This is a genomic window from Paenibacillus sp. CFBP 13594, assembly GCF_014842675.1.
Taxonomy (GTDB): domain Bacteria; phylum Bacillota; class Bacilli; order Paenibacillales; family Paenibacillaceae; genus Paenibacillus; species Paenibacillus amylolyticus_B.
The window spans coordinates 691441-790022 of sequence record NZ_JACYVQ010000002.1 but is presented as its reverse complement, the minus strand read 5'-3'; the positions used below and the strand labels follow the sequence as shown (position 1 = coordinate 790022).

The 98582-nt window shown below is 45.5% G+C and carries 84 protein-coding genes, 2 tRNA genes and 2 pseudogenes (1 of these 88 running past the window's edge); 69 read left to right on the top strand and 19 right to left on the bottom strand.

Going from position 1 to position 98582, the window contains the following annotated elements; translation table 11 throughout:
• The 9 genes from IFU39_RS10965 to IFU39_RS10930 form a co-directional block, all read left to right on the top strand.
• Window positions 1-316, top strand: a 316-nt coding sequence (locus tag IFU39_RS10965; protein WP_244660936.1) for a hypothetical protein, incomplete at its 5' end; no start/stop codon positions are given.
• Between the two features lie 312 nt (window positions 317-628).
• On the top strand, window positions 629-1120 hold the full coding sequence (locus IFU39_RS10960) for a phosphatidylglycerophosphatase A family protein (RefSeq protein ID WP_036609851.1): 492 nt from the start codon (window positions 629-631) through the stop codon (window positions 1118-1120).
• A 284-nt stretch (window positions 1121-1404) separates the two neighbouring features.
• Window positions 1405-1593, top strand: coding sequence for a hypothetical protein (locus IFU39_RS10955; RefSeq protein ID WP_017689496.1), 189 nt, complete (start codon window positions 1405-1407; stop codon window positions 1591-1593).
• Window positions 1594-1800: 207 nt separating this feature from the next.
• Window positions 1801-1935 (top strand): hypothetical protein, encoded by a 135-nt coding sequence (locus IFU39_RS33215; RefSeq protein WP_258170212.1) that lies wholly within the window; start codon window positions 1801-1803, stop codon window positions 1933-1935.
• A 63-nt stretch (window positions 1936-1998) separates the two neighbouring features.
• Window positions 1999-2892, top strand: a complete 894-nt coding sequence (gene accD, locus IFU39_RS10950) for an acetyl-CoA carboxylase, carboxyltransferase subunit beta (RefSeq protein WP_036609844.1) — start codon at window positions 1999-2001, stop codon at window positions 2890-2892.
• Entirely contained in the window at window positions 2893-3924 is a 1032-nt protein-coding gene (locus IFU39_RS10945) for an acetyl-CoA carboxylase carboxyltransferase subunit alpha (protein WP_105598057.1), read from the top strand.
• Window positions 3925-4029: 105 nt separating this feature from the next.
• Window positions 4030-5457: a pyruvate kinase gene (pyk, locus tag IFU39_RS10940; RefSeq protein WP_017689492.1), complete on the top strand. Its 1428-nt coding sequence runs from the start codon at window positions 4030-4032 to the stop codon at window positions 5455-5457.
• A 101-nt stretch (window positions 5458-5558) separates the two neighbouring features.
• Window positions 5559-6095: an acyl-CoA thioesterase gene (locus IFU39_RS10935; protein WP_105598058.1), complete on the top strand. Its 537-nt coding sequence runs from the start codon at window positions 5559-5561 to the stop codon at window positions 6093-6095.
• Window positions 6096-6102: 7 nt separating this feature from the next.
• Window positions 6103-6501 carry an FxsA family protein gene (locus IFU39_RS10930; RefSeq protein ID WP_091014578.1) on the top strand — a complete coding sequence of 133 codons (399 nt, stop codon included), beginning with the start codon at window positions 6103-6105 and terminating at the stop codon, window positions 6499-6501.
• Window positions 6502-6602: 101 nt separating this feature from the next.
• On the opposite strand, the gene ytvI is transcribed toward IFU39_RS10930, so the two are convergent.
• A complete protein-coding gene (gene ytvI / locus IFU39_RS10925) occupies window positions 6603-7721 on the bottom strand; it encodes a sporulation integral membrane protein YtvI (protein ID WP_105598059.1) in 1119 nt (372 codons plus the stop codon).
• 530 nt (window positions 7722-8251) lie between these two features.
• Between ytvI and citZ the strand changes: the two genes are divergently transcribed.
• The 4 genes from citZ to IFU39_RS10905 all read left to right on the top strand — a co-directional run bounded on the left by citZ (window position 8252) and on the right by IFU39_RS10905 (window position 12322).
• Window positions 8252-9364 carry a citrate synthase gene (citZ, locus tag IFU39_RS10920; protein WP_017689488.1) on the top strand — a complete coding sequence of 371 codons (1113 nt, stop codon included), beginning with the start codon at window positions 8252-8254 and terminating at the stop codon, window positions 9362-9364.
• A 147-nt stretch (window positions 9365-9511) separates the two neighbouring features.
• Window positions 9512-10804 (top strand): NADP-dependent isocitrate dehydrogenase, encoded by a 1293-nt coding sequence (icd, locus tag IFU39_RS10915; protein WP_036609828.1) that lies wholly within the window; start codon window positions 9512-9514, stop codon window positions 10802-10804.
• A gap of 15 nt (window positions 10805-10819) precedes the next feature.
• Window positions 10820-11761, top strand: coding sequence for a malate dehydrogenase (mdh, locus tag IFU39_RS10910; RefSeq protein WP_036609827.1), 942 nt, complete (start codon window positions 10820-10822; stop codon window positions 11759-11761).
• Between the two features lie 135 nt (window positions 11762-11896).
• The gene (locus tag IFU39_RS10905) at window positions 11897-12322 is read left to right on the top strand and encodes a hypothetical protein (RefSeq protein ID WP_017689485.1); all 426 of its coding nucleotides are present in this window, start codon (window positions 11897-11899) and stop codon (window positions 12320-12322) included.
• A 268-nt stretch (window positions 12323-12590) separates the two neighbouring features.
• Here the strand turns inward: IFU39_RS10905 and IFU39_RS10900 are convergent, their stop codons facing one another.
• The gene (locus IFU39_RS10900) at window positions 12591-14150 is read right to left on the bottom strand and encodes a histidine kinase N-terminal 7TM domain-containing diguanylate cyclase (protein ID WP_105598060.1); all 1560 of its coding nucleotides are present in this window, start codon (window positions 14148-14150) and stop codon (window positions 12591-12593) included.
• Between the two features lie 406 nt (window positions 14151-14556).
• Between IFU39_RS10900 and IFU39_RS10895 the strand changes: the two genes are divergently transcribed.
• From IFU39_RS10895 to IFU39_RS10840, 12 genes are all read left to right on the top strand, one after another.
• Complete coding sequence (locus IFU39_RS10895) at window positions 14557-15429, top strand: SDR family oxidoreductase (RefSeq protein WP_105598061.1); 873 nt, start codon at window positions 14557-14559, stop codon at window positions 15427-15429.
• A gap of 252 nt (window positions 15430-15681) precedes the next feature.
• Window positions 15682-16029 carry a cupin domain-containing protein gene (locus IFU39_RS10890; RefSeq protein ID WP_105598062.1) on the top strand — a complete coding sequence of 116 codons (348 nt, stop codon included), beginning with the start codon at window positions 15682-15684 and terminating at the stop codon, window positions 16027-16029.
• A gap of 43 nt (window positions 16030-16072) precedes the next feature.
• Window positions 16073-17893, top strand: coding sequence for a two-component system histidine kinase PnpS (pnpS, locus tag IFU39_RS10885; protein WP_091014573.1), 1821 nt, complete (start codon window positions 16073-16075; stop codon window positions 17891-17893).
• Window positions 17894-18009: 116 nt separating this feature from the next.
• The gene (locus IFU39_RS10880) at window positions 18010-18738 is read left to right on the top strand and encodes a response regulator transcription factor (RefSeq protein ID WP_105598064.1); all 729 of its coding nucleotides are present in this window, start codon (window positions 18010-18012) and stop codon (window positions 18736-18738) included.
• Window positions 18739-18890: 152 nt separating this feature from the next.
• Window positions 18891-20072: a methyl-accepting chemotaxis protein gene (locus tag IFU39_RS10875; protein ID WP_105598065.1), complete on the top strand. Its 1182-nt coding sequence runs from the start codon at window positions 18891-18893 to the stop codon at window positions 20070-20072.
• Between the two features lie 227 nt (window positions 20073-20299).
• Complete coding sequence (pstB, locus tag IFU39_RS10870; protein ID WP_076209092.1) at window positions 20300-21055, top strand: phosphate ABC transporter ATP-binding protein PstB; 756 nt, start codon at window positions 20300-20302, stop codon at window positions 21053-21055.
• 63 nt (window positions 21056-21118) lie between these two features.
• Window positions 21119-21778 (top strand): phosphate signaling complex protein PhoU, encoded by a 660-nt coding sequence (gene phoU / locus IFU39_RS10865; RefSeq protein WP_017689478.1) that lies wholly within the window; start codon window positions 21119-21121, stop codon window positions 21776-21778.
• 234 nt (window positions 21779-22012) lie between these two features.
• A complete protein-coding gene (polA, locus tag IFU39_RS10860; RefSeq protein WP_192132534.1) occupies window positions 22013-24667 on the top strand; it encodes a DNA polymerase I in 2655 nt (884 codons plus the stop codon).
• Window positions 24668-24785: 118 nt separating this feature from the next.
• Entirely contained in the window at window positions 24786-25622 is an 837-nt protein-coding gene (mutM, locus tag IFU39_RS10855; RefSeq protein WP_192132532.1) for a DNA-formamidopyrimidine glycosylase, read from the top strand.
• A gap of 132 nt (window positions 25623-25754) precedes the next feature.
• Entirely contained in the window at window positions 25755-26534 is a 780-nt protein-coding gene (locus IFU39_RS10850; RefSeq protein ID WP_446740336.1) for a manganese efflux pump, read from the top strand.
• Between the two features lie 9 nt (window positions 26535-26543).
• Window positions 26544-27140, top strand: a complete 597-nt coding sequence (gene coaE, locus IFU39_RS10845; protein WP_105598067.1) for a dephospho-CoA kinase — start codon at window positions 26544-26546, stop codon at window positions 27138-27140.
• Window positions 27137-27700 (top strand): lytic transglycosylase domain-containing protein, encoded by a 564-nt coding sequence (locus IFU39_RS10840; protein WP_062833563.1) that lies wholly within the window; start codon window positions 27137-27139, stop codon window positions 27698-27700. Before coaE ends, IFU39_RS10840 begins: the two co-directional genes overlap by 4 nt.
• Window positions 27701-27782: 82 nt before the next feature.
• On the opposite strand, the gene IFU39_RS10835 is transcribed toward IFU39_RS10840, so the two are convergent.
• Window positions 27783-28004 (bottom strand): alpha/beta-type small acid-soluble spore protein, encoded by a 222-nt coding sequence (locus IFU39_RS10835; RefSeq protein WP_017689472.1) that lies wholly within the window; start codon window positions 28002-28004, stop codon window positions 27783-27785.
• 115 nt (window positions 28005-28119) lie between these two features.
• On the opposite strand from IFU39_RS10835, the gene nrdR reads away from it, so the two are divergent.
• A complete protein-coding gene (nrdR, locus tag IFU39_RS10830; protein ID WP_026081166.1) occupies window positions 28120-28587 on the top strand; it encodes a transcriptional regulator NrdR in 468 nt (155 codons plus the stop codon).
• Between the two features lie 185 nt (window positions 28588-28772).
• A tRNA-Ala gene (locus tag IFU39_RS10825) sits at window positions 28773-28845 on the top strand.
• 214 nt (window positions 28846-29059) lie between these two features.
• Here the strand turns inward: IFU39_RS10825 and IFU39_RS10820 are convergent.
• The gene (locus IFU39_RS10820) at window positions 29060-32680 is read right to left on the bottom strand and encodes an S-layer homology domain-containing protein (RefSeq protein WP_192132530.1); all 3621 of its coding nucleotides are present in this window, start codon (window positions 32678-32680) and stop codon (window positions 29060-29062) included.
• Between the two features lie 473 nt (window positions 32681-33153).
• Here IFU39_RS10820 and IFU39_RS10815 point away from each other — a divergent pair, with 473 nt between their 5' ends.
• Window positions 33154-41439, top strand: a complete 8286-nt coding sequence (locus IFU39_RS10815) for an immunoglobulin-like domain-containing protein (RefSeq protein WP_192132528.1) — start codon at window positions 33154-33156, stop codon at window positions 41437-41439.
• A gap of 144 nt (window positions 41440-41583) precedes the next feature.
• On the opposite strand, the gene IFU39_RS10810 is transcribed toward IFU39_RS10815, so the two are convergent.
• The gene (locus IFU39_RS10810) at window positions 41584-42522 is read right to left on the bottom strand and encodes an FAD:protein FMN transferase (protein WP_105598070.1); all 939 of its coding nucleotides are present in this window, start codon (window positions 42520-42522) and stop codon (window positions 41584-41586) included.
• Window positions 42523-42531: 9 nt separating this feature from the next.
• On the bottom strand, window positions 42532-43461 hold the full coding sequence (locus tag IFU39_RS10805; protein ID WP_105598071.1) for a LysR family transcriptional regulator: 930 nt from the start codon (window positions 43459-43461) through the stop codon (window positions 42532-42534).
• A gap of 182 nt (window positions 43462-43643) precedes the next feature.
• Between IFU39_RS10805 and IFU39_RS10800 the strand changes: the two genes are divergently transcribed.
• A complete protein-coding gene (locus IFU39_RS10800) occupies window positions 43644-44258 on the top strand; it encodes an NADPH-dependent FMN reductase (RefSeq protein ID WP_105598072.1) in 615 nt (204 codons plus the stop codon).
• Window positions 44259-44271: 13 nt separating this feature from the next.
• Complete coding sequence (locus IFU39_RS10795) at window positions 44272-46698, top strand: flavocytochrome c (protein WP_192132526.1); 2427 nt, start codon at window positions 44272-44274, stop codon at window positions 46696-46698.
• A 153-nt stretch (window positions 46699-46851) separates the two neighbouring features.
• On the opposite strand, the gene pdxR is transcribed toward IFU39_RS10795, so the two are convergent.
• Window positions 46852-48267, bottom strand: a complete 1416-nt coding sequence (pdxR, locus tag IFU39_RS10790) for a MocR-like pyridoxine biosynthesis transcription factor PdxR (protein ID WP_192132524.1) — start codon at window positions 48265-48267, stop codon at window positions 46852-46854.
• A 152-nt stretch (window positions 48268-48419) separates the two neighbouring features.
• On the opposite strand from pdxR, the gene IFU39_RS10785 reads away from it, so the two are divergent.
• The 6 genes from IFU39_RS10785 to IFU39_RS10760 all read left to right on the top strand — a co-directional run bounded on the left by IFU39_RS10785 (window position 48420) and on the right by IFU39_RS10760 (window position 56741).
• Window positions 48420-49469, top strand: a complete 1050-nt coding sequence (locus IFU39_RS10785; RefSeq protein ID WP_197997738.1) for an LLM class oxidoreductase — start codon at window positions 48420-48422, stop codon at window positions 49467-49469.
• A 461-nt stretch (window positions 49470-49930) separates the two neighbouring features.
• Entirely contained in the window at window positions 49931-50740 is an 810-nt protein-coding gene (locus tag IFU39_RS10780) for an alpha/beta hydrolase (protein WP_192132522.1), read from the top strand.
• Between the two features lie 46 nt (window positions 50741-50786).
• On the top strand, window positions 50787-51314 hold the full coding sequence (locus tag IFU39_RS10775; protein ID WP_192132521.1) for a MarR family winged helix-turn-helix transcriptional regulator: 528 nt from the start codon (window positions 50787-50789) through the stop codon (window positions 51312-51314).
• Window positions 51315-51506: 192 nt separating this feature from the next.
• A complete protein-coding gene (locus IFU39_RS10770) occupies window positions 51507-52856 on the top strand; it encodes an FAD-binding protein (RefSeq protein WP_192132519.1) in 1350 nt (449 codons plus the stop codon).
• A 185-nt stretch (window positions 52857-53041) separates the two neighbouring features.
• Window positions 53042-55729 carry a LuxR C-terminal-related transcriptional regulator gene (locus IFU39_RS10765; protein WP_192132517.1) on the top strand — a complete coding sequence of 896 codons (2688 nt, stop codon included), beginning with the start codon at window positions 53042-53044 and terminating at the stop codon, window positions 55727-55729.
• Window positions 55730-55820: 91 nt separating this feature from the next.
• Window positions 55821-56741: an NAD(P)-dependent alcohol dehydrogenase gene (locus tag IFU39_RS10760; protein WP_192132515.1), complete on the top strand. Its 921-nt coding sequence runs from the start codon at window positions 55821-55823 to the stop codon at window positions 56739-56741.
• A gap of 210 nt (window positions 56742-56951) precedes the next feature.
• Here IFU39_RS10760 and IFU39_RS10755 read toward each other — a convergent pair whose 3' ends face one another.
• The 3 genes from IFU39_RS10755 to IFU39_RS10745 all read right to left on the bottom strand — a co-directional run bounded on the left by IFU39_RS10755 (window position 56952) and on the right by IFU39_RS10745 (window position 58443).
• On the bottom strand, window positions 56952-57248 hold the full coding sequence (locus IFU39_RS10755) for a putative quinol monooxygenase (protein ID WP_192132513.1): 297 nt from the start codon (window positions 57246-57248) through the stop codon (window positions 56952-56954).
• Between the two features lie 97 nt (window positions 57249-57345).
• Entirely contained in the window at window positions 57346-57996 is a 651-nt protein-coding gene (locus IFU39_RS10750) for a nitroreductase family protein (RefSeq protein WP_076209073.1), read from the bottom strand.
• 27 nt (window positions 57997-58023) lie between these two features.
• Window positions 58024-58443 carry a MarR family winged helix-turn-helix transcriptional regulator gene (locus IFU39_RS10745; RefSeq protein WP_017689456.1) on the bottom strand — a complete coding sequence of 140 codons (420 nt, stop codon included), beginning with the start codon at window positions 58441-58443 and terminating at the stop codon, window positions 58024-58026.
• Between the two features lie 419 nt (window positions 58444-58862).
• Here IFU39_RS10745 and IFU39_RS10740 point away from each other — a divergent pair, with 419 nt between their 5' ends.
• The 11 genes from IFU39_RS10740 (at window position 58863) to IFU39_RS10690 (ending at window position 70036) form a co-directional block, all read left to right on the top strand.
• A complete protein-coding gene (locus tag IFU39_RS10740) occupies window positions 58863-60884 on the top strand; it encodes an AraC family transcriptional regulator (protein WP_192132511.1) in 2022 nt (673 codons plus the stop codon).
• Window positions 60885-60935: 51 nt separating this feature from the next.
• The gene (locus tag IFU39_RS10735; protein WP_192132509.1) at window positions 60936-62537 is read left to right on the top strand and encodes a helix-turn-helix domain-containing protein; all 1602 of its coding nucleotides are present in this window, start codon (window positions 60936-60938) and stop codon (window positions 62535-62537) included.
• A gap of 108 nt (window positions 62538-62645) precedes the next feature.
• Window positions 62646-63626, top strand: coding sequence for an ABC transporter substrate-binding protein (locus IFU39_RS10730; protein ID WP_192132507.1), 981 nt, complete (start codon window positions 62646-62648; stop codon window positions 63624-63626).
• The gene (locus IFU39_RS10725; protein WP_105598083.1) at window positions 63627-64439 is read left to right on the top strand and encodes a hypothetical protein; all 813 of its coding nucleotides are present in this window, start codon (window positions 63627-63629) and stop codon (window positions 64437-64439) included.
• A 235-nt stretch (window positions 64440-64674) separates the two neighbouring features.
• A complete protein-coding gene (locus IFU39_RS10720) occupies window positions 64675-65196 on the top strand; it encodes a TetR/AcrR family transcriptional regulator (RefSeq protein ID WP_105598084.1) in 522 nt (173 codons plus the stop codon).
• Window positions 65197-65315: 119 nt separating this feature from the next.
• Entirely contained in the window at window positions 65316-66269 is a 954-nt protein-coding gene (locus tag IFU39_RS10715; RefSeq protein WP_192132564.1) for an NAD-dependent epimerase/dehydratase family protein, read from the top strand.
• 350 nt (window positions 66270-66619) lie between these two features.
• Window positions 66620-67054 carry a hypothetical protein gene (locus IFU39_RS10710; RefSeq protein WP_192132505.1) on the top strand — a complete coding sequence of 145 codons (435 nt, stop codon included), beginning with the start codon at window positions 66620-66622 and terminating at the stop codon, window positions 67052-67054.
• A 35-nt stretch (window positions 67055-67089) separates the two neighbouring features.
• Window positions 67090-67314: a hypothetical protein gene (locus tag IFU39_RS33400; protein ID WP_192132503.1), complete on the top strand. Its 225-nt coding sequence runs from the start codon at window positions 67090-67092 to the stop codon at window positions 67312-67314.
• Between the two features lie 111 nt (window positions 67315-67425).
• A complete protein-coding gene (locus IFU39_RS10700; RefSeq protein WP_192132501.1) occupies window positions 67426-67665 on the top strand; it encodes a DUF896 domain-containing protein in 240 nt (79 codons plus the stop codon).
• 320 nt (window positions 67666-67985) lie between these two features.
• Window positions 67986-69416, top strand: coding sequence for an NAD(P)-binding domain-containing protein (locus IFU39_RS10695; RefSeq protein ID WP_192132500.1), 1431 nt, complete (start codon window positions 67986-67988; stop codon window positions 69414-69416).
• A gap of 203 nt (window positions 69417-69619) precedes the next feature.
• Window positions 69620-70036, top strand: coding sequence for a hypothetical protein (locus IFU39_RS10690; RefSeq protein ID WP_206759553.1), 417 nt, complete (start codon window positions 69620-69622; stop codon window positions 70034-70036).
• Window positions 70037-70184: 148 nt separating this feature from the next.
• Here the strand turns inward: IFU39_RS10690 and IFU39_RS10685 are convergent, their stop codons facing one another.
• Window positions 70185-70868 carry a G1 family glutamic endopeptidase gene (locus tag IFU39_RS10685; protein ID WP_192132496.1) on the bottom strand — a complete coding sequence of 228 codons (684 nt, stop codon included), beginning with the start codon at window positions 70866-70868 and terminating at the stop codon, window positions 70185-70187.
• Between the two features lie 191 nt (window positions 70869-71059).
• Here IFU39_RS10685 and IFU39_RS10680 point away from each other — a divergent pair, with 191 nt between their 5' ends.
• The 4 genes from IFU39_RS10680 to IFU39_RS10665 all read left to right on the top strand — a co-directional run bounded on the left by IFU39_RS10680 (window position 71060) and on the right by IFU39_RS10665 (window position 75766).
• Entirely contained in the window at window positions 71060-71806 is a 747-nt protein-coding gene (locus IFU39_RS10680; protein WP_017689448.1) for a DeoR/GlpR family DNA-binding transcription regulator, read from the top strand.
• A gap of 2 nt (window positions 71807-71808) precedes the next feature.
• Window positions 71809-72720 carry a 1-phosphofructokinase gene (gene pfkB, locus IFU39_RS10675; protein ID WP_192132494.1) on the top strand — a complete coding sequence of 304 codons (912 nt, stop codon included), beginning with the start codon at window positions 71809-71811 and terminating at the stop codon, window positions 72718-72720.
• A gap of 90 nt (window positions 72721-72810) precedes the next feature.
• The gene (locus tag IFU39_RS10670; protein ID WP_192132492.1) at window positions 72811-74778 is read left to right on the top strand and encodes a PTS fructose transporter subunit IIABC; all 1968 of its coding nucleotides are present in this window, start codon (window positions 72811-72813) and stop codon (window positions 74776-74778) included.
• 199 nt (window positions 74779-74977) lie between these two features.
• Window positions 74978-75766 (top strand): class I SAM-dependent methyltransferase, encoded by a 789-nt coding sequence (locus tag IFU39_RS10665; protein ID WP_192132490.1) that lies wholly within the window; start codon window positions 74978-74980, stop codon window positions 75764-75766.
• A gap of 142 nt (window positions 75767-75908) precedes the next feature.
• Here IFU39_RS10665 and IFU39_RS10660 read toward each other — a convergent pair.
• From IFU39_RS10660 to IFU39_RS10645, 4 genes and pseudogenes are all read right to left on the bottom strand, one after another.
• A pseudogene (locus IFU39_RS10660) lies at window positions 75909-77048 on the bottom strand (zinc-dependent alcohol dehydrogenase).
• Between the two features lie 79 nt (window positions 77049-77127).
• Complete coding sequence (locus IFU39_RS10655) at window positions 77128-78291, bottom strand: oxalate decarboxylase family bicupin (protein ID WP_091017597.1); 1164 nt, start codon at window positions 78289-78291, stop codon at window positions 77128-77130.
• Window positions 78292-78461: 170 nt separating this feature from the next.
• Window positions 78462-78581, bottom strand: a complete 120-nt coding sequence (locus IFU39_RS32885) for an FCD domain-containing protein (protein WP_192132562.1) — start codon at window positions 78579-78581, stop codon at window positions 78462-78464.
• Window positions 78582-78624: 43 nt separating this feature from the next.
• Window positions 78625-79503 (bottom strand): SDR family NAD(P)-dependent oxidoreductase, encoded by an 879-nt coding sequence (locus IFU39_RS10645; protein ID WP_091017595.1) that lies wholly within the window; start codon window positions 79501-79503, stop codon window positions 78625-78627.
• Between the two features lie 172 nt (window positions 79504-79675).
• Between IFU39_RS10645 and IFU39_RS10640 the strand changes: the two genes are divergently transcribed.
• The 6 genes from IFU39_RS10640 to IFU39_RS10615 all read left to right on the top strand — a co-directional run bounded on the left by IFU39_RS10640 (window position 79676) and on the right by IFU39_RS10615 (window position 87213).
• Window positions 79676-80110: a MerR family transcriptional regulator gene (locus IFU39_RS10640; protein ID WP_047842344.1), complete on the top strand. Its 435-nt coding sequence runs from the start codon at window positions 79676-79678 to the stop codon at window positions 80108-80110.
• Between the two features lie 244 nt (window positions 80111-80354).
• Window positions 80355-82958 carry a tetratricopeptide repeat protein gene (locus IFU39_RS10635; protein WP_192132488.1) on the top strand — a complete coding sequence of 868 codons (2604 nt, stop codon included), beginning with the start codon at window positions 80355-80357 and terminating at the stop codon, window positions 82956-82958.
• Window positions 82942-83625, top strand: a complete 684-nt coding sequence (locus tag IFU39_RS10630) for a DUF1266 domain-containing protein (protein WP_179198561.1) — start codon at window positions 82942-82944, stop codon at window positions 83623-83625. The genes IFU39_RS10635 and IFU39_RS10630 overlap by 17 nt, the downstream gene beginning before the upstream one ends.
• Before the next feature lie 4 nt (window positions 83626-83629).
• A complete protein-coding gene (locus IFU39_RS10625) occupies window positions 83630-84532 on the top strand; it encodes a LysR family transcriptional regulator (RefSeq protein ID WP_192132486.1) in 903 nt (300 codons plus the stop codon).
• A 123-nt stretch (window positions 84533-84655) separates the two neighbouring features.
• Window positions 84656-85432, top strand: a complete 777-nt coding sequence (locus IFU39_RS10620; RefSeq protein ID WP_197997737.1) for a spermidine synthase — start codon at window positions 84656-84658, stop codon at window positions 85430-85432.
• Window positions 85433-85701: 269 nt separating this feature from the next.
• Window positions 85702-87213, top strand: coding sequence for a sensor domain-containing diguanylate cyclase (locus IFU39_RS10615; protein WP_341072863.1), 1512 nt, complete (start codon window positions 85702-85704; stop codon window positions 87211-87213).
• Window positions 87214-87263: 50 nt separating this feature from the next.
• On the opposite strand, the gene IFU39_RS10610 is transcribed toward IFU39_RS10615, so the two are convergent.
• Entirely contained in the window at window positions 87264-87626 is a 363-nt protein-coding gene (locus IFU39_RS10610; protein WP_017689435.1) for a winged helix-turn-helix transcriptional regulator, read from the bottom strand.
• A 223-nt stretch (window positions 87627-87849) separates the two neighbouring features.
• Window positions 87850-88842, bottom strand: coding sequence for a Gfo/Idh/MocA family protein (locus IFU39_RS10605; protein ID WP_192132482.1), 993 nt, complete (start codon window positions 88840-88842; stop codon window positions 87850-87852).
• Between the two features lie 222 nt (window positions 88843-89064).
• Here IFU39_RS10605 and IFU39_RS10600 point away from each other — a divergent pair.
• Window positions 89065-89149: transfer RNA gene (locus IFU39_RS10600), tRNA-Leu, on the top strand.
• Window positions 89150-89255: 106 nt separating this feature from the next.
• Here the strand turns inward: IFU39_RS10600 and IFU39_RS10595 are convergent.
• Window positions 89256-89441 carry a hypothetical protein gene (locus IFU39_RS10595; protein WP_036609735.1) on the bottom strand — a complete coding sequence of 62 codons (186 nt, stop codon included), beginning with the start codon at window positions 89439-89441 and terminating at the stop codon, window positions 89256-89258.
• Between the two features lie 158 nt (window positions 89442-89599).
• On the opposite strand from IFU39_RS10595, the gene IFU39_RS10590 reads away from it, so the two are divergent.
• Window positions 89600-90754, top strand: coding sequence for a sn-glycerol-1-phosphate dehydrogenase (locus IFU39_RS10590; RefSeq protein ID WP_105598096.1), 1155 nt, complete (start codon window positions 89600-89602; stop codon window positions 90752-90754).
• Between the two features lie 223 nt (window positions 90755-90977).
• Here the strand turns inward: IFU39_RS10590 and IFU39_RS10585 are convergent, their stop codons facing one another.
• Window positions 90978-91574 (bottom strand): helix-turn-helix domain-containing protein, encoded by a 597-nt coding sequence (locus IFU39_RS10585; protein WP_017689431.1) that lies wholly within the window; start codon window positions 91572-91574, stop codon window positions 90978-90980.
• A 448-nt stretch (window positions 91575-92022) separates the two neighbouring features.
• On the opposite strand from IFU39_RS10585, the pseudogene IFU39_RS10580 reads away from it, so the two are divergent.
• The 10 genes and pseudogenes from IFU39_RS10580 to IFU39_RS10535 all read left to right on the top strand — a co-directional run.
• Window positions 92023-92406, top strand: a pseudogene (locus IFU39_RS10580) (phage holin family protein); the annotation flags it as partial.
• A 285-nt stretch (window positions 92407-92691) separates the two neighbouring features.
• Window positions 92692-92979, top strand: a complete 288-nt coding sequence (locus IFU39_RS10575; protein ID WP_192132480.1) for a Dabb family protein — start codon at window positions 92692-92694, stop codon at window positions 92977-92979.
• A 173-nt stretch (window positions 92980-93152) separates the two neighbouring features.
• The gene (locus tag IFU39_RS10570) at window positions 93153-93614 is read left to right on the top strand and encodes a DUF86 domain-containing protein (protein WP_091017577.1); all 462 of its coding nucleotides are present in this window, start codon (window positions 93153-93155) and stop codon (window positions 93612-93614) included.
• 10 nt (window positions 93615-93624) lie between these two features.
• Entirely contained in the window at window positions 93625-94539 is a 915-nt protein-coding gene (locus IFU39_RS10565) for a DUF4261 domain-containing protein (protein ID WP_105598098.1), read from the top strand.
• A 185-nt stretch (window positions 94540-94724) separates the two neighbouring features.
• A complete protein-coding gene (locus IFU39_RS10560) occupies window positions 94725-95102 on the top strand; it encodes a YtxH domain-containing protein (RefSeq protein WP_105598099.1) in 378 nt (125 codons plus the stop codon).
• A 219-nt stretch (window positions 95103-95321) separates the two neighbouring features.
• Window positions 95322-96131 (top strand): glutamate racemase, encoded by an 810-nt coding sequence (gene racE / locus IFU39_RS10555; protein WP_076209504.1) that lies wholly within the window; start codon window positions 95322-95324, stop codon window positions 96129-96131.
• 228 nt (window positions 96132-96359) lie between these two features.
• Window positions 96360-97571 (top strand): M14 family metallopeptidase, encoded by a 1212-nt coding sequence (locus tag IFU39_RS10550; RefSeq protein WP_105598100.1) that lies wholly within the window; start codon window positions 96360-96362, stop codon window positions 97569-97571.
• A 196-nt stretch (window positions 97572-97767) separates the two neighbouring features.
• Window positions 97768-98025, top strand: coding sequence for a hypothetical protein (locus IFU39_RS10545; RefSeq protein ID WP_036670081.1), 258 nt, complete (start codon window positions 97768-97770; stop codon window positions 98023-98025).
• Between the two features lie 142 nt (window positions 98026-98167).
• A complete protein-coding gene (locus tag IFU39_RS10540) occupies window positions 98168-98470 on the top strand; it encodes a heme biosynthesis protein HemY (RefSeq protein ID WP_036670085.1) in 303 nt (100 codons plus the stop codon).
• A 21-nt stretch (window positions 98471-98491) separates the two neighbouring features.
• Window positions 98492-98582, top strand: partial view of a DUF1450 domain-containing protein gene (locus tag IFU39_RS10535; RefSeq protein ID WP_017689421.1) — the beginning only. It continues 131 nt past the right edge of the window; only the first 91 of its 222 coding nucleotides appear in the window; its start codon is at window positions 98492-98494; the stop codon falls past the right edge of the window.

Genomic DNA, 98582 nt, shown 5'->3' with positions numbered 1-98582 from the left:
GGGCGCAGCCACGGCGGCGGCTTCCCGCCCTGGCGGTGCCGCTGAGGCGGCAGGCAGCCCGGCGCAGAGCCGCGAACCGCGGGCTGTGGAGCAGCGGGTGTTCGTGAAGATTGCCCCGCATGCGGAGAAGCCTGAGCTTCTGGCACGTCTGAAGCAGCTGCTTCAGGAGCATCCCGGACCTGTGGCGACAGTGCTCTTCTATGAGCAGCAGCAGAAGCTGCTTGCGCTGAGTGATGACTACCGGATTAAGCCATCACCAACCTTGTTCTCCGATATGGAGAAAATGCTAGGTGAAGGTACGGTCAAGATTAAATAAAAGACTGTCCCGTGTAATTGATGGTTCTTATTCCATAAAATGAAACCTGTTTAGCTCAATGCTGAACAGGTTTTTTTTGATTATTTTAGTGCGAGCGCGGTTCACTGACGACAGGGTTTAAACAAACAAATTACAGACTTTTTATAGGCCAGCTACAGACCAGAGCGGAATGTACAATCCTGCAACATATCCAGGGTGCGACTGGTCTTAACCATCCGCACATTTTATGAACATTTTAACAGGTTGCTGCATACACTTGAGAACACCGAAGGACCTCGCGGTCCTCGGGGGATTGATGCGGGAGGTCGAGATATGTCATATGAAATCGTAGAAGCCATGCTGGCCCGGCGGGGTGTACGGATTGATGCAATCGCAGCAATTGTATACCGTCTGCAAAAAGGGTACCACCCCGAACTGACCTTGGACGACTGTGTAACCAGCGTGAAATCCGTTCTGCAGAAACGAGAGGTGCAATATACGCTCTATACGGGTATTGCTCTCGACGAACTTGCAGAGAAAAAGCTCTTGCCCCAACCGTTACAGGCTATTATGGAAGCGGATGAATCCCTGTATGGAGTGGACGAGACTCTGGCCCTCGGCATTACTCATGTGTATGGTATGATTGGTTTAACCAGCTTTGGTTACCTGGATAAAGAAAAAATAGGTGTAATTCATGATTTGAACGAACACACAACAGCCATTCATGTCTTTTTGGATGATCTGGTCGCAGGGGTGGCCGCTGCGGCTTCTGCCCGGATTGCACACAAAAATATTAAAGCCAAAAAATACCCCTCAGACCTTTAACCCCCTGTATTTCCATGCTTGTCTGTTATGGTCAATCTAATGGCTCATATGAAGGTCTTCAAGGGCGGCTGACGCTGCCCTGATAAGCTTGCGGCTGCTTATGGAAGAGGTATGAACAAGAAGATTTCGTCAACCATATGAGTTATTCGTGGGGGACTAATGTCCCTCATGATCCCAAATTCTCCCCAAAGGTCCCGAACCCTTTCTTGCAGAAAAAAAGTGAGGTATGTTATCATTAGTCCAATATACGGGCTCTGAACATTAGCTTAGGGGGCGGACAAGGCATGTGGACGGTGATTTACATTGCACCGACAGCAAAGGTTGCGGACAAGATCAAGACCAAGCTTTCGGAAGAAGGTTTTCTGGTACAGACCCGTCCCATCAGTTTATCCAAGCAGCAATTTGAGATTCGCGTCCCTTCTGGGGAATTGGAAGAGGTCCAGGAAGTGCTGAATTCCATTTTGCATTCCTGATTTGTTCGACATCAACGTGCCTTGGCAGATGAAGAAGTACCATCGGTACATAAGGGACTAATCGCGTAAGCGGAGAGAGGAATCGACTTGCATGTATTGTATGCTGCTGTCCTTCCTTCTTTTTTTGTTAGGACAAGGACCGACCTGGTTGCTCCCGGAGACCCTACCAAGATAGATTCAAACATCGGCGCAACAATCTTTCGGTTTTTGCAGGTAACATCAATCGTGCTGACAGAAGCCGGTGATCCTTGCCCTGTACCGGCGGATTTTTTTGTTGTGAATGCTGGACAAGGCCCATGGCAGCGTGTGGGTCGTAAGCGGTTTACCGTAGCACGCGGATGAAGCTGCCACAAGCAGCGATCTGCAGGTTGCGGCCATCAAATCAACGGCTGGAGAGGTGTAGTTGTGTTCAAAGATATATTCCAGAAGAAACGGAAGTACGCTACCATACCTTCCGAGCGTGCACTTCCCGGCGAAGGCCAGGAAGTCCTAGAACGCCCAAAACGTGAAATACCTGAAGGGCTTATGAACAAGTGCAGCAAATGCGGCACGATTCAATATAGCAAGGAATTGGAGAAAAATCTGAAAGTATGTCCTGCCTGCGGTTACCATATGCGTCTTAACGCTATGGAGCGCATTGCTATGGTACTTGATGATCAAGGATTTGTTGAATTTGATGCTGATATGATATCGGTTGATCCACTTGGCTTTCCTGGATATAGCAACAAACTGGAACAACAGCGCCTGAAATCAGGTCTTAAGGAAGCTGTAATTACGGGGGAAGGAACCATTGATGGCCTGCCTGTAGTTGTGGCTGTCATGAGCTTTGATTTCTTCACAGGCAGCATGGGTTCTGTTGTAGGGGAGAAAATTACCCGTGCCATTGAGCATGCCACAGAGAAACGGTTACCATTGATTATTTTCTCAACATCAGGTGGTGCCCGGATGCAGGAGAGTATTCTCAGTCTCATGCAAATGGCCAAAACAAGCGCAGCTTTATCCCGTTTGGATGAACAGGGCGGGCTGTACATTTCGGTCATTACGGACCCAACGACAGGTGGAGTCTCGGCAAGTTTTGCGAGCCTGGGCGATATTAATATTGCCGAACCTGGCGCTGTATTTGGTTTTGCCGGCAGAATCGTTATCGAACAGACCATCCGTCAGAAGTTACCTGATGATTTCCAAACGGCTGAATTTAATATGCAACATGGTCAGTTGGACATGGTTGTGCACCGGAAAGAGCTTCGGGCCACTCTTGGCAAGCTTCTGGATATGCATAGTGAAAAAGGAGGGGTCTAAATGGCGGGTGAGTTGCCATATGAAGCGCCTCTGGTTGAGATGCGCAAAAAGATTGATGAACTCGTACAGTTTGGACAGGAAAAAGGGATCGACTTCACGGACGAGATTGCCCGCCTGGAAGAACGTTACCATAGACTTGAAGAAGAGATCTACACTGGCATAACAGCAGCTCAGAAGATGCATCTGGCCCGTCATCAGCAGCGCCCAACGGCGCTGGACCTGATCCAGCTGATATTTACGGACTTCATTGAGCTGCACGGTGATCGCATGTTCGGAGACGATCTTGCGGTTGTTGGCGGACTTGCCAAGTTGAATGGAAAGACAGTAACGGTAATCGGACAACAGCGGGGGAAAGACACGAAGGATAATATCGCCCGCTTTTTCGGTAGCGCTCATCCAGAAGGTTTCCGAAAAGGACTGCGTCTGATGAAACAAGCGAACAAATTTGGCCGTCCTATTATTACGTTTATTGATACTAAAGGGGCGTATCCGGGTAATACTGCAGAAGAGAGAGGTCAATCGGAAGCGATTGCTCGCAACCTGATGGAAATGGCGAAGCTATCGGTTCCTGTTATTGTTGTGGTCATCGGCGAAGGTGGAAGCGGCGGTGCCCTCGCTATGGCTGTGGGTAATCGTGTGTTGATGCTGGAACATGCGATCTATTCTGCAATCTCTCCGAACGGCGCTGCTTCTATTCTCTGGAAGGATGCATCCAAGGCAGATCAGGCGGCTGAAGCAATGAAAATAACAGCCAAAGACCTGCTGGAGATGGAAGTCATTGAAGAGATTGTCCCTGAGCCACGCGGCGGTGCTCATCGGGATTATGAAGCGTCTGCTGCTTTCATCAGTGAAGCTTTGGTCCGTCATCTCGACGATATGAAGGGTTGGAGCGGGAATCAGCTGAAACAGGATCGTTATGAGAAATTCCGTAAAATTGGATCGGTCACGTTTGAACCTCAAGCATCCATTGAAACCCCTCAAGAGCTTGTAGAAGTCGATGTTGCGAGTAATTTGTCGGGAAATGCTGAATAATGTGACGAATTTCCTATACAAATGAGCAAAAGTATAGTAAATTTAATAGTTGGAAAAAGAAAAATAGATAAAGAGTAATACCTTTAAAATCGGAGGAAACCCAAAATGCGTAAAACAAAAATTGTATGTACCATTGGTCCATCCAGTGAATCTCTGGAGAATACCAAAAAATTGATTATGGCCGGTATGAATGTGGCCCGTCTGAACTTCTCCCACGGTGATTTCGATGAGCACGGCGGACGGATCATTGCGATTCGCCAAGCATGCGAAGAGTTGAACAAAACAGTAGCGATTCTGCTGGACACCAAAGGACCGGAAATTCGGACAGGTAAACTCGAAGTTGAACCAATCGAATTGGTTCAAGACGAGTACATCACTTTGACAACAGAAGAAATTCTGGGCACCAAAGAACGTCTTTCCATTACGTATACAGATCTTCCGAATGATGTTGAACCGGGATCTACAATTCTGATCGACGACGGTCTGATCGGACTGACTGTGGTGGAAGTGCAAGGCACCGAGATCAAATGCCGTATCGTTAACGGCGGATCGATCAAAAGCAAAAAAGGTGTTAACGTTCCGGGCGTTGCTATTTCTCTGCCGGGTATCACCGAAAAAGACGCTAACGATATCGTATTTGGTATCGAACAAGGTGTCGATTTCATCGCGGCTTCTTTTGTACGTAAAGCAAGTGACGTACTTGAGATTCGTGAATTGCTTGAAAAACACAATGCTGGACATATCCAAATCATCTCCAAAATCGAAAACCAACAAGGTGTCGATAACCTCGACGAAATCCTTGAAGTGTCTGACGGCCTGATGGTTGCTCGTGGAGACCTGGGTGTTGAGATTCCTGCGGAAGAAGTACCATTGGTACAAAAACGCATGATCCAAAAATGTAACGTTGCAGGTAAACCGGTTATCACAGCAACACAAATGCTGGATTCCATGCAGCGTAACCCGCGTCCAACACGTGCGGAAGCAAGTGACGTGGCGAATGCGATCTTCGACGGTACGGACGCAATCATGTTGTCCGGTGAGACAGCTGCGGGTAAATACCCGGTTGAATCTGTTCTGACTATGTCCCGTATTGCTGAAAAAGCAGAATCTGCTCTGCCTTACCAAGAGTTGTACCTGAAACAACGTGTTGCTCAACAAACAACAGTTACAGAAGCAATCAGCCAATCGGTTGCTCTCCAAGCTCAAGATTTGAACGCAAAAGCGATCATCACTTCGACTGAATCAGGACACACTGCACGCATGATTTCCAAGTATCGTCCAGAATCTCCGATTATCGCTGTGACAACGGAAGACAGAACTTCCCGTCGTTTGGCTCTGGCTTGGGGTGTAACTCCTGTCAAAGGAAGACTGGTTGATTCAACGGATGCTTTGTTCGAAAACGCAATTGAAGGCGGCGTAAAATCCGGACTTGTTAAAGAAGGAGACCTGGTTGTGATCACAGCAGGTGTACCTTTGGGTCGTTCCGGTTCTACCAACCTGATTAAAGTAAGCCAAATTCCAAACAACGCTTAATAGCGTCTTGGATGGAGAAGCAACAGGAAAGAAGCAATGGGGCGTTCTTGTCCCGTTGCTTTTTTTCCATCTTATTGACACTTTGCAGCGAGGTAACACGTATGAATGTTAGAGCGAAGGAGGCCGATCACGTGCGAGAACAGAGCAATGGCAGCTGGTATGCGGCACGTCTTCGTGTACGCTATCAAGAAAGTGACCAGATGGGCGTGGTTTACCACGCGAACTATTTGAATTGGTTTGAAATCGGTCGAACTGAGATGATTCGCCAAATGGGGTATACATATCGTAAAATAGAGGAACAGGGGTTACTGCTTCCCGTAACCGGACTGGATGTGAAGTATCACAAGCCTGCCCGATATGATGATGAGATTATCATTTTCACCCGTATTGCTGCATTTAGTGGTCTGCGACTGAATTATGAGTATGACGTAAGACGCATGTCTGAAGAACCTGATGAGCATATGGCGATTGGAGAACGGGTATGGTCAACTGATGAATCGCTCCCTGGAGAACGGCTAGTTACAGGTTCTACCCAGCATGTGTGGGTAAATGGAGACTGGAAGCCAGTTCGGCTGGATAAGGCAGCCTCTGAGCTATACAGCGCGCTTGAAAAGGTGTGGCTTTCGGGAAAGGGGTAATACGTCAATGCGAAAATGGATGTGGGCTTTACTCTTAATCATTCCGGTGATTGAATTATTTGGTTTTATTCTGATGAGTGACTGGTTCGGAGCCGGAAAGACATTGCTTCTCATGATTCTCACGTCCTTGATTGGTATAGCAATGTTGCAGTTTGAAGGGCGAAAGGTACTTGTGGACGCCAAATCCGAGATGGAGCGTGGCAAGGTACCTGGCAGAAAAATGGTCGATGGTCTTTTTATTTTTGTCGGTGGTTTCTTGCTCTTGATTCCAGGTTTTGTAACGGATCTGATCGGGTTTACACTGATATTTCCATTAACACGTCCGGTTTACCGTCTGTTCTTCCTGGGATGGCTTGAGAAAAAAATGAAAAGTGGAAAAATTACGTTTTATCGTCGTCCGAAATGAAACACCAGTTGTTATGCATAATGGAAAAAGGCTCCGCTCACCAGATGATTTCTGTTGAACGAAGCCTTTTCTATTTTCCTGGGTGCTCATAAGATGATGCCTCATCGGACACGTCCGTTGATGATATACGTTCTGAGGTCGCGTAATACGTTAGCCCGATTGAACGCATCAAGAATCACGAGACTGACAGGGCCAATGATCAAGCCCAGAACACCAAACAACTTCAAACCTACAAACATGCCAACCAGCGTGGCAAGTGGGTCGAGCCCTACACTGCTTGCAAGTACCTTCGGTTCAATAATCTGACGGGCGATCAGTAAGATCAGATAGATAATACTAATGCCAATACCCAGATACAGATCCCCATTCATAAAGAGGTACGCTGCCCAAGGCACCATGATAAGGCCAACACCCAGATAAGGAAGCAAGTCGACCAAACCAATCATCAGAGCGATGGTGAAGGCTGAATTAACTTGCAATATTAGCAGTCCAATCATGACGAATAGTGCTGTAATCGAGATCATGATCAATTGTGCTCTTGCGTATCCAAACAATGCCTTCTTAAGGTCGGTCCATATGTCGGATATTGGCTTGCGAATGGAAGAGGGTACCCATCCCGATACGGTGATGTTGTGCCTGGTCCAGCTTTTGCTAATGAAGAATGTAGACAACAGAACAACGATTAATACCGCGCCCATGTTAGGCAGGGAAGTCAGCAGACTCAGAATCATGTTGAAAAATCCGGTGACCAGATCTGTGACGGCTGTACCCACCGTTTCAGTTGTTTTACTAATATTGCTGTTGATGGTTTCCTGGTAGTTGGGATTTTCCTTGTAAAATTCATTGATCTGCGCAGTCAAACTTTGAATGGTGTCATTCTGGGTCCAGCGCACAAACGTGTCCTTGATCTCATCAATATGAAGATCAAAGCTTGTCGTAAGTGAAATGACTTCTTTTACCATACGGGTAATCGCCGCAGATAGCACCACCGCAATGGCTCCAAAATAAAGGATCAATGAAAGAGTTACAGCCAGCCAGCGCGGGAATCGTGCTCGATGCTGAAGCAGTTTCACTAAAGGGTTCATGGCATATGCGATAATCCAGGCAATCGCAAAAGGGTACAAAAGCGGGAACAGCAAGTATATGGCAACGGCGATCAGAACGGCCGCAATGATAACCCATAAGCCCCGGAGCAGGCGTTTCATTATTATTCTATCCAAGCATCAACTCTCCTTAGTTCAATTAAGCCGACCTATGTATGATCCATGAAGCAGTATTAAAAATAGATGGCTATCTTAATTAATATAGAGCATTTACAAGGTTTTGAAACGCCGGGATGTTACCAGATCTTGTTCAAAAGCGGACTTTTGAACAAGATCTACGAGGATTCTTTCTTTTGCCTAGAGTATGCCTTAGTATTACAGAATATAGCAATAGAAAGTTCTTCATACGACAGGATTGGTTAAAAAACATTAAATGTCAACCTTGTTTTTGTAAAGGCTTTCAAAAATGCTTTATCAGTCCGATAAAGAAGTTTGATGTGCGAATGAACTCTCATCATGTTCACATAAACGACAAAATCCAGTATGATGTTATAAGTAAATACCGATTGACAGATAGGAAAACCGTAGTTTGAAATATTTGTTAATTTTAAAATGAAAATGTTTACAAAAAGAGAATAGGTGCATTTTGGCACTTATATGACACTCTGGAATGGTTCCTGATTTCGCTTATTAAAGGAGAGATGTATATGACAGCTACCAAAGGTCTCGAAGGCATCGTTGCAACAACCTCTTCGATCAGTTCTATTGTAGACGGTGTGCTTACATACCGTGGTTACGATATCGACGATTTGGCTGAACATGCCAGCTTTGAAGAAGTTGCCTATTTGTTGTGGTTTGGTAAATTGCCAACAACAGATGAACTGAAATCCCTTCGTAAAAGCCTGAGCGATTACGCGCCGATTCCGAGCGAGTTGATTGCACAAATCCAATTGTATCCGAAAAACGTCAGTACCATGGCAGCACTTCGTTCCGCTGTCTCTGCACTTGCACTGTACGATGAGCAAGCGGATGAGATGACAACGGAAGCGAATGAGAACAAAGCGGTTAAGTTGCAAGCACAGTTGCCAACGATTGTGGCAGCCATCGCCCGTATCCGTCAGGGCAAAGAACCTGTGGCTCCAAAAGAAGGCGCTTCCATCGCAGAGAACTTTTTATATATGATGACTGGTGAAGAACCATCCGAGACCGCCGTGAAAGCATTGGATCAAGCCCTTGTCCTGCATGCGGATCACGAGTTAAACGCTTCGACATTTGCAGCCCGTGTAACGGTTGCTACGCTGTCAGATATCTATTCCGGTGTGACTTCCGCCATTGGCGCACTGAAGGGACCACTGCATGGCGGTGCTAATGAAGCCGTTATGAAAATGTTGAATGAGATCGGTACGCCTGATCGTCTTGAAGCGGCAATTCAGGAAAAACTGAATAATCGTGAAAAAATCATGGGCTTTGGACATCGGGTGTACAAAAACGGTGATCCACGCGCCAAACATCTACAGAAGATGTCCAAGGAACTTGGCGAGATGAACAATGATACGCGTTTGTATGATATGTCTGTGAAGATCGAGGAACTGGTAACAGGACAAAAAGGACTGAAGCCTAACGTAGACTTCTATTCTGCTTCTGTATATACCCAACTGGAGATCGAACAGGAATTGTTCACTCCGATCTTTGCGATCAGCCGGGTTTCTGGATGGACTGCTCATATTTTGGAACAGCTTGCGGACAATCGTATTATTCGTCCACGTGCGGAGTACACTGGGCCTACAGAACAGAAATACGTTTCTATTGAACTTCGCTAATAGCCGCAAAAACAGTATAATAATATAGACGAGGTGAAGGGTTGGAAAGCAGAGGCGTTATTGGCTTGAGCTCTCAGGACCCTTCTCTCAACAAGACTAGTGGTATGATGAATACTGCATATACGAAACCTAGGAGGAATTTTAACTATGAAATTAGAAAAATTTGCTCACCCAACTGAAGGCGAAAAAATCCAAATTGATAACGGTACTCTTCAAGTACCTAGTAATCCAATCATTCCATTTATCGAAGGTGACGGTACAGGCCGTGATATCTGGAAAGCTTCCAAACGTGTATTGGATGCAGCTGTTGAAAAAGCTTATGATGGCAACAAAAAAATCGCATGGTATGAAGTGTTTGCTGGACAAAAAGCATTCGATACATACGGTGAGTGGTTGCCGAATGATACACTGGAAGCCATTCGTGAGTATATCGTAGCGATCAAAGGACCATTGACTACGCCAATCGGTGGCGGTATTCGTTCCCTGAACGTGGCCCTGCGTCAAGAGCTTGACCTGTACACATGCTTGCGTCCTGTTCGTTATTTCGACGGTGTACCTTCTCCGGTTAAACGTCCTGAGTTGGTAGACATGGTCATTTTCCGTGAGAATACGGAAGATATCTATGCAGGAATCGAGTATGCTGAAGGTTCTGAAGAAGTGAAAAAAGTGATCCAGTTCCTGCAACAGGAGATGGGTGCTAACAAAATCCGTTTCCCTGAGACTTCCGGTATTGGTATCAAACCAGTTTCTTCCGAAGGTTCGAAACGTCTGGTACGTGCAGCAGTGCAGTACGCAATTGACCATAACCGTAAGACGGTTACATTGGTACACAAAGGTAATATCATGAAATTCACAGAAGGTGCCTTCAAAAACTGGGGATATGAAGTGGCTGAAGAAGAGTTCGCTGACAAAGTATTCACATGGGCACAATACGACATCATCAAAGAAAACGAAGGTACAGATGCAGCGAATGCAGCACAAAAAGCTGCTGAAGATGCTGGTAAAATCATCGTAAAAGATGCGATTGCCGATATCGCTCTGCAACAAGTATTGACTCGTCCAGGCGAATTTGATGTTATCGCAACATTGAACCTGAACGGTGACTATCTGTCCGATGCACTTGCAGCGCAAGTTGGCGGAATTGGTATCGCTCCTGGAGCGAACATCAACTACGTAACAGGACATGCTATCTTCGAAGCAACTCACGGTACTGCACCTAAATACGCTGACAAAGATGTCGTGAACCCTGGTTCCGTTATTCTGTCCGGAGTAATGTTGCTTGAGCACTTGGGATGGCAAGAAGCAGCTAACCTGATCTACAAAGGTATGGAAACATCCATTAACAATAAAACAGTAACGTATGACTTTGCACGTCTGATGGACGGCGCTACTGAAGTGAAATGTTCTGAATTCGCGGATCAAATCATTAAAAACCTGTAAGGGGAGATGTGAATCTTGACTATTCAGCGCAAAAAAATCACAGTAGTCGGCGCCGGTTTTACCGGTGCTACGACCGCATTAATGCTTGCCCAAAAAGAACTCGGGGATGTTGTGCTGGTTGATATTCCTCAACTGGAGAACCCGACGAAGGGGAAAGCACTCGATATGATGGAAGCAAGTCCTGTTCAAGGATTTGACAGTCATATCGTCGGTACTTCCAACTACGAAGATACTGCAGGTTCTGAGATTGTAATCATCACCGCTGGTATCGCCCGTAAACCGGGTATGAGCCGCGACGATCTGGTCAATACGAATGCGGGTATCGTGAAGTCCGTTTGTGAAAATGTGAAAAAATATTGCCCTGATTCCATCGTCATTATTCTAAGCAACCCGGTGGATGCGATGACTTATGCAGCTTATCAGACCCTTGGTTTTCCTAAAAACCGTGTTATTGGTCAGTCAGGTGTTCTGGATACAGCACGTTATTGTACTTTCATTGCGCAAGAGTTGAACGTATCTGTTGAAGATGTTCGTGGATTCGTTCTTGGTGGTCACGGAGACGACATGGTGCCACTCGTTCGTTATTCGAGCGTAGGTGGTATTCCGATTGACACACTGATTCCTGCAGACCGCATTGAGTCCATTGTTCAACGCACACGTGTAGGCGGTGGTGAGATTGTGAATCTGCTTGGTAACGGCAGTGCATATTACGCACCGGCAGCTTCACTTGTTCAGATGACGGAAGCGATTTTGAAAGACAAGAAACGTATCATTCCAGTGATCGCTTATCTTGAAGGTGAATATGGCTACAATGATCTGTTCCTCGGTGTACCAACCATTCTGGGTGGTAACGGCATTGAGAAAATATTCGAACTTGACCTGACTGCGGAAGAAAAAGCAGGATTGGACAAATCGGCTGATTCGGTTCGCAACGTCATTTCGGTAGTAAACCTGTAAGTTTGAAAACTTTTTGAACAGAAGGTAAAAGAAAACCTCCGGTAAACCCGGAGGTTTTCTTTTCTTTGGATAAGATCCCCAGTATAATGGGATGTGATGTATAGCACACCGAAAATGTTGAGGAGGATGAAAATTTTGACAATGATTATGTATCTGCTCCATATTGTTGGAGCACTGGCGATGGGATTCTATTTGATTCTGCCATTTGTGGTCGGTAAAATCCGTACCTTGAATGCTGCAGCACAAGAGGGAGCCTTTGCATCGCTTCGTTCTTTGAACAAAGTCGCGCAGTATGGACTTGTAATCCAACTTTTAACGGGTGGTTACCTGATGACAAAAGGTGAGTATTCTCATGTCTGGATGGCTGTCGTTGTTGTTCTGCTCTTGGCTATTGCGGCTATTGGAGGAATTATGGGTAAACCGCTGCGACTCGCTGCAGAAGGCGTGAAAAACAAGCGTGATGTCGGTCCTGAGCAAAGCAAGATCCGTATGTTCAGTACACTTCTGGCTGTATTCTTGCTAATCATGGTGTACCTGATGGTGAATAATCAGGTGATCTAAGTGCGTTGTGGACGGTTAATCCACCCTACTAAGATGTATTGTTAGTCGTTGGTTAAGCGTTTGCAGACGTAATTAGGACAAGCTGGATGATATATAAGATGGTGTTTCATTGAAACAAATGAAAAATAGACAGCCTCATTGGCTGTCTATTTTTTTGTTATTACCAGGATGATGAAATTAGCAGTCCTCGGTTTATTTGAACTGGAACTATAGGAATCACTACCATACATAACAGCATGCATATTCCATCAGACACGGTCTACATTGGTTAGGTTGAACTCACAGTATACGCACGCACTGCATTTCGACCATTGCGCTTGGATTCGTACAAGGCAGTATCAGCGTCGCGTAATAAGGACTCCAGCGAATCTGACCCTCCATTGTACTGGGCAATACCAAAGCTTGAGGTCAGTGTAATAGGCACTCCCTTAACATCCAGGGGGTCATTCAATAAGGCAACTCTCAGTCGCTCGGCAAGATTCTCGGCTTCTTGAAGCGAGGTATTCGGAAGAGCGATGACAAACTCTTCTCCTCCATAACGAGCGAACAACATCTCAGGTCGCAAAAAACGATTACATACGGAGACTACATGAATGAGGGCCTGATCGCCAACATCATGCCCGTACGTATCGTTGATGCGTTTAAAGTAATCAATATCAAATAAAATAAATGAAACAGGTTGCAGATTAAGTTGAGCTTCGCTCAACATTTTCCGCCCCTTATGCAAAAATTGAGTGCGATTATAGATTTTGGTCAGACCATCAAAATAAGCCAGTTGTTTGAGTTGTTCTTGCAAGAAGCGTTGTTCCGTTATATCAATGAGCATAATCAGACTACCTACAATCTGTGCATCCTTGTTATACACGTAAGATGTCCTGACCTGATAACAGACGGTTTCTCCATTTAACTGCCAGTACAGATCGGTTTGCAATCCTTCTTTGTGATAATCAACTGGGAACGTCTCTCCAGCAAGATTAAGCCATATATCATCCAAGAGTTGGCCAACCATGGTTGTATTAAGCTCTGGCAACATGTCACGCAGAGATCTATTGTAATCAACGAGTCGATTGGAACTATCCAGTACAATAACCCCTTCACGCATGCTCTCGAAAATACTGTCTTTGGCGATGGGTACGATGGTCAGGAGACGAGAGGATAGAATGGCCCAAATATACATGGCAGAGGTAATACACATGAGTACGGGTACGGGGTCCATCCCGCCAGGAGTCAAACCAAGCAAATACAGAAAAGCTGCGACCATAGGAATAATCTGTGAAGTAATCAGAGTCAGCAATTGACGACGGTACATTTTCTTGGTGTGTTTCCATTGTGCAATCAGAATGAGGCAGGCACATAACAGACAGGAGAACGTGAATGCACCGTGTACAACATACCATTGACCTACTGCAATATCCATCAGAGGAACTGGACTATCTACTCTCAGCCATACTTTTTTATAGAAAAGATGATGATAGTCATTGGTTGCAACCATAACTAAAGTAATGGAAGGGATTACAAACAATGCGGCAGTTACCTTTTTGGATAACGTTTTTCCTGTGTACTTTATCATCAACATGAGACCAAGGGATGCGGAGAAAGGCATGCCTATATACTCCACGGTAGTCCAGAACTTCATTTGCTCCAGTGTGTTACTGGCCAGCTCAATCGCATAACCAAAAGTGTAAATGGAGAGTGCTGCTGTGTAGAGAATGAATATTTTGGAGCTGGGGATTTCGGATCTTCTGAAATAGGTATATAAACACAAAAAGACATTCAGCACGGCTGAAGTGGCTACGAGTGTTATATATGAATTAATATGCGATTCCATTGTCAGGTCTCCATGTTAGGTAGAATGATCAAACCAATAAAAATGAGAGTTAAAACACATCAGTATACTGTACATTGTACATCAGCCCAAGCAGCTTAGGAATACACTTTGTATCATGAAACAGTCTAATTTCGAATAAATTTCGAATTTTGGCAAAACAGGCATTGAAGAAAATCGGTTGTTTGATATCCAAAGAGAGTGGTAAATAACGAATAGAAGGTAGGACGCTGATAGAGACAGCACACTGAGGCTTAAGTTGCTGTTCATCGCAGAAGAATAATCTGAACTGTTCATGCCATCCTACAGAATGAGACTTTTTCAGAGAACGAAAGACAAGGAACGACACAGTTGAAGTCCATGTCTTCTGTAATCCAAATATGTTCACATTTTGAGAGGAGAATGTTAGATGTCAACCAATACACAACAAAATCAAAAAACAATGCCAGCACAGCACCAGGATCAACGCCCCGGAATTGAATCGGAGATGCATCCCAGACCGGAGTTTGAAAAGCCTGAATACAAGGCAGCAGGTAAACTGACGGGTAAGGTAGCGCTCATTACAGGGGGGGACAGTGGGATCGGACGTGCTGTTGCTGTTACGTATGCCAAGGAAGGCGCGGATATCGCCATTGTATATCTGAACGAGCACGAAGATGCCAAGGAAACGAAGCGTCAGGTCGAACAGGAAGGACGCAAGTGCATCTTGATAGCCGGAGATATTGGTGATGATGCCTTTGCGAAGAAGACGGTTCAGCAGACAGTGGATGAACTGGGCAAACTGGACATTGTCGTGAATAACGCTGCAGAACAGCACCCACAACAGAATCTGGAGGATATTACGCCAGAACAACTGGAGCGAACATTCCGTACTAATATCTTCGGTATGTTCTATGTGACGCAGGCAGCCCTGCCACATCTGAAGAAGGGCAGTACGATTATTAACACGACATCCATCACAGCCTATCGCGGGAGCCCGACCCTGCTTGATTATTCCTCTACCAAAGGAGCTATCACTTCGTTCACACGTTCTCTGTCGATGAATGTGATTGAGAAGGGGATCCGTGTGAATGCCGTGGCACCAGGTCCGATCTGGACACCGCTCATTCCATCCACCTTTGATGAGAAAAAGGTAAGCGAGTTCGGTGCAACGCAACCGATGAAGCGACCGGGACAACCGGATGAACTGGCTCCAGCCTATGTATATCTTGCTTCAGATGATTCCTCGTATGTGAGCGGACAGGTAATGCATGTGAACGGCGGTGAAGTGGTAAACGGGTAATTCTTTAAGATGCTTTCGGAATTCGTATAGGATTGAATATATAGAGAGACGTATCGCATTCAGCAAGGCTGAGCGGTGCGTCTTTTTTATATCAGGGGAATGTGCAAGTTTAAGATGCGGTTAGCAGCTGTTTACAAAAGTCTGCATCTGCGTTGATACATATATGATATTGTACGAATAGCCTTGCTGACTGGAATCTCCCTAATCTGTGATATGATAGATCGAGCAATTATACTCGGAGGGATAAGTCATATGAAAATGAGCAAACAGAATGCAGCGCATTATATATGGGGTGCACAGTGCGATGGCTGGCACCTTGTTCAAAACGATAAATTGAGCATCATTCATGAGCGAATGCCTGCAGGAACGGCTGAAACACGACATTACCATTCGGTAAGCCGTCAGTTTTTTTTCATCCTCAGCGGTGAAGCATGTATGGAACTTAATGGTGAAATGTTCGTGCTGGAAAACCATGAAGGAATAGAGATTGCCCCCGGAATGCCGCATCAAATGATGAATCGCAGCAACGAAGAAGTGGAGTTTCTCGTTATTTCCAATCCAGGCACCCGTGGGGACCGAATTGAACTGGATTCAAGGTAGGGCAAGACATAAGATGTTAATCTGATTATAAAGGAAGAGATAGATGAGACCGTTTCGAATTCGCCTTGCCATCATTATGATGGTGCTGATCGGTGTATCCGTCATTGTAGCTGGATATACGATGGGCAGAGTGTTTAAAACTACGCATATAACCGCATTGGAGCAAACCATGGTACGCGAGATTAATCTGCTCAAAGCCACTTTTCCATTCCATGATGCAAGTGATCCAACCTCGGAAGCCACGCGAAAGTATTATTCAGATCGAGCGCTGGAACTGGATCGACTGACGGATTCCCGTGTAACCTTCATCAATAAAGACGGCATGGTCATTGGAGATTCCGAGAGTGATCCGGCATCGATGGATAATCACTTGAACCGTGAGGAGATTAAGGGTGCCGTCGGAGATGGATACGGGCAATCCATACGTTACAGTGAGACATTGGGACAAGACATGCTGTATGTAGCGCTACCTGTGAATTCGGATCAAAGTGACATGATTGAAATGCCCAGCGGAAAATTTGATGGCTACATCCGCCTTTCAATGAGTCTGCATGCGGTTGATCAGGGCCTCCAGCGTGGTTGGATGATTATGTTTGCTGCACTTGGACTACTGTTCTTAATTGTCGCGTTTGTCAGTTATCGGGTTGCACGCGGACTAACCTCCCCCATTGAGCACATTACAAAAGTGGCTCATCGGATCACCAAGCTGGAATACGATGCGAGAGTTGATGTGACGCGTAGAGATGAGATCGGACAGTTGGGGCTTGCGATCAACGGAATGGCAGACAGCTTGCAGTCCCAGCTGAAGACGATTCGTGACAATGAAGCGTTGCTACAGAGTGTCCTTGCTAACATGACTGGAGGCATTGTCATGATCGATGCAGGGCAGTCCATTGCATTGGTTAATCGGGAAGCGGAGCGTATGCTTGGTATTCAGGCAGGAAAGGTTACGAGTAAGCCTTATACTGAATTGAAGAGACACTACGAATTAACACGTACCATTGAAGAGAGTGTTGCATTGAAAGAACGGATGCATGAAGAAGTGAGTGTGTTCAACCCGGAGGAAAAACTGATCCGTATTGATGGCGTACCGATGTCCGAAGATGATGGTAGTTATCGAGGCATGTTGTTCCTGTTGCAGGACGTGACGGCGATTCGCCGATTGGAGTCGATGCGCAGTGAGTTTGTCGCGAATGTCTCACATGAGCTCAAGACACCTGTTGCTGCGGTCAAGGGCTTTGCCGAAACGTTGCTCAGTGGCGGGGTACAGGATAAGGAAACGGAGCGTTCATTCCTGAAAATCATCTATGATGAAGGAGATCGACTTAACCGATTAATTGGGGATATTCTGGAGTTATCCAAAATTGAATCGAAACGCGCACCGCTGCAATGTTCACCTGTTCATGTACACTCTTTCTTCGAAATGGTGCTGGGCACCTTGTCCAAGGTGGCGGAGAAAAAGCAGATTCGTCTGGAAATGCATGTTCCGGAGGAACTGTACATTGAAGCGGATGAGGACAAGATGAAGCAGATTTTCATCAATCTGTTATCCAACGGAATCAATTATACCCCCGATGGTGGACGAGTGAAGCTACAGGTGACAATGGATAACGATGATGAAGTTGTCTTTGCGGTGTCGGATACCGGAATTGGCATACCGAAAAAAGATTTGCCGCGAATCTTCGAACGGTTCTATCGTGTTGACAAAGGCAGATCCCGTAATTCAGGGGGCACAGGTCTTGGACTTTCCATCGTTAAACATCTGGTGGAACTGCATCATGGCAAATTGTCTGTAGAGAGTGAGCTGGGCATGGGGACAACGTTCCGTGTGATCCTTCCATTCATTCAGGAAGAAGAGATGTAGGCGTCTGGTATCAAAATGTAAAAAGGTTGTATTGTTTTACACCGCGTTAACAAATTAGTGCTATGATAGAAAAAGTGTTGTGGCAACAGACAACCTATGAAGAGAGAAGGGGTATCATGGCACAGCGTTTACTAGTTATTGAAGATGAACCTACATTATCAAGATTACTCACGTATAACCTGACACAGGAAGGTTACGACGTTACGGCAGAGGATCACGGATCTGCAGGATATGATCGGGCCTTGTCCCAGGAATTTGATCTCATTTTGCTGGATCTGATGCTTCCGGGCATGAATGGTCTGGACATTCTGAACAAGTTAAGAATACAAGGTGTAAGTACACCGGTTATCATTCTGACGGCCAAGAACGGTGAAGCCGAGGTTGTACAGGGACTGAAATCGGGTGCCGATGATTATATTACCAAACCATTTGGTGTATCTGAGTTATTAGCCCGAGTAGATGCGGTATTAAGACGTTATTCCAATGGCGAAGATTTACCACAGCTTGAGGACAAAGATGGCTCACGAATTATTCTGGGAGAGCTGGAGATCTATCCTTTGAAATATGAAGTGACACTGGGTGGACAATCCATCAGTCTGCGTCCGAAAGAGTTCGAAGTACTTCTATATTTGGCTAAAAAGCCGGGTGTGGTACTGACAAGGGATGATCTGATGAACGCAGTGTGGGGCTTCGATTATATCGGAGGTCAACGAACCGTGGATGTTCACGTCAGTTCATTACGTAAAAAGCTGGAGTTGGACCCGGAATCGGTTCATATTGATTCCATTCGTGGTGTAGGTTATAAATTGGTTGTCAAAAGAAAAGCTCCCCATCATTCAAGTTAGCAATGATCGGGGAGTTTTATTTTACGTTCATTTAACATAAAGGAAGATTTTTCTTTACGTAGAGGGAGTAGCATGGACTTATCTGAGTGATACTTTATACCTACATAATCCACCTCAAGACGGAGGTATTACGTAAAGGAGATTGCGCATTTATGCCCATGTTGCTCGAAGTGAAACCTGACCACCCTCATGTTGTTTTACATAATGAAGATATAGCGACACCCGAACAGCAGCCTTGTGAAGTAAAGGTGGTTGCTGAAGAACCTGTAATCCATTTGCATGACTATTATCGTCAGGTACCTGTCGCCGGAGTCCATACCACCTGTGGAGAAGCTGCCGCGATGATGAATCAGGATCAGGAACACCCATGTATTGTGCTGTGTGATGAGCAGATGAAACCTACTGGATTGTTAATGCGAGAGACGTTATATCGGATGTTAAATGGCCGTTTTGCCGCAGATCTATTCTACCGTAAGCCGGTCAAACAAGTAGTGAATACATCTCCCGTTATTGCAGATATTCAAATGGAAGCCTCAACAATTATTGATATTGCACTTGGACGGGATGAACAGCATTTCTACGATTGTCTGCTGGTTACGGACCAAGGCAGACTGCTTGGTGTGCTGACGATGCGTGACGTAATGTCGCTATCTCGCAGATTGCAACAGGCTGTTACGGAAGAGCGCATACGTACAGTAACCGAGAGTAGACAGGAGATATCCAGAATCAACGATGCGGTCACCAAGCTGGTGAATGCAGCGAATCAGACCGTTCATGAGGCCCGTGAGATCATGGCATTGTCCAAGCAGGGCGAAGAGAGTTTGAAACACGTTGATGCTTCCTATAACCGGGTACATCAGCATATGGAGAGTCAAGGTCAACATGCGGATCACATGCTGAATTCGATCAAAACAGGCTCAGGCATGGCACAATCCATTCGCTCCCTGGCAGATCAAAGTGGTCTCCTCGCCCTGAATGCTTCCATCGAAGCAGCTCATGCTGGTGAATATGGACGAGGTTTTCAGATTGTTGCAGGTGAGATTCGAGCGCTCGCAAAACAGACCCGTGAGGTTGCGGGGAACATGTCTTCATTGTTAGAGAATATTGGTGGATTGACCCTTCAGACTGTTGAACTGGTTAAGGCAAGCGGAGCGGAGATTGACGACAGTTCGGTGCATGTCACCGCAGGGGGAGCAACGTTCCGACAACTGAACAGTGCGGTGAGAGATTTGTCTCGTATAGCAGAGGAGATCGCCATGGAAGGCGGGAAAGCTGGAGAAGTTGCAGAGCACATTCGTACGAAGCTGGATGAGATGGTTTCAAATAGTGAGTAATATAAAGTAGTCAATAAGGCAGACATCAGGAATCAGATTGATCCATCAAGCAGATCATGAAGGTTAAGGATGTCTTTTTTACATTCCGTTAACATGAAAGTGATACTGTTTTTACAATGAAAGGGTAGGATATTATAGATGGCCGAGCAGCGATGAATGATTATCAGTATCGGTCTCAACGTAAAGGGAGTTTCCGTGTCCCTGCAGCGAAGGAGAAGTGAACATCCATGAAGGACCTCATTCACATTGAAAATCTTAATTTATATTATGATACGCATCACGCGCTTAAAAATATATCGATGGATCTGCCGGAAAAAACCGTTACTGCGTTCATCGGGCCGTCAGGTTGTGGTAAATCGACATTGCTTCGCACGTTAAACCGGATGAATGACATGATTCCGGGTGTTCGTGTGGAAGGACAGGTTATGCTGAGTGGCTCCGATATCTACAGTAACGAGATTGAAGTGGAGACACTGCGTAAACGAGTTGGCATGGTGTTCCAACAACCGAACCCTTTTCCAAAATCCATATACGATAACGTCGCTTATGGACCGCGCTTGCACGGGGTAACCCAAAAGGCTGAACTGGATCAGTTGGTGGAACAAAGTCTTGTCCATGCTGCCCTATGGGATGAAGTGAAGGATGTTTTGAAAAAGTCGGCACTTAGTTTGTCTGGCGGACAACAACAGCGTCTCTGTATTGCGCGGGCGCTGGCTGTACAGCCTGACGTTCTGCTGATGGATGAAGCAACGTCTGCACTCGACCCGATCTCCACATTGAAGATTGAGGAGCTGGTGAAGGAATTGCATCACAAGTACACGATCGTTATGGTTACCCACAATATGCACCAGGCGGCACGGGTATCTGGACGCACGGTATTTTTCCTGAATGGTGAAGTGGTGGAGGCAGCTGATACGGAGACGTTATTCTCCACACCGCAAGATTCCCGGACCGAGGATTATATATCTGGAAGGTTCGGTTAAGCGAGCTGAATTGGAATGATCCCGGCATACCCGGAGATGATGGATAAGGAGGACATGAAATCTATGATTCGCAGAAAAGAATTTGATCAGGAGCTTGAAGAGCTGCGTACCTTGCTCAAACAAATGGGTGAACATGTAGGAGCAGCATTGGATGGTGCTATTGAGAGTTTACAAACGATGAACGCGGAGAAAGCTCAGGTCATCATCAAGAATGATGCGAATCTGAATGCCCTTGAAGACAAAATTATGGAACTTGGCTCCAAACTGATCATCACACAACAGCCGGTGGCGAAGGATCTCAGACGTATTATCGTGGCATTCAAAATCTCCAGTGATCTGGAGCGTATGGGAGATCTTGCGCTCGATGTGGCGAAGGTGACACTCCGGATGGATGGACAGAAGCTGATTAAACCTCTGGTGGATATCCCGCAAATGGCAGAAATCGTGAAATCCATGATTGATGAATCCATTGAATCTTTCCTGAAAGAAAACACAGATCTGGCCTATAAAATGGCTCAGACAGACGATCAGGTCGATCAACTGTACAGCCACATGATCAGTGATCTCTACACGTTAATGACAGAGCATCCTAATCAGGCTTCACAGGCTATGCTGCTGATGATGGTTGGACGTTACATTGAACGTATTGGCGATCATGCAACCAATATTGGTGAGAGCACGGTGTACCTGGTGACAGGTAAACGTCCGGATCTGAATCAATAGGAAGAGCATTACTTTGGAATTGGGGAATCAGTGCTGATTAAGTAATGCAATCATATGAATGGAAAAGAACTTTCTCTCAGGTAGACTGTGTACAGCTGTCTGTGGAGAAGGTTCTTTTTTGCGATTAAATGTGAAGTGAAAGAGGCTATTCTTTTTGATGTGACAGGTGGGTATGGTATCATGAGAGTAGATGTAAATTGAAGAGGTTGACCATATAATACGCGAGGTGCTGGAATGGACAAGTTTATTCTCATAGATGGAAATAGCATTATTTACAGGGCGTTTTTTGCAATGCCGCCTCTGACCAACTCGAAAGGTCTGCATACCAATGCGGTATATGGTTTCACCACCATGCTGCTGAGACTGCTTGAAGAGCATAAGCCTACACATGTGATGGTCGCATTTGATGCAGGCAAAGTCACGTTCCGCCACGAAGGATATCAGGAATACAAGGGCGGTCGGGAGAAAACACCACCCGAGTTGTCAGAGCAATTCCCATTGCTCAAAGAACTGCTGAAAGGACTTGGCATCGCTCAGTTTGAGCTGGCTGGATTCGAAGCGGATGATATCATCGGGACGTTAACCAAACGCGCAGATGAAGCCGGCAGACAGGTGCTTGTTGTATCGGGTGACAAAGATATGCTGCAGCTTGCCTCTGAACATGTACATATCGGACTGACACGTAAAGGGGTAACCGATATCGAACTGTATGACCCTGCTCAGATTAAGGAGCGTTACGGTCTGACGCCACTGCAAATCATTGATCTCAAAGGTCTGATGGGCGATGCCTCTGATAATATTCCGGGTATTCCCGGGGTTGGAGAGAAGACAGCGTTAAAGCTGCTGCACCAGTTCGGATCGGTAGAAGATGTGTTGAACGGAACGAGTGAACTGAAAGGCAAGATGAAAGAAAAGATCGAGGCCCATGCCGAAGATGCCCGGATGAGCAAACAACTGGCGACGATTCATCGGGAAGTTCCGCTGGAGCAGACGTGGGAGGATATGCAATTTGCCGGATTAAAAGAAGAACAGGCTGGCCCTGCACTGGCCAAGCTGGAATTCAAATCCTTGCTCGAACGCCTGTCGTTCAGTGGCAGCATTGGTTCTGAACAGGAAGCGGTCCCTGCTGCCGAGGTAGAGTCTTCCATTGCAACAGAGGACAACATAGGCGAGCTGTTCAGTTCCCTCGATTCCATTGATGTCCTCCATGTGGAGACACACGGTGATAACCCGCATCAGGCGAAACTGATTGGACTAGCTGTAGGTTCCGCCGGAACCTACACATTCATATCTCCTGAATTGCTGAAGTCTGAGGCAGCAGCTCCAGTGCGGGCATGGCTTGGTAATTCAGACCAGCCGAAGCGTGGTTATGATCTTCATCGTGTAGACCTGGCTCTACATGCACATGGTATTGAATTCGCTGGCGCATCATTTGATGTACAGCTGGCAGCGTATCTGCTTGATCCAACGGAATCCAACCAGACGATTAGTGGACTCACGACCAAGTATGGTCTGCCATCACTCGTGGAGGATGACACGGTTATGGGCAAAGGGGCCAAGTACAAGGTGCCGGAAGCAGAGATACTGGGTGATTTCCTGTGCCGCAAAGCAGCTGCAGTCGCAGCCATTATTCCCCTTCAGGAACAGGCACTAGAAGGCGATGAGATGAACTCGCTCTTCCACGAGCTGGAGATGCCGTTGTCGCGTATATTAGCGGACATGGAGAAACAGGGCATCAAGGCCAATACAGCGGATCTGCAGGCGCTGGGAAGCGAGTTTGAAGAGCATATCAGCAGGTTGATGGCTGAGATCTACAAGTTGTCAGGAACGGAATTTAATCTGAATTCACCGAAGCAGCTGGGTGAGATTTTATTTGATAGACTGGGCTTGCCAGTGGTGAAAAAAACAAAAACAGGCTACTCTACAGATGCTGAAGTATTGGAGAAATTGGCTCCTTATAATGATGTGGTCAAGCATATTCTACAATATCGTCAGCTTGCCAAGCTGCAATCCACTTATGTGGAAGGACTACTCAAAGAAATTTCCGATCGAGATGGCAAAGTGCATACGTATTATCGTCAGACCATTGCTGCAACGGGACGGCTTAGCAGTCAATTTCCGAACTTGCAGAACATCCCGATCCGGATGGAAGAGGGTCGCAAAATCCGGAAGGTATTTGTTCCTTCCGAACCTGGTTGGTCGATTTTGGCAGCGGACTATTCCCAGATTGAACTGCGAGTTCTGGCACATATTTCGGACGATGAGCGCTTGAAGGAAGCATTTGTAAACGATATGGATATTCATACAAAGACCGCTTCGGATGTATTTGGTGTGAAGCCTGAAGATGTGGATGGGGATATGCGTCGTTCCGCCAAGGCAGTTAACTTTGGTATCGTGTATGGAATAAGTGATTATGGCTTATCACAGAACTTGCATATTACTCGTAAAGAGGCTGCGCAGTTTATTGATCAGTATTTTGAAGTATTCCAGGGTGTGCGCCGATATATGGATGACATAGTGAAAGAAGCTCGCCAGGATGGATACGTTAAAACGTTGCTTGAGCGACGTCGTTACCTGCCAGAGATTAATGCCAGCAACTTCAATCTGCGCTCCTTCGCAGAGCGTACAGCGATGAATACCCCTATCCAGGGAACGGCGGCAGATATCATTAAGCTGGCCATGGTACAGATGGATGAAGCGCTGCGGGAACGCGAGTTGAAGAGTCGTATGTTGCTTCAGGTGCACGATGAACTTGTATTCGAAGTACCTGCCGATGAATTGGAACTGATGAAAGAACTCGTGCCTGCTGTCATGGAAAAAGCTTTGGAACTGTCAGTTCCGCTGAAAGCCGAAGTCAGCTTTGGTGATAACTGGTACGAAGCGAAATAAATCAAGCGCCGCGCGGTTTTTCCGGTATTTTACATTAGTCCCTTCCATGTTTTCGATATAAGAAAAGGGTCCCGCTAAGCGTCATCTTCCGTTATAATATAGGGGAGGTGAGAACATCATGCCGGAATTACCGGAAGTCGAAACAGTCAGAAGAACATTGAATCAACTTATTGTGGGCAAAACGATTGATCATGTTACCGTTAGCTTGCCGCGGATTATTCAGCGGCCGGACGATATAGATGCATTTGCACTGGAACTCGCGGGACATACCGTCATTGGGGTGGAGCGTCGAGGCAAGTTTTTGCGTATTTTGCTGGACGGGCTGGTGCTTGTCTCCCATCTGCGGATGGAAGGAAGGTACGGTGTGTACGAGCAGCATGAAGATGTGGAGAAACATACCCATGTGATCTTCCATTTTAATGATGGTACGGAATTACGCTATAAGGACGTGCGTCAGTTCGGTACGATGCATCTGTTTAATGCAGGTGAGGAACTGGTGTCCAAACCTTTGCTGAAACTCGGACTGGAGCCGCTTGATCCAGCCTTTACGGTAACTGCATTCCGTGAGGCGGTTGGCAAGCGTACAACCAAAATCAAGGCTGTACTTTTAAATCAGGCATATGTGGTTGGTATCGGGAATATTTATGTGGACGAGGCTCTATTTCGCGCTGGCATCCATCCCGAGACCATCGCCAAGACATTGACCGAAGCTCAGTTAACGGTGCTCCATGAAGCGATTGTGGCTACGTTGCAAGATGCAGTGAATGCAGGAGGATCTTCCATCAAGTCCTATGTGAATGGACAGGGTGAGATGGGAATGTTCCAGCATCAATTGAAAATCTATGGACGCAAATCAGAGCCTTGTGCAACATGTGGTACCTTAATCGAAAAAACGGTGGTAGGTGGCCGTGGTACGCATTTTTGTCCGAACTGTCAGCGGCTGAACATGAACTGAATGAACGAAATGATGAAATCATAGCACCCTTGGATTCCTCCCTCCATATACTGATATGGCAGAAATAAGCGGGCGTATACCCATACTGGCATCTTCAGTTGGCACGAGTACCGCACAGAGGAGGAGTCCGGGGTGCTGCATCATTTTATTTCATTGCTGGCGCTTGCTTTGGCGCTTAGTTTAGATGGTTTTGGAGTCGGGATTACATATGGGTTACGGAGGACTAAGATTCCCCTGTTATCTATCGCTGTTATTTCGATCTGTTCGGGATTGGTTATTGCCTTGTCGATGCAAGTAGGTGTGTTGTTGTCCCATGTGGTGTCACCGGATATCGCTTCGATCGTGGGAGCCGTCATATTGATAGGTATTGGTGCATGGTCACTGTTGCAACTTATTCGAAAGCAAGGCAAAGAACAGCTGGAAACAGACATCGTAACGGTTGAGGGAGCAGGAGAAACAACGGTTAATGCGCTGGGGAAAAACGTACAAGGGACGCTGCCGGATTCCAAGGGCAGGAATCAGGTACTTGCACTGGATCTGGAGCAATCGGCTTCGGGTGATTCTCTCGAACGAATGGTATTTACACTGGAGCTGCGTAAGCTGGGGGTCGTCATTCAGATCCTTCGCAGCCCTTCCAAGGCGGATATGGATAACTCGGGAAGTATATCTGCTCAGGAAGCGATGTGGCTTGGTATTGCCCTGTCTCTGGATGCGTTTGGAGCAGGTTTGGGAGCGGCACTTCTGGGATTCCCTACACTATGGACAGCACTCATTATTGCACTGTTTAGTGGGGCGTTTCTGTCACTCGGCATGAAGGTTGGACTACGATTCTCAGCCCTGCGCTGGATGCGAAGACTATCTGTATTGCCAGCACTATTGTTAATGATTATGGGAATAATGAAGTTGTTATGAGGTGAAACGATGAATATAGGCTTAACCGGCGGGATCGCGACAGGCAAAAGTAGTGTTTCCGCCTATCTCGCCAGTAAGGGAGCGTTGCTCATCGATGCAGACGTTATTGCCCGGGAAGTTATGATGCCCGGGCATCCCGTGTTGGCCGCCGCTGTTAAGCGGTTTGGACAAGCCATACTGAACGAAGATGGAACACTGGATCGGAAAAAGCTTGGAAGTATTGTTTTTCAACAACCTGAGGAACGAAAGGCACTTGAGGCTATTACACATCCGGCGATCCGAAGAGAGATGCGCGAACGGGCTGCTGCATACGAATTGCAACATCCGGATAAACTTGTGGTGTCTGATATTCCTTTGCTGTACGAATCGGGTCTGGAGGATGGTTTCGAGGAAGTCATGGTAGTATATGTCCCGAGATCGGTGCAACGAGATCGCTTGATGAGTCGGGATGGAATGACTGCAGCACAGGCTGAGGCTCGAATGGATGTACAGATGGATATTGAGCGCAAAAAGCAGCTGGCAGACATTGTCATCGATAACAGCGGTTTATGGACTGAGACGGAGCAGCAAATTGACTCATATCTACAGCGTAAGGGTTTGTTATGAAAATATTGCGTAAGAAACGTGTCCTGCTGTTGATGTTTGTGTCCTTTGTACTCGTGTTATTTCTGAATACAAACTGGATGGCATGGTTCTATCCGATTCATTATAAGGAAGAGATTCGTGCCCAATCTCAGAGTTATGAGGTTGATCCGTTTCTGATTGCTTCCATTATCAAGGTGGAGACCAATTTCAAGACAAGCAAAGAATCCAAACGAGGTGCCATTGGGCTCATGCAACTGATGCCGGACACGGCGAATTGGATACTGGAACAAGCCAAAATTCCCGACACTTCGCTGGAGGAATTGAAGCACGAGCCTGAACGCAATATTCAATTAGGCACATGGTATCTGCGGAATCTGTCCGATCAATTCGATGGCAATGAAGCAGTGATGATCGCTGCCTATAATGCGGGACCAGGCAAAGTAAACAGTTGGCTTAGAGATGGTGTATGGGATGGCTCGTTCGATACAGTGAAAGATATTCCGTTTGGTGAGACGCGTCACTATGTACAAAGGGTCATTTACTATTATAATCAGTATGTAAAGATCTATAATACGTTCTAAGTATATAAGTAGAAGCACAGAGCAGGCCGGTTATTCACCGGCCGCTCCATGCTCCTCTGTGTAGCGTATTACGATGCAGATATTATTGGTATTGACCTGCCAATTGCTGTTCTGCAATTGTTACCAGACGCTTCGTGATGTATCCACCGATCGAACCGTTCTCGTAAGAAGTCATGTTACCTTGGTATCCGTCTTGTGGGATGCTGATTCCGAGTTCTTGAGCAACTTCATATTTCATTTGCTCGAGTGCTGCGGAAGCTTTAGTTACCACCAGGTTGTTGGAGTTACCGTTGCTTTGTGCCATTGCTGTTCACCTCCTCGTGAGTTGGTAAAAGTATTATGTCTCGGCAATGCATTTTTCATTACAAAATCAAGACAGGGAATATGTGGTAAAAGTAAAACGTGGGAAGTGATCTGATTTGAAGTGTCCTTATTGCGGTTATATGGGTACCAAAGTGCTTGATTCGCGTCCGGCCAACGAAGCAAAGTCCATTCGTCGTCGCCGTGAGTGTGAGCAGTGTGCCCGAAGATTCACAACGTTTGAGATGATTGAGGAGACTCCACTTATCGTCATTAAGAAAGATGGCAGTCGTGAAGAGTTCAGCCGGGACAAAATTCTCCGCGGGCTTATTCGTGCCTGTGAGAAACGTCCAGTCTCCGTTGAGACTCTGGAGATGATGGTATCTGAAGTAGAGAAATCTCTGCGTAATACAGCTGATGCTGAAGTGGAGAGTCGCCAGATTGGTGAGCTATTGATGGAACAGTTGTTTCCAGTCGATGAAGTGGCATATGTCCGTTTCGCGTCGGTATATCGCCAGTTCAAAGATATCAATATGTTCATGAAAGAACTGAAATCCCTGTTGTCCAAAGATAATCTGGAGGATTAGTGAAGTGGGGAAAGGGAGAAGAGCAGTCTGGAGTTCCAGTCCGTGCGTGCCAGTGAAATCGATTGTTCTTCTCCAATCACTCTGGATCTTAAAAATTTGATTGACAGCGAAAGCTGGATTTTATATGATATAGGAGTCGCCTGTGGAACGTAGCAGTGTTGGACAAGTTTTCTATTTCATATCCTGGGGCCTTAGCTCAGCTGGGAGAGCGCATCGCTGGCAGCGATGAGGTCAGGGGTTCGATCCCCCTAGGCTCCATAATTAAGAACGCCATCACATTATTGTGATGGCGTTTTTTTTGTGGAGAAATAAATCAGAAACATGCATTAATATAAGTAGAATTTTTGGACTTGGGGACGAGCTTGGGGACGAATATTCTAGACGTCAAAAAAAGTACAGTTTGAAAACAAGGAGACCCTTCCGGCTAGATATTGTCCAGCCGGGAGGGGTCACCTTAATTCTGTATACGCTTTTACTTAGTCAGATATTCGACGAACCTTACAAAGATCGTAGCTACTTCTGCGCGGGAGGCGGTGGCTTTGGGAGCAACAAAGTTGCCCGGTTTGCCTAATACAATGCCGTTGCCTTGCAGCGCCTGAACGGCCTCCAACGCCCAGGAGCTGATCTCACTCTGATCCGTGAAGGACATAGAGTTGCTTTCAGGTATCTCATAGCCCTTGTACTTCATGTAATTGTACAGTATCACTAGCATCTGTTCGCGCGTCATCGGTGAATTGGGGTCAAACAGGTCTGCGTTTGTACCGTTGACTATGCCTTTTTCGGCCGCCCACTCGGCTGCCGCCGTGTACCACTGTCCGTCCTTCACGTCGCTAAAGCGGGAACTCGTGTAGCTGGAAAGGTTTACGTTCTCAAGATTGGCTAGTACCTGCACGAACATTGCACGCGTCATTGCGGTGCCCGGTGAGAACTTCGTGGACGTCGTGCCGTTGAAAAGATCGTAAGTGTAGACGAAATTTATATCGTTGTAGAACCATTCGTCCATGTTGGCATCCGTGAAAGGATTGCCTGATATCACGAGGAAACTCAGTGGGGTGGCGTCATCAAACGCCAGCTCCGTACCCTCACGGATGTTCAGCGATATGCCGTTGTCTAAGCCGACTCTTGCGCCGCTTGGTCCTACCACAACCGCTCCGCCGCTCCGTATCTTCGATCCGCCGTGGAAATACACCTGGTTACCGTTTGATAGGTTCCCATGCGCGTCTTTGCCGCCTATTGTGACCGTACCGTCGCTCGCGATCGTCGAGCCACCCGAAATGGTCACTGTACTGTTGCCGCCGGGTAGTGTCACTTCGGCGCTCTTGTCTGCTGGAATAGTTACCTTCCCGTTTGAGTCTATCGTTGTGCCTTCGGGTACCTTGATCTTCGTCCCGCCTTTGGTCGCAATCTCGCCGCCGCCTGGAAGGGTGGTGTTGCCATTTTTGTCTGTGACCGCGGGTTTATCCTTCGGTGTATTCACTGTGTAGGTCGACTTCGACGTTTGAGCGCCTGTCCCGGTGCCCGTATTATCGGTGTTGCCCGTATTACCGATGTTGCCGGTATTTCCGGTGTTGCCCGTATTGCCGCCAGAATCAGGTACAGTGGGAGTCGTCGTCTTCATCGGTGTCGCCGTAGCACTGATCTCCGCGCCGTCTCCCTTCGCGTTCACCGCAACGATCCTGAAGCTGTAGCTTTGGCCGTTTGTCAGGTTGTTGAAGGTATACTTGGTCTCCGCCGCATCCAATGCAACCGGTGTTACATTGCCATACCATACCTTGTAGCCCAATATCGAGCTGCCACCATCGTCAGCAGGAGCATTCCAGCTCAATGTGACCTGTCCGTCACCCGCTGTCGCTTTGAAGCCACTCGGTGCACCAGGCACGGACGGTTTTCTCTGTGCGAACATCCAATCAAAGACATCTGTGTAGTTGTTGTTCCAAGCTGGCAAGTTAGAGGACTGCGCCGTAGGTGCTATACTCCAAGTTCCCATAGTGATCTGGTTATAAAGAACCGCCGCTTCAACTTCATGCGCTATATAATCAGCCAGAACAGGTGTGTTGGCAGGATTCGGCCTCAGATTCGGCTGATCAAACTGATTGTAGGGCCACGTAAGTGCCTCATTACTCTCAAAGCGCGAAGCCCTCGCGTTGATCATTTTCGGCATATTGTTATTGATAAAGTTATTGAGGTTAGTCTGGTAGCCTCCGACATTATGAGCATTTAAAAACATCCAATAGGCCAGGTTGTAGTGAGCGTCATTGTCCTTAGCGTTCGGTGAACCGCTTACCGGGGCCATAGGTGCGGCGGCAGCGAAGAAGCCAGGGTAGCTGTTAACTAAGTTGTTCGTATACTGGCCGCCCCAGGAGAAGCCTGCTGCGTAAACACGGTTAGGGTCTACTTCGCCGCTGGCAATCAGGGCGTCTATGACCTTCTTAACATTCTCTGTGGAGGGAACAGATACGCCATTATAGGAAATATTCAGAACATGGCTGGCGTACTTATCGGGATTTTGCTCCATCTTTTTCATTAAAGCGACGGAGCCGTTGGCGGATTTCATGGCGGCTTTTTGGTCTGTCGCAGCGTTTGTGCCGCCGCGTGACATGCCGTGGGTATATACATAGAGCGGCAATCCGTTCATCACGTTACCTCCGTCATCCTTGTGAAGGTAGAGTGAACGATTGACCGAATTGTCCGTGAATGTTGTAAATTTATCAAGGATTGGATTCACAACTTTCTCCTGTTCAAAAACCACATTGTGAAGCGGATTCCCTTCTTTCAGTACGATTTGGCCCTTTTGAACAAGGGTGTAGACCTGCTTTGTCGAGTTACTGCTGCCATCCAGCGTTGTACTGCCGCCGCTCTCTGAATAAAACTCAGACTCAACGACGATGTAACGACCGCTCGCCAGTCCGTCCTGATAATCTGGTGAATGGCTAATCGGCCCCACATAGCCGCGTACCTTCGGTTCATCATTAGCATACACCCTTGTGATCTTGCGTGGTCCTTCAAAGGTCACTGCTTCGCCGTTCAGGGTCGTGTTCCTAGCCGATAAGGCAAACAAGTCTGGATTAAGCGCGGAGCCTAACGCCGCCTTCCCCTCGCCTAAATCAATGATAACAGCCGTTGTGTACTCGCCACTGGCAAAGTTGTCATTCCATACAATAAAGGGAAGTATCCCCGCGTCCGGATCGTTTTTGAATGTCACATGAATGGTATGATCAGCCTCAATATTCGTAAAGGTATAAGTGCCAGCAGATAGAGTCAAGGTCTCGCCGTCTACTGTTACGGTATCCACAATTTTGCCGTAATCGGGGGTAAACGTAATTTCTTTGTCAGAGCCCCGATCTACTCTCAGAACATCGCCGGGTGGGTTCGACATGATTGAGCCGCCCGGTCCCGCAGTGGCGGTGATTGAAAATCTGGTGTCCACTTCATTGGCTGAAGTGAGCTGCAGGCTGTCTGTAAATGAATCAGAGCTGGTATAAGCTGCGTCTGGAACTCCAAAAGAGGAAACGACTTCATAGCGGTCACCGCCGTTTTCCGTCGAGTTATTGATGTAAACCTCAAAGGTAAGCTTTCCCTCCTCAAAGGCCAGGGTTCTTTTTGGTATTCTCATTTCCACGATGTATCCGGTTTCCGTGATCTGGGTCCATGCAGCCCTGCCTGGAGCGGCCTGCCCTGAAAACACACCCGTCGAGCTGACTCGCCATTGATTTGAGCCGCTGGTTCCGGTACCAACATAAAACTCCAGGCTGTCATACCGATGATCTGCGCCAGCTCCCTGATATAGATTACTGTCATTCACAACTACGTGGGCATACAGGTAGTCATGATCCCAAAGGATTCTGGCTGTGCCCGTGGCATGGGGTCTCGGGTCGGTGGGTACCGTGCTTTTGTTGATGTGATGCTCCATGGTTTGGTCCCAGAGGGGATCATTTGCCCCGAGTTCGGGAGTTCCAAAAATGGCGGTGGGTGTTTCATTCGCTTCTGCGTTCTCGATGTTGTCAGTGGCGGCAGCATAGCTGTTAGGCATTAGCGACGCCACCATGACCAAGCAACAGAGGAATGCGAGCATTCTGCTAAATCGTTTTGGCATAAATGAAAATCCTCCTTATTTTTTCGATCCGGTTCGCCCACGGCTTACCGGCATCTTATTCGGACACGTTGTCAATATGACAAGCGCCCAACTATATATATTAAGTTTATCAGGAGTTAAATCCTTTAATTTACACATAAACCATACGTATACATCCAGAACGGCAGAGATGCCGTTTTATTGTTTTGATAATCTTGTACGCATCTGTGCATGTAGATTGCTTCATATGAATGGTGTTGCAGTCTGCATTCATTTCAAATTGCAATAAAAAAATCCACCTTATGAACAAGAAACTACATTGAATTGGAATGGTGGAAGACGTAATATGAGAAGAAATGTAAGCGCATTCATTCCAGGGTGTTTCTTTAACTCCTTGAACGAGTTGGTCTTGTTTTAAAGCTGGAATAAGGATTGCGTGCTTTTGAATATTAAACGAGGGGAAGAATGCTATGCTAAAGCGGATTTCAATCATAATGTTAGTTTTACTATTGACCTTCAGTAACTGTTTGAGTCTTGTTCTGCCATTTAACAATCAAGCTTCAGCGGACCCCATAACACCAACGATGTTGGCACAGTATCCATTGCTTGAGGATGTTCAGGATACATCCGGTAATGGCAAACATGGAACGGCAGTAGGAAACATTACGTATGCTGATGGTCTTACTTTACCTGGAGGAACAGATAGTACTACGAACTACGTGCAGCTTCCTACTGGATTGTTTGATCATCAAGAAAATACAACGATTTCTGTATGGATCAAGAGTAATACGGGGAGCGGGAACTACTCCGCATTATTCTACGGTACGCCAGCAGCTGAAAATAAATTGCCAACGAATTACTGGATGTTTAATCCATCGAATCCAAGTGGTGATTTTAAGTCCGTATTTACGGATCGCAATAATATTGACCAGCCTTGGACGACAGAGGTAGGCGTATCAGGCACCTCTACGTCACAGTACGAAGGTCAATGGGTTCACTATACGACGGTCATTACAGAACGCTCTATTACAGGTTACATTAACGGTGTAAGTATAGGAACGACCGCCAAAGAGAAAACAACAGCAAGCTTTGGTACGGATTTGCAAGCTTACATCGGTCGCTCCAATTATCTAGGGGATGCTACTTTTGCAGGTAGCTTTCAAGATTTAAGAATTTACGGAGAGGCACTAAGTAGTGAATATATCGCTGAAGTATATGAACAATCATTTAATGAAAAGCAAGTACAACAAGGCAAATTAGAGCTAACGTTAGGTGATGTATCTGCCGTGACAGAATCTCTTGAACTTCCTTCTGCCAATAAGTATGGCGCATGGATATCATGGACTTCCAGTGATGAAAGTGCGATTAGTCCAACCGGGGAAGTGTTCTTACGAGAAATGGAGCAACAAGTGACGTTAACTGCAACCATTTCTTTAGGTGGAAGCCAGGCAACGAAGGAGTTCGTGGTTACCTTACCACCTAAGGATGACTCTACTCAGCAGATTGCCGTTAAAAGTGTTTCGCTTAATGAATCTGCACTTGTTTTATCCATGGGGGACAGCGAGACATTAGTGGCTACAATTTCACCTTCAAATGCAAACAATAAAAGAGTCGTCTGGATATCTAGTGACTCAAGTGTAGCGGTTGTCAATTCAACGGGTGAAGTTACAGCGGTTAGTGATGGTGATGCCACAATTACGGTACAGACTGAAGATGGAGCGTTTACAGCTACATCAGCCGTTACCGTTAAGGGAAAATCACTCAAAGATGATCTTATTCTTCATTACGACATGAAAACGACTACAGAAGTAGACGGTCAACTCGTACTAAAGGATGTTGCCAACAAGGAAGTTACATTCGACGGGGTATTTAAAAATCCAAACAATGGACAATTCATTTCAAATAGTGAAGTTGGCTTTATTTCCTTTAATGGTGGAAGCTCTACATCGAACAGTGGGTATGTTGAGATTCCTAAGGGCTCCAATGGACTAGATTTATTACAAGGTCTGAATGAAATTACCGTATCTTCCATCGTAAACTGGACGAATGATGGTACGAATCGCTGGATTTTTGGTTTGGGTACGGTGTTAACGCCTGAAACGAACAAATATTTTTTTGTAACCCCACGTCACGGTAGTGGATCAGGCAATATGATTGCTACAGGTATATCTAAAAATGGCTGGCCGAACGAAGCATTAGTTACAGGTAGCGCAAACTCCAACCTGATCGGTGGACAGTGGAAGCATGTAACAGTTTCCTTCTCCGAAGCTAGCAACAAGATGACATTATTCGTGGATGGAGCTAAAGTTGCTTCAGGTAATACGAAGGGACTAAAGCTGTCAGACATTATTAATCCGGATGCTACGTTCTCTGGCTTTATCGGTAAGTCCATCTTCGCCAACGATCCATATTTTCAAGGTAGCATGGCTGATTTCCAAGTATATGATCGTGCGTTGACGGAGCAGGAAATGAGCGAGTTATATCAACAAGAAGCAGCAACTCACATCTCCAAAATACGTCAGCTCACTGTTGATGATGCAGCGAATCAACTTGACATCGGTCATTACTTAGACGAGGCAGATCAGAGTGCTGACAAGATAACGAGAAACGTTAATTTACCAACAAACGGTAAAAATGGCGTAAACATCACTTGGAGTTCTAGTCATCCTACTGTCATTTCTAACAGTGGCACTGTACAACGTCCGGCTGTTCAAGCAGGTGATGTTCAAGCAGAGCTTACGGCTACTTTAACGTATCAAGGCGTATCTATAACTGCTGTATTCCCTGTTACGATCTTGAAGCAATTCGATGATCAGCAGAAGGTTGATCTGGACGCTGAACAATTAGAGATCTACAACGCGGACAATGTTAAAGGCAACTTACGTCTTGTCACTACAGGTGAACAAGGCTCCACCATTACATGGACATCCAGCAGGCCGGCGGTTGTTAAAGGAACGGCTGAAGCGGCTGGTAACGCTACACAATTAGGCTGGGTGAGCCGTCAAGCTACGGATATACCCGTTACGCTAATCGCTACGATTACGAATGGTACAGCTTCGAAAGAGCTAACGTTTAACGTTACAATTAAAAAAGAAGCTGCGCCAGTAAAGCCTGATGCGTACTTCTTTGCGTACTTTACAGGTGAATATGAGGGTGGTGAAGAGATCTCCTTCGCTACAGCGGAAGATCCATTGTTCTGGAAAGCGCTGAATAATGGGAAGTCGATCCTGCAATCGGATATGGGTGAAAAAGGACTTCGTGATCCATTCGTTATTCGGTCAGCAGAAGGTGATAAGTTCTATATGCTGGCAACCGATTTGAAAATGGGCGAAAGTACAGATTTTGATCAGGCTCAAATTACGGGGAGTCATTACATGATGGTTTGGGAGTCAGAGGATCTCGTGAACTGGAGCGAGCAGCGAATGATCAAGGTGGCTCCTAAAACTGGAGGAAATACGTGGGCGCCAGAAGCGATCTATGATCCGGTAACTGGAGAGTATATTGTATTCTGGGCATCATCAATGAAAAACACAGAGACATATGGTGATTATAACGGAAGACCTGCAGGTCAGTACAATGTGATGTACTACGCGACAACACGAGATTTCTACACGTTTTCTGAGCCCAAGGTCATGATTGATGAGTCACTTCCGACCATTGATACGACATTTATTGAGCACAATCATATGTTGTACCGATTCACCAAATCAGAAGTGAATACGAAAGTGTATGTGGAGAAGGCACCAACGTTCTATTATGACAAGGACGGTATTGCAGCAAATGGCCTTCAATACAACGCTGTTCCTGGTACACGGGATAACAAACTCGGCTTGATCGGAAAAAATGGAAACAACGAAGGACAAACGATATTTAAGGATATTCATGAAAAAAAATGGTATCTGTTCCTTGATTCATGGCCATATCATGTACGATATACAACAGATCTGGATAGTAGCACGCAATATATGAACAATGTATTAAGTAGTGATCAATATGCACTTCCGCCAGGACCACGACACGGGACGGTGATTCCAATCTCACGTGCGGAGTATGATGCTTTGCAAGAGAAGTATGCATGGAAAGGTCCAGCACCATCAAAAGATCCGGTTGTACATTACTCATTTGATGCAAATACAGTGAATGATACAACGTTGAATGACATTTCTGGTAATGGTCATCACGCAACACTCGTAGGTGGAGCAACGATTAATGAAGAGGATCGCATCGGTAAAACGGGTGGTGCATTAGAGCTTAATGGATCAACAGGATATGTGAAGCTGCCAGATCACTTGATTCAATCCTTGAATCTGGAGAAGGCTACGTTCTCTACATGGGTTCAAATGGACAAAAATCAGGCCAATCAAAGAATATTTGATTTTGCTTCCGAAACAGGCAGACAGGTTAACCGCAACACCATGTACTTGAGTACACAAGGGGATACAGGTAGTCTGGAGTTCGCTGTCGTAACCCCTTTTACAGAGAAATTTAGCAATGACAGCACGAAACTAGGATCTGATTATAAATATGCAGTGAGAAATGCTGGACTTTTACCAACGAAGACTTGGCAGCATGTTGCCATTACAATGGATGAATTTGATGCCGTATTGTACGTGAATGGTCAAGAGGTTAAACGCAGCTCGACATATAACGTGGAGCCGAGAATGTTACTGGAAACAACGATGAATTATATTGGTAAATCGAGAAACAGCTCTCATAGTCTATTTGATGGTAAATTGGATGATTTCCGTATCTATAATCGTGCATTATCCGTTGAAGAGATTGCAACTTTGGCTAATGAAGACGTTACTCCTCCAGTAGAGCAGCCATCTGGGGCAGAACTCATTCTCCACTACGATATGAATGATATCGATGGTGCGACAGTTGTTGACCAAACAGGAAACTTTAACGGAAAATGGATGAATCCATCTAAAGCAGAATGGATTCGTACACAAGATGCGGGTGTACTAAGCTTTACTGGTGGCACAACTAACTCCTATGTAGAGCTGCCACAAGGAGTTCTCGATGGATTAACGGATATCACCGTTTCATCCATTGTGAACTGGAGCGGTAAAAACGCTGCGGAGTGGTTATATGCATTAGGAAGACCAAACAATAATACGCACTATACGTATTTCACACCACGTTATAATGCTAACGGTCTAGCCCGGTTGGGTATCGCGACGAATGCCTGGAATAATGAGTCTTCAGCTTCGACCACGGGCTTAAAGAATAATGAATGGAAAGTCGTTACGACGGTTGTTTCAGGTACAGATGGTACACTAACGCTTTATATTGATGGAGTTCCTGTTGCATCAGGCTCTACGAATGGAATGACATTAGAACAAATAAAAAATACTTCAGGCAGTAGTGGAAACATTGGTAAGTCATTCTATACAGATGATCCATACTTCGGCGGGTTGATTGCAGACTTCCAAATCTATGATGGTGCTATGACTGTTGCGGATATTAAATCACTTAAGGCTCAGGCAGATCAGAAGATTGCTTTACTGGAGGGCATGCTTGTATCGGCTGCGACAGAGAAATTAACGATTGATGATCTTCTTGCCTCGAATACATCAAAAGATGAGATTATAAGCAATGTAACGTTGCCAACATCAGGTGCTTATGGCACAACAATAAGCTGGACTTCGGATAAGGGGAATGTAATCTCAACTACAGGTGCCGTAACCAGACCAGCGAACGCAACTGGCGATCAAGTTGTAACGTTAACAGCAGTATTTACAGATGGTACAGAGACAGATCGCAAAACCTTTACGTTGATGGTTAAGGCATTGCCAAGCGATGCCACTTCTGTAGATGAAGCAAAAGCAGCGCTAGTCGTTCATAACATTAGTGATGTTAGAGGTCATCTCTCATTACCGGAATCTGGACTATATGGAACAACCATTACTTGGACTTCTGTTCAGCCAAATGTCATTTCAGTGACTGGTGAAGTACAACGTCCGGCGCACGGTAGTGGAGATGTAGACGTGAAGCTTACAGCTACGATTACATTAAATTCAGCATCCACTACAAAGGAATTTATGGCGAAGGTGAAGGAACGGCCTGCTGATGAAAAATATGCGGGATACTTCTTCACATATTTTACTGGAGAAGGTACCTCAACAGGCGAGCAAGTTCACTTTGCACTAAGTAACGGTAATGATCCATTGAACTGGCGAGAATTGAATAATGGTAAACCTGTATTAACCTCTACCTTAGGGGAGAAGGGAGTACGTGATCCATTCATTATTCGTTCGCCTGAAGGTGACAAGTTCTACATGATCGCTACCGATCTGAAAATTAACGGCAATGGTAACTGGGGCAGAGCACAGACATGGGGCAGTCGTTCCATTATGGTGTGGGAATCGAATGATCTGGTCAACTGGACAGATCAACGCATGGTAGAGGTTGCACCGGAAGAAGCGGGTAATACATGGGCACCAGAAATTATGTACGACAACACCACAGGTGAATATATCGTATTCTGGGCTTCAAGAATGTTTGATGATGCATCCCATACAGGTAGTGCATATCAAAAAATGATGTATAGCAAGACAAGAGATTTCTATACGTTTACTGAACCGAAAGTATATTTGGATTATGGATACTCCATCATTGACACAACGATGATTGAGCATGATGGAAAAGTGTATCGATTTACGAAGGATGAGCAGGACAACGGAGCTTCTGCTCCATTTGGCAAGATGGTTTTCCAAGAGGTTGGTAACTCGATCTTAGATCCAGCCTTCAAGATGATTAATCAAGGTGTGGGTAACATGAAATGGGTTGAGGGTCCAACGATCTTTAAATCAAATACAGATGAAAAATGGTATTTATTCGTGGATGAGTTTGGTGGAAGAGGTTATCTTCCATTCGAGACCACCAATCTTGCATCAGGTGTCTGGACATTATCTTCTAACTACAATTTACCCGCTAGTCCGCGTCACGGAACGGTAATTCCCATTACACAAAGTGAGTATGATGCACTTAGTGGGAAGAACGTACCCGTTAGCGGAATTAGCTTGGACAAAACGACGATGTCCATCGTAGAAGGTCAATCAGGGCAATTGACAGCTACGGTAACACCAGCTAATGCAACGAAAAAAGCAGTAACATGGAGCTCTAGCAATCCAGCTGTAGCGACTGTAAGTGCGACAGGCCAAGTAACAGCAGTGGCACCAGGAACAGCAAGCATTACAGTAACTACAGTAGATGGTGGGTTATCATCCAGCGCTACGGTAACGGTAACACCATCGGTTGAGCCGACTGCACCAGGAGAAGTGACAAAACCAAGTGTAACAGCGAGTAATCAAAAGCTGACTCTGAAATGGAGTAATCCTGCAGAAAGCGATTTGGTCGCTATTAAGATTACAGGGTATGGAAATACAGAGTTTAAGACGGTAACGCTGAACAATGCGGCTAGCAGTTATGAAGTCACAGGACTTGCGAATGGTACGCTTTATGAATTCCGTATTACTACGGTAAACGCAGCGGGACATGAATCCGCAGGGGTTGTGGTGTCAGGAACACCACAAGCACCAAGCAGTGGTAATGGAAATGGTGGCGGTGACGGTAACATTCCTGCACCTACAGTACCAACAGCTCCAGGTGGAAATGAGCCAGTGGTCATGGACAACGGCCAAATAAACATTAAACCAGTTGTAAATGAGAACGGTACTTCTGAAGTGAAGTTAAGTGCGGATACAATGAAGCGTGCGCTTGATCAAACGACAGGCGGTAAGCTGCAAGTAGGAGTTGATGGTGATCAAAGCTTGAATGAGCTAACGATTGAGCTAGCAGTAGATGCAAGCTTAACAAGTGGAACGTCTACGGTAGATCGCATCGAGATCAACACTGGCTCTGCAGTCGTAACAGTGGCAACCGAACTGCTTGGAACAGGAACAAGTGCAGGGAAATCGTTAGGATTGGTGCTTAAGAAAATAGCAGCTAATCAACTGTCAGCTAGTGCACAAGCTCAGCTGAACGGTGAGGTCGTTTACGATATCGAGTTAACGATTGACGGTAAGAAGCTTACAGAGTTTGATGGCAGAGATGATCTCGTGATTGAATTGCCATACACCCTAAAAGCTGCCGAAAATCCAAACAACGTCGTCGTATACGATGTGAAGGACAACGGAGAGCTAAGAGTGGTGACGAATGGTAAATACAATGCAGCGACAGGAAAAGTAGAGTTCAAGCCAACGTATGCGAGCAAGTATACGGTAGCGTATGTTGCAACGAGCTTTAAGGATGTGACCCAAGACTGGGCGAAGGACGCGATCTCAGCATTGGGAGCAAGAGGCATTGTGAAGGGTATGGGCGACGGCGAATTTAATCCGAATGGTCAAGTGACAAGAGCAGAATTCATCACCATGCTGATGAATATGTTGGAGCTATCAGATGAGAACGCAACGACAAGTTTTAGTGATGTGAAGCCAGGAGAATGGTACCATGGAAATATCGCAACCGCGCAGAAGCTGGGGATTGTGAACGGGAAACCAAATGGACGATTCGGAGTTCATGAGAACATTACGCGAGAAGATATGGCGGTTATGGTATACAAGGTTGTCCAAATTAAGCAACTGGCGTTAGCAAGTGGTGAAGCTACAGCCTTCAAGGATGAAGCAAACATCGCAAACTACGCGAAGCAAGCGGTAGAGGCAATACAGGGAGCAGGCATAATCAACGGTGTAGGTAACGATGAGTTTGCACCGAAGAAGAATGCTAGCCGTGCAGAAGCAGCAGTGATGATCTATAATTTGTTGGGTTTGATGTAGACACGTTAAGTATAAGGCAGTTGCTATTGATTTACTCAGATAATAAAGTTGGGCGGAAGAACTTGTTCCGTCCAACTTTTTATCTGTTTAATCAGTGAGCAGGAACAGCCGTTAGATCCTGGCTTAAAGAAGTAGCTGTTAACTTTACCTTAATAGGGGCTCAATTCTTCCTCTAAGATTATCTGTATAGGCCAGGTTTCCATCCGTTGTTATCACGGCAGCCTCGATATCCTTCATTTTATTAACTTTATGAATAATGGAGACCACATCTAACCCAAACAATTCTGTCGTATATATATCGCAGTCGAGCGATCTATCCGCAATAATCGTTAAAGAAGCGATATTACTTTCTACTGGATAGCCTGTTCTGCTGTTAAATATATGATGGTACTGACTCCCTTCCTTCTCTAAAACTCTCTCGTATATTCCTGATGTAACAACGGATTGCTCCCGTATACTAACGAGTGCTGCTGCATTTCCTCTTGGTAAAAAGGGATTTTGGATTCCAACTTTCCAGTGACTGGACCCGGTGGGAGAATCGCCATGAACCAAAACATTGCCGCCCATATCGACCATAGCTGATGCAGCTCCGTTTTTCTTAAAAAATGACATAACTTGATCAGCAAAATAACCTTTAGCGATTGCTCCAAGGTCGATTTCCATGCCCTTTTTGAATAAATGAACCGTTTGCAGCTCATCGTCAAGCTGTATATGCTCCGGATTTAAGAGCTTCAGCACTGATTTAATCTCGGTATCGTCCGGCACATGTGCCTCGTGAAAACCAATTCTCCACAATTTGATCAAAGGCCCTATCGCAATATTTAAAAATGAATCTTTATTCAGGCTGTGTTCTTTGCCTATCTTAATAAGATCATACAGTTCCTTGTCTACTCTAAGCGGATGTGATGCGGCTTCTTTTTTTAGCATGGCAAGCTGCGATTGCTCACTGTTGGCACTGAACACTTGTTCATAACGGACAAGCATATTCACGGCTTCCTCGGCAAGCTCTTCAGCATCTGTCCCCTCGATATAGAGTGATATGTTCGTTCCCATGAGCGGTATCGTTCTCGTAAAAGATTTCATGATAGCCTCCTATATCGCACATTGTTGTCCGTGATTGAGAAACGTATGGATGAGGTCATGATCCACGCTATTCAGCTTTTTTTCTCCATGATGGGCTATAAAATAATCCAGACTCATTTTCTCTACAGGGATTGGATAGATGTTGTATTCCGAAGGGCACTCCTTGATATGGATACTTTCAGGCACAAAGGTCAGACCTAAATTATGCTTTGCAAGTTTGAGTACAGTGTAGATTTCATTGCTTTCCATAACGATATTAGGCTGTACCTTGTAGACACTGAGCAATTGATCAATCTGTTTTCGGATTGCCGAACCTTTGGACGTTAGAATAAGCTTTTGGTTCAAAATGGTGCTGATCTCAATCGTGCCCTCCGGGATGACTGCAACATTCTCTTGATATAATTCGCAGCAACGCGGAATGATGGCTTGGTAACTGTGCCTGCCCCAGTTAAACGAGTTCAAGTTAGGGGAGATACTGCTTGAATTTTGCCCGATCCAGAAGTCCAGCTCATTATTTTGGAGACGTTTCTCATTTTTTTCAGGTAAATCCTCGACAAGATTAATTTTATAAGCAGAATGAATTTCCAGAAAATCTGGTAAAAAAAGAGGCGTTAAGTAAGAACCAAGGCTGGGAAGGATTCCGATCCGTATCACCTTATTGCCAATATCCGATACATATGAAATTTCCCTTATAAGCTTGGCGTAGCTATGTTCGAGTGACGTTAGGTATTGATAATATATTTTCCCCTGCTCGGTTAATCGGTACGGAAGTTTGTTGCGAGTGATCAGCTCACAGCCCAACTCAATTTCGATTTTCTTGATAACCTTTGTGAGGTAGGGTTGAGATATGTAAAGGGATTGAGCAGCCCGGCTATAGTTACTGTATTTCAATAGGCTGTCAATGTAACACAAGATATCCTGCGATTCCAATTTAGACATGTCCCTCACCTCTTTGTGAAAAAAGTAACAAACTTTGAATTTGAGGTGATTATAACAAATTAGTTATCAAACTGCAATGAATAACTATTAGATCATTTGAGCTTTGATATGTTAGAGTTAGGCCGAAAGAACGAGTCTGACATGTACGAACATCATCTTCGAATGACAGAGAGGGGATTACGATGAATTATTTAGCTATTGTGGGTACCAATTCGGATGTGTCAACTAACCGCATGTTGCTTCAATTTATGCAAAAGCATTTTTCGAGTGAGGCCCAGATTGATTTATATGAAATTAAGGATTTACCTGCGTTCATTGAAAAAGATGAAATAGAGGATGCTGAAGTTGGTATTCCTGCGAAGGTACAGGACTTATTGGGTCAAGTCTCTAAAGCGCAAGGCATCATTATCGCTACTCCTGAGTACGATCATGCAATCCCTGCCGTTCTGAAAAGTGCGCTGGAATGGATCAGTTACACGACTCAAACCTTGAAAGACAAGCCTGTTCTCATCGTGGGTGCATCACATGGTTCACTTGGTTCTTCCAGAGCGCAAGCTCATCTCAGACAAATCCTGGATTCGCCTGAGCTTGGTGCGAGAATGATGCCGAGCAGCGAGTTTCTTTTGGGAAAATCACAGAGTGCATTTGATAACAGCGGTAGCCTGATCAGCGCTGAGAAAGTAGCGGAGCTCGACGAAATCTTCAATGAGTTTGTTTTGTTTACGGAGATCACTACGGAACTGCTATCAAAAAGGACATTGATGAAAAAAACGAAAAAATTTTCCTGGCAAGAGTAGGGGGCTAATCACAATGAAAATCATAGCGATCGTTGGCACAAATGCAAAGAAATCGTATAATCGCAAGCTGCTTCAATTCATACAAAAGCATTTTGAGTCCAGAGCAGCCATTGAAATCCTCGATATTACAGATGTTCCGATGTTTAATCAGTCCGATAACCAAACAAACAGTGCAATTATACAATCGTTTAATGAAAAAATTATGGCAAGTGATGGTGTTATTATTGCGACTCCAGAATACAACCATTCCATCCCTTCATCTCTTAAAAGTCTGCTTGAATGGTTGAGCTTTGAAATCCATCCGCTGGCTGGAAAACCCGTGATGATCATAGGCGCGTCACAGGGAACACAAGGTTCCTCGCGTGCACAGCTGCATCTTCGTCAAATTCTGGATGCACCAGGTGTCGAAGCTAACGTGATGCCAGGGTATGAATTTTTGCTTGGCAGCGCACATAAAGCATTTGACGAATCAGGCAACCTGAACAATGAAGGAACGATTGATTTCCTGGAAACATGTTTCCTGCGGTTCCTTCGGTTTGCCAAAATTTCAAATCAGCTCAACGAAGAAGAGGAGTTCACCTATAGACCTGGTATGTATGAGATCAATGCCATAGGTCACAGTGGCAATCTGCCGATGAAGGTATCCTTTAGTGAAAATAGAATTGAAAGCATCGATATCGATTCGAAGGGTGAAACCGAAGGCATCGCCGATGTTGTTTTTGTAAGAATTCCGAATAAAATCATTGAGGGACAGACGCTGAATGTAGATGCTCTCTCAGGTGCTTCTGAAACCAGTAATGCTGTCATCAATGGTGTAGCCAAAGCGGTTAAGCTTGCCGGAGTGAACCCCGACATCCTGAAAAGACGTCCAAAACCTGCTAGCAGCCAGATGAGGGCTGACGAAGAATATACTTGCGATGTGGTCGTTGTAGGTGGAGGTGGCGCAGGACTTAGTGCTGCTGCTACAGCTTTACAACAAGGAGCAAGTGCGATTGTACTTGAGAAATATCCTGCTGTTGGGGGAAATACGATCCGCTCAGGTGGTCCTGTCAATGCTGCAGATCCTGTATGGCAACAACAGTTCACTGAGAATCCAGGGGAAAGACAGACGATTGAGAATTTATTAAGTACCGATGCGAGCTTGATCCATCCGGAATATATCGATGATTTCCATGCACTCAAAGAAGAGTTTACTGCGTATCAGGAAAAGTTCGGCACAGAAAAGGCTTATTTATTCGACTCCCCACTTCTTCACAGAATGCAAACGTATTTCGGGGGCAAACGAACGGACCTGAATGGAAACATGATCTATGGACAGTACGATCTGGTCAAAGTACTTACAGACCGTGCCTTGGAAAGTGTAACGTGGCTAGAGGATATCGGGGTTGAGTATGATAAAAGTATCGTATTTGCTCCAGTGGGTGCCCTTTGGCGTCGTGGCCATAAACCTGTCAAAAGTTATGGCTCTGCCTTTATCATTGCACTTAGCAAATATGTAGAAGAAAATGGCGGACAAATTATTACAGATAGTCCGGTCAAACAGCTAATCATCGAAGATGGAAAAATTGCAGGTGTTATCGCAACGGGTGTAAATGGTCAGAAAATCACCGTTCATGCCAAAGCGGTTGTGCTTGCTAGCGGCGGTTTTGGTGCTAATACACAGATGCTCAAGGAATATAACACGTACTGGAGCCATATTGACGATGATATCAAAACAACGAACTCCTATGCGATGACTGGGGATGGAATATCGCTGGGTAAGAGTGCAGGAGCAGCGCTTACAGGCATGGGCTTCACTCAAATGATGCCTGTAGCGGACCCGGAAACGGGCGAACTCTTCAGTGGGCTGCAAGTACCTCCTGAAAATTTTGTCATTGTTAACAAAAAGGGCGAACGGTTTGTTAATGAATTTTCTGGACGAGATGTCTTAACCAAAGCGGCTATCGAGCAGGGAAGCTTGTTTTACCTGATTGCGGATGACGAGATCAAGAAAACCGCAGCAAACACAAGCCAGGAAAAGATAGATCAGCAAGTAGAAGCGGGTACTCTGTTTAGAGCCGATACGTTAGAAGAGCTGGCTGTGAAAATTAATATGGACCCTCAGGTTCTTAGAACTACCATTGATAAGTATAACTCTTATGTGGATGCGGGCTTTGATCCAGAGTTCCATAAGGATACGTTTAGCTTAAAAGTCGAGAAGTCTCCATTCTACGCTACACCAAGAAAACCTGCAGTTCACCATACGATGGGCGGTATTAAGATCGATACGAAAACCCGTGTATTGGATGAAAACGGTCAACCCATAGCGCATCTGTATGCCGCTGGAGAAGTGGCCGGAGGTATACATGCAGGCAACCGTTTAGGCGGTAATGCTTTGACGGATATCTTTACTTTTGGACGAATTGCTGGTAAGACTGCTGTGGATGAGATGAACAAATGAAAAAAATGTATTTAAAGAAATATAGCTTCCTCCGAGTATAATATGCTCTCATATTTTAATGAAACCCGCTAAACACAGGGATTTCCGAGTGTTTAGCGGGTTTTTCCGATGTGGAAATGGTTTGGTTTTGTGGTCGTGGTCACACGAATGTTCTCAGACCCCAAACCAAGCCCGGTGAAGGGCGTATACACCTACTGTAATATCCTCAATACTCAATCCACCAAAACCAATCTGAACCATGGATTTCTCCGCTTGAGCTGGTTGCGCCCAAAAGGGGGATACCGGGTAGACCTGGACACCTTCCTTCTCAGCAGTAGCAATCAGCTTGTGTTCATCCATTCCATTATGTACACGCAACAAAATATGAAGTCCTGCATCCTCACCAATGATGGTAACTTGAGCACCCATCATCTTCTGAATCATTGAAATGAGTGTGAATTGCTTCTGTCGATATACCTTTCTCATCTTGCGAATATGGGCTTCCCAATGTCCATTACTCATAAACAGCTCTAAGGTATTCTGCTGAAAATGAGAGACCGTTTGATCATATAATCGGTAGTCTTGTTTACGGTGTAGCTCTACCATGGCCTGTGGTAGAACCATATACGCAATTCGTAATGAAGGAAGAAGGCACTTTGAAAATGTTCCCAGGTAAACGGTTCGCTGTTGAGTATCCAGGCTTTGCAAAGAAGGTATCGGTTTGCCGACATATCTGAACTCACTATCATAATCGTCCTCAATAATGATCCCATTCTGTTCTGTTGCCCATTTCAGTAATTGCATTCTCTTGGCGAGCGGCATGACCATTCCATAGGGGAACTGATGTGACGGTGTAATGTAGACGATGCGGGAATTGCTTTCGTATAACTTATGGATATGAAGTCCATCTGCTTCTAGCGGAATAGGGTGAATGTTTAGACCTTTATGTTGAAAAACCGTCCGAACACCGTCATATCCCGGGTCTTCCATCGCGATACCATGACTAACGTCACCTATTAATCCAGATAACACACCGAGCAGGTATTGAACACCAGCTCCAATGATAATTTGATCGGGTGAACAATTTACTCCCCTAGAACTGTGCAGGTAATTTGCAATTTCAGATCGAAGTCTCGGTTCGCCAAGAGGATCGCCATAAGAGAACAACTTCATTTGATTCTGGAGCAAGCTCTGATTGGATAACTTGCGCCAAGTGGCAAATGGAAAATGCTCAGCATCTACGTCACCATAACGAAAATTGTATCGAATCTCTGGGCTATCCTGAATACTGTTTTCCAACCACTCCTTACTCACTACATGGGACAAGGGCAATGCTTCCAGCTTCAAATCCATTATGTATAAGCCACTTCTAGGTCTGCTCTGGACATAACCTTCCGCTAATAACTGTTGATACGCCATATCCACTGTATTACGGCTAATGTGGAGGTGGCTGGATAGTGAGCGAATAGAGGGAAGTCGAGAATCGGCTGGTAACTTTCCGTTCAAAATATCTTTTTTAATATAGTTATAAAGCTGAGCGTATAACGGATCTCCAGACTCTCTGTTCAACAATAATGTCAACTCAATCATGTTAATCCTCCTCGTTGCCAAAACTGACCCTGTTATTTTGTCGAGAGTTGTCACTACTTATGGGGTCAATTGATGGTTACAATTATATCAGTTCCGGTCGAATTGAAAAGATATCAGTACACTGGATTACTATTGTTGTAGGAGGAGAAGGAATGAACAAACCTATAGATGTTATGGAACGAATAGAAAATCCGTCAACACAAGCGGTGGAAAACTTTAATCAACACCCTGGTTTCCGCCGTATGTTTGCCCCAGACCAATTAACAATAGGGCTGTTTTTACCACTTCAATTTTATAAAGGACACATGGATGTTCTAAAAGGACAAGCTGACCTCGTGGAAAGCATTGATCAACGCAATTTTGCAGCCGTATGGGTGCGAGATGTCCCTTTATTTGATCCTGGCTTTGGAGATGCTGGACAAGTATTTGATCCATTTGTCTATCTAGCCTATCTTGCTGCAAGAACCCAAAACGTCTCCCTAGTAACAGGAAGCGCAATCTTCACGCTTCGCCATCCGATTGATTTAGCCAAGGCAGCTGCATCCATTGATGTACTTTCGGGCGGACGACTTGTGTTAGGGATTGCTTCTGGCGACCGACCTGCCGAGTTTCCGGCTTATGGGATAGATGGGGAGCTTCGTGATGTGCGATTCCGGGAGACGGTGGAGTTTTTTCGTGAGCTTATACAGGATAGAACTGGCGCAATTCAATCTTCTCTTGGTCAATTGAAAGGACTTGAATTGCTCCCGAAACCCGCAGCTGGTGGTATTCCGCTCGTTGTGACGGGCTCAAGCAGGCAGTCTTTAGATTGGATTGCGGAGAACAGTGACGGCTGGCTCACGTATCCCGAAGCAACGGCAAACGAATCCGGTCCTCAGATGCTTGGTCATAAGATTAGTGCCTGGCGTGAAAAAATACCTAATGGCATGTTCAAGCCGCATATGACCAACGAATGGATTGATCTTGTGGAAGATGTCAATTATCCTCGAACACCGCTTCGTGGCGGGTACATATTACGTACAGGTCGGGCAGGTTTGATTCAGCTTTTGGAGGAATGGCGATCAGTCGGCGTTAATCATGCTGCACTAGGCATTCATTTTTCGAGTCGGCCTCCTGCTGAGGTGATTCAGGAGTTGGCAGAGGAAGTATTGCCGCTCTTTCCCACGCATGTGGGTCCGAAGCCGTTGTTTACAGGGTGGTAGAGCATAAAATTGTTGCCTGATGACACAGATGGCTTTTCTCCGTATTTCTGTTCACGATGAGAAGAGTATCGATCCGCTGACAGCGATGAGGTCAGGGGTTCGATCCCCTAGGTACCATAACGAAAAAGACGTCATTACGAAATATATTATGGCGTTTTTTCGTTATGGATTGTTCAGGTAGCGAATGCGTAGCTTAGTCCGGGTGCGTGCATGAAGCTGTAAATCGACTCGATACAGCAGATCAGGGATGATGCCAAAGGTATGACATGCTCTTTATTTAAACGCTTTAATTAAATATAGACAAGGGATGCCCACGGTGATAATATTGTTTCTATAAGAAACAATATTGTTATTATAAAACATAATTATAAGGACTTCATTCTTAAGTACACGAATAACGCCCTGTACTAAAAAATTTAATTGTTTGGTGCTTGAGCGTAGCGAGAGGGATGGGAAATATTATGAGTATAATTGAAACAACAATCGAATCTTTTGACAGCACTCGCCTATATTCTAGTAAAAATTTAGTTAGTGATGCGAAGGCAGCTGTAGTTATTGTTCACGGACTAGCTGAGCATGCAGGGCGCTACGATTATTTGACAGAGAAGCTGAATCAGCGCGGGTTTAGCGTGTATCGCTTCGATCATCGGGGTCATGCCAGATCCGAGGGACAGCGTACGTTCTATAAAGAGTTTGATCATCTTATTGAAGATGTTCATGTCATTGTCGAGACTGCTTTGCAAGAAAGCGGCAATCTTCCGCTGTTTGTTATCGGACATAGTATGGGCGGCTTCGCAACCTCGTCTTTTGGAACGAAATATCCAGGCAAGGTTAAAGGTATCGTGTTATCCGGAGCGCTCACTCGTTACAATACAAAAGTTGCCGGAGAACTGCCGATGGATCTTCCTACAGGCACGTATTTCCCGAATGAGCTGGGCAGTGGCGTATGTAGTGATCCCGCAGTTGTATCCGCTTACGCGAATGACCCACTGGTTGAAAAACAGATCTCTGTAGATTTATTTAATAGTCTGGGAAATGGCATAACATGGCTGAAGGAGAACGCCAAGCAATTTACAGATCCCGTACTTGTTCTGCATGGAGCAAATGATGGACTGGTCAGCGAAAAGGATTCCCGTGACTTTTACGGCGATATCGCTTCAACGGATAAAACACTCAAAATTTATGCTCATCTGATGCATGAGATATTTAATGAACCGACTCGTGATGAGGTTATTGAAGAAGCAATTACATGGATTGAAAAACGGATCTGATTTCAGTAGAGTAAGAGAGAGAATCTGAATATGAAAGGGATTACGCATGAAATTAGATTGGATGGGCGACCATCGGGAACTGATTGAGAAAATTATCAAATACGGTAATGCGTACTCGAACACCTATAAGCTGCAGCGAAGTTATGGTACAGACATGATGTTCTCGGCTTCACAGATTCAGACGCTGGAATACATTCTGGAAGCCGAGGACAAGGAAGAGAAGATGTCGGAGATGGCCGCACGCCTGGGCGTAAGCCGCAGTACATTTTCCAAGAACGTGAAGAATCTGACGGAAAAAGGCCTGCTCGAAAAATTTCATTTAAGCGGTAACCGCAAAGACATTTACGTCAAACCTTCGGAGAAAGGTCGCGAAGTATATGTGAAGTATACCGAATTTGTAAGGGAGCTTTGCTTTGATGAGATTTTCAAGTATGCAGATCAGATTTCAGGAGCGGATAAGCAGAACTTTGTTCGCATCATGGATCTGTTTGCCGACGTGCTCGTCTGGTATGGTGAAAAAGAACAGGAAGCGCGCAAGTTAATCAGAATTGATTCCAATTTGGGCAGCGACTAGTATCGAGATAAAAGGGATTTTCCTCAAGGCTGTTCTGTGGCCTGAAAGGGAAATTCCTTTTTTGCTTCCTCCGAAACATGAACTTTGGAATTAAGGCACCAGCCCATTCCCTCCGCGAATGTCCGTCATACAGTATAGAGTGCTTGATGCAGCAGAGGCTGTAGGACAATTATTCAGCAGGGAGTGGGATGTGTGAAATCATCAACGAAACTGACCGGACGAGTGATCTTCAAAGGTGATCCGGGATATGAAGCGGCGCGCAAGAACTGGGACCCGCATACCGACAAATATCCTAAAGTTTTTGTTTTTGCCCAACGGACGAAGGATGTATCCAACGCTATCCGATGGGCCCGTGAAAACAATGTACCGATCAGGCCGCGGAGTGGCAGACACGCGCTTGAAGTGAACCTTTCACAGGTGAATGGCGGTATCGTGATTGACGTGAGTGATCTGAATTCGATCAAGCTTGATAAAAAAAATGGAACCGTCGTTGTAGGAACAGGCAACCGGGTAGGAAGAATTGCGAATACCCTCGCCAAGCAAGGATTCATCGCTCCTTTTGGTGACAGCCCCACAGTTGGAATCGGTGGGATTACGTTAGGCGGGGGAATTGGACCTCTCCAGCGTACCATAGGTCTCATCAGTGATAACTTGCTTGAAGTGGAAATGGTGGATGCCAACGGAAAAGTCATTCGGGCGAATAAAAATCTTAATGCAGATCTCTTTTGGGCCTCACGTGGTGGGGGTGGTGGTAACTTCGGAGTATATACCCGTTACAAATTCAAAGTGCGCCGGGCACCAGCGAAGGCGACTGTATTTAAAATTACCTGGCCATGGGCTCAATTCGAGAAGGTACTCAAAGTATGGCAGAAGTGGGCTCCCTCGGTGAACACGAGACTGGGCAGTGAATTGTCCATCGGACCGAAAAAGGGTGGAAATGTTATGATGGAGGGACTGTTCCTAGGCTCTAAAACAGAGGCCCTCCGATTATTGCAGCCAATGATTAGTGTCGGCACACCGACAAGTTCCATCGTTCGTTTGTTGCCTTACACGGAAGTTGTGAAGTTCTTATTGCAGCCTGACCCAATTCAAACGCAAAGGTTCAGTAACCAGTTCTCCTCCGGTTTCGGAAGAAAACCATTCCCTGATAAGGCCATCAAAACGATGCGGGCATTTTTGGAGAATCTGGAAGAGGGGCCAGGCGGGTTCTATTTCCTGAACTGGGGAGGAGCGGTAAGTCGCAAATCACCTCGATCAACCGCGTTTTTCTGGCGAAAAGAGAAGTTCTATGTGGAATGGACCAGTACGTGGATCAAACCATCCCATGCCGCTAAAAATATTGCACTCGCTCGTAATACTCGCAAGAAATTGCAACCATACATTGTCGGTTCCTATATCAATGTTCCGGATCAAGGAATCAAAAATTCCGGTCCAGTGTACTATGGAGCCAACTATGCCAGACTGCGGAGAGTCAAAGCCAAGTATGATCCGAAAAATGTGTTTAACAATCCGCAAAGCATCACGCCGGCTCGGAGAGCGTAAGGTAGAGCCATTCATTTTTACTAGCAGCTAGTGCTAATCAGAAGTCAAATTCATCTATGTATTACTGATAATAAAGACACGTCTTTTATGGCGTGTCTTATTGATTTTTATGGTAGTATAGATGCCAAAACGATATATGAAACGATACAGTTGCTGTTCGAGACCCTTAAATGGAGGTATTGCTCATGTATGCACCGATCTTATCTACGAAATTAACCATTCCAGTTCAGCGCTCTCATGTAGTGGATCGTCCCCACCTGTATGTCCGTTTCGGCGAGGGGATGCGCGCTAAACTCATACTGGTCTCTGCTCCTGCAGGATCAGGAAAAACACTACTAGTTAATCAATGGGTTAAGTCTTCCTCTTTAGATACAGCTTGGCTCTCGCTGGAAGAAGCAGATAACGATCCTTCACGTTTTTTGACATATCTATGTGCTTCGTTACAGACGATTGTCCCCAAGCTTGCTGAAGGAATGATGGGATTTGTTCAATCTTCCGAGCCGCTACCTATCGAGACCATTATTACATACCTTCTTAATGAAGTTTCTGAAATAACCAATCATTTTGTACTTGTTCTGGATGATTATCATCTCATGACTTCAGAAGTGATCAATCAAGCGCTGGTCTACTTACTGAGGCACATGCCCCCGCATATGCATATCGTCATGACTACGCGTCGGCAACCCAAGTTACCTTTGGCTCGACTGCGGGCAAAGGGGGAATTGATTGAAATACGTGGTAGTGATCTGCGTTTTACTTCTGCCGAAAGCAGTGAGTTTTTGGATCGGGTCATGGGATTGAAACTTTCAGAGGAACATGTTGCTCTCCTTGAAAAGCGAACAGAAGGCTGGGTTGCCGGGTTGCAGCTAGCGGCCTTATCCGTACAGGGTTCTTCTGATCCGAATCACTTTATGGAAACGTTCAGTGGCAGTGACCCATTTGTACTGGACTATCTAATGGAAGAAATATTACAAGGGCTAACCGAACAGGTACAGAACTTTTTGTTGAAAACGTGCATGTTGGATCGATTATGCGGTTCATTGTGTGATGCGATCTTTGATATAGATGAACCCAAGGAACATGAATCCGTTGATTTTACCGGACAGGACATGTTGGAGTGGCTGGAGCAAGCCAATCTTTTCATCGTTCCCCTGGATAATGAGAGGCGATGGTATCGTTACCATCATCTGTTTGCAGATTTATTGCGTAAAAGAGTACACCAGAATTCAAATTACGCCGGTACAGCTGAGACCGATCTGTCTATTACTGAGATACATAAGCGAGCGAGCTTCTGGTATGAGAAGCATCAAATGGAGCTGGAGGCTTTCAATCATGCTGTAGCTGCGGCAGATACTCATCGGGCTTCAGATCTGTTGGAAGGAAAAGGTATGCCACTTCTTTTTCGCGGAGGTGCTGTTCCTGCCTTGCAATGGTTGAATTCACTATCCTGGGCAGAAATGGATTCAATACCTTCCCTATGGGTGATGCATGCGGCTGCGTTATTAGTGTCAGGACATATGATAGACGTGGAACCCAAATTGCAGTCTGCTGAACAAGCGTTACAAAATACGGAACCTGAAAAGATCAATTCTGATCTCATCGGACATATCGCTTCCATCCGAGCCACGCTGGCTGTCAGCCGACACGATGCGGATACAATTATTACGGAGTCACTTCGAGCACTCAAATATTTGCATCCTCATAATCTGCCCATTCGTGCAGCAACAGCTTGGACATTAGGATATGCATACCAGCTTCAGGGAAAACGTGTGGAAGCCGAATTGTCCTACGAGGAATCATTATTGAACAGTACCAGGATCGGACATCATATCATCACGATGATGGCGACACTGGGCGTGGGGAATATGCAGGAATTCAACAATCAGCTACACCTGGCGACTGAAGCCTATCAGCAGGCGGTACATATGGCAGGCAAACCACCGCTACCCATTGCTTGTGAAGCCCATTTGGGTCTGGCGCGAGTTCATTATGAATGGAATAACCTTGATGTGGCGATGTTCCACGCTCAACAGAGTGTGCAGTTGGCACATCAATTTGTCCAAACGGACAGGGTTGTTGCAAGTGAGTTATGGCTCGCTCGAGTGACGCTTGCGAAGGCGGATCTTCATAAAGCCGCTATCATGTTAGATAGAATCAACGAAACGGCCCAACGGTTAAATTTTACAAAGGCGATCCCTGATATTACTGCTGCATACGTTCTTGTGCTCCTTCGTCAGGGCGATCTGAAAAAAGCAATGCGATTATCATGGGACAGAAATCATGCGCTTAGTCAGGCCAGAGTATTGTTGAAGCAGGGGAACACCTTGGAGGCACTTGGTATTATGGAATCCTGTCTTCGCTTGGCCATAACCAAAGGCTTCAAGGATGAACAGCTCAAGGCAACAATCCTTCTGGCGGCTATCCATGAGGAACATGGAAATAGAACACAAGCTATCGAGTTCCTGACTGAGGCCATGACGATGGCAGAGCCAGCAGGCTTCATTCGTGTATTTGTAGACGAAGGTGTTGTTGTGCACAGCCTTTTGAAGAGGATAACAGCACGCGGTGACTCACGTTTATATCTGCTTCAATTATTGGCTGCATTTGAAGCTGAGGACAACAGAATAGAAATGATTTCGGAAGAAACAAATGTATATCCGTACGTTTCTGAACTGCGAATTGATACGCTAAGCGTGAGAGAGCTCGAAGTATTACATCTCATTGCGCAGGGAAGATCCAATCAGGAGATTAGTGAGATACTTCATATTGCACTGCCTACCGTGAAAGGACATAACCGGATTATTTTTGACAAAATGCAGGTGAAGCGACGAACCGAAGCAGTGGCAAAAGCGCGTGAATGGAAGCTCCTGTAACTTGTTATTCACGAACGATACTTTAGTATCTAGAGGCCGAACCCACTTCCCGATATACTGTTGGCAAACAGGAATATGTGGAGGGAAAGATATGAGAGCTATCATATGTACAAAGTATGGATCACCAGATGTGTTGCAACTTAAAGACATAGCGAAGCCATCACCTAAAGATCATGAGATTCAGATTAAAATACACGCAACAACTGTAACATCCGGGGACTGCAGAGTTCGTGGTTCCAATGTTCCGTTTCTGTACTGGGTACCGATGCGTCTTTTTTTGGGATTCCGAAAACCTCGAAATTCGGTCCTGGGCGTAGAGTTGGCAGGAGAAGTTACGGCGATTGGCAAGGAAGTAAAGCAATTTAAGTTAGGTGATCAGGTGTATGCCATCAATGGATTGTCTTTTGGTGCCCATGCTCAGTATATATGTCTCTCCGAAGAGGATCCAGTTGCTCTGAAACCCTTCAACGCAACGTATGAGGAAGCAGCAGCAATTCCGTTTGGTGGAACTACGGCCTTATATTTTCTGCGCAAAGGAAACATTAAACGGGGAATGAAAGTGCTCATCTATGGAGCTTCGGGAGCCGTAGGAACTGCTGCTGTACAGCTTGCGAAATATTTTGGAGCAGAAGTAACGGGGGTATGCAGTACAACGAATGTGGAGTTCGCGAAGTCACTTGGTGCCGAGCATGTTATAGATTATATGAAGGAAGACTTTACAAAAACAAGTCAGCGGTATGATCTGATATTGGATGCAGTTGGCAAAGTCTCGAAAGGTCAATGTTGGCACCTATTGGCACCTAACGGTACATATGTCACTGTTGAGGGGCAAGGCATCGCAAGGGTCACTGCAAAGGATCTGATACTTCTAAAAGAGTTGATGGAGGCTGGTGAGATGCAAGCGGTGATTGACAGACGTTTTGCCTTGGAGCAAATTCAGGAAGCTTATCGTTATGTGGAAACAGGGCGAAAGAGGGGAAATGTCGTGATTACGGTCAAACATGAGAACTAATTGGCAGTGTGTCCTTTTTGAGTTGGAACGGAACCTAACGTCGCACAATTAGCCAACCTATTGCAAACAGTCCTTATGAGATACACTAGGCCACAAAGTAACTGTGAATCTGAAGTGAACACATTTTCAAAGAAATCAAGAAGCTGCCCTCGGTCATATGACCAAGAGCAGCTTCTTCACATGTTAGATACGCATGGCAGTTAATGAGCATTAAGCTTTAACTTGTTCTCCAGCAAATACTTCCACGTTCATTGGAGCGGCCATGAATGCTGCTGCTTGTTGAACAAAAGCTTGGAAATGTGTACTTGTGTTGTGGGAAGCTGTAGCAGCTTCATCTTTCCACAGCTCGATCATCGTGTATTGTTGTTCTTGTTCTGTGCTTTTTGCCAGGTCGTAGCTGATGTTACCTTCTTCTTGACGTGTTGCAGCAATCAGTTCTTTCGCAGCTGCGAGGAATGCTTGCTCTTGGTCCGGTTTAACTTGCAGATGAGCGTGAATGATAATCATAATGTATAACCTCCATATTGTGTTTGTTTGGAATGTGTTAAGAATGTATGCTTATTGACCAGTATAATCGTGACTTACAGGGAAACCGTCCCTGATATTATGCCCAAGTTGTGATTGTTTCTACTGGCAGACGGTAGGAAGGATGACCTTCTTTGGCTGATTTACCGATCGAGATCAACATAACCGGTTGATAACGCTCTTTGTCCATGCCAAATGCTTCTGCAATTTGATCTTTCTCATAACCACCGATTGGGTTGGTGTCATAACCATGAGCACGTGCAGCAAGCATCAATTGCATGGAAGCAAGGCCAGCATCGATTAAGTTAACGTCACGAAGATCGGAAGCAGCCATCTTTTCGTAATAAGGCATTACAGTTTTGAGCTGCATATCCTTAATGTCTTGTGGCATGTAACCAAGTTCTACAGCTTTACCAAAAATCTCATCCATGTATTCAACGTTGTTCATATCAATGAATACGCCAATAACAGCGGCAGAAGTCAAAACCTGATTTTGATTGAATCTTGCAAGAGGCGCAAGCTTTTCTTTGCCTTCAGCTGTATCTACAACCAGAAAACGCCAAGGCTGCAAATTGATCGAAGATGGTGCACGGGAAGCTTCTGACAGAATTTCAGTCATTTCTTCACGGCTGATTTTCACTTCAGGATCGTAAAGCTTCACAGAACGGCGACCGTAGGTAATTTCGTTGAAATCATTGGTTTTTTGGAATTTGCTTTGAATTGTACTCATGCATGGATCTCTCCTCTATATATGGGTTTAGAAATTGTTGTGCATACGTTCCAGGAAATCGGCGAGTGACTGAACTTCGTCTTCACTGAAATCCTGTAAAATCTGGTTGATAAAATTAGTCTTCTCAGCTTTGTAGCCTTCAATCTGCTTCCGACCGTGGTCCGTCAGACGAACAAAAGTGACCCGATTATCATCGGGGTTCTTACGTCTTGTAACCATCAGGTCTGCCTCAAGCTGTTTTAAGTGGCGTGTTATCGCAGCACTATCAATGTTAATGATTTTCTGCAGCATGGATTGGTTAATCTCATCGACCTGATCCAGCTCATGCAGAATTTCAAAGCGAGAGGAACTGATACCCGTACAGCGTTCGAACTTGGGACTGATTTTGTTGCCCAACACGTTCAGCAGGTTGATGATCTGTTCTTCTTTGGAAACAATACGTGTCATGACTAGACCTCCCGGGTGAATCTGAATCATGAACAACGGCGTATGTTAACCAATGATTAATGTTGCAGTATACAATGCCATTGCCTAATGATTATTTGGATGCTCTCGATCATTGATGTATCAATATTTGATGCGTCAATCATTGATGGCTCAATTAATATATCATGCCGTTTATGATTTTGCAACAGCTTAGAAAATGTTGCTGATGCTGGCGCTATTTTCCCGCTACGTATACATTACAGTCCGTATAGGGTGTCCAAATGTATAAGTTAATATTGATTATTTATGTTATTGAGAATTGTTATCAACTATTTTATAATAAAATGAAATGTACATGATGAACGAAATTAACAGGCAGTTCATAACAGCAGCAAAAAGGTATGTCGATGTAGCATGGCAGGAGGGAAAGTACAGCGGAGATGAATTTGAATGATCACATCAGGTTGTGGAATCATGTTTTTGTCAAAATACTGGATGTACGCCAAAACGCTTTGCATCCTGGGGAGAAGCTGAAGAATTATCAACTACCAGCGAGTACCTATCTGTATATCACCGACGGAAGTGCACGGATACGAATGGATCAACACAGATACATCGTGGAGGGATTCCACATCATTCATGGAGGCAAGCAGGCGTATTTAAACATGGAGACGGATTCGGGCGTGGTGTATTATATGATTTTGTACAAAGCCATTCTGGCCTTGCCCTGTGGGATGGAAATTCAGCATCTGATGGACCATGAACGTCCGTTTCAGGACCAATATGCACTCGTACCAACCCATCCGCTGCACATGTATCAGTGTATGGAGGAATTGAAGCAGGAGTGGGAGCAGTCTACCAAACTCGCAAAGTTACATGCCAAAACCTTATTTCATCAATGGGTATATTCTTTGTTGGCAGACGTACACGAACAATCCATTCAGACACATAAACCGGATACGGTCACACAGGCTATTGATTATATGAATGCTCATCTGCACGAACCCATAGCTCTTGATGTAATGGCAGAAGCATTGGAATGCAGCGTGGGGCACTTGTCCAGATTGTTCAAGCAAAAGTTGAACATCAGTCCCATCCAATATCTTGGCCAGATCCGAATGGAGAGGGCTGCACATCTTCTGGTGCATACGGGTGCTACGTTGCAACAGATTGCAGAGCAAGTCGGTTATCCAGATGTACATTCACTAAGTCGCAGTTTCAAAAAAATCAAAGGACTATCACCAATTCGTTACAAAAAAGGTCTAAGCCAACGGTTACATAACTCAAAAAAGGCATTGGCAATGAACCAAAAGCAAGATTTGCCCAGTGTGATGCAAGAAAATGCCCTTCATCCGCTACATCCCTCTTTATATAATGATATTGATTATCAATATCAAAAGAATGTTGGAGGGGAATTACTGATGCAAGGAAAATTCAAAATGACAGCAGTAAGCATGATGCTGTGTCTCACATTACTACTCGCGGCCTGTTCCAGTCCTGCACCGTCTGCAAGTGGTACGCAAACAGAGACTAACGCGGCTACTACACAATCGGGTAACCAGGTAACGGAGGCAGGGAAATCGACTGCTCAACCAGAGACACGGACGGTTTCTACATTGAGAGGAGATGTGGTGATTCCGGCCAACCCGCAGCGTGTTGCTTCGGATCAATATATGGGGTACCTGCTGAAACTGGGCATTGTACCGGTTGGTGTAAGAACATTTATGCTGAACGAAGGATGGATTGAAAAGTCTGGCATTGCTGCTGATGTTATAGCGGGTATTGAGGATTTGGGAGGAGAGTTCCCAATGAATCTGGAGAAGTTAGTGTCACTTGAGCCGGATCTTATCATCGGTTCCATTGATAAAAATATTGAGGATTACGAAAAAATTGCAACGACTGTCTTTTTACCTTATTGGGAAGGCGATAAAACGTCTGGCCCACTGGAAAAGCTGCGCCGAATTGCTGGTGTTTTTGGAAAAGAGAAGGAAGCAGAGCAATGGATCACGACATATGAAGAGAATATCGAAGAGACTAAGAAGCAGATTGCTGGTGTAATTAAAGAAGGCGAGACCGTATCGATTATACAAATAGGGTACAAAGCGTTGTATGTACTTGGTGCAGAAGGCGGGAACTATGGTAGTTCCACGATCTATGAGATGCTGAAACTGCCTCCAACTCAGCAAGCACTCGAAATGAAGGATGGATTCGAGACGATCTCCCTTGAAGTACTGCCTGAGTATATGGGAGACCATATCTTCTTATATGGTTCGGGTAGTGAGGACGCCAAAGAGATCCTGAACAGCGAGGTTTGGAAACGTCTGCCCGCTGTGCAGAAAGGACAAGTCTACGCCTATGGTTCCTTGGATGGTACAGAGGATGAGTTTGTCATGGAAGATCCCTATTCACTGGAGTTGCAGTTGGATAGTATAAAGAATTTACTATTGGGAGCTGAAAAATAGAGTGTGATCAGTTCACATAGAATCGGATCAGAACAGGGAGGGGACGTGAGCATGGAGGAAAATGATTGGATCAAACAACTGGAGCAACTACATTTCTCTGCTGTCCACGTCTGCCATTACTCTAGCAATCCGCGGGCTGTACAGCGTCGGATCTGGAAAAGGTTCGCCATTTGCAGGGTCATCGTTGGCAAGGGATCTTTGTCTATGGATAACATTGTACATACGGTATCTCAAGACGAGTGGTTTTTGTTGAAGCCAGGAATGCATGTGGAGTTTCAGACAGATATGGAAGCCCCCGTCCGATATCAGATCATTTTATTTTCCTGTGTGACACTTACCCGAAGCCGGAATGCTTGGCATAGCGATGCAGTTGATTTTCCTGTGACGGGCAAACTTAATGTTCCTTCCAATACACGTGATATTCAGGAGATGATGGATACCCTGGTGAGTGGAAAACACTCGCTTACGAGTCTTGAAAAGACGCGCAGGAAACATCTTTTGCATCAGTTGTTGATTCAGTTAATGATGCACGTGAATGAAGCAGCTCCCCCTGTAGCGGGGATGGATTTGGCACTTGAATATATGACGAATCAGTATATGGAAGACATTCGAATTGATCAGATGGCCCGCATGGCAGGGCTTAGTGTGAATCATTTTATAAGAACATTCAAACGACAAATAAATATGACCCCGATTGAATATATACTGAAACTACGTATGACAAAGGCCAAACAGTTGTTATTTTCTTCAGATAAAATCAAGGAAATTGCGGAGCAAGTGGGTTATAAGGACGAGCACTATTTCAGCAGAGTCTTTAAGAAAAACGAAGGAATCGCCCCAACGTTGTATATGAAAAATAAAGTGAATCGCATTGCCACCTTATATTACGGATTGGACGATTATGTGATAACGCTCGGTTTGAGGCCAGTATCCGCTTTATCCTATGGTCAGAGGGTGGCTCGTCATGTTGCCATACCTGCGCTTCAAGCACACAGTCATCAGGGGGTTATCCTGGATAGCTTCAATCAGAACTATGATGATTTGAGGCGAGTCCAACCGGACCTGATCATTACTAGTGATCGTTTGGAACCAAATGACTCACTGCATCGTATCGCGCCTACCACCATGCTGGAGCACACCAACCATTTTGGGGAAAGACTTCTGTATATGGCGGACATTATGGGCCGCACCGAACAGGCTGTACAGTGGATAGAACAACATGCTGAACTGAGTCGGGTTCTTCGAGGGCGTATTCAATCGAGGTGGGGGAAACAGAGTGCCATGTTCATCCGAGTGACTTCTCATTTCTACCGAATGTATGGATTGAACAACCAGACAGGTGCCCTATTGTATGATGATCTGGGATTTTATTTGCCTCGTGATTTTCCGGAACAACAGTGGGCTGTAGAGAGTAAAGTTAGCGATTTGCAGTTATACGAAGTGGATCATGTGTTTGTAATGGTCGATCCCACAGAAGAGGCACGTGCTCAACTGAGGCAATTACAGCAATCCAGTGCATGGTTGGCATTAAAGGCTGTTCAAGAAGGCCATGTATATAATGCAGGAGATATTTTTTTCAAAACGCTGGGTCCCACCGGACGCATGTGGGCCATGCGATATGTGGCAGAGCAACTTGGGGTTACCTTACGGTGATATTGTGCAAGAGAAGAGAGTGGAATAATCCATGGTAAGCCTGTATGCTTTTCCCTACTATAGTGATAATGATTATTATTATTAAATAGCAGAGGGGATTTACTACAAATGGTAAGACAGAGAGCAGCAACGATGATACTGTTGGCCCTGCTTGTGCTCGTTCTGACGGCATGTAGCAAGGCATCAGAAGTAACGGAAGCAACGCCTCCGCAACAGGATACACCTGTGGAAGAGAGTGGTACGCAAACGATTGAGCATCTTAAAGGAACAGCGGTTGTACCGCAAAAGATAGAGCGTATGGTGGTATTATCTGCTGCTTACATCGATCACATGTTGACGATTGGTGAGAAACCAGCAGGCGTTAATGTAGAAGTTCGTTACGGAGGAGATTATTTGCCTTACCTTGCAGATCAGCTTGCCGGCGTTCCAACGGTAGGGTCGGCAGATAGTCCTAACCTGGAGGCTATCCTTCAGATTGATCCGGATGTCATCGTTATTGAGAGTCGAACTGCGGAGAGTATGTATGATCAGTTGGAGAAAATCGCTCCGACGATTGTACTTGGTACTGAATGGCTGGATTATGCTGATGATACAACCTATTGGACACAGGATCTGTTGACCATTGCCGGGATGTACAACAAAGTGGATCTGGCAAAAGAAAAGATAGCCGAGGTAGAGCAGCAAGCGAAGCAATTAAAAGCGAAGATCGAACAACTGGATCAAAAAAAGTTGGCTTATCTGCGTGTAAGAGAGAAGACCTTGCAAATATACGCGGCAAAAGGGCATCCAACCAACACACTTTTATATGATGATCTTGGATTTGTGCCAACGATTGTGACACCTGCCGAACAACGTGAGGATTTATCCATGGAGAAAATAGCAGATGTGGATGCTGATTTTGTAATTCTGGAGATTGACCCGAATGCCGATGAGTATTTAAACAACATCAATGCAAGCTCACTTTGGAAGGGAGTACCGGCTGTTGGTGCAGATCAGGTCTATACGACAGACTCGTTCTGGTTGTTTAAGGGCTGGGGAGCGATTGGGCGAAGCGAGATTATCAACGAAGTTGAAGAGATGATTCAATAGATGAGACGTTATCCAAGACATGACTATTTAGAGATGTCGGAAGCGTTACAGCAATTTTTTGTGACGACGATCCGAGTGGACTGCGATGATTCCAAGTATCCTTTCCGTGTGAAGGATCTGCTGAATGAAGAGAAACGAAACTTGATATTGCGTGAACAGGCTATGCAGCAAGGGCTTCAACTGGGAGGCAAAGGAAGTGTGGCCGTTGGTACACTTTTTGCTAAGCGTTACTCCGTATTTGTTATGTCCGTAATCTCAGCATTCAGTCTATACGATACGATACTTAGCATTGCAGACGATGATGTGCGGTTTGAATTGAATGGAGCAGGTGGCATGCGATATGAGACTCGGCTGAAGAGCTCCTTTCTGGAGGGTGGAGATCCTGTTCAGCGCAGATCAGAGAGCGGCTTGCTCAAGAAGAGAATGCTGTTACATCTGGAACCCGTTCTGCGAGCAGTAGCCGTTAGTACAGGAGCGAGCGATAAGGTAATGTGGTCTCTAGTTGCCCATAATGTGCAACAATTGTATGAACGAATGATCAATGATCAGAGCATATGGAAGACGGATCAGCGGCTTGAACAGATCAAGGAAGATCAAAGCCTATGGTTTGACGAACAAAATGAAAATGCATTTACATTTGCCATGAAGCTGAATCGCTTTGATCACCCCGAGTGGCAAGGACCGCCGTTCTTGATACGTCGATATTGTTGTTTGGCTTATCAAGTTGGAGACGGCAGTCATACACATGGTTATTGCAACAGTTGTCCGAAGCTGGATTCGGATTCCCGATTGAGCAAACTTCTCCAGCAGTGAACAGACACTCTTGTACCGTATGGTACGAATCTGTTTCAGACAATCCATGTTCTCTTCGGTTTCCAATGGGTAGAATCTAGGATCAACAAGCTACACAACCTGCAGCGGCTTGAGCCAGCGTCTGCGGGTTTGTTGGCTTTGTACAGGGTCACGATACCTTTGCATTGAGGGATAGTATTCGTTATACTACAAGCTATTGATCAATTAATCACTAACTATTGGAGGACGAATTACCATGGCTAAAGATACAGCAGCGTCGGTTAACCGGCGAAATGATATTATCTCTGCAGCAATTGACGTCTTCGCGGAAATTGGCTATTATCGTGCGACTACAGCCCAGGTGGCTGAACGGGCACAGATCTCACAGCCGTATATATTTCGTTTTTTCAAAACAAAAGAAGCTTTATTATTAACTGCAATTGAGGTCTCATGGACACGGGTGATTGATTCGTTTCGAATTGTGGTTGAGACGGCGACGCCAGATCAGTTGGAACATGATCTAATTGAAGCCTATGATAAGATTCTGGAATCGCACAAGAGCGAAATCTTACTTCAGATGCAGGCGCAAACGATCCGGGAGGAAGTCATTCGTCAGGCCATGCAAAAAGGCATTAGTGATGTACGAAGCATGGTACTGGAAGCTTTCACCGTTGCAGGAATTGCTGAACCGCTAAAAAGAACCATGATTTTTCTGGCAATCGGGATGTTGTGTAATGTATCTAATGCACTGGATATGCCGGAGCTGAAGGAGCGATAGAGAGGGAGGAAAAATCCCTTTTTGAATTTTAGTTATTGATCAATCACTAAATATGGGTTATATTGTTTTCAGATAAGTAATTGATCAATCACTAAATGGATGAAAGAGGTCGATGTATGATGAAAAGAGCTATTGTGATTGGAGCCACAGGTGGAACAGGTGCAGCAATTACGGAAGAATTGATTAGACGGGGTATTTTTACAATTGCATTTGGGCGATCCCGTCAAAAACTGGAGCAACTTGCGGTAAAGTTGGGATCTCCAGATCACCTGCAAATCGCAGTGGGAGATGCATTTCGGTCGGATGATATTATCGCTGCTTCCCTAGAAACGGATGTCATGTTTCATTGTGCGAATGTCCCGTATAACGAGATGGAAAGCAGGCTAATTCCGCTGGGCGAATCCGTGATGGCGGCGGCAGAACACTTGGGTCTTAACGTGGTTGTAATAGACGGAATCTACCCTTATGGTAGAAGACAAATGAGCGAGGTAACGGAAGAACATCCGAAGCAGCCACATACCCGAAAAGGCAAGACACGACTTGCCTATGAACAGATGTTATTCAGCACAAGATGGAGCAGAGCTCAGGTGATGATTGTTCGCTTGCCAGACTATTATGGCCCATCGGCTAATCAAGCTTCCTATCTGGGTTCAACCCTTGAAGCGATAGCAAAAAGTAAGATGGCTTTTTTTATCGGAAATATGAAGGTACCCAGAGAGTACATCTATTTACCGGATGCTGCAGTCATGGTGGTGGAGCTGGCTAGCAGAGAGATGACGTATGGACAGAATTGGAACATTCCTGGATCGGGGATCATCTCGGGTCATGACATCGTGCGATTGGCACAGAAGGCTGCGGGAAGAAACAAACCTGTGATGGCGTTAGGAAAAATAGGGTTGTCGTTAATTGGACTAGGTGTACCCGTTATGAAAGAAATTGTAGAAATGTTATATCTGACGGAGGAACCCCTGATCTTGAGTAGACAGAAATATGAGGAACGGATTGGCCCGGTTGTGGCAACATCTTTTGAAGAAGGAATTGCGTTGACGATTAAGGAGTTGCAGGGGGAGTAGAGGGGAATATATTTTTTAGAGAAAAGTAATTGATTGATCACTAACCGTGAAGGTTTTATAGGTATATTGAATAGGGGCGCACAAAGCTAGTCCAGGGCATAGAGTGTACTATTGTAAAATGCGGGGATTTGACGTGGTGTACAAGGAGGGGGGATTCTCTTGTGAGCGGTATATCCAAAAGGAAACGCAAAATTTCCTCAATCAGTACAGGTAAACGGAAAGCAAAAAAATCAAAAAAGCACTCTATCCCAAAGAAGAAGAGTAAGTCTTGTAAGAAAAGCAGACGTAAATGCAAAAAAAAGAAAAGCCACAGGATTCCTTTCCTTCGCGGCCCACGGGGTTATCGGGGAATGAGAGGATTCACTGGAGCAACAGGCGCTACTGGGTTAACCGGAGATCCTGGGTATCCCCGCATATGGGGAGCAACCAGTTTAATAGGACGGACCGGAGTAACTGGAACCACGGGAAGTACCGGAATAACTGGAGTCACAGGTGCAAAAGGAGCTACCGGACTGACTGGTGTCACTGGGGAAACGGGTCTAACAGGATTCACAGGCGCGATGGGACCGACTGGATCGACTGGGGCGACAGGAGCAACCGGAATTACAGGTATCTCGGGAGCGACTGGCGTAACCGGAACGACAGATGTTACTGGAGAAACAGGGTTCACAGGACTGACGGGAGTGACCGGGGCCACTGGTGTTGCTGGGGAGACCGGTCTAACAGGGAACACAGGTGTAACGGGATCTACCGGTTTGACTGGTCCAACAGGAGAGACAGGCTAACAGGTATAACTGGAGCTATTGGAAGTACGGGTACGATGGGAATAACTGGTGTTACAGGTGCAACCGGAGTTAGTGGCATAACAGGAATTGCTGGTGTAACTGGCACGACAGGACTCACCGGGGCGTTGGCGGTAGAAGTGGCATTGAATGCGGGAGATGTGATTGGACTGTTCTATGCTGCTAACGGGCTAACGGTTACGTTGAACATGGGCAGTGGTTCTACAAATGGCATTGTGTGGTCTGTGCATGAGATCACCTAAAAAATTCTCAACGGGTGGAGCCTATGGACAAATTCGTAAAATTGTAATAAGTTAGTTTGAAGATATTCGAAATATCTTTTGGAAATTGGACTAACAAGTGAGGTGGATTGCATGATTCCTATTTTGGGACGCATTAACGAATTAAGTCGAAAACAACGCAGCAGCGTCGGACTGACGAAAGCAGAAAAAGGCGAGCAGCAGGAGCTTAGAAAACAATATTTGCAGGCTATTCGAGGTCAGGTACTGACAACCATGCTGGCAGTATCCGTTGTGGACCCGCTGGGTCATGATGTGACCCCTGAGAAATTAACCAATGAAAAATTGCAGCGCCGTGAACAGGCCGGCCAATAGCATTCCTTTAATAAGACAGACCAAGGTTACATCTTGGTCTGTCTTTTTTTTCTGTAAAGCATCCGTTCAGCAGGAACTGCATCAATAATCCAATTTAGGTTTCGTGCGAATTAACAAGCATGTCAGTTATTTTTAGTGTTGGTGACAATAAAGCTGCCGCGAACTTCAAATCATCTCTGATAACTCATATAATAACGCTAATATATTTTAGGAATACAAGATGAAATCACAATTCTCCTCAATATAACTCACAACAATATCACATCCAATAATCAAAGAAAGAATAGTTCATATATGTATCTCGAAAGGGTTGATGAATCATGAGCCTGGAAGCTTTGAATGAACGTGTGAAGAATGATCTGACTTATTTGTCATTTGGTAGCGCGAACTGGGTACGTCCAAGAGAACATGCAGATGGTCGTGTTTATGATGTCGTCATTGTGGGTGGAGGCCAGAGTGGATTAGGGGCGGCATTTGGACTTCTTCGTGAACGGATCTCCAATATTGTCGTCATTGACGAGAATGCATCAGGGCTTGAGGGACCTTGGGAGACTTATGCACGTATGGTAACTTTGCGCACACCCAAGCATCTGACTTCCATCGATTTGGGTATACCCTCGTTAACCTTTCGCTCATGGTGGGAAGCACAGGTTGGGCCCGAAGGTTGGGAAGAGGTAGACAAGATCCCGCGTGGAGACTGGATGAATTATTTGCGCTGGTATCGGGAAGTATTGAAGCTGCCTGTGCTTAATGAGGTGAAATTGACGCTGGTTGAGCCTATGGAGAACGGAATACATCGACTTCATGTGAACAAGGCAGGAAATCAGATGGATGTTATACTTGCTCGCAAAGTCGTGTTTGCTACGGGAATACAAGGTGGTGGAGAGTGGCATGTGCCATCCATGATTGCCGATAGATTACCTCGGGATCGGTATGCCCATACGTCTGAAGCGATTGATTTTGATCGGTTAAAAGGTAAAAGAATTGCTGTACTTGGCGGCGGTGCTTCTGCATTCGATAATGCCAGTTATGCCCTTGCCACCGGTGTGGCGGAGGCTCATGTATTTGTACGGCGGGAACAACTGCCAAGTATTAATCCCATTCGTCAAATGGAACAATCCGGTATGATCGAGCGATACCATGCTCTTCCGGTTGCTGATAAATATGAAGTGATCTCTCATTTCTTCAAATTCAATCAACCCCCAACCAATGATACGTTTAATCGTGCGGCAGCCTGGCCTGGTTTCGAGTTGCATCTGAACGCTCCATGGCTGAGTGTGGAAGCGACGGAGCAAGGCGCGATTGTGCACACGGCAAAGGGAGCATTTACGTTTGATTTTCTAATTATTAGCACAGGTTTGCTTAGTGATCCGGCACTCCGTCCTGAACTGAAGCTTGTGGAGCCATACATCGCGCGCTGGAAGGACTGTTACCAGGCTCCGCCAGAGCATCGCAATGCATTGCTGGATGCACATCCTTACCTGAGTTCCGGGTTTGCAATGACAAGCAGGAGTGAACAAGGTGAGAAACCGTTGCACGGACTGTTTGTATTTAATTACTCTGCACTTGCCAGCTGCGGTCTGTCGGCATCGGCAATATCGGGGACCAAGAGTGCGGTGCCCAAACTGGTCACTGCCATAGCGGATCAATTGTTCCTCGATGATCGGGAGATTATTTTGCAGCAATTCTATGCGTATGAAGAACAGGAATTTACGGCTACATGGGTGAAAAGTGGTGCTCTCGCTGAGTAATTGCACTCTATAATATTGCGAACGTGTGGCATCTGATGCTGCACGTTTTTTTGTTTTTCATATGATGAAGGTTACACTTGCCTTTAATTTGTTGTAAAATGTCGGTTGGAACATGTTAAAGGCAGGGATAATAGATGAATGAAATGAACTATGAACAATTTAGAGCCCATTTGAAGAAAGCGTCGCGTAAACGAAATGTACCTTTGATTAAGATCGTAGCATTTCAAGAGAAATACATGAAGATTGAAGAAGTTCAATTTTACGATGTGGAACAAAATCATATGAGTGTTCGGGCCTGCAATACGTTGTGGATGCATCTGGAGAATAAATCTTTCCGTAATATGGTGTCCCAACATTTGCAATTTTATAGAGATATGGAGAACCTGGGTCGGCATTCCTTTGAGAATCTGATCAAAGAACTATATGATACGTCTGTTCCTGTGCTGCTCGATTACAATCCCGCTCATTATTACACCTCGGGACAACTCGCTGAGATTCTGGTCATGGACGAGGAGAGGCTGATTGAACAATTGGAGATGGGCCGCTTCAAAGGGGCTTTTATTAATGAGGATGGCAAATGGCTTAAACCAAAACCAGATGAAATGGTTGTAGAGCCATAAACGCCATACATTTCCCATGTAAAAGCAAAATCCTGCAACGCCACGCATCAAGCGCTGGAGGCTGCAGGATTTTTGATGGAGATACAAGGGCCGCGAAATACCAACTACAAGAACATGAAGTAAATAACTTCATTCAATCGTTGAATACTCAAGTGTTGCGACGAACTGTAAATCCATCTTTGCACCGATTAGGGGCGCCAGGGATTGAGACGATACCTCGTCCTTGGACCATAATCCCTTTTTGAGGGGTACAAAAAGCAGGAGACTGTCCATTCAATCGGCACATGTTGAAGGTTACGGGGGTAAGCCGTGCCATGGAGGCAATGGAGCTCCCTACAGTGGGGGCTTCAACAATCCACTCCGCAGAGGACTGCGGACCCGAATAATACTGAATGGTGCGGAAAGTCCAGCCTAGCGTTAGATTAGAGAGAGTAATGCACCAGGTTTTGGGTGTTAGTTTGGCGATGACTGCCCGAATGCGATGACCAGGGGCAACGGGATGTGGAATGATGGTCTCGGCGTCAGGAAGGATCTCCCACCAGGCATAATAGCTGGGCTTGCCTTGAATCCAGTCGTGACCTGTTCCGGTCTGAATGAGACTGCTGTTCTCGAAACCATCAATTCCAATCCATGCGGATGAATATGTGTTACGTGTACTAGGTAGAACGTAGGGGACAGTCCATTCCGCTGAGATGCGACGGTATTGGTTCTGTGTTCCTGTGCGAGCATAACCGCTCCAATTGGAGGAGATCCATCCAAAACGAGGAGAGGAAACCTTCTTTTTCTGATGCAGGGCGCAAGGTTTGCGACGTTTGTGTGGGTGGTCTGTCATCAGGTCACCACCTTCGATAAAATAGGGACTAGATTATCAGATGCGCGTTCAGGAGTCAGGGAAAGGGACAATTGGACAAGAAAATAAGTCGAAAGATGCGATTTTTTTTGAATGTTTTTAAATTATTTTGAATGAAAGTGGTTGTTTTTTGAGTGAATTATGATACTATAGAAGCAGTTGGAGGAATGAAGATGCTGACTGAAGAACGATATGCTGCAATTATAGAGCGCTTACATTTACAGGGAATTGTGAAATTGCAAGAGCTTGTTGATGTGTTGGGTGCTTCTGAATCAACGATTAGGCGTGACTTGATCGATCTGGAGAGTCGTCAGATGCTCAAACGCATCCACGGCGGTGCCGCACTGGTGAATGAAAAAACGCTGGAACCGGGCATGGAAGAAAAAACGTTCAAAAACATTCAACAAAAAACGACGATTGCCCGTTTGGCTGCACAGGAGATCGAAAATGGCGAATGCATTTATCTGGATGCAGGAACGACAACGTTAGCCATGATTCCTTTTATTGAAGCTAAAGACGTAACGGTTGTTACCAACGGACTTTCACATGTTGAGGCTTTGGTAAGCAAGCGTATTCGCAGTTATTTGCTCGGAGGTATGATGAAAATTCATACAAAAGCAGTCATTGGCAGTATCGCATTACAGAACATGGATAATTTCCGTTTTGATAAATGTTTTCTTGGAAGCAACGGAGTTGATCCCGAAATGGGGTATACAACACCGGATCCGGAGGAAGCCTTGATTAAAAGGCGTGCACATCAATTGTCGGGAAAATCTTATGTGCTGGCTGATTCCAGCAAAATAGGGGAAATTACTTTTGCCAAATTGTTTGATTTGGAGGAGGCCGATTTGATTACTGAGCAGATGCCAGAACATTGGCGGCCTGGAATCGCCCAGAAAACTAAAATAATTGAGGGATAACGATGATATATACGATAACACTTAACCCGTCCATTGATTACATCGTGGAAGTGGATGAGCTGAAGCTTGGCGGATTGAATCGAATGAATCGGGATTTGAAGCTCCCTGGCGGCAAAGGCATTAATGTCTCTCGCATACTGAATCAACTTGGAGCAGATAACACGGCCATTGGTTTCCTTGGTGGATTTACTGGACGTTTCATTAATGACAAGTTGCAAGAAGATAACATTCGGACAGACTTTGTTACGATTACAGACGATACTCGCATTAACATCAAGTTGAAGCATGGAGAAGAGACAGAGATTAATGGTCTTGGACCTGCAATAAGTGCCGAAGAGGCCGAGCAGTTGCTTCACAAATTGTCTTCGTTGGAAAAAGGAGATATTGTCATTCTCTCCGGAAGTGTACCGCCTTCACTTGGAACGGATTTTTATGATCGTCTCATTAAAGTATGCAAGCAAACAGGTGCTGAATTTGTAATTGATACAACTGGCCCTGCGTTAATGGAAGCTCTTGAACATGCACCATTGCTGGTGAAGCCAAATCATCATGAATTGGCTGAACTGTTCGGTGTAACGATTGATACTCGCGAGGAACTGGTGTTATACGGGCGTAAGTTGCTGGAAGCCGGTGCTAAACATGTGTTGATCTCCATGGCAGGTGAGGGTGCGCTATTTATTACCAAAGCGGAAGTTCATCATGCAAATGTGCCAAAAGGCATTGTGAAAAACTCAGTTGGTGCAGGTGACTCCATGATTGGCGGATTCGTAGGTTCCTATGTACAGAGCGGAGATTTGCTGGAAGCTTTCCGCACAGGGGTTGCATCTGGAAGCGCAACTGCGTTCTCAGATGATCTGGCAACACGTGAATTGATTGATGAATTGCGTAATCAAGTAACCATTACGACGATTTAGCCTAACAGCCATATAAAAGGTTTTTACTGTAATTGTAATGTAGTGAGGCCTGCCTAGGCAGGCCGACTGAACTTAAGGGAGTGTACCAAGATGAGAATAACAGACTTGATGATCCAGGAAACGATGATCATGGACCTGCAAGCCTCAACCAAAGATGAGGCTATTGATGAACTAATTGCAAGCCTGAACCGAAGCGGACGAATCAATGATCCGGTCCTGTTCAAGGAAATGATCTATAAAAGAGAAGCTGAATCCAGCACGGGTATCGGTGGCGGAATTGCAATGCCACATGCCAAAACAACAGCAGTGAACGAACCAACAGTTGTATTTGCCAAGAGTAGAAAAGGGCTTGATTTTGAAGCGTTGGACGATCAGCCAGCTCATGTGTTCTTCATGATTGCGGCTCCAGAAGGCGCAGGTAATACCCATCTGCGTACGCTTGCAGCTCTTTCCAGGTTGTTGATTGATAGCGATTTCATCTCACAATTGATGAGTACAGATACACCTGCCGAAGTTAGTGCATTGTTTGATGCCAAACAGGTTGAAGCAGCTGAGAAGGAAGCAGCCAAAGAAAAAGCAAAAGCTGAAAAAGCAGCAAATGCCGCATCCACTTCTACTACTGGTCAGCAACAGAATACTTCTGGTGTGATTGTAGGTAATGCCAATTCGGAAGATTTTGTTGTTGCAGTTACAGCCTGTCCAACCGGTATAGCGCATACGTTTATGGCTGAGGATGCACTTAAAAAGAAAGCTCAGGAAATGGGCATTAATATTCGCGTAGAGACCAACGGTTCCGAAGGAGCACAGAATGTTCTCACTGCTGATGAGATCGCTCGTGCTAAAGGGGTTATCGTTGCCGCAGACAAAAATGTGGAGATGGCACGTTTCGATGGCAAACCGGTATTGCAAAGACCGGTGAGTGATGGAATCCGTAAATCCGAAGAGCTGATTCGCAAGGCCGTTAACGGTGATGCACCGATCTATCGCAGCCAAGGCGGAAATGCCAAGGAAGAGGGCGCAAGCGCTGGCAAAATCAGTGTAGGTAGCAAAATCTATAAAGATCTGATGAATGGTATCTCGCATATGCTGCCATTCGTTGTAGGTGGCGGTATTCTGCTAGCAATCTCCTTCTTGTTCGAACAGCTTGCTAGCCCTGAGAATCCGATTGTGCAACTGCTTCAAACGATCGGTGGCGGAACAGGTGCGTTCCACTTCCTGATTCCGGTACTTGCCGGATTTATCGCGATGAGTATTGGTGATCGCCCGGCCCTGATGCCTGGTATGGTCGGTGGATTGATGGCGGTTAACTCAAACGCCGGTTTCCTTGGTGGTTTGGCTGCCGGTTTCCTGGCGGGTTATGTCGTTATTGGTCTCCGTAAGTTGTTCAAAGGATTGCCAAAAGCGATTGATGGCTTGAAACCAATCTTGCTTTATCCGGTATTTGGCTTGCTGATCGTGGGTGCAATCAGTTTCTATGTCTTTGATCCAATCTTTGGTTCCCTGAACACTTGGCTTGTAGATGCACTTGGTAACTTGGGTACAGGTAATGCGGTATTGTTGGGCTTGTTGCTTGGCGGTATGATGTCCATCGATATGGGTGGACCGTTCAACAAAGCGGCTTACACGTTCGCTATCGGCGTATTCACATCCAGTGGTAACACAGACGGTGCATGGATGGCAGCGGTTATGGCAGGCGGTATGGTACCTCCTCTGGCGATTGCACTTGCAACAACGTTCTTCAAATCCAAATTTACGGAGCAAGAACGCAAATCAGGCCTGACTAACTATGTACTTGGATTCTCTTTCATTACAGAAGGTGCAATTCCATTTGCTGCGGCTGATCCATTGCGTGTATTGACTTCTTGTATTCTGGGTTCCGCTGTTGCTGGAGGATTGACACAACTGTGGAGCATTAATGTACCAGCTCCGCATGGAGGGATCTTTGTTGCAGCACTGGCGAACCACGCATTATTGTTCCTGCTCGCTGTTGCGATTGGTTCAGTGATCTCCGGTCTGATTCTGGGACTGTGGAAGAAGTCACCAACGCTTGTGAAGTAATAAATATAAAAAACATCTCCTGGGTGAAATTCACTTGGGGGATGTTTTTTATTTCAGCTTTTTTGTTAGGTAGTGGAAAGTTTCCTCCGGATTTGTGTAAAATGCTTATTTAGCTTTTACATTCATGTGTGGTAAAATAAATATAATTATATTTTGAAACTATGTTTCGTCTAATGAAACTTATGCAGGAGGAATTGGAATGTCTGATGTAATCAAAAGTCAGGTGCAGAAGCAGTTTGCGAAAAATGCAGGTAAATATGTGACGAGTTCGGGGCATGCCAGAGGTGAGGATCTCGCATTGCTCGTGGCTTCATCTCAAGCCACTCCGGATATGAACATGCTGGATATCGCCACTGGAGGAGGGCATGTCGCTAATGCATTGGCTCCACTTGTTCAGCGGGTGACAGCCCTCGATCTAACGGAAGAAATGCTTCAGGTAGCTGAAGCATTTATCCAGGGCAATGGACACCGTAATGTAGATTTTGTTGTCGGGGATGCAGAGAAGCTACCATTCGATGATGATATCTATGACCTTGTAACCTGCCGAATCGCTGCTCACCATTTTCCGGACGTTTCTTTGTTTGTTCATGAGGCATTACGCGTTATGAAGCCCGGTGGAAGGTTGTTATTCATTGACAACGTGGCACCTGAACGGGATGAGAATGACCAGTTTTACAATGAAGTAGAGAAGTGCCGAGATGCAAGCCATGTTCGAGCATGGCGCAAGACGGAATGGATTCATATGCTGGAGTACGCGGGCTTCCGAATGGAAATGATGGTTTCCTTCCAGAAGCGCTTTAAGTTTGAAGAGTGGTGTAACCGTGCGGCACTGCCGGAACGGGAGAGGAGGGAACTTGAAGCAAGTATGTTGAGTGCACCGTCCATCATCAGAAAATTTTTCGATTTTGAAGTGACAGCGAATGGGAAGCTCGATAGCTTCCAAGGAGAAAGTGTATATATCCAAGCGATTAAGCCGACTCATGTCTGATTCGATAGAGCAAACCATTAAGGTTAGCAGGTTATGAACGAGTAGAAGGATGAATGACAATAAAATAAATAAAACAAGCAGAGTACCTTGAACAGGTAGTTCTGCTTGTTTTATTCTGCAAATTTATAGTCAAAGCGACGGTTCAGGGTTTTAGTATAACTTTGGTACATTCGTCTTCATGATCGTTGAAAATGCGATACGCATCGCTTGCATTCTCTAGTGGAATCCGATGGGAGATGATCTCGGTTGGATCAAATTCACCAGCAGTGATTTTGCGGAACAATTCAGGCATGTAATGTATAACAGGAGCTTGTCCCATTTTAAGATTGATATTGCGTTCAAACAGATTGCCTAACGGAAACATGTTTTAGGAAGAGCCATATACACCCGTAAGTTGGAGTGTACCGAATTTGCGGATTGCTTTCATGCCGATTTCAATCGCACTCAGTGAACCGCCATGAAGTTTCAGCTTCTGTCCGATCTCCTCCAGCGTGGTTTTTTTACCATCCATACCTACACAGTCGATAACAACGTCGGTTCCGCCTTGTGTAATCTCGCGAATGTGCTCACCCATATCATCGTAATCTTCGAAATTAAAGATCTCTGCATCGTTCAAACGTTTGGCTTTCTCCAGTCGATAGGGCAGACGATCCACAGCAATAACGCGTTTGGCACCTTTCATCCAGGCGAACTTCTGCGTCATCAACCCAATGGGTCCGCTACCGAGTACAGTGACCGTATCTCCCGGTTTAACCCCGGCATTCTCGACGCTCCAGTAAGCGGTTGGAAGAACATCGGATAGGAACAATAAGGCTTCATCTTCCAGTTCACAGGATTCCGGAATCACAAACGGAGTGAAGTTCCCGTAGGGAACACGCAATAATTCCGCCTGACCTCCAGGGTGGTTTCCGTAACGCTCGGTGAACCCAAAATAACCACCTGTATGAATATCGGGATTGCCATTGGAATTATCGCATTGGCTCTCCATGTCATGATTGCAATAGAAGCATTCACCACAAGCGATGTTAAAAGGCAGGACCACACGGTCCCCCTTCTTCACACGTGTCACTTCAGGACCTACTTCTTCCACAATGCCCATCGGTTCATGACCGATAACGTAATCTTTGGCAGCAGGCAAGGCTCCCTGATAAATATGCAGATCCGATCCACATATAGCTGTAGAAGTAATACGAACGATAATGTCATCCTTCTGTTGCAGTTTGGGATCTTCAACCTCTTTGACTTGAATGTCCTTGATTCCCTGAAACGTAACGGCTCTCATCTTTCATATTCCTCCTTATATAGTGGGATTCTCTGACAATTACCCCATTTCAGCATAAATGATAGATATACATACTAAATTAAACGACAGGCCATTTTAATTTACGCAAGGCATTGAGCAACTCAGGCGGCGCATTCAGATTGTCACGGACCAGATCCCGCGGGGTTAACGCCATCCACTGATTCAGTGATACATCCTCAAATCGATCACTTCGGAATATCTCCAAAAACCATAAAGTGTCTGTGCCGGTATTTTGTATGTAGTGTCCCATTGCGACAGGAACATATCCGACATCCCCAGCCCGATAGTCAAATGTACGAGCAATGCCATTGCCTCCAAACACAGTCATTCTCCCTTGTCCTGTCAGATAATATTGCCATTCATCCGCATTGGGATGCCAGTGCAGCTCACGCATGGCGCCAGGTCGGATCTCAACGAGTGCTGCTGCAACGGTAGTTGAGATGGGGAAGTTAGTGGAGTCTACGATCCGCACGCTTCCGCCGGGTGTGATGAGCGGTTCTTGAGCCAGCAACCGGTGTTTGAATGTGAGAGGAACGGTACCATATGGCGACTGAACTTCCTGGCTCTCGATGGAACCCGGGACGGTATCTTGGAAAATGTAGACCTGTTCCTTCGGCATCGACTGAAAAGCGGATTCGGGCACGCCGAAATTGACAGACAATACCTCTGGTGGGGTATGGGCAAACCAATCCGATATGGATAATGTATTCAGATCGGAGAAGGACCCGTCATCAAACACAAGCAGAAATTCACAACCATCCTCCAGTCCCTGAATGGAATGGGGTAGACCTTTTGGGAAAAACCAGAGATCGCCAGGTCCGACATCCGCAATAAAATTACGTCCGTTCTGATCTACCGAAGTGATTCTTGCCGTTCCCCAGATCATATAAGCCCACTCAGATTGTTGGTGCCAGTGCAATTCTCGTACACCTCCCGGTGTCAGGCTCATGTTCACACCAGCCAGTGTAGTGGCAATAGGGAGATCCCGTACGGTGATTTCACGTGACCAACCCCCATGGTTCAATTGCATATGCGTATCGGAAAAAGACATTTTTAGATTGGGCAATAACCCGTTATCGGTTACCGGAGGTACCAGCATATCGGGGTTCTGTATATCTCTCATGACGTCTCTGGGTCCCAGATCAGGTCCTCCAGCGCCATCACTGCGAATGGGTTGCGGGATAATAAATGGTTTTTCGTTAGGTTGCTGTCCTTTGGTCATTGAGTGATCCCTCCAGATTCAGTGGCATGTCACACGCGACATGGTATCGTTATGTCTACACCTATGAATCAGGGCCTGGATAATATGAGGGACAAACGACAAAAAAGACATGACCGCATGCGGTCACGTCTTTACACGTAGTGAGAAGGTTGAATAATCCATGAATCCGGTTATCGAATCAGATGAAGGCAGAATTCCAGATCGGATTGAAGATGCTCTTTCATCAGTCGTTCGGCAGCCTGCCCGACATGTGCCTTGATCGCTTCACAAATCTGATGATGCTCTTCAATGAGGGAGGGGCGCTGATAATATAGTGCTCAACAACCATTATGATTAAGATGGGCTGGTTGTGGTCTTCCCAGACTGCGTTGTATGAAAATGCTGCTCGTAGATCTCGTTTACCCGATGGAGAACGGCAGGACCTTGCTCTGTGAAACGAAGTGCTGTCGCTTTATTTTTCACCAGAAATGTACCGGATTCATGTCTGCTGGGTGATAAAGCCGCACTGTAGAGCAATGAAGCACCATGACTTGGATGGGGAAAGAACCATCTCATAATAGGTTTGATATAGAAGGGCAGGCCGGATGTTTTGTTGCCCCTTAGCGTATTATTTCCACCGGGATCTACGCTTAGCAGTTGTATGCCATTCGCTTTGGCAGACTTGGCAACCTCACGTGTCCATAGAGATAGACCGAGCTTCGAAGTGGCATAGGGACCAAACAGCTTTTTGAATTCAGTTGGACGTTCCAGGATATTTAGATCAAATTGTTTGACCATACTGAACGCGGTGGTGGAAGTATTGACGACTGTTTTCATCTGTCCTTTGAGCAATAGCTCCACTAATTCCATGTAGATGATGTAAGGGACTACAGTTTGAAGTTCAAAGTGCAGTTCATGCCCCTGATCAGAGAAACGAAGCTCCGAAGCGCTGCCACCCGCATTGTTAAACAAGACATCAATTGAATCGGTATCGGATTTAATCTGATCCAGTGCAGTCCTCAGACTGTCGTAGTTGGTCAGATTAGCCTGAACCCAACGGAGCTGGCCTGAACGTAAGGCGTTCTGAATATCGGTATCCTCGGATGGGAAAGCAGAACGGTTGAGACCGATTACCTGCCATTCTTCAGCCAGTAACTTGCGTGTCAGTTCAAGACCAATTCCTGACGTTGAACCTGTGATGAGAGCGGTGCGAAGCTGATTTTGTATATTCATATATACCTCCAGATAGAATGGGATTACAGAACGAATCTGTATGCTGCGCTCATTCTATAACTTGGAGTCGACTCCAAGTCAAGGGGTGTTAGGGTGGAAGGGATCATGCTTGACTTGGAGTCAGCTCCAAGTTGTAATATGGAGAGAAATAAATATGGAGGAGGCCCATATGATGAGTGAGAATGAAGTATTCTCCATTAAAGAAACGTCAGAACAGGCCGGATTATCGGAAGATACAATTCGTTATTATGAGAAGATTGGGCTGCTTCCCCGAGCTGAACGCAAAGCCAATCGCCATCGGGTATATCGCTCGGAGGATATCCATACGATGAAGTTGATCACTTGCCTGAAAAAAACAGGGATGTCTCTGGAGGAAATGAAGCCTTATTTACAAATGTCCATGGATTCCGATCTCGCCGATTTCCCGGATGAACGGGAGATGCTTGTGAATCACCGGAAGAAAGTTGAAGCACAGATTGCTTCGCTACAACAAGTCGTTGATTTTATCGATGAGAAGTTGGAAAAACGAAGTATGTACCCTGATGAATGTCCTATTACCGGGGAGAACCAGATGTCTGTTTTTGAAAAACAGAACCTATTCTCTTGATGGCGCAGCTGCCTATTTGAATCCGAAAACCCACGTCATGATGACGCGGGTCTTTTTGCTGTTTCTAGCATTTAATATCGAGTGTATGGCCAGGTTATTAGATATCACTTTTTACGGAGAGGGTTGTCTGAAAAGAAGCTTAATGAAGCAGGGATATGATATATTAAAGAGCAATGTTACATTTTTTTGATAGCAACCACATCTGCAGATTGAGAAGAATTCCAGATAAGAGAGGAACGACAGCATGGATTACTGGGGAATACTTGGTATAGAGCCTACTGAAGATTTAAATGCGATTAGACGGGCTTATTCATTACGGTTAAAACAAAATCATCCAGAAGAGAATCCTGAAGGTTTCAAGGAACTTAGAGCAGCTTACGAGCAAGCTAGAGAGATTGCGTCAACAGGTTCAATTCAACCGATACATGTTGAGTCTGATGATGATCCTACTCACCACTTCACGGAAGATACGCAGGATTTAGCTCAAGGTATACATATCGAAGACTTACATATAACTCCTCCACAGCGGGAAGACCCGTTGCGTGAAGCTGTAAATCATTTTCTGGAGAGAACGATTAGACTTTATGAAGATTTTGACTCACGCATTCGTTACGATCTATGGGTGAACCTTGTAGAGGATGAGCAATTCTGGAGCATTCAGGTTCGGGAAAGACTACACAGCGAATTGTTAGATGTTTTGGCAGAACGAAGCTGGCTGCCTGGTATGGTTTGGAAATTATTAGATGATACGTTTGGCTGGATGGACAATGAACTGGAGTTAAGCGAGCGATTTTCTTCCTCGTTTCTAAATCACATTCGTTACCAAAGTCAAAGTTTATATGATTTGCAGCTTGAATATTTACACCAAGCGGCAGCAGCTGGTTTGGAGATCGACGATTATTTATATTTTCGTGAATTCGCAAGACGTGCACTCATTCATCAAGACTTGGACACAGCGCACGAGATGTTGGGCAAAGCTTACGCCATGTATGAACAAGACCCTGTGTTACTGCGCTTGATTGCGTTATATTCGATGAACGTTGAGGATTGGGAGACTGCGCTCCACATGTACTCCAGGCTTGCAGTTATACTATCGAATGAGCCTCAAATTCTCCGTCACTTGGCAGACATGTTACTGAAGTGTGGACATGTGGAAGAAGCGTTATCCATCAACATGCAGTTGTCGGAGGCAACTGAAGCGATGATCTATAGTCCTGCTTTATCATCTGCAGCGCAGTGTCTAATCCAGTTGGGTAGAAATAATGAAGCCATAGCCGTATATGAGGCAGCGTTAGAACGATTCCCAGCGGACTTGGAACTACGAACTCGTCTATGGCATGTACGGCATGAATATGAGCAAGAACGCATGACGATTTTGGAAGAGGAGCTTCAAAATGACAACCCTCCTGGAACGGAACAGATCGAGGAACTGATTGGGCTTTACCGTATAAGGAAACAATCAGACAAGGTAATATCCATGGTTGAAGGATTTGGATCAGAAGTACTGTTAAGCAGTAATGCTTGGTTTTTGGCTGCTCAAATGGCATACGATGTTGATCTAAAACTTGCTTTACACTACATTAATCAGTCTGTCAAAAGGGCTAAAGAAGAGGTCTTTGTTCACCAAGAGGCTTTGTACTTACGCATAAAGGTCAATTATAATCTAGATCATTATGAGGCAGTAATCTCAGACGGTCTTATTCTGAAAGAACACATGGCAGAAGAGCCGGGAGTTTATTTTTATCTCGGGGAATCCTATCGTATGCTTGAAGAATATGAACAGGCGATCTTGAACTATTTGCAGGCAAAAACATTAAATGGGGGCGCAGGCTACGAATTTGGATTAGCTTTCAGTTACTATAATTTAGAAAAGTATGATAAGGCTATAACGTGCTTTGAGACTTATATGAATGAAGGTAATGAAAGTGCTGATCTCTATCACTACCTTGGCATCTCGTATATGAATGTAGAGCGATTCGAGGATGCTGTTCAGTGTTTCCAAGCTTGTTTACGTATCGAGAGTTATCCGAGCACACTTTATCATCTATTTACAGCCTACAGAGGACAAGCCAAGATTGATCTTGCATTGTCTACCATTGAACAATATTTGGAGACTGGGGACACTGCGTATCAAAATGAAGCTCTTGGTGCAGCAGCGGATCTCCATTTTGATAGAAAGAACTGGACCACTGCTCATGATTTCTTCTTAGCGCTTCACAAAAAGATACCGGAGGTTTCTTTATTAACAAAAATGATTGCTGTTTGCCTCCTTGCGGATCGTAAGTTTGAGGAGGCAGCAAAATGGATTCTGAAGATTCAGGATCACGAGCCTAATAATCCGTGGGCGCTTTTACAGATGATTCGCATCTTTGCCGAACTCAAGCAGTGGGATGAGTTGGACAGCGCTATGGTGCATTATTATAAAACAGTAGAACCTGCCAAGATTGATGGTTACAGCTATTATTATGGGGGCTTACATCTATATCAGGCACGTAAATACGATGTCGCTCGCAAAATGTTGACCCGAGCTTACGAGTTTGGTTTGCGGGGGGATACATGCAGTTTACTGAGTTTATCCTATATGCATCTTGGTCAAGGAGAGTTGGCACTTGTGTATGCCAGAGAGGCTGTGGCAGACCGGCCTGATCATCCGGATTACCTTGCACGTCTGCAGGATATGGAAGAGCGTCTGAGTCAACGGGGAGCCTGGTTTAATAAGCTGAAGTTCAATATATTCCAGATGGGATTGAAACAAACGGTACCACTTCAATTCCCTGATCTTTTGAATGATGAAGAGCTCAGACCGTATTATAACGTGGAGGTATTCAACGATGTATTCTTTGCTTGATGCAAGACAACAGTGGACACTGGCAGCGGGAGCTATTTTACTTGAGGCAAATGCTTTGGAATTCGCCACAGGGTATGATATTGAACGATTGGATGGGAAAAGGGAAGGCATCATTGAAATGTTTGGTCGAGCATGGAGTATTCGGGACGAGCAGTCATTTCATCAGCAAATGGAAAGTTTTCGAGAAGGAAGCGGGCACCATGATAAATTTGATCAACGCAGGGCGTTATTGTCTGTAATGACTCATCAGGAGCAGGAAAACTACATCCTTGGTTTGGAGGATGAGACGATCAGAACCCAATTGAGGGCCATCCAACTCTATGACAGTCGCCTGAATGCGGCAAGCATCAGCGCCTGGGACTGGGGAAGAGCCATATCAATTACACGGATGGCGATGCAGGTCGGTTATGTAGATGAGAAGACAGCATGGACTTTTATGTATGAAATGGCGCAGCGGATTCAAAAAGCGTATTCAAGTTGGACGGAATTCGGACTTGCCTATCTCATAGGACGTCAGTATGGGTATGAAGAATTGGAGACGGAGTCAGCCCTGGAGCACTTTTCGCTTGTAGAGCATTTGTTCGAACGGGCAGACAGTCCATGGAATGTACTTCCGTGGGAAGAAGCAACTGTTGGTCTGCCTGTTGAACCAGAAAGAGAGGGATAAGACCTTGACCCTACAACAATTAAAATATGTAATTGAAGTTGCCACACGCGGCTCTATGAATGAAGCGGCCAAACGCCTGTTTATCTCGCAACCCAGCCTTTCGAATGCCATTCGGGATCTGGAGCAGGAGTTGCAAATTACCATTTTTGAACGTACCAATAAGGGAATATCTTTGTCTAAAGAAGGCGTTGAGTTTCTAAGCTACGCACGTCAGGTGGTAGAACAAGCTGAGTTGCTGGAGAATCGTTATCTGAACGCCAAGCCATCTCCGCAGCATTTCTCTGTATCGACACAGCATTATGCGTTTGCGGTGAATGCCTTTGTTCGTCTGGTACAGCAGTATGGTCAGGATGAATACGAGTTGGCACTTCGGGAGACAAAGACCTACGAGATTATTCAGGACGTGAAAAGCCTGCGCAGTGAAATTGGCATCCTGTATTTGAATGAGTTCAATGCCAAGGTGATTAACAAATTGTTAAAAGATGCGGGGCTGGTTTTCACCAGCTTGTTCACAGCCAAGCCCCATATCTTTATCAGTGTGAAGAACCCACTGGCGAAACAAGAGTCAGTTGCAATCGAGCAACTGCAGGATTATCCGTACTTGTCATTTGATCAGGGTGAGTACAATTCCTTTCATTTTTCCGAAGAGATCCTAAGTACGTTATCTCACCCCAAAAGCATACAGGTCAATGACCGCGCAACATTGTTTAACCTATTGATTGGTCTGAATGGTTATACGATCTCTACGGGTGTACTTAGCGCTGATCTGAATGGAGACGAGATCATTCCTGTACCGCTGGAATGTGAGGAATCCATTAATGTAGGGTGGATAAGCCACAAGAGCACTTCTCTCTCCAATCTGGGCGTGGAATATGTCCAGGCTCTGCATGAGGCCATAGGGTCTTAGAAGTGTTAGATGGTTCATCAAAAGGCCGTTTCCGTATGAGTCGGAACGGTTTTTTTGTTGTACTATGACCTTTCAAGTATATAGGGTGGAATGTTGTCATCCCGTGTAATAGAATGAAGGTATATGTCGAAAAGGCTTAAGAGATTGAAGGGAGAACGGTTAGTGAGAGTTCTGTATCGGAATAAAAGTGAACAGCATGAGCTGACGGTATATGATACCAAAAAGCTTTATGGAGAGAAGGGCCAGTTTCGTGTATTAGAATTCTCCAACGCAGCTGTGCAGGGAGCCATGGATCTGGATGAGCCTAACCGGGTGGTGTTGGAGTATCCGAGAGCGATGGTGCATTTAATGGAACGGAATGATCCTAAGTTTGATACCGTATTTGTGGTGGGACATGGTATTGGCACATTGCCAACCTACTTGTCTGATCGTCAGGTAAAAGTAGCTGAGCTTGACGCAGAGGTCGTGGAGTTGAGTCAAACCTTTTTTGGATATGAGGGAAGTCCTGTGCTCATCGGGGATGGTCGTGAATTATTAGGCCAGGAACCCGCTGCGACATATGATTATATTATTATTGATGCCTTTACGGCAACGGGTACACCCGAGCAGTTTATATCCAGTGATTTTTTTGCCATGGTCAAGGACAAGCTGGACTCGGACGGAGCTGTGATCCTTAATGTGTTTGGGCGTGCGGGCAACGATCGGCTTGTCAATGCGATCTATACGACACTTCAGGCACAGTTTGCCTATACACGTGCATTCGCATTACCTACAGAAACAGCGGATGAAGTTCAAAATCGCATTTTAATGGGTAGTCATCACCCGATCGAATTTCAGGTTCGTCAGATGGCAGGGTTTGTTGAACAAGAGCCAGAAGAAGGATATATCATTGTCGATTAGGGCGATCCTGAACAGTGATTCTTCCAGGGAAAGTAAAATGTCATTAAATCGTCAATCTTACGATGTAATTGTTAAGATTTCTCAAATTCTTTATTTGATCTTAACAACTTTCGTATAAGATAGAAGGAATATGCCTTTTCATGAAAATCCGGGGGAAGTAAACGATGATTGCACAGATCAAGAGATATAGATTACGAAAAAAAATAAAAAACATCAAGAAGATCAGCCTCACGGCTTTACTCGGTGGGTTGGTCACTATTTCAGTTATAATGACATTGACCCTCATGGTCATCTCATCTTATACATCTCAGAAACAGTCACTCATTGATAACACCCTTTCGCTAAACTATGCAAGCGCTGTGCAAATGAGCCAAACGCTGGATTCGCTTTTTTATTCCATGCAGGAGAGCTTGAAATATGCAGCCAATTATTTCCCGGATATGGATCAGTCCAATACAAAAGAGTTGAATTCCACATTAGATTTGGTTCGCAATAGCAGTAATTTTTTTAATTCCGTTTCTTTGGTAGATAAAGCGGGAGTAATCAGGTCTACCTCACCTTACTCACAGGCTAGTGTAGGTCACCATGTTAGTTCCCATGCAGCAAAAGAAGCGGTTAAATTGAGGACTTCGTATATCTCCGAAGCGTACCAGACACCCAGAACGAAACGCAGAATTGTATTTGTTAGTGAACCGATCTTTGATTCGGCAGGGGAGTACCAAGGAACAATCGGTGGAAATATCTTTTTGCAGGAAAATAATATATTGAGTCTGTCTTTTGGCAGTCAGCTCAAGACAAGTAATGGTTCCTACTTTTTTATTGTGGATAAGAAGGGCACTTTGTTATTTCACCCAAACACCAACCGAATTGGTGAAAATGTCAGTAAAAATGAAGTGGTGCAAAAGCTGCTAGTAAACAAGCACGGTAAAGAACAATACAAAAATCTGGCAGGTGTGGATTCGCTTGCAGGTTATTACAAAGTTCCATCAACAGACTGGGGCGTCGTAATCGTGTCTCCAACCCAAACGGTGTACGATCAGTTGAATCATCATATCCGTATGTTGTTGCTGTACACCTCAGTGCCTTTCCTGATCCTGACCCTTATTGTGGTTCGGGTTGCACGCAAGCTGGCCAGTCCTTTTGCTATGCTGGCTGATTTGGTGAATCAGGTCGATAAGGGACAAGTGGATCTACCGGTGATGAAACCTCACTGGAATAGAGAGGCAGACCTTCTAACAAGAGCAGTTGTTGGCGCATTGGCGAACTTTAGGAAACAGACAAACCAGCTTGTCTATGATGCCAGAACAGATGTTTTAACAGGTATGAACAATCGCAGAACCTTCGAAGAAGTTATTCAGGAATGGATTCAGGATGAGGCGCCATTCTCCATTATTGTTCTGGATATCGACCGCTTCAAGTCCATTAATGATACATTCGGTCATCATGCTGGGGATGAAGTGTTGAAACACATTGCCAATATCATTCAATTGTCTGTTCGACCAGAAGATGTCTGCGCACGGTTTGGTGGAGAGGAATTTGTAGTCTTGTTAAGAAATTCCGAGTCTAACGTAGCTTTTGAGATTGCTGAACGTATCCGAATAACGGTCGAAGAAAGCGTATTGCCTATAGATCGTTCCGTCACCATCTCGGCTGGAATTGCTGAATATCCGAAACACTCCACAACATCCACAGAACTGTTTCACTTGGCGGATAATGCACTGTATCAAGCGAAGGAAGAGGGGCGTAACCGTACGGTTACGATCCAAACGGTTATTAAATAAGCAAGCAAAGAAGCTGTTCCCTAAAAACTAGGAACAGCTTCTTTTGTGTTTTATACCTCTTGTGAGGATCTGGCCAGAACCTCATTTGTATACGTTTCTCCCCAATCTCGCATGCTGAAGATGATCGGCCGTAACGTTTCACCAAATGGTGTGAGGGAATACTCCACTTTAGGTGGGATCTGGGGGTATATTTCACGATGAACAATTCCGCTGCCTTCCAACTCTCGAAGTTGCAGGGTGAGCATACGCTGGGTAATGTCAGGAAACAATTTTCGGATCTCGTTAAATCTCAAAGGACCGGAGAATAAATGATACAAAATGGCACCTTTCCATTTGCCTCCGATCACACTGAGGGTAACTTCCACGGAACAGCCGTATGGCGCGGGACATAGCTTGGTAGCGTCCTTTTTCATTATAAGTACACCTCCACTTTAGGGTGATTTTCTATGGTATCTATTTGGGTGGTTATATTTCATAAAGTACGTATAGTTCATGAAAGAGCATATCACTTATGATGCAGATTATAAACCCTAATTGTAGTCGAAGGCAGATGTGTTGATGTCTATAAGATAAAAAAGAGCCCCGGTTTCAGGCTCTTCTCTGGATGTATAAAATATGAGGATGAGCGTATATACGCTACTTCAGTGACGATAGAATGGAGTCACATAGAGCCATCGTTGCAATATTATCCTTGGCGCTGGAATGTGGGACAGTCTGATTCTGGCAACACGCGATAAAGTGCACCATTTCACCAACAAACCCGCGTAGATAAAGGTCGCGAGAAGCTCCTGACATAGGAGATCCGGAAGGTGTATATACAGTATCTTGCTCCTCGAGAGATTTCCAGGGAAGGCTGGTCGATCTTCGGGATTGATGGACAGTAAGTGTGTTGATATCTTCAGCTGACGCAAATCCGTTGTCAAAGGTGACGAGTACACTTTCACTCTCCCGTGACCAAGCGCTCATGCCGGTAAAATAAGCGCTGCCTACTACGTTATTCTCAAAAACAAGGGAAATGCTTTGATTAATGTGTTCCCCATCCTTCACGGTTGTGCCTGTAACCCGTATTACTTCTCCGAATAAGTAACGCATCAGATCGACCATATGTATGGCAGCGAGCTTCATGAACTGTTCCTCATCCTTGCAAAATGGGGTGCTGTCTACAGCGAATTTCATCTGGAATGAACGTACCTTACCTAGCGAACCACTATCAATGAGCTCCTTCAGCTTCATGTATACGGGAGCATAACGTTTCATAAAACCGACCATGACAACGACGCCGCCTTGCTCGGCAGCCTCTGCTACAGCTGCTGCTTCCGCTGCATTCCATCCGAGTGGCTTATCCACGTATACATTCTTACCAGCTCGAATGCATTCAAGGACAAGAGCGGTCTGATCAACAGGCTGGGCGACCACCACGACTCCGTCACAAGTTTCCTGCTGTAACATAAGCCCAGCGTTATCATACGCTTTTCCGTTGCTGCCAAATCGCAGCAGAGCTGCTTCAGAGCGTTCCATACTGCGTGTGGCAATGGCCTGGATCTGCGCTCCGGCTTCAACAACAGAAGGGTAAATATTCGTGGATGCATGAAACCCGGCACCGATAAAGCACAGATGGGTTGTTTTCAAGGTGGATCTCTCCTTCATTTTTGCATTTGTATGGATGGTATATTTGTTTAATGCTACGATAGGGTGTTTGAAGTTGAGAAAAAAGGACATATGTCCTATTCTTGAATGAATAAAAAAGAAGTTGCATTTTTATTTTGGAGCATGTATACTCTGAATTACGGTAAAACAAGGAATTGCTTCACCGGAATGCTTTTCATCGATGGATGAGGAGATACATATTATGCGGTCGTGGCGGAATTGGCAGACGCGCACGGTTCAGGTCCGTGTGGGCTAACCCCCCGTGGAGGTTCGAGTCCTCTCGACCGCATCTAACCAAAAAAGGTTCGTGAGTTGCTCTAGGGCAACTCACGAACCTTTTTTGGTTTTGTGGATCATTCGTGTGAAGCCTGCATTTTGCTATCAGCATGCTAATGCTAATGTTGCCGCTGGCGCAGAATGACTGCCGTGATGATCCCGGCAATGGCTCCTGCAATACCAAATAGCGTAACACTGGCAACCACTTCAACCGACTGGAGACGAAACAAAAAAGCGATACCACTGCCAAAAGTGGTTCCGGCCAGAAATCCGAGCGAAATTCCTAATTCTTTCGTTAATTTCATTGCTTCACCTACTTGGAAATGTGAGATATGGATTTGCAAATATTGGGTATAGGCAGTAAAGTGTGATCAGGAAAATCATCACATTTTATTTCCTTTTTTATCTTGTGGTTTTAACCCGTTAATTATGCATGATATCTCATATGGGAGGGTAAGAGCGAATGAATATGAACGAACGAATTGCAGCATGGAATGAGGAAGCACAGCAGTGTGCTTGCGGTCATCAACACCGGGTGGTGGATATGCTGATTCATCTGGAAGCTGGGGCCATTCAGAGGTTACCGGGTTATTTGTCTGAGCAAGGATATCGTCAGGTGACGGTTGTTTATGATCGACATACGTTTCAGGCGGCCGGATCTGATGTGCTGAGCAGTGTTCGCGAAGCGGGAATACATGTGGATGAGATCGCTCTGCCGGAAAATCGTGCGGGTGATATCATTGCGGATGAAGCAGCTATTGTACAGGTCATGTTGGGTGTGAAACTGGAAAGTCAGGCTGTAATTGCGGTGGGTTCAGGTACCATTCATGATCTGGTGAGATTTGTTTGTTCCAAAATGAACAAGCCCTTTCTGTCCATACCGACAGCGGCTTCAGTGGATGGGTTTACCTCTGCGGGTGCACCCTTAATTGTAAGCGGCGTCAAACAAACATTTCAGGCTGTTCCGCCAGAGGCTATCTTTGCCGATCTGGATATTCTGGAGCAAGCCCCGCAAGTGATGACAGCTGCCGGATTCGGAGATATGCTTGGTAAATATACTTCACTTGCAGACTGGATTGTTTCTCGTGAACTGGGCGGAGAACCGTTCTGTCCAGTTGCTTATCGGATGACAGAAGAAGCGCTGAATACCTGCATAGATCATGTACAAGCTATTGCGGAGGGGCGAGCAGAGGGAGTAGCTGTGTTAATGGACGCATTAATTGTTTCCGGTATCTCCATGCTGATCATTGACCATTCCCGTCCGGCATCCGGAGGTGAGCATCATCTATCTCACATCTTGGAGATGGATCTGATGCAAGCGGGAGAAAGACCGGTTCTGCATGGTGCCAAAGTTGGCGTAGCTTGTGCATTGCTTACGGTGAAATATAAAGAACTTGCACAGACATCGGGTGAACCGGTGTTTGGGATATATGACCAATTGCCGGAGGCCTCTCAGCTCATTGCATGGTTGGAACAAGTAGGTGGACCTGTGACTACTGAGCAACTCGGTGTAACCCCGGAGATGGTGGAACATGCATTCAACACAGCGCATACGCTTCGTCCTCGATATACCGGATTGAGATATATCAATGAAGTGTTGAACACGAGGTTAGGATGACCTTTTAGAGAAGATGGTCATGACGAAATGCATAAACTTAGCTTGTAGCCGGCTGTGATGGCTCTTTTTGGGAGCAAAAAACGAAAAAGGGTAGGTTATCTGACATTTCTGATGGAATAGCCAGAACAGTGCTTCAAGTCCGAGAGAGAAGGCATGCATTTTATTTTAAAAAAGGCTCTGGCCTCCCTATGGGGAGATCAGAGCCTTTTGGCTGTTCGCTTATTTAGTTGTTGCGACGATCTTTCAAGATGACATCTGCGAACAAAATAGTTTTCGGTATACGGAAAAATTGCTCCGCTTGTTCCTGAAACGCAGCAGAAGGCAGTGTTCCCTGATGCAGCCATTTGCGGAAAGTGCCGGGATGAACCCCGATCCAGTGGCTGACATCTGTCACCGACAGATCATGGACCATACACAAGCCTGTCAAAATACGGTTACTAACCGGAGAACGGGTCACCGTACGCTTCATGAAGCGAGATGACTCGGGTTGACATATGACAGGGCTATTACGCACAACTTCTTCATTGAAGAGAATATGACGCGGGTAGCCGAGTAATTGGCAAGTCTTGTCCAGATTGGTACTGCCGGGTATCCGTCCTTCATATACCCACGCACTGACACTGCGTGAAGAGATGGAGAGGTCTTCAGCAAGCTGGGACAACTTGATATCATTGGCCATCAGCACGGCAAGAAGAACACGATTGCGGATTTGACAGCGTGTCGGTTTTCGGAATCGTTTAACACGGACGCCTTTTCCCAAGTATTTACGGTTGATCAGAGACCACGCCTGGATGGAATGTTGTTCTGGTTGATTAGGCATATTTCCTCCGATTTTTTTTAACCAAATACTACAATAAACAACGGGGTACTTTCAAGTGCCGGGACTACCGGTTACAAATGCGTCAATGCGTGAATTCACGATAAAGAGGGAACTACGAACTAGACCATGCGCAATTCACATCCTAGTATATTCCTAGATTACAATGTTTCACTAAAAATGAAGGGAGAAATTGAACAGGAATAAAAATAATATAGTTCTAATTACTTATTACTAGGTCTAAAGAACTTTTATCTGTTTTTTGTTGATATGATGCGGTTTATTTCCCTGAATTCCCCAAAAGCATGTGATTTTCGTTCTCCTGTTGCGAAGAGGATGTGCACAAATCTGAAATGATAAATCCGCATGTTCAGCATGACATGTGACCTGTCAAATCTCTTACTTTTACATATATTGTATGATACTCAAGTGTAAGGGAGAGGTGAGGAACGTGCATCTATCTGTGAATACCTTTGCTGTCATCTCGGGAGCATTTGTTACGTTTGCTTTTGGCGGATGGGATCAATTGCTGAGCCTGCTCGCGGTCGCGATGGCTGTGGATTATGTAACAGGTTTGGCAGCGGCGGTAAGAACAGGTGCCGGGTTGAATAGCAACATTGGATTCTGGGGGATTGCTCGCAAAGGGCTCATGCTGACGGTTGTTTTGCTTGCTCATCGAATTGATCTGATCATGGGAACCGATTTTATCAAAGGCGGAGCTATTTATTTCTATCTGGTGAATGAACTCATTTCGATTACCGAGAATTATGCCAAAATCGGTCTTCCATTGCCTGCAAAGCTCAGACAGGCCATTGCAGTGTTGAAGAAACAGGAGGATCAGGAGTATCTGGCGAATCGTGAATGGTCCAAACCGCAGCCAACCCCGGACAACATCAAGCAGCAGGCTGAAACAGGACAAACTTTGCAGGATGACTCCGCGAAACAGACGATGGATGGATTGCAAAAGAAATCCGAATCGAAGGGAAACGGTTCGGATTAGTTTTTCTTATCAAGAGAACGTTTCCAAGTATCCTTTCGTAATAGAGAACGTTATGATATATTTTGGATACATGAAAATTCATTCATTTCTACTATTATATTAAACGAGGTGTTTGCCCAGATGATAAAACATATTGTCCTGTTCAAAATGAAAGATCGCTCAGAAGAAAGTATTGAAGCTGCAGCTCAGGTGCTTCGCAATCTGGAAGGTAAAATTGATGTCCTGGTTTCACTTGAAATCGGGATTGATGTGCTTCGCTCGGAGAGATCGTTCGACATTTCACTCACAGCGGAGTTTGCTTCACTGGAGGATCTCCAGGCGTATCAGGTACACCCGCTTCATCAGGAAGTTATCAAGTACATGAACGAAGTCAGAGAACAGTCAATTGCAGTGGACTACGAAATCTGATCTGTCATTCAAACTACGTTGAGATAAAGGGGACTCTGCATGAGCGATTTAAGAGACGTTATGGAATTTCTATATATTTTTGTTGTGTTTCTAATCGCTTGTCCTGTGATGATATTCTGGCTTAAGCGAAGAGGGAAACGGAACCGATAACTCACTGAACGGGAAGTGAACGAATGTATTATGTGAACAGAGAACAGATTGCCCGCCGGCTTGCTGCTGTACCGGAAGTAGCTGAAGGGCTTCGCGGGGCAGCAGAAGCTTGGGACGGCAGTCTCATGCTGGGGATGGTACAGGAACGGTGTCTTCACCTGGCGATCGAGATTGTTACCGATGTGGGAAGTTATCTAATTGACGGTTTCATCATGAGAGATGCGAGCAGCTATGATGATATTATTCAGATTAATTATGAAGAAAAGGTTTTTGATAATCCGACCTATGAGATATTGCGTCAGCTTGTCACGTTACGCAAGCCACTGGTGCAGGATTATTACACTTGGGAGCGGTCTGGGCTCCATCCGCTTAGCGTAGAGTTGCCGAGTATACTTGAACATTTTACTACTCAGGTTAGCGCCTACGTGGAAAAAGAACTTGGTCCTTTCAATACGGCACAGGCCGAGGGACAGCGTAAGGAATGAGGGAAATCGCATGACAAATGAATCAAAAGAATTCAATGAAGCAAATACTGAAAGTAAAGAAACAAATGAATCACCGTCCGGATTCCATCCGGTGTATATGGTTGAACTTTTGTTCCGGGAACGTCCAGAGGTGAATCGCCTGCGTTTGCAGGAAGCAATGATTCGCCATACAGGACAAGTCCGACTGGATGTGAAACAAGAGAGCGGAGGGCAAAAGCATGAGATGCTTGTCTTCTATCATCTGGACCATAAGGTATCCTTCCAGGAAGGGGATATCCCTGCTCAGACTTGCATGCTTCCTGTGAATGAAATCGCAGATCGTGCTCGCTTTGGCGGTGCTCTGCAACAAGCATGGCATTGGCCTGAAGTGGGACAGGTTGTAGAAGCTTCGCAGTACTCCATCCGGATACATGATATGTTCACGGCTGCCATGCCTCGTAAGCAGCGCCTGGAGCTGTTTCAAAAGACTGTACTGGCAATCATGGAAAGTATGACCTGTGACGCGCTGTATTGGTATGGCAGTGACAAGCTCGTTGAACCGGAAGCATATACGCAAGCTCAGGAACGTGAGGAACATCTGTATGCAGCCATGAACGTTCGAATGTATCAAGCCGGAGGTACAGAGGAACAGCGCGGGTTGGTCATGGATACCGTGGGATTATCTGCGCTGGGTGTACCTGATGTCCAGTGTCACTTCGTCGGTCTTGATCCGGATACGGTGGCTCAGACCTTACTGGGTGCAGCGTATTACATATTTGATCAGGGGGATGTTCTGCAAGATGGACAGACGCTGGGTTCTTCAGGTGGACGTCGCTGGCGGTGTGAACATCAGGCGGCATTGATTGCACCGGGACGTTATGTGATTGATTTGGACCCGGGGGATGAGCATGCTGCGGCTGATCTCGAGCCGGCTCGTCAGAACTGAGTTTAAGTCAAGTCATCTGCATCCATTCAAAAATGGCGTTCAGATTATTTTTAACATCTGGAGTGTCAAGCCAAGCCTGTGCTGCTTATAATGCATCAACAGAGTAGGCATTCGCCCGGATGGCTGAGCGACAGACCGTTGCTTCTGATCCGGTACTTAAACAATAGTAAAGGGAGAGATGTGACGTGAAGGATTCTAACAAAAGTTTGTTGTGGGGAGCTCTTATTGGCTCCGTGGTTGGTTCAGTAACGGCATTATTGCTGGCACCAAAATCGGGACGTGAACTTCGTCAGGATATTACAGAAGGTGCTCGTCAGGTATCGGAAAAAGGTCAGGAACTGGCTGGTATCGTGGGAGAACAAAGTTCACAGATTGTATCCAAAGTTAAAGAGACCGCAGATGTTGTGATTCAGGATATTCAATCCTGGCGCAATTGCGCTGAAGGAAAAGAAATTCGCATATCGGCAGCCATTGTTGATAACGAGATTGATAAAGCAGCTGATGAACCCGGAATTGACATTGTAGCGAAGCTTCCTGCGGATGAGTCCAAGGACGACAACTAAGCAAAGCTTGATAAGCAGGCTTTCCTCTATTTAGAGGAGAGCCTGCTTTGTTGCGTGTCCACACATAGGTGACGTAGCGCGGGGATTTAATTTGAACCCTGCGATGAAATCGGGTAAGATGTAGGTACCTTTTTGCCGGAATGTTCATACGGTAGGAAGAAAGCTCTGGGAAACAAACGTTTTGAGAATTAATTCAATGAAGAAGGAAGCGGTGTGTTCGTGCAGCAAGCAATCGCTATATTAGACTCCGGTGTGGGGGGATTGACCGTCGCCAAGGAAGTGATGCGTCAGCTCCCGCGGGAAAAGATCATTTATTTTGGGGATACTGCCCGGACACCGTACGGACCCCGTTCGTCCGAACAAGTAAAACAATTTACGGAACAAATCGTTGATTTCTTGATCCAATTCGATCCGAAGGTTATCGTTATCGCCTGTAACACAGCAACAGCAGCCGCGCTGGAGTATATCCGTGCCAAGGTGAATGTGCCTGTCATTGGTGTTATACATCCGGGTGCGCGGGCCGCAATCACAGCGACACGTACAGGACGTATTGGTGTGATTGGTACCACGGGTACCATAGGTAGTGGGGCTTATACATCGGCACTCAAACAGTTGTCCCCCTATATTGATGTGGTCAGTCAGGCTTGTCCGGCGCTGGTGCCGTTGGTGGAACAAGGTGAATTTCGTTCCGAGCACACGACACATACGGTGGAACAATCATTGGGCGAGATCAAACAACAGCCAATCGATTGTCTTATTCTGGGTTGTACGCATTATCCCTTTCTCATGGACACGATTCAGGAAGTTATGGGGCAGGAAGTGAAGTTAATCAGTTCAGCAGATGAAACGGCACGTGAAATCAGTACGATTTTATATGATAAACGAAAGCTGGCCAGTGGGGATGAGACCCCGGTGCATCAATTTTTCTGCACGGGTGACCCGCGAATGTTCCAGAATATCACCCGTCGATGGTTGGGGGAGCAGATCTCCAAGACCCCTGTTGTCTGGCAGGTAACGCAATTATCATAGTTATACTCAAATTATGCATGAATAAGACTTTTAATTAATGTATTTTGGTTGTGGACTATCTCGGAACTGTGAAGTTCCGGGATTTTTTGTCGTCATTATGCATTAACAGGAGATAAACATGATTCTTGTCACATGACGGACAACCTGACCTGCATACATATGTTACAGACACGAAATTGGTCAGAACTGGACAGGAGACCTGTCTTTTCCTGTGGAAAGGAGAACAACATGGATCTACAGTGGATTATCGTTCAGCGGGGAGATACGTTGCCGCGAATTGCGTCAGCACACCATATGACCAAAGAGTTACTTGCTGCACTGAACCCGGAAGTGGCTTCCCAGCCTTACTTGCTGGCAGGTCAGATGCTGCGTATTGTCCCCGGGACAGGTCGCAGATACGCTGTACCGCCTGGAGAAAGTGTAGGGGAGATTGCAGAGAGATTTGGTCTGGACGAAGAGGTGTTGCGCCAGGCCAATCCCGAAATCACCAATATAACCGACTGGGTTGGTCGCTGTATTCATATTCCGGCTTCGAATGGAAAAACTATTGTAAAGATTCAGGGAGAGTATGGTTATCGAGAATTAATCAGGGATATAGACAAGCTGGAGAATCAATACCCTTTTATCGAAACAGGGTCCATTGGAACAAGTGTCATGGGGAAGTCGCTGCCTTATTTGCGTATTGGGCAAGGGTCGAGACATATCCATGTTAATGCTTCCGTTCATGCGAATGAGTGGTTGACAACAGCAGTTCTGATGAAGTTTATTGAAGAGTATGCCGAGGCGTATGGTGCGCATAGGGCATGGCATCAATACCAGACAGAACGCTGGATGCAAGAGACGACACTCTGGGCCGTGCCGATGGTTAATCCGGACGGGGTCGAACTGGTTCAGGAAGGTGTGGTCAATCAGCATCCACATGCACAGCAGTTGTTAACCTGGAATGCGGACAGATCACATTTTACCCATTGGAAGGCCAACATCAGAGGGGTGGATCTGAATGATCAATTTCCAGCCCATTGGGATGAAGAGGCAGCGAGAAGAGGTATAACCTCACCTGGCCCCAGGGATTATGCGGGGACAGCGCCATTGACAGAACCGGAGGCACAGGCGCTTGCGCAGTGGACGCAGCAACATACATTTGATGTGGTTGTATCCCTGCATAGTCAGGGACAGGAGATCTATTGGAACTACCGTGATCTGGAACCTAGAGAGAGTGGACCGCTGTCGCGTAGACTTGCCAAAGCTTCAGGTTACAAGGCGGTGAAGCTTGGTGGCAGTGATGCCGGATACAAGGACTGGTTTATTCAAGATTTCGGTAGACCGGGCTTCACGGTAGAAGTTGGATTGGGTGTTAATCCCCTTCCCGTAGAGCAGTTTGATGATATTTGTATAGAAGTGGGAATGTTGTTGGCTGAACTGTTATCCAATGGACAATGAGGCAAGACCCCGAATGACGAAGGTGTGAAACTTAACAGTAGATCATTCGTATAACAGGAACGGACGCTATGAGCGACGTTCCGTTTTTATTATTTTTGATAATGGCATGTCACGTCATTCGTTCTGAATGGTTTTCGAACGGGTAATGATGGATGTGCCGTTTCGGCGACATATACAATTATACGGAGGGATTCAAATGAAGTGGAGAAGACTGCTGTCGTTCAAACGATGGACACAAGTTTTCAAAAGGCTCCCCCGGCTGCTCCGGGCTCCGCAGATTCCTTTGGGAGAAAAGTTGTTGTTTATTATTCCGGCGCTGTTATACTGGGTACTTCCTGACGTCATGCCGTTTATGCCCATCGATGATATCGGGGTCACTTTGATTCTGATGAACTGGTTTGTAAGCCGGGCAGAACGTAAATATCCTGTGCTTCAGGAGGGGACACCTTCTTAATTTGCGGCCCAATGGATCGTTTTAACAATGAATTCGCATCAATGTTATTGCGAAGAGCGGTAACTTTCTTTACAATAGATGCTGTAGTTTAAGAATGCTGAAATTGTTGAAACCTGCAATTACAATATAGGAGATGAAGAGAATGAACTGCAAAATTACGCGTAATGCTGCTAAAGTATTGAAGCTTGAATTGGACAAGCCGGAGAACGAAGGAAAAAAACTGCGCGTTGTTATCACACATGCACATGGTGACCATGCTCACTACGGACTTGATCTCGACACACCAAAAGAAAATGATACAGTTGTATCTACCGATAAAGAGATTGATGTCATTCTCGCGAATGATCAGCCTTTGTTGAACGGTGTAAAAATTGATTATCTCTACTTCCCGGAAGAGGGATTTGTTATTACGAATCCGTCCCAAGGCAATCACGGCGACCACTAAGGGCGCGAAGAAGGGGAACTCATGGCTAACGATATCCGCGTATGCGAAAAGTGTAATCATGTTCGACTGAAATCGATTGTGCCCAAGTTGCAAAAAATGGCTCCAGACACGG

Coding starts and splice junctions, on each gene's coding strand:
- IFU39_RS10960 (WP_036609851.1), top strand. CDS start 629: ATGTCATATGAAATCGTAGAAGCCATGCTGGCCCGGCGGGGTGTACGG.
- IFU39_RS10955 (WP_017689496.1), top strand. CDS start 1,405: ATGTGGACGGTGATTTACATTGCACCGACAGCAAAGGTTGCGGACAAG.
- IFU39_RS10945 (WP_105598057.1), top strand. CDS start 2,893: ATGGCGGGTGAGTTGCCATATGAAGCGCCTCTGGTTGAGATGCGCAAA.
- pyk (WP_017689492.1), top strand. CDS start 4,030: ATGCGTAAAACAAAAATTGTATGTACCATTGGTCCATCCAGTGAATCT.
- IFU39_RS10935 (WP_105598058.1), top strand. CDS start 5,559: ATGAATGTTAGAGCGAAGGAGGCCGATCACGTGCGAGAACAGAGCAAT.
- IFU39_RS10930 (WP_091014578.1), top strand. CDS start 6,103: ATGCGAAAATGGATGTGGGCTTTACTCTTAATCATTCCGGTGATTGAA.
- citZ (WP_017689488.1), top strand. CDS start 8,252: ATGACAGCTACCAAAGGTCTCGAAGGCATCGTTGCAACAACCTCTTCG.
- icd (WP_036609828.1), top strand. CDS start 9,512: ATGAAATTAGAAAAATTTGCTCACCCAACTGAAGGCGAAAAAATCCAA.
- IFU39_RS10900 (WP_105598060.1), bottom strand. CDS start 14,150: ATGGAATCGCATATTAATTCATATATAACACTCGTAGCCACTTCAGCC.
- IFU39_RS10895 (WP_105598061.1), top strand. CDS start 14,557: ATGTCAACCAATACACAACAAAATCAAAAAACAATGCCAGCACAGCAC.
- IFU39_RS10890 (WP_105598062.1), top strand. CDS start 15,682: ATGAAAATGAGCAAACAGAATGCAGCGCATTATATATGGGGTGCACAG.
- pnpS (WP_091014573.1), top strand. CDS start 16,073: ATGAGACCGTTTCGAATTCGCCTTGCCATCATTATGATGGTGCTGATC.
- IFU39_RS10880 (WP_105598064.1), top strand. CDS start 18,010: ATGGCACAGCGTTTACTAGTTATTGAAGATGAACCTACATTATCAAGA.
- IFU39_RS10875 (WP_105598065.1), top strand. CDS start 18,891: ATGCCCATGTTGCTCGAAGTGAAACCTGACCACCCTCATGTTGTTTTA.
- pstB (WP_076209092.1), top strand. CDS start 20,300: ATGAAGGACCTCATTCACATTGAAAATCTTAATTTATATTATGATACG.
- phoU (WP_017689478.1), top strand. CDS start 21,119: ATGATTCGCAGAAAAGAATTTGATCAGGAGCTTGAAGAGCTGCGTACC.
- polA (WP_192132534.1), top strand. CDS start 22,013: ATGGACAAGTTTATTCTCATAGATGGAAATAGCATTATTTACAGGGCG.
- mutM (WP_192132532.1), top strand. CDS start 24,786: ATGCCGGAATTACCGGAAGTCGAAACAGTCAGAAGAACATTGAATCAA.
- coaE (WP_105598067.1), top strand. CDS start 26,544: ATGAATATAGGCTTAACCGGCGGGATCGCGACAGGCAAAAGTAGTGTT.
- IFU39_RS10840 (WP_062833563.1), top strand. CDS start 27,137: ATGAAAATATTGCGTAAGAAACGTGTCCTGCTGTTGATGTTTGTGTCC.
- IFU39_RS10835 (WP_017689472.1), bottom strand. CDS start 28,004: ATGGCACAAAGCAACGGTAACTCCAACAACCTGGTGGTAACTAAAGCT.
- IFU39_RS10820 (WP_192132530.1), bottom strand. CDS start 32,680: ATGCCAAAACGATTTAGCAGAATGCTCGCATTCCTCTGTTGCTTGGTC.
- IFU39_RS10815 (WP_192132528.1), top strand. CDS start 33,154: ATGTTAGTTTTACTATTGACCTTCAGTAACTGTTTGAGTCTTGTTCTG.
- IFU39_RS10810 (WP_105598070.1), bottom strand. CDS start 42,522: ATGAAATCTTTTACGAGAACGATACCGCTCATGGGAACGAACATATCA.
- IFU39_RS10805 (WP_105598071.1), bottom strand. CDS start 43,461: ATGTCTAAATTGGAATCGCAGGATATCTTGTGTTACATTGACAGCCTA.
- IFU39_RS10800 (WP_105598072.1), top strand. CDS start 43,644: ATGAATTATTTAGCTATTGTGGGTACCAATTCGGATGTGTCAACTAAC.
- IFU39_RS10795 (WP_192132526.1), top strand. CDS start 44,272: ATGAAAATCATAGCGATCGTTGGCACAAATGCAAAGAAATCGTATAAT.
- pdxR (WP_192132524.1), bottom strand. CDS start 48,267: ATGATTGAGTTGACATTATTGTTGAACAGAGAGTCTGGAGATCCGTTA.
- IFU39_RS10785 (WP_197997738.1), top strand. CDS start 48,420: ATGAACAAACCTATAGATGTTATGGAACGAATAGAAAATCCGTCAACA.
- IFU39_RS10780 (WP_192132522.1), top strand. CDS start 49,931: ATGAGTATAATTGAAACAACAATCGAATCTTTTGACAGCACTCGCCTA.
- IFU39_RS10775 (WP_192132521.1), top strand. CDS start 50,787: ATGAAATTAGATTGGATGGGCGACCATCGGGAACTGATTGAGAAAATT.
- IFU39_RS10765 (WP_192132517.1), top strand. CDS start 53,042: ATGTATGCACCGATCTTATCTACGAAATTAACCATTCCAGTTCAGCGC.
- IFU39_RS10760 (WP_192132515.1), top strand. CDS start 55,821: ATGAGAGCTATCATATGTACAAAGTATGGATCACCAGATGTGTTGCAA.
- IFU39_RS10755 (WP_192132513.1), bottom strand. CDS start 57,248: ATGATTATCATTCACGCTCATCTGCAAGTTAAACCGGACCAAGAGCAA.
- IFU39_RS10750 (WP_076209073.1), bottom strand. CDS start 57,996: ATGAGTACAATTCAAAGCAAATTCCAAAAAACCAATGATTTCAACGAA.
- IFU39_RS10745 (WP_017689456.1), bottom strand. CDS start 58,443: ATGACACGTATTGTTTCCAAAGAAGAACAGATCATCAACCTGCTGAAC.
- IFU39_RS10740 (WP_192132511.1), top strand. CDS start 58,863: ATGAATTTGAATGATCACATCAGGTTGTGGAATCATGTTTTTGTCAAA.
- IFU39_RS10735 (WP_192132509.1), top strand. CDS start 60,936: ATGGAGGAAAATGATTGGATCAAACAACTGGAGCAACTACATTTCTCT.
- IFU39_RS10730 (WP_192132507.1), top strand. CDS start 62,646: ATGGTAAGACAGAGAGCAGCAACGATGATACTGTTGGCCCTGCTTGTG.
- IFU39_RS10725 (WP_105598083.1), top strand. CDS start 63,627: ATGAGACGTTATCCAAGACATGACTATTTAGAGATGTCGGAAGCGTTA.
- IFU39_RS10720 (WP_105598084.1), top strand. CDS start 64,675: ATGGCTAAAGATACAGCAGCGTCGGTTAACCGGCGAAATGATATTATC.
- IFU39_RS10715 (WP_192132564.1), top strand. CDS start 65,316: ATGAAAAGAGCTATTGTGATTGGAGCCACAGGTGGAACAGGTGCAGCA.
- IFU39_RS10710 (WP_192132505.1), top strand. CDS start 66,620: ATGAGAGGATTCACTGGAGCAACAGGCGCTACTGGGTTAACCGGAGAT.
- IFU39_RS33400 (WP_192132503.1), top strand. CDS start 67,090: ATGGGAATAACTGGTGTTACAGGTGCAACCGGAGTTAGTGGCATAACA.
- IFU39_RS10700 (WP_192132501.1), top strand. CDS start 67,426: ATGATTCCTATTTTGGGACGCATTAACGAATTAAGTCGAAAACAACGC.
- IFU39_RS10695 (WP_192132500.1), top strand. CDS start 67,986: ATGAGCCTGGAAGCTTTGAATGAACGTGTGAAGAATGATCTGACTTAT.
- IFU39_RS10685 (WP_192132496.1), bottom strand. CDS start 70,868: ATGACAGACCACCCACACAAACGTCGCAAACCTTGCGCCCTGCATCAG.
- IFU39_RS10680 (WP_017689448.1), top strand. CDS start 71,060: ATGCTGACTGAAGAACGATATGCTGCAATTATAGAGCGCTTACATTTA.
- pfkB (WP_192132494.1), top strand. CDS start 71,809: ATGATATATACGATAACACTTAACCCGTCCATTGATTACATCGTGGAA.
- IFU39_RS10670 (WP_192132492.1), top strand. CDS start 72,811: ATGAGAATAACAGACTTGATGATCCAGGAAACGATGATCATGGACCTG.
- IFU39_RS10665 (WP_192132490.1), top strand. CDS start 74,978: ATGTCTGATGTAATCAAAAGTCAGGTGCAGAAGCAGTTTGCGAAAAAT.
- IFU39_RS10655 (WP_091017597.1), bottom strand. CDS start 78,291: ATGACCAAAGGACAGCAACCTAACGAAAAACCATTTATTATCCCGCAA.
- IFU39_RS10645 (WP_091017595.1), bottom strand. CDS start 79,503: ATGAATATACAAAATCAGCTTCGCACCGCTCTCATCACAGGTTCAACG.
- IFU39_RS10640 (WP_047842344.1), top strand. CDS start 79,676: ATGAGTGAGAATGAAGTATTCTCCATTAAAGAAACGTCAGAACAGGCC.
- IFU39_RS10635 (WP_192132488.1), top strand. CDS start 80,355: ATGGATTACTGGGGAATACTTGGTATAGAGCCTACTGAAGATTTAAAT.
- IFU39_RS10630 (WP_179198561.1), top strand. CDS start 82,942: ATGTATTCTTTGCTTGATGCAAGACAACAGTGGACACTGGCAGCGGGA.
- IFU39_RS10620 (WP_197997737.1), top strand. CDS start 84,656: ATGTCGAAAAGGCTTAAGAGATTGAAGGGAGAACGGTTAGTGAGAGTT.
- IFU39_RS10615 (WP_341072863.1), top strand. CDS start 85,702: ATGACATTGACCCTCATGGTCATCTCATCTTATACATCTCAGAAACAG.
- IFU39_RS10610 (WP_017689435.1), bottom strand. CDS start 87,626: ATGAAAAAGGACGCTACCAAGCTATGTCCCGCGCCATACGGCTGTTCC.
- IFU39_RS10595 (WP_036609735.1), bottom strand. CDS start 89,441: ATGAAATTAACGAAAGAATTAGGAATTTCGCTCGGATTTCTGGCCGGA.
- IFU39_RS10590 (WP_105598096.1), top strand. CDS start 89,600: ATGAATATGAACGAACGAATTGCAGCATGGAATGAGGAAGCACAGCAG.
- IFU39_RS10585 (WP_017689431.1), bottom strand. CDS start 91,574: ATGCCTAATCAACCAGAACAACATTCCATCCAGGCGTGGTCTCTGATC.
- IFU39_RS10575 (WP_192132480.1), top strand. CDS start 92,692: ATGATAAAACATATTGTCCTGTTCAAAATGAAAGATCGCTCAGAAGAA.
- IFU39_RS10570 (WP_091017577.1), top strand. CDS start 93,153: ATGTATTATGTGAACAGAGAACAGATTGCCCGCCGGCTTGCTGCTGTA.
- IFU39_RS10565 (WP_105598098.1), top strand. CDS start 93,625: ATGACAAATGAATCAAAAGAATTCAATGAAGCAAATACTGAAAGTAAA.
- IFU39_RS10550 (WP_105598100.1), top strand. CDS start 96,360: ATGGATCTACAGTGGATTATCGTTCAGCGGGGAGATACGTTGCCGCGA.
- IFU39_RS10545 (WP_036670081.1), top strand. CDS start 97,768: ATGAAGTGGAGAAGACTGCTGTCGTTCAAACGATGGACACAAGTTTTC.
- IFU39_RS10540 (WP_036670085.1), top strand. CDS start 98,168: ATGAACTGCAAAATTACGCGTAATGCTGCTAAAGTATTGAAGCTTGAA.